This is a genomic window from Pseudomonas sp. RP-B7, from assembly GCF_059803535.1.
Genome location: NZ_JAPFHC010000006.1, coordinates 115,343 through 208,533, shown reverse-complemented (window position 1 = coordinate 208,533; position 93,191 = coordinate 115,343). Strand labels below are relative to the sequence as shown.

Below are 93,191 nucleotides of genomic sequence, written 5' to 3'. Positions count from 1 at the left end.
GTCCAAGCCTAAAATGTGTAAACGATGTCCCCGGTTTCAGATGTAAAGGATGTCTACGGTTCTACACCCGCGCTGGGGGGCGAAGCCGCCCTAAAACCAGGCACCTCGGTCTCCCTGAAACACCGCAGCGCTCTTATTGGGGCGGCTTCGCCCCCCAGCGCGGGGCAAGCCCGCTCACTACATCAGGGTTGGCGCATCAGGCGCGTGAGGATGCGGTCCAGGGCATTGGCGAACGCCTGCTTGTCCTTCTCGCCATGGGGCGGTGGCCCGCCGCCCATCTGGCCTTGTTCGCGCAGATCGGTGAACAGGTTGCGCACCGCCAGGCGTTCACTCATGTTCGCCGGGCTGAACTCCTTGCCCCGCGGGTCGAGGGCCGTAACGCCCTTCTTCACCAAACGATCCGCCAGGGGCACGTCGCTGCAGATCACCAAGTCGCCGGGCACCGCGTGCTCCACCAGATAATCATCCGCCGCGTCAGGGCCGCTAGGCACCACGATCAGCTTCACGCAGGCAAAGCTCGGCTTGATCTGGCTTTGTCCGGCCACCAGCACCACCTCGAACTGACGCTTGAGGGCGAACTTGACCACCTGGTCCTTGGCTGCCCGAGGGCAGGCGTCGGCATCGATCCATACGCGCATAAACACTCCTCATATCCACAACACAGTTCAACATGTGGGAGCGGGCTTGTGTGGGAGCGGGCTTGCTCGCGAAAGCGGTGGGTCAGCAATATATAGGCAAGCTGATACACCGCATTCGCGAGCAAGCCCGCTCCCACACTGACTGTGCCCGCTTAAGCAGTGGCGTGGCGCTTCTCAGCCAACCGACTGCGGCCATACAACACCACAATCGCCAGGATCGCCACCGCCTGCGCACTCAACGAGTACGCATCGGCATGAATCCCTAGCCAGTCAAAGTCAAAAAATGCTACCGGCCGCGTACCGAAGATGCCGGCTTCTTGCAGCGCCTTCACGCCATGCCCGGCAAACACCACCGACAACGCACACAGCAGCGCTGCGTTGATGCCGAAGAACAGTGCCAATGGCAGCTTCGCCGAACCGCGCAGGATCACCCACGCCAGGCCCACCAACAGCACCAGCGCCGTGGCGCCGCCGGCCAGCACCGCGTTGTGCCCGGCCGGACCGGCTTGCAGCCACAGGGTTTCGTAGAACAGGATCACTTCGAACAGCTCGCGGTACACCGAGAAGAACGCCAGCATCGCAAAACCAAAGCGCCCGCCGCCGCCAACCAGGCTGCTCTTGATGTAGTCCTGCCAGGCGGCGGCGTGACGACGGTCGTGCATCCACACGCCGAGCCACAGCACCATCACACTGGCGAACAGCGCCGTGCAGCCTTCAAGCAGTTCGCGCTGGGCGCCGCTGACGTCAATCACATACGCCGCCAGCGCCCAGGTCGCCAGCCCGGCCAACAGCGCCAGGCCCCAGCCGACGTTGACGCTACGCACCGCCGACTGCTGGCCGGTGTTGCGCAGGAACGCGAGGATTGCCGCCAGCACCAGGATCGCTTCCAGGCCTTCGCGCAGCAGGATCAGCAAGCCGGAGATGTAGCTCAACGACCAACTCAGGCCATCGCTGCCGAGCAAGCCGGCGGATTGCGTGAGCTTGCCCTTGGCCACGTCCAGGCGCTGTTGCACCTGCTCGATCGGCAACCCGTCCTGCAACGACTGCCGATAGGCCATCAGGGCTTTCTCAGTGTCCTTGCGCACGTTGGCGTCGACGTTGTCCAGCGAGCTTTCCACCAGCTCGAAGCCTTCCAGGTAGGCGGCGACGGACAGGTCGTAAGCCTGCTCGTGGTCGCCATTGCGGAACGCAGCGAGACTTTTGTCCAGAGTGCTGGCGGTGTAATCCAGCAACTGCGCCGGGCCACGCTTGACCTGCGGCGGTTGAGCACGCTGGGCGCGGAAGGTCGCGGCAGCGCTTGGGCCGCTGGCAGCGAGCACTTCATTTGGGGTCTGGCGGGCCAGGTCGGCGAGGTTGAAAGGTTGTTCGCTCTTCGCGGCAGCCGGGTCGGCGGTGAAACCGGCGATGTAGGTGGCCAGGTCCCAGCGCTGACGGTCGTCCAATTGATCGGCGAAAGACGGCATGTCCGTGCCTTCGACGCCCAGGCCGAGGGTGTTGTAGATCGCGTAGAGGCTCAGGCGATCCAGGCGCGTGGTGTCCGTCAGATTGGCGGGCGGCGGCGTCATGCCCATGCCCGCCGGGCCATCACCGGCCCCGGCAGCACCGTGGCACACCGAGCAATGCTGGGCGTAGAGCGGCGCGCCACGCGTCGGGTCAGGGGTGATCGCCGGAGCCTGGCTGACTTCATACGCCACCGCCAGTTGGGCACCCAATTGCCGGGCCTGGCGAGCCACGGTCGCGCCCTCGGCGTGAGCGGTCACGGCCGCCAGCAACTCATCGACGCCCTTTACCAAGTCGGCCCGCTCGGGCTTCGCCGGCAACTGCGCCACCAACCCCTGCAATACTCCGAGGAACTCCACCTGCTCACGGTATTCGGATTCATCGATGACCTTGCCCGCTTCCACGGTGGGAGGGTAGTCGGCGCCAATGTAGTCCAGCAAATGCAGGGCCTGTGGGGCGCCTTCGGCAGTCGCGGCCAGCAGGTTGAAGCTGCACGACATCAGCGCCGGTAGCATCAGCCAGGCGAGAAAACGGAAGGGGGCAGTCATGAATGAATCTCAAAGGGAAATACGAAGTAACACATTGTTGAGGTTTAACGGCTTTGACTCAAGGCGTTAGTGAATGGGCGTTTGCAAAACCCTTGAACCGATGATGGCACTTACCGCCGTAAACCGAGCAAAAAGCCATTGTTTTGCCACTGATGGCGCCTATAATGCCGCGCCCTGTTATCGCGAAAGGGTCTTTATTGCCTCATGTTTATGAGGAATCTGCACATCAGCTGGTTACTTTCAGGGAAGAAGTTTGCATGGCATTTCGCGCCGTTACCCCGCTTGCGCTCGTGGCAGTCACGTTGCTGTCCGGTTGCTCGATGTTTCGCAGCTACGACACCGAGCTGCAGGCCACCAACCAGCAATTGGCCACCGGCAATGTCGACGCGGCCCTGACCCTGTTGGAAAAGAACAACAGCAGCGAAGACAAAGACCTGCTGTATTTCTTCGAAAAGGGTGAGCTGCTACGGGCCAAGGGCGACCTGAGCGGCAGCCAGACCGCCTGGCGCAGCGCCGACCTGCAAGTCTACAAGTGGGAAGAATCGGTCAAGTTCGACAGCGACAAGTACCTCGCCCAGTTCGGCAGCTTCCTGGCCAACGACAAGGTGCGCCGCTACGAAGGCTACGACTACGAAAAAGTCATGCTGACCACCCAGATGGCCTTGAATCTGCTGGCCCTGAATGACTTCGACGGCGCCCGCACCGAAATCAAGAAGACCCACGAGCGCGAAGCCGTGATCGCCGACCTGCGTGACAAGGAGTACCTCAAGCGCGAAGACGACGCCGAGCGCCAGGGCGTGACCACCCAGCTCAAAGACCTGCACGGCTACCCGGTGCAAGCCCTCGACGCACCGGAAGTGGTCGGCCTGAAGAACAGCTACCAAAGTGCGTTCAGCCATTACCTGGCCGGTTTCGTCTACGAAGCCCTCGGCGAAAAAGACCTGGCTGCCCCCGGCTACCGCAAGGCCGCCGAACTGCGCCCGAACACTCCGCTGCTGGAGAAGGCCCTGCTCGACCTGGACAAATCCAAGGTCGGCGCCGATGAAACCGACGTGCTGATCGTGATCCAGAGCGGCCTGGCCCCGGCCCGCGATTCGATTCGCCTGCCGCTGCCGATCCCGATCAACGGCAACCTGGTGATCACCCCGCTGTCGTTCCCGATTATCAAGCCCGACACGTCCACCCAAGCCTTCGCCCAGATCGGCGTCGACGGCCAGCAACAGAACCTCACTGCGCTCAACAGCACCACCGCCATGTCCCGTCGCGCCCTGCGTGACGACATGCCGGGGATCATCCTGCGCACCACCGTGCGCGCCGTCAGCCGTGGCGTGGCGCAAAACAACCTGAACAAGACCAACCCCATGGCCGGCCTGGTACTAGGTATCGCCTCGGCCGTCGCCGAAGGCGCCGACACGCGCACCTGGCGCACCCTGCCGGACCTGACCCAGGTCACCCGCCTGCGCCTCAAGCGCGGCGAGCACCAGGTCAGCCTACCCAACGCTTTGGGCGGCACGCTGGTCACGGTCAAGGCCGACCAGCGTTACCAGGTGATCACCCTGCGCGTGGTCGGCAATCAGGTGTTCGCCGGCGGTCTCGCCGCCCACGTGGTGCCGAACGCGGCAACCCAAGCCATCGCCCTCAAACAACCTTAAGGAGCACGCTATGCGTCATTTCATCCTCGGCGCCCTGGCGCTGGTCCTGCTCGCCGGCTGCGCCACCCCGCCACCACCGGCCCCTGGCAGCGCCGCGAGCAAAATCGTGGTGATGGGCAAGTTCAAGGGCATCGCCGTCGGCGCCATTCGTGTGGCCCGCGAGAACGGTTTCCTCACCGCCAAGGTGCAGCTGAGCAACATCACCAGCAGCAACCAGATGATGTATTACCGCTTTGCCTGGCTGGGCGCCGACGGTTTCCCGGTGGGTGATGAAGAAGCCTGGAAGGTGCTGAGCCTGTACGCCAACCAGGCGACCTTCCTGCCGGCCATTGCCAACCTGCCGCAGGCGGCGGACTTCCGTCTTGAAGTGAAAACCCCTTGAGCCGTTCATCCTTTTTGCTGCTGAGAGATTTCCCCATGTTTGCACGCTTCTCGATTCTCGCCGTGGTTGCCGTCCTGGCCAGCGGTTGCTCCAACACGTCGCCGGTGCTGGGCGGTAAAAACATCAGCTACGGCGACACCAAGGCCGTGGAACTGGTCACCAACGAGTTCGGTTCCACCGACCTGCAGATGATCGCCGAAAGCATGACCCGCTCCCTCGCCCAGTCCGGCATCCTGCAAGGCCGCCCGGTGGTGCAGGTGTACGACGTGAAAAACAAGACCAGCGAGTACATCGACACCCGTGAGATCACCACGTCGATCAAGACCCAGCTGATGAAGACTGGCACCGCGCGCTTCGCCAGCGACAACACCGACATGCAGAGCCAGGTCGACCAGCTCAAGCTGCAAAACCAGAGCGGTCTGTACAAGAAGTCCACGGTGAGCAAGACCGGCAACATGGTCGCTGCCAAGTACCGCCTGGAAGGCTCCATCAGCTCCATCGTCAAGCGCAGCTCGGACTACAAGGACGTGTTCTACAAATTCAGCCTGCAGTTGATCGACGTCGAGAGCGGTCTGGCTGAATGGATGGACGAAAAAGAAATCCGCAAGACCACGGAGCGCTAAGCAATGCGTGCATGGATCGGCATGATCGGCCTGTTGTGTGCCTTTGGCGCCACGGCCGCCCCGAAGATCGCGGTGACCGACCTGGCCTATCAGGCGCGGGTCGAGGAATACATCCACCAGGTCTCGGCCAGCAACAACTTCCAGGCAAGCGCGTACAACGCCAGTGGCGCGTCGAGCTACAGCGAGTACGAAAGCCGCTCCAGCTACATCGAGCAGAACGAGCTGCGTAAATTCAGCGGTGACATCAAGGGCGAGATCCTCAAGTCGCGCCAGTTCCAACTGGTGCAGGGCACGCCTTACACCGCCGATGCCACAGCTGACGTGTATGACGTGATCAAGCGCATCAAGGCCGGCAATTTCAAAGGCGCGGACTACGTGCTGTTCGGCACCCTGTCCGACATCGACTTCACCCAGGACCTCAACGCCATCGACCGCACCAACAGCTACTCGGCGGTGCTGGGCCTGACCCTGGTGGCGGATTTCAGCCTGATCAATACGCGCACCTTCGAGATCACCTCGGCGTTTACCGCCATGGGCGAAGGCCAGGACACCAAATTGGTCAGCAGCCGCGATGTGCGTGTGAGCCTGAACCGGCCGCGGGTGGTGAAGGAAGTGTCCAAGACGTTGGGGGAGGATGTGGCACGGCAGTTGGCAGAACAGTTGGGCGGCGGCTATCAAGCGCCAGACCAGCCGGTGCTGCGCAACAACTTGCCGAGGGATGAAGCACCGAAGATCTTGCGCTGATCAGCTATCTCACAGGCAACATAAAACCAATGTGGGAGCGGGCTTGCTCGCGAATACGGTGTATCAGTCAGCACATCAGTGACTGACAGACCGTATTCGCGAGCAAGCCCGCTCCCACTTTTTTAATCCGGTTTCGACAGTTATGCCGTGGCGCGGTGCAGGCTGGCAAGGAAGCCAGCGGCCCCCACGAACAACCCCGCAAACGTGCGATTCATACGCTTCTGCTGCTTAGGCGTACGCAACAACCGCAACACCTTCGACGCCAGCCCCGTATACCCCGCCATCACGATCATATCCACGCAGATCATCGTGGCGCCCAGGATCAGGTACTGGATCAGCAGCGGCGCCTGCGGGTTCACGAACTGTGGCAGCACCGCGAGCATGAACACCAAGGCCTTGGGGTTGCTCGCGTTGACCAGGAAGCCACGGAACATCATCGCCAGCGGCTTGCCGATCGGGCGCACGGCCGCGTCGTCGGTCATGTCCACGGGCAAGGCGCGCCATTGCTTGATGGCCAGGTACACCAGGTACGCCACGCCAAACCATTTGATCGCATAGAACGCTGTGGAAGACGTCGCCAGAATGGCACCCAGGCCGCCGGCGACCACGGCAATCTGCATCGCCAGGCCGATTTGCAGGCCGATGGCGTTCCAGTAGCCGCGCGCGAAACCGTATTGCAGGCCGCTGGACATCGAGGCGATGGCGCCGGCACCAGGGGAAAGAGAGATGACCCAACTGGCCACGAAAAAGGCCAGCCATGTATCGAGTGCCATTACACACCTCATTTCAAATTCGTCGTGAGCGTTAAGCTAACTCCGAGCAACGAGGCCTGGCTATAGATTTTTTTAAGCGGGTGTGATCCAGCGACGCACCGAGCGTTGGAAGAACAGGCTGTTCGGCACCTGCACCATCGCACTGTCAGTCCCGGCCTCCGCGACTTCGATCAGCGTGGTGTACAGCAGGTTGATCGCCACCACCCGACCTTTCACCCCGGGTTTGTCGACCGTGTCGACCAACTCGACGATGTCACCGATGCGAAATGGCCCGACGGTGAAGATCAGGATTGCGCACAGCAGGTTGGAGAGCACCGACCACATAGCGAAGAACGCCACGGCGGCCACGGCGACAAACCCCGACAGCGCCGTCCACAACACCGTGGCCGACACGCCCACGCGCTCCAGCACAAAGATCAATGCACTGCCCATGATCAGCCAGCGCAGACCGCCGCGAAGCGGCATCAGCAGCTGAGGCGGGAACGGATAACGCTGGCCCAGGCGCGTCAGGCCCTTGGCGACAAAACGCTGGGCCAGGTAGCCGGCCAGCAGGATCAGCAGGATTTGCACACCAATCCATACAGGCGCGATCCATTGCGCCGGCAGCGGCAGTTGCAGCGCTTCCATCAGGACAGCGCCTCCAGCTCCGCTTGCAGGGTTTCAAGCAACTCGAGGGCCTCCATCCAGGTTTCCTCCAATTGCCCTTCACGCACCTTGAGCTTGGCCTGTTCGGCCAGCAGGTCGCGCAATTCGTCCTTGCGCGCGGCTTCGTACACGGCGCTGTCGCCCAGGCTGGCTTCGATCTTGGCCAGGCGCTCGTGCACCTTGCCCAGCTCGGCTTCCAGTTTGTCGGCCTCGCGCTTGTGCGGCGCCAACTGTTGACGCAATGCGGCAGCGGCCTGGCGCTGGGCTTTCTTGTCGGTCTTGTCCGGGTTGACCGGGGTGTTGCTGACCGGCGCGTTGCGCAGGCGGTAGTCGGTCAGCCAGCGTGCGTAGTCGTCGAGGTCGCCGTCGAACTCTTCGACTTTGCCGTCGGCCACCAGCAGGAAGTTGTCGGTGGTGCTCTTGAGCAAGTGGCGATCGTGAGACACCACCAGTACCGCACCGCTGAACTCCTGCAAGGCCATGGTCAGCGCCAGGCGCATTTCCAGGTCCAGGTGGTTGGTCGGTTCGTCGAGCAGCAGCAGGTTCGGCCGGTCCCAGGCGATCAGCGCCAGGGCCAGGCGGGCCTTTTCGCCGCCGGAGAAATTCAGCACCGGCTCGTCGATGCGAGCGCCACGGAAGTCGAAACCACCGAGGAAGTCACGCAAGGTCTGCTCGCGCTCGGTCGGCGCCAGGCGTTGCAGGTGCAGCAGCGGGCTGGCCTTGGAGTCGAGGGAGTCCAACTGATGCTGGGCGAAGTAGCCCACCACCGTGTTCTCGCCACGGGTCAGGCGCCCGGCCAGCGGCTCAAGCTCGCCCGACAGGTTCTTGATCAGCGTCGACTTGCCCGCGCCGTTGGGACCGAGCAAACCGATGCGCGCGCCCGGCGTGAGCTGCAGCTTGACCTTCTCCAGGATGGTTTTGTCGCCATAACCCAGGCGTGCATCCGAGAGGTCCAGCAGCGGGCTGGAAATTTTTACCGACTCGCGGAAGACAAAGTCGAACGGCGAATCGACGTGGGCCGCCGACAGCTCTTCCATGCGCTCCAGCGCCTTGATCCGGCTCTGGGCCTGACGGGCTTTGGTGGCCTGGGCCTTGAACCGGGCGATGTAGCTTTCCATGTGCGCACGCTGCGCCTGCTGCTTCTCGAAGGCCTGTTGCTGCTGGGCCAGGCGCTCGGCGCGGGCGCGTTCGAACGCAGTGTAGCCACCACGATAGAGGGTGATTTTCTTCTGTTCGACGTGGGCGATGTTGTCGACCACGGCGTCGAGGAAATCCCGGTCGTGGGAAATCAGCAGCAAGGTGCCCTGGTAGCTCTTGAGGAAATCTTCCAGCCACAGGATCGCATCGAGGTCCAAGTGGTTGGTCGGTTCGTCGAGCAGTAACAGGTCGGACGGGCACATCAGCGCCTGGGCCAGGTTCAGGCGCATGCGCCAGCCACCGGAGAAGTCGGCGACCGGGCGATCCATCTGTTCGTTGGTGAACCCCAGGCCCGCCAGCATCTTGCGCGCACGGGCGTCGGCGGTGTAGCCGTCGGCACTGTCGAGCTCCGAATGCAGACGCGCCTGGGCGGCACCGTCCTGGGCTTTCTCGGCCTCGGCCAGGTCGTGCTGCACCTGGCGAAGGCGCAAGTCGCCATCGAGCACGTAGTCGATCGCGATGCGGTCCAGGGTGTCGATCTCCTGGCGCATATGGGCGATGCGCCAGTCGGCCGGCAGCAAGCAGTCCCCGGAATCCGGGGTCAGCTCACCCAGCAACAGGGCGAACAACGTGGATTTGCCGGCGCCGTTGGCACCGATCAGGCCGGCTTTGTGACCGGCGTGCAGGGTCAGCTCGGCGTCTTCGAGAAGACGTTGCGGGCCACGCTGTAATGTTAGGCTTTGAAGTCGGATCATAATGGCGGCGGAGTCTACCAGCTTCGTTGGCCGCTGGCTTGGGTGTGAATATGTGCGCTGACCTGTGGAGCTTTGCCCTCTCGACTTACGCCCGTCCGGGCGTCGAAAGCACGTGCCTGCGCTTGCAGGAACACGGGGCGGATGTGTGCCTGCTGCTCTGCGCTGCATGGTTGGAGCAACGCGGTGTTGCACTTGAGCCTGGGCGCGTTCATGCACTGCAACAGCTCGCCCGCCCGTGGCGCGCACAGGTGATTGAACCCTTGCGACAGCTGCGCACGCAATGGCGCGCCTTGGCGCAGCAGGACGAATCACTGGCGCAGTTGCGAGAGCGGGTCAAAAGTCTGGAGCTGGATGCCGAACGGCAATTGCTGGCACGCCTGGAAACGCTGGCGCTGGAATGGCCAACCGGTGTGAAAGGTCACCAGCCGTGGCTGGAAGGATTGGCAGCCGAGGATGCCGCCAACCTTGACCATGACGCGCTGCAACAGCTGCGCGTCATGGTCACCGGCACTTAGGAAGCGCTGGTTGGAGTGGTGCTTGGTGCTACCGGCGCAGCAGCTGGAGCAGCAGCTGGCGTGGTGGACGCTGCCGGGGTAGCCGCTGGTGTTGCAGGCTTGGCCGGTGCGGCTTTAGCAGCGACCGGCTTTGCAGCAGCAGGTTTTGCGGCTGGCTTGGCGGCTGGTTTCGCGGCAGCAGGTTTGGCCGCTGGCTTGGCGGCTGGTTTCGCAGCAGCAGTTTTAACAGCTGGCTTGGCGGCTGGTTTTGCAGCAGCGGCTTTGGCAACTGGCTTGGCGGCTGGTTTCGCAGCAGCAGTTTTGGCAGCTGGCTTGGCGGCTGGTTTTGCAGCAGCGGCTTTGGCAACTGGCTTGGCGGCTGGTTTTGCAGCAGCAGTTTTGGCAGCTGGCTTGGCGGCTGGTTTCGCAGCAGCAGTTTTGGCAGCTGGCTTGGCGGCTGGTTTTGCAGCAGCGGTTTTGGCAGCTGGCTTGGCGGCTGGTTTTGCAGCAGCGGCTTTAGCAACTGGCTTGGCGGCTGGTTTTGCAGCAGCGGTTTTGGCAGCTGGCTTGGCGGCTGGTTTTGCAGCAGCAGTTTTAACAACTGGCTTGGCGACAGCAGCTTTGGCTGGGGCTTTTGGCGCAGCGGCTTTTGCCGGGGTGCGAGCGCCCAGCACTTTGGCTACGGCGTCCTTCACACGACCAACGCCCTGGGCCAGTTTCAGGCTTTCTTGAGCGTCTTTTTTGAGTTGGGAGATGTAGCCGCGGGTTTCGGCTTGGCGATCCTTGAGGGCATCCAGCAGGTCCTCAAGTTCTTTGACTGCGTCTTTGGCTTTGGCTTGTGCCTTGGCCTTGCCGGCAGTGGCGGCGTCTTGCAGTTTGGTGCGGGATTTGTGCAGCTTCTCTTGCGCTTTACCGCGTTGTTTTTCCAGCTTGGCGAGCAGCTTTTCTGCATCGGCCAAGGCTTGGGAACAAGCGCTTTCCAGATGTTCGAGCAGGCTGCCCGAAAGTTGTTGGAGTAAATGCAACGGGGTATTTACAGGCTTCTGTTTGGCCGACATGGTTTACCTCCTGGCTGACGTGGGTGCGGCTCATACTAGCCCTCTGCTCTTACCGCCGCTAGGGCATGTTGACAGTATCGTTTGCCTGGCGTTGCACCGTGCGAAAATTCTTATCGTCATAACGAAAATACACGACACTTTTTACCGCCTCGCACTGGCATAATCCGTCGCACTTTCGGCGGGAGGATGCCCATGTCGCGTTACCTTTTTCTTGTATTGGGCCTGGCGATTTCAGTGGCCAATGGGAGCGAGCAATCGTCGTCCAAAACCACTGACCAGAACCGGCACGACCTCGCTTACAGCCTGGGCGCCAGCCTCGGCGAACGCTTGCGCCAGGAAGTCCCCGACTTGCAGATCCAGGCCTTGCTCGACGGCCTCAAGCAAGCCTATCAAGGCAAGCCGCTGGCACTCGATAATGCGCGCATCGAACAGCTGCTGGCCCAGCACGAAGCACAGAGCGCAGCCGACGCACAGGCACCTCAAAGCGAAAAAGCACTCGCCGCAGAACAGCAGTTCTTGAGCAAGGAAAAAGCCGTTGCCGGCGTGCGCGAACTGGCCGACGCAATCCTGCTGACGGAGCTGGCACCAGGCAGTGGTCCGAAGCCATTGGCGACGGATGAAGTGCAGGTCAAATACGTGGGACGACTGCCCGATGGGACGGTATTCGATCAGAGCACGCAGCCCCAATGGTTCCGCCTGGACAGTGTGATCAGCGGCTGGACCAGCGCGCTGCAACAGATGCCGACGGGCGCAAAATGGCGCCTGGTCATCCCCTCTGCCCAGGCCTACGGCGCCGACGGTGCAGGCGAGTTGATCCCGCCCTACACGCCCTTGGTCTTTGAGATCGAATTACTCGGCATCCGCCACTGACCCAATAAAAAACGGCGCGTAAAACGCGCCGTTTCCTTATCTGCAGTTCAGGGGTCAAGCCTGGGTGGCGGGCTCTTCCTTGTGAGCGTTGTGCAGCACTTCGATCAGGCAGTCTTCCAGCTCGAATCGTTCGTGAAGCAGGCCGCCCAACTCTTTGAATTTCTCGGCCACGCATTGACCGGCATCACACAGGTCATTGAAGGCGACAAGCTTCTCAGTGATTGCATCAAGGCGCGGGTAAATAGTATCCGCCAGCTTGAGGCCGCGATCATCACCAAAGGCTTTTGCTTCCTTGGTCAATTGATCGTAGACACCGAAGTGTCCCTCAGACACGTAGTCCATCAGTACACCGCAAAAACCCAACAACGGTTTGCGATTCTCAGCCAGTTCCTCGGGCTTGGCGCCAAGCGCATCAAAGGCCCGAACCAGTTCGTGACGTGCCTTCAACCAGCTGTCGATCAGCTTGTGCACCCCACCCCAGCGTTCCTGAGCATTCTGACAACTTTCCAGCATGATGATCTCTCTTCCCTATAGGGGCGCTGCCGCCTGGTGCCCGCGCAACACTTAAAGGATAACGCCGCGGCCGGACAAGGCCGCATCGGACAAACGGTTCCGATACTGCATGCGGGCCAGATTATGCCCGCATGACTATGGCTTCAAGGTACGCAGGACAGAAAGTTCATACAAGTGTTTAATCCCGTCCTACAACCCTAATGTTGATTTGCGTGCTAACCCAGACTCAATCGCTGGCCGGACAACAGCCCCGCAAACTGCATGACCCCCAGGATCAGCATCGCGACAAAGAACAACAGGCTCCACTCGGGGAGGCTCAAATCGAATAGCGTCCAGTTGATTTCCACGCAATCGACGGTACCGTTGAAAATCGCGTGCACCGCCTGCCAGAACGACAGCTTTTCCAGCATGTCCTGCAGGCTTGGCCAACATTCAGGGGCTACACCCGACGTGCTGCTCTGCAGCAATACCTGGCGTGCTGCGGCAATTGCGCCAAGCAACGCACACCCCATGCCCGCCAACCCGTACAGACCCGCGGCGAAACGTCTGGGGTTATGAGCGACCGCGATCAAGTTGATCAGCGTGAACGTGGCGAGAAATACCCGCTGCACCTGGCACAGGAAGCAGGGCCGCAGAAGCGCGCCATATTCCAGGTAGAAAGACGCGCCCAACGTCAGCACACCTGCCATGAACGCCAGGAGAAACAGGGAACGTGAGGGGGCCAGAGACATTGTTTATCCGTACCGCAAAAGATAGGTCGTTACGGTAGAGGAAAGGCCTGACCCCTTTCAATACGCGCTAGAGCAGACAATTCCGCGAAAACGTAAGGACATCCCACCAGAGTTTGGAGGACATAACACAACGCTACGTAGGAGTTTATGACGAATGCGATTCGGCCGAGTAAATGCGTAGACTTGAGGGGTTGGCCGTCAGACGTATCCGAGCCACCCCTTGCATCCTTCCTACTTCAGACTCGCGCAGGCACCGGCAAAGGTGAAGCAAGCAGGCGGTTATCCAGCAGGCCGAGGCCTTCCTGGAACAGCTGATTACTGCGTTCAGTATCGCCCAGTTGCGCCAGCAGGCGCGCCAGTTCGGCACAGGCTTCGGGGTTGCGCTGCACCTGCAGGCTGCTTTCCAGATAGTCGCGTGCCTTGCCCCACAGGCTGTTTTGCAGACACAGGCGGCCCAGGGTCAGCAGCAGGCTGGCATCGCCCGGATGGTCCTTGAGCCAGCCCTCGGCAAACTTCAGTTGCCGCGCCGGATCACTGCCACGCAGCAAGCCATACAGTCGGATCAGATGACTGTCATAACCGCGCTTGAGCGCCCCGCGCAGCACCTCTTCGGCCTTCGCGTCGGCGCCCAGTTGGCGCAGCTGTTCGGCATACGCCAGCACCAACTGCGGCTCCTGACGCTGGGCAGAGGTCAGTTGCTGCCAGGCCCGCTCAAGGGACTGCAAGCCCGCTTCGCCCTGCTCCTCGCGCTGGGCCGCCAGGCTGAGGTTTTCACCCCAGGCGCGACGCTCCAGTTCGGCCAGTTCGGTGGCGGGCAACACTTTGTCCTTGCGCAACTCGGGCAGCAGGCGAATCACCGACGACCAATCGCCACGCTGCTGATGCAGGCGCTGCAATTGGCGCAGGACCTGGGCGTTATGGGGATGACGGGCGTGCATGGCCTGCAAGGTGACGAGGGCACCCTCAGTGTCGCCGCGATCCATCTGCAATTGCGCATGGCTCAAGGCTACCGCCAACTCGGCTTGGGGCTGACGCTCCAAGGCGCGCTCCAGCAAACCATCCGCCTCTTCATAACGACCCTGCTCGTTCGCCGCACGCGCGGCACCGAGGTAGTAGAGCAATGGCTGGCGCTCCGCTTCGGCGGCGCGATGCAGGTGACGCTCGGCGCTGGCCCAGCGGCCTTCGGCGAGGTCCATCTGGCCCTGCTCAATCGCGATCTGCACACGGCGGCTGCGGTTGCGCCGCGACCACGGGTTGACCACGCCGCCGGAGGTGGTCACCAGGCTCAACAACAGGCGGACCAGGTAGATCGCCAGGCCGATGGCAAACACCGCCACCAGCGTAGCCCACAGGCTCGACTCGTAATTCAGCACATGGGGATAGGTAATCAGCACGTAGCCGGTATGTTTCGAGATGCCCACAGCCAGTGCCAGGGCGATTGCAATCGCCAGCACGAGGACCACATAGAAACGCTTCATCGGCTTCACTCCTGGGTGGCCGGCTTACCCGCCGACGCCTTGGCTTCGTCGGCAGACAAATGGCGGCGCTCAAGGTATGCCTGCACAGCTGCCAGGCTCGCCGCCAGATCCGGCGTCACCACCGACACGGCCTTGGGCTCAAGCTCGGCGATACGCGCCAGCATCGCCTTGCTCTGCGGGTTGTCCTGATTGAAGTTGTCTTGCAGCACGCTACGCGCCTCGCCCAACGAGCGGCTGTAGACCGCCGTCTCGCCGTTGAGCGCAGCCCATTGCGCCTGCTCCAGCGCCAGGCTCAGGGCCAGGCGCACCTGGTTCAAACCCTGGCCGGCCAGGAGTGGGCGGATGTTGTCGTCAGGGTTGAAGTCAATGCGGAAGTAGCGCGAGATCTGCTCCCACCATTGGCTCCAGCGGCTTTCGGTATCGGTGGTCGGGCGCCCTTGGGACGCAGGTTCGGTGAGCTGATATTCCGGTGCGATCGCGGCCAGTTGCACCACCTGATCGCGCAGCGCCGCCAGTTGCAGGTACAGCCCGGTGCGGTCCGGCTGCTCGGTACTGCGCAGCGCGGCCAGGCTCTTGGCCAATTGTTCACGGGCGGCGTAGGCGCCCGGATCGCTTTGCTCACGCAGGATTTCGTCGGCGCCCTGCACCAGCGACTGGGCGCTGTTGATGTCCTGCAAGGCCGACAAACGCAGGCTGGCCAGACGGATCAGGTGCTCGGCTTCCGCCAGGCGCCAATCCTGGCGGCTGGCACCCAGAACAGTTTCCAGGCGCTGGCTGAGGCGCTGTTGATCGCCCTGCAATTGGGCTACCAGGCGGCGACGCTCTTCGAGCTCGTCCGCAGCCGGCAACTGGGCCAGGCGTGCCGCCAACTGTTGCTGACCCTGCTTGAGGCCTTGAGTCTGTTCGGCAAGCGTCTGCACCTGGCCCAGCTGTTGCTGGCTGCCGGCTTGCAAGGCACGGACCTGCCAGAGCCCCCAGCCGCCAGCGGCAACACCGGCCGCACCGAGTAACAGGGCAACGATCGCCAGGCCATTGCCACGGCGTGGCGCGGTGACAGCTGACTCAACCGACGCAGCAGCTGCGGGTTGGGTTTCATCTTTGGGCAAGGCTGTTTCGCTCACGTATCCGTCCTTTGCGTATCAGAGAGTGGCCGCACGATGGGCGCGCAACGCCACTAACAACGCCGCGGCACTCGCGCCGCGACAATCCACAACTTTTTCTGCGCCGGCAGCCCGCGCCATCTCACAGACTCGCGGGCTCGGCACGAACAACGGCAACTGTGCCACCTGGGGCCAATCGACACCGGCCAGGGCTTGCAGGTGTAAAAAACCCTGCCCACTGCTGACCACCACGCCGTTCAAGCGTTCCAACTGGATGCGTTGCACCAGTGCCCCAGCGGCGTAGGTCGGTAGGAAACGACGGTACAACTCCAGATAGTCGACACTAGCACCTCTCTCGCGCAAACGCTCAGCCAGCAGCTCCCGGCCGCCTTCGCCGCGCAGGATCAACACCCGGGCGCCAGGCCGTGCGATAGCCTCGCGCAAGGCGGGTAGTGCTAGCAAGGCCTCGCTGTCGTCGCCGGTTGGGGGATAGTGAACGTTGAGGCCATGATCGGCCAATACCTGGGCCGTGGCGGCGCCGACGCTGAACCACGGCAACTGCGGCCAGGCGCGATCCAACTGCTGCAACGCCAGGCGGGCGGCCGGCTTGCTGACCACAATCACCGCGCAATAGCGGCCCAGGTCACGAAACACGGCCTGTTGTTCGGGGGTGACGGGAAGCGGCTCGATGTCCAGCAACGGCAGGCTGCTGCTGAAGATCCCGGCTGCCGACAACGACGCCGCCAAGGCCAGACACTCCTCGGCAGGCCGCGTCAGCAGCACACGCCAATCGGTCACTGCGGGCCGGCCTCGCCGTAGACTTTTTGCAGGATGGCACCAGCGCCCTGGTCCAGCAGCGCGTTGGCCACCTGAATACCCAAAGCTGCCGCGTCGCCCTGCGGGCCACGGACCTCGGCGGTTAACAAGGTGCCGCCGTCCGGGTCGCCGACCAGGCCGCGCAGCCACAGGTTTTCACCTTCGAGCACCGCGTAACAGGCGATGGGCACCTGGCAGCCCCCATTAAGGTGTTTGTTCAGGGCACGTTCGGCGGTAACGCGCACCTCAGTGTCGTGGTGATCAAGAGGCTTGAGCAGTGCGTGGATTTCAGTGTCAGCGGTGCGGCATTCGATACCCACGGCGCCCTGGCCACCGGCCGGCAAGCTGTCTTCGACGCTGATGGCCGACGTGATGCGGTCTTCGAAGCCCAAGCGGATCAGACCGGCTGCCGCCAGGATAATCGCGTCATATTCACCGGCATCCAGCTTGGCCAGGCGCGTGTTGACGTTGCCGCGCAGGAAGCGGATCTGCAGGTCCGGGCGACGGGTCAACAGCTGCGCCTGACGCCGCAGGCTGGAGGTGCCGACGATGCTGCCCTGGGGCAACTCATCCAGGGACGCGTAGGTATTGGAGACGAAGGCATCGCGCGGATCTTCGCGCTCGCAGATACAAAAAAGGCCCAGGCCTTCAGGGAAGTCCATGGGCACATCTTTCATCGAATGCACGGCGATGTCGGCTTCGTTGTCCAGCAACGCGGTTTCCAGTTCCTTGACGAACAGGCCCTTGCCGCCGATCTTCGACAGCGGCGAGTCGAGCAGCTTGTCGCCGCGACTGACCATGGGCACCAGGGACACCGTGAGGCCGGGATGGGCCTGCTCGAGGCGTGCTTTGACGTATTCGGCCTGCCACAGGGCAAGGGCACTTTTACGGGTGGCGATGCGGATTTCGCGAGAGAACATGGATCAATCCGTACTGAATAGATACGGCAGATAATAACAGCTCAGGCAAATACGCTTTGATTTGAATCAGCAAGTGCGGGGCCTCCCTGGCCGCATCGCACCGGGATAAGGACTGCAGGTCGCGCCAAAACCCTTGGGCTAAAGCTGCTGCATCATCTTGCGCACACCGGCGACATGGCGTCGGCTGACGATCAACGCATCGCCATTAAGCCCTTTCAGGAACAACTGAAAGTGCCCCAGTGGCGTGCGTTGCAGGCGTTCAATGCGATCGCGGGCCACCAGGGCATTGCGGTGGATTCGCACGAAGCGGTCGCCGAACTCATCCTCAAGGGCCTTGAGCGGCTCATCGAGCAGCACTTCACCGCCCTCGTGGCGCAGGGTCACGTATTTGTGATCGGCAATAAAGTAGACCACCTGGCTCAGGGGAATCAGCTCGATGCCCTTGCGGGTACGCGCGCTGATATGGCTGCGCGGCCCGTTGCCACTTTGGGCGGCAGGCTGGGTCAAGGCGGTGAGCTGGCTGCGGTTGGGGCGCTCGGCCTTTTTCAGGGCCTTGAGCAACGCACCTGCCTCGACCGGCTTGGACAGGAAGCTGACGCCACTGACCTCAAGGGTCTGCGCCGAAAATTCCGCTTCGGCCGCGCACAACACCAACGCCGGTGGCGATTCACGCTCGCTCAGGCGGGCGGCGACTTGCAGGCCATCAAGGCCCGGCAGGCGAATATCGAGCAACACCACATCCGGCTTGAGGCTGTCGATCAGCGTCAACGCTTCTTCGCCCGTGGTGGCGCTCGGTTCAAGGACTGTATAACCCTCGAGTTCACTGACCAAACGGCTCAGTCGCTCGCGGGCTTGGGGTTCGTCTTCAACGATCAGGACATTCATATTGCGCTGGATTCCTGCGTGAGTCTCGCACAAGGATAGCGTAGACAGGTGCGGTGACTTGCGTCACAGCGATCCACGCTAAGACTAGCGCGAGCGGCAAAAAGTGCCCTGACAGCGGCACCCATATTTACCCGGACCTGTTCAATTGCGCCCAGGACCTTCTGACTTCGGGCATCGTCGTAGGGTTTGCTGATACACAATCCGAATCCCCCCGTGTTTGATGGATAGTCAGGGCTCTGACCGCAGCACCCGACATTGGTGCATTCACGCTCTGTTCAGTGCAACTGTAGACGCTCACTGCGACGGTATTGCTCTATCGTCAAATATCGTTTCAATAAACACCCGAGTCCAGTCTCTTCCCGGACGCGTCCGGCGGCAAGGCACTTTGCCATCCTTCGTGCAAATAAAAATGCCGATCACCCGTAGCACCGCCTCCACGGGCAACCCTGTTATTATCGCCGGCACACCTCCAAGCCTCTTTAAAGCAGATCACGAGCGAATCCATGAGCACCGACAAGACCAACCAGTCCTGGGGCGGCCGCTTCAGTGAACCCGTCGACGCCTTCGTCGCCCGCTTCACCGCCTCCGTCACCTTCGACCAGCGCCTGTACCGCCACGACATCATGGGCTCGATCGCCCACGCCACGATGCTGGCCAAGGTCGGCGTGCTGACCGACGCCGAGCGCGACAGCATCATCGATGGCCTGAACACCATCCAGGGTGAGATCGAAGCCGGCACGTTCGACTGGCGCGTCGACCTGGAAGACGTGCACATGAATATCGAGGCCCGCCTCACCGACCGCATCGGTGTGACCGGCAAGAAACTGCACACCGGCCGTAGCCGCAACGACCAGGTCGCCACCGACATCCGCCTGTGGATTCGTGACGAGATCGACCTGATCCTGGGCGAGATCACCCGCCTGCAAAAAGGCCTGCTGGAGCAGGCCGAGCGTGAATCCGCCACCATCATGCCCGGCTTCACCCACCTGCAAACCGCACAGCCCGTGACTTTCGGCCACCACCTGCTGGCCTGGTTCGAAATGCTCAGCCGCGACTACGAGCGTCTGGTGGATTGCCGCAAGCGCGCCAACCGCATGCCGCTGGGCAGCGCCGCGCTGGCCGGCACCACCTACCCGATCGACCGCGCGTACACCGCGCAACTGCTGGGCTTCGACGCCGTGGGCGGCAACTCTCTGGACGGCGTGTCCGACCGTGACTTCGCCATCGAATTCTGCGCCGCGGCCAGCATCGCGATGATGCACCTGTCGCGTTTCTCCGAAGAGTTGGTGCTGTGGACCAGCGCGCAATTCCAGTTCATCGACCTGCCGGACCGCTTCTGCACCGGCAGTTCGATCATGCCGCAAAAGAAAAACCCCGACGTGCCAGAGCTGGTGCGTGGCAAGAGCGGCCGCGTATTCGGCGCACTGATGGGCCTGCTGACCCTGATGAAAGGCCAGCCATTGGCCTACAACAAGGACAACCAGGAAGACAAGGAACCGCTGTTCGACGCCGCCGACACCCTGCGCGACTCGCTGCGCGCGTTTGCCGACATGATCCCGGCGATCAAGCCCAAGCACGCGATCATGCGTGAAGCGGCGCTGCGCGGGTTCTCCACCGCGACCGACCTGGCGGACTACCTGGTACGCCGCGGCCTGCCGTTCCGTGACTGCCACGAAATCGTTGGTCACGCCGTGAAATACGGCGTGGACACCGGCAAGGACCTGGCGGAAATGAGCCTGGAAGAACTGCGCCAGTTCAGTGACCAGATCGAGCAGGATGTGTTTGCCGTGCTGACCCTGGAAGGTTCGGTGAATGCGCGTGACCATATTGGCGGGACCGCACCGGCGCAGGTGAAGGCCGCCGTTGCACGTGGCCAGGCATTGCTCGCCAGCCGCTAGCTAAAAGCAGCGCAGGCAAGCCAGCTCCCACAAGAGACCGAGTACTACCAGACACCTCGGGCAAATGTGGGAGCGGGCTTGCCCGCGAATAAGGTCTATCAGTTAGCTATGGGCTGACTGACACACCGCTTTCGCGAGCAAGCCCGCTCCCACACTTGATCCACTCGGGCTTGCTTATTTCTTGGCAGCAATCATCGCCCTGAACGCCGGCATCGCCGCTTCCCTGTCCGCCGCGACCTTCTGGGCATTGGGCAGTGCATGCAGTTTTTCCAGCAACGCCTTGGCCGCCGGCATCTCAGCCAGCAAATCCAGCCCAAACAGCTTCTCGCCCACCGCGCAGGCGAGGTTCACGCTGTACATGAAATACAGATCGGCAATCGTGAAGCTCTCCCCCGCCACATACGGCGCAAACTTGCCGTGCCTGCCCAGCGCACCGAACCCCAGCAGCAACTCGGACCTGGACTTCTCCTTGATCGCCTCCGGCACCGGCATGCCCATAAACGCTTCGGGGTAACACGCACGGGCCGGCAGCTCGATGTACAACTCGATCTCCCTGCACAGCGCCAGCACCTGGGCTCGCTGGAACGGCTCGGCGGGCAGCAGCGAAGGCCCTTCCTGGCTCTGTTCGATGTATTCGAGGATCACGCTGGTTTCGTTGATAAACCCCTGCTTGACGCCGAGGACTGGCACCTTGCCACGTGGGCTGACCGCAAAGACATCGGAGGTCTGCCCGGAAAAAAAGGGCACCTCTTCGAACGGCAGTCCCTTCTCCAGCAGCGCGAGCTTGACCATGTTGTAGTAGTTGCTGACCGAGAATCCGTAGAGCTTGAGCATTGCAGGCGCCTCCAGGCCGGGAATGGGGTTGGCTGCAAGGGTTATAGCTCCCAGAGCCCGACGTTGCCAGCAGCATCACCCGCCTGAATGGGGGTAGACTGGCGCCCTTTCCTGTGAGGAGCCTGCCATGAGCGAGCCGACCGATATCGACAACGACGAAGAAGAATTCGCCGAAAACACCCTGATCGAAGCGATCGAGAACCAGATCGAAAGCGAAAACCCACCAGCGGCCAAGGCCACGTTCAACAAGTTGACCCTGGTGGGTTACGAGCGTGAAGAAATCCTGCAACTGATGGCCCACGTGCTGGCTGTCGAGATTGATGCGCTGCTGGAAGAGGACCGTGCGTTCAATACCGAATGGTATGAAACTGCACTGCGCGCCCTGCCGGATCTGCCGCCGGAAAAGCAATAATCCAAGGGCGCAGCAACACGCTGGACAGTTCGGCAAAGTGCGTTCACCTTATGGCCTGCTAGCCTCTAATAAATTCTTAGAAAGTCTGGAGTCCTTATGTCGTATACCCCTGAGTTGGTTGCCGAACTGGAAATCCTTGTACTCTTCCCATTGGACAGCACCAAGGAAGGTCTGAAAGTCCACCAGACCGCCGCTCCCACTGCTATCGCCGCAGCCAAGCGCCTCCACGCCAAAGGACTTATCGACCAGCCGGACGGAGGCTACCTGACCAGCCTTGGCCGTGACGCTGCAGAGCAGGCCCAAACCCTGCTGACCATCCTGACCACCGCCAGTACCAAAGAAGCCGCCTGACGCTCGATACCCGCCCATGGAGTCCGCCCAATGCGGATTCCGGGGGCGCTGCTGTGAAAGGGTTAAAGTTCTGACGTCAAAGACCGATTACCCTCTAAACCTCCTATGCTCCTGGCGGTAAACTCCAATACGGCCGCCCACGTCGGGCCCTGCGCGCCACCGAGCTCGACATGACCCGCACCCATGAAATCCGCCCTGACCTGGACGAAGGCATCGACCGCAAGGTGCTGGCCCAACTGCGTGCGCGCTTCATGGCGCTCAACGACGGCCGCATGGCCCGGGCTGTCGAGGGGCTGACACCACGCCAACAAAGCGTGTTGACCCTGTTGCCGCTGTTCTTCCACGTCAATCATCCGCTGTTGCCCGGCTACGTCTCCGGAAGCACGCCGGCCGGGCTGTCGAATTTCGAACCCGACACCCAAGCCCTGGCCGAAGCCCAGCGCCTGACCCGTTCGTTTTCCTATAAGCCACGCCACGGCAACCCGCCGCAGCCGATCCACGGCCTGTTTCTGATGGGCAGCCTCGGCACCCTGGCCCAGGCCGACCAGAGCGATATGGACGTGTGGGTCTGCCACGCCCCGGACCTCGGCGAAAACGAACTGGCCGAGTTGCGCAAGAAGTGTCAGTTGCTGGAAACCTGGGCCCTGGGCATGGGCGCCGAAGCGCATTTCTTCCTGATCGAGCCGACACGCTTTGTACTGGGCGAGCGCGACACCCAGCTCAGTTCCGACGACTGCGGTACCACCCAGCACTACTTGCTGCTGGACGAGTTCTACCGTACCGCCATCTGGCTAGCCGGACGCACGCCGATCTGGTGGCTGGTGCCGGTGTATGAAGAAACCCGCTACGCCGAATTCACCCACACGCTGATCTCCAAGCGCTTTATCCGCGCCGACGAAACCCTCGACCTCGGCCATCTGGCGCGCATCCCTCCGGGGGAGTTCATCGGCGCCGGGCTGTGGCAGCTGTTCAAGGGCATCGAATCACCCTACAAATCGGTGCTCAAGCTGCTGCTGACCGAGGTCTACGCCAGCGAACACCCCCACGTGCATTGCTTGAGCCTGCGGTTCAAGCGGGCGGTGTTCGCCAATCAGATCGACCTCGACGAGTTGGACCCCTACATCGTGGTCTACCGCCGCATCGAGGAATACCTCAAGGCACGCAACGAGCCCGAGCGTCTGGAACTGGTGCGACGCGCCCTGTACCTGAAGGTCAACCGCAAGCTCAGCGCTGGCCAGCGCACCACCAGCTGGCAACGCTTGCTGCTGGAGCGGCTGGCCCACGAATGGGGCTGGGACCAACGCCAGCTGGCCCTGCTCGACAGCCGCAGCCAATGGAAAGTGCGCCAGGTTGCCTCCGAGCGCCGCGCTCTGGTCAACGAGCTGAACTACAGCTACCGCTTCCTTACCCAGTTCGCCCGCACCGAGCAGACCGTCAGCCTGATCAACAAGCGCGACCTGAATGTACTCGGCCGCCGCCTGTACGCCGCGTTCGAGCGCAAGGCCAGCAAAGTCGAGTTCATCAACCCCGGCATCGCCCCGGACCTGGCCGAAGACACCCTGACCCTGGTGCAATCGCCCAATCGTAAGGAGCCCGGTCAACATTACTGGGGCCTGTACAACGGCAACCTCACAGCCCAGGAATCGGAACACTTCGCGCCGATCAAACGCAGCCGCGACCTGCTGGAGATGCTCACCTGGTGCCATCGCAACGGCGTCATCGACAGCAGCACGCGCCTGGCGCTGCACCCTGGCATCAGCGACATGACCGAATTCGAGCTGTTCAACCTGCTCGGCAGCCTGCAACAGACGGTCGCCCTGCCCCTGGCCAGTGTCGATGAAGAACGCCTGCTGCGCTCGGCCGTGCCAGAGGAAGTGCTGCTGTTGATCAACGTCGGCGTCGACCCGCTCAAGCACCACCGCGACCTGAACATCCTGATGACCACCGAGCGTACCGACTCCCTGAGCTACGCCGGGGTGCGTGACAACCTGGTCCTGACCCTGGATCAGGTCACGCTCAATAGTTGGAACGAGGTGCTGGTCAGCCGCTACGACGGCCCGCACGCCCTGCTCGATTGCCTGCGCGACTACCTGAACCAACTGCCGTCGGATCACCTGCCACGCCTGCGGGTGCGCTGTTTCTGTCACAACCGTGCGCAGTTCATTGCCCAGCGCGTCGAGGACATCTTCGACACCGCGCAGAACCTGCTGCTGGCTCAAGGCAATCACCGCTACCTGTTGCAGGTGCAGCAGCACTATCACGTGATGGAGCTGGTGCCGGGCCAGGCCACCCACGTACCGCTGCCAACCCAGGACGCATTGATCAGCTACCTCAGCGAAGAGCTGGCAGGCTACAGCCCGCTGCACCTGGACGCCATGGCACTGGAAGGCGACGACCTGGCGCTGTTGCTGCCCATGGGCCTGGCCGATTGCGTGCAGGTGTTCTACCGGGTCAACGACGGTGTTGCCGAGCTGTACGTGCTGGATGAGTTCAACGCGCTCTGGCGCCAGCAATTGCCGTTTCATGATGAGCAGAGCCTGTTGGCGCCGCTGCAGCGCTTCCTGCAATCGATCATCTATCGACGCGAAGCACTGGCACCGCTGGACAACAGGCAACCCTTGGGTGAAGTGCAAATCCTGTATTACCAACTGTTGCCATCGGGCAGCAATCGCGCGCGCAGCGTCGAGCCGCGTCCGGCGCCGCAGAACTCGGCCAACAAACCGTTTTATGACGTGCAGGCGATTATTGGCAAGGCCGCACCGGGCCAGGTGGGCGTTACCTTGTATTGCAATCAGCGGGAGTTCTGCGAACTGGAATTTGGCGACCAGCTCTTTAGCGTGGTCGCCCAGGAGATCGTCGGGCAGCGCCGGGAAACCGAGCGCTACCGCTGCTACATCACCGATCTGGACCTGTCGGGCCTGCTCGGCGACGTGCAAAGCCCGAGCAACCTGTACCTGCGTTACAAGGCCGAGCTGGAGCTGTCGCTCAACGCGGCGCTGAAGCAGATTTAGAGCGGGAAGGCGCCGCCGTCCTTGGGCTGGCCGTCAACACTGAGCAGTTCCAGCTTGAGGGTCTTGCCGCCGGGCGCCGGCCAGTCGATATGCTGGCCCACTTGCAGGCCCAGCAACGCGCTGCCCACAGGTGCCAGGATCGAGATCTTGCCTTCATCGGCATTCGCGTGTTTCGGGTAGACCAGGGTCAGGTGGTAGTCCTTGCCACTGCCTTGTTCACGGCAATGCACGCTGGAGTTCATGGTCACGACACCCGCAGGCACTTCATCGTGGCCAACCACCTCTTCGGCGCGGTCGAGTTCGGCTTGCAATGCTTCGACGCCAGGAGACTCGTCGCCCAGGCGGTCGATCAGTTGCTCCAGACGCTGCACGTCAAGACGGGTGAGGATGATGGACGGTGCGGTGGTCATGATTCAGGCAGACTCCTTTTTTCTGCACAAAAAAGCAAAACCCCGCCAGAAAAAGGCGGGGTTCTCACTGGCCTCGATGAGTTGAGGCGTAGCCGGACACTACCACAGCGTCACAAATAAACAAGACGACCTCAGGCGCCAGCCCTGCGCTGCTCGGCCTCGGCGCAAATCACCCGGCGCCGCGCATCGTCGGCGGAGCGCCATTCACGGATGTCTTCGACGTGACGGAAGCAGCCGCGGCAGACTTTTTCCTCGTCCAGGCGACACAAACTGATACAAGGTGACGGCACCGCCGGGCTGACATTGCTGAACAGCGGCTTGGGCGGACGTACGGGAGCGGGCTGCGTCACCATCAGATCTCGTCGAAGTCCAGCTCGGCGCCGGTGTATTCGTGGACCAGGCGCGCAAGCATTTCGCCCAACAACTCTTCACTCTTGTCGCACTGCCATTTGCCGCTTTCTTCGTCGTAGTCGAAGTGCACGCCACCGGAACGCGCCGCCAGCCACAGCTGACGCAGCGGCTCCTGGCGGCTGAAGATCAGTTGTTGGCCACTCTCGAACTTGACGGTCAGCACGCCAGCCGAATTCTCCAGGTCTACATCCAGGCCGCTGTCGTCGAAAATATCTTCCAGCGCCTGCTGGGTCGCATCCACCAAGTCGTGAAAACGGGCTTCGGTCAAACTCATTGTGGCAACCTCAAAAGTGTCTGGTTTTGCTCAAGCGCCGCACGATACGGGCGAGCCCGGCCGATTGCAAAGGATACCGATTCCATCGCGATTGGCGGTATGAAATATCCCCAGTCAGCGTAGTCCGCTTCGCAGCCATCTCGGCAAACCCCCGCCGGACGGGTATTTCAGCGCATAGGCAAGCTGGCGGGTGGTCGGTATACTCGGGCGCAATTAATGCATATTCAAGGATTTCGCCATGAAGCGCCTGATCTCTTCCCTTGCTGCGCTCGTCGCGGTCGCTTGCCTCGTTAGTGCCTGTGGTCAAAAAGGCCCGCTGTACCTGCCCGACGACAGTAAAGACCCGAATGAACAGGCGCAATCGTCGCAAAAATCTGCAAAAGCGCATAAGCACGACACCTACTAAGGGACATTCATGGACGCTTTTAACTACCGGAACGGCGAGCTGTTCGCGGAAGGCGTGGCGCTGTCCGCGATTGCCGAACGTTTTGGCACCCCGACCTACGTGTACTCCCGTGCGCACATCGAAGCCCAATACCGCAGCTTTGCCGACGCGCTGGAAGGCACGCCGAGCCTGGTGTGCTACGCGGTCAAGGCCAACTCCAACCTGGGTGTACTGAATGTCCTGGCGCGCTTGGGCGCTGGTTTCGACATCGTCTCCCGTGGCGAGCTCGAACGTGTACTGGCCGCCGGCGGCCAGGCTGACAAGATCGTATTCTCCGGCGTCGGCAAGAGCCGCGACGACATGCGCCGCGCCCTCGAAGTCGGCGTGCACTGCTTCAACGTCGAATCCACCGACGAGCTGGAACGCCTGCAAGTGGTGGCCGCCGAGATGGGCGTTCGCGCGCCGATCTCCCTGCGCGTCAACCCGGACGTCGACGCCGGCACCCACCCGTACATTTCCACCGGTCTCAAAGAGAACAAGTTCGGCATCGCCATTGCCGACGCCGAGGACGTGTACATCCGCGCCGCCCAACTGCCAAACCTGGAAGTACTGGGTGTCGACTGCCATATCGGCTCGCAACTGACCACCCTGCCACCGTTCCTCGACGCCCTCGACCGCCTGCTGGCACTGGTCGACCGCCTCGGTGAGTGCGGCATCTACCTGCACCACATCGACCTCGGTGGTGGCGTAGGTGTGCGTTACCGCGATGAAGAGCCGCCGCAGATCGCCGACTACATCAAGGCTGTGCGCGAGCGCATCGAAGGCCGTGGCCTGGCGCTGCTGTTCGAGCCGGGCCGCTATATCGTCGCCAACGCCGGCGTGCTGCTGACCCAGGTCGAGTACCTCAAGCACACCGAACACAAGGATTTCGCCATCGTCGACGCGGCGATGAACGACCTGATCCGCCCAGCGCTGTACCAGGCCTGGATGAACGTCACCGCCGTAACCCCTCGCGACAGCGAAGCGCGCGCCTACGACATCGTCGGCCCGATCTGCGAGACCGGCGACTTCCTGGCCAAGGATCGTCAGCTGGCCCTGGAAGAAGGCGACCTGCTGGCCGTGCATTCGGCCGGTGCCTACGGGTTTGTCATGAGTTCCAACTACAACACCCGCGGGCGTACCGCCGAGGTGCTGGTGGACGGTGATCAAGCGTTTGAAGTGCGTCGCCGCGAGACGGTAGCCGAGTTGTATGCTGGCGAAAGCCTGCTGCCGGAGTAAGCCATGCTGCTGCGTTTTACCAAGATGCACGGGCTGGGCAATGATTTCATGGTCCTTGACCTGGTCAGCCAGCACGCGCATATCCTGCCCAAACACGCTAAACAGTGGGGCGACCGTCACACCGGCATCGGTTTCGACCAATTGCTGATCGTCGAGGCGCCGAGCAACCCGGAGGTGGATTTCCGTTACCGGATCTTCAACGCCGACGGCTCCGAAGTGGAACAGTGCGGCAACGGCGCGCGCTGCTTTGCGCGCTTTGTGCTGGACAAGCGCCTGACCGCCAAGCGCCAGATCCGCGTCGAGACCAAGAGCGGCGTGATCGAACTGGACGTCCGCAACGACGGCCAGATCAGCGTCAACATGGGCGCGCCACGCCTGGTACCGGCGGACATTCCGTTCCAGGCCACCGAGCAGGCCGCCAGCTACACGGTCGACGTCGACGGGCAGAGTGTCGAGCTGGCCGCCGTGTCCATGGGCAACCCCCATGCGGTACTGCGGGTCCACGACATCAATAACGCGCCCGTACACGAATTGGGACCCAAGCTCGAACACCACCCGCGCTTTCCGGCCCGGGTCAACGTAGGTTTCCTGCAGGTGATCGACCGTTCCCGCGCGCAATTGCGCGTCTGGGAACGCGGTGCCGGCGAAACCCAGGCTTGCGGCACCGGTGCTTGCGCCGCTGCCGTGGCCGCGATCAGCCAGGGGTGGATGGATTCGCCACTGTTGATCGACCTGCCCGGCGGACGTCTGTCCATCGAATGGGCAGGCCCTGGCCACCCGGTACTGATGACCGGGCCGGCCTCGCGTGTATACGAAGGACAGGTCCGTCTATGAGTGAGCCCAGCCAATGACCGATAAGCCTCAAGTACCCGCACAAGCATCCCCGAGCGACAGTCTGGAGGCCGCTGCCGTCGCGGCGTACCTTGAGGCTAATCCGGACTTCTTCGTCGAACACGAGGAGCTGCTGCCGGCCCTGCGCATCCCCCACCAGCGCGGCGACACCGTGTCGCTGGTGGAGCGGCAGATGAAGATCCTGCGCGAGCGCAACATCGAAATGCGCCACAAGCTCTCGCACCTGATGGACGTGGCCCGCGACAACGACCGCCTGTTCGAGAAAACCCGCCGCCTGATCCTCACACTGATGGACGCCACCAGCCTGGAAGAAACGGTGATCGCCGTGGAAGACAGCCTGCGCCAGGATTTCCAGGTGCCCTTTGTCAGCCTGATCCTGTTCAGCGACAACCCGATGCCGGTGGGGCGATGGGTCAGCGGTGCCGAAGCACAGACCGCCATCGGCGGCCTGCTGTCCGAAGGCAAGACCATCAGCGGCACCCTGCGCGAGCATGAGCTGGACTTCCTGTTTGGCGCCGAACAGCGCAAGCAGATCGGCTCCACTGCCGTCGTCGCCCTCAGCCATCAAGGCCTGCATGGCGTTCTCGCCATCGCCAGCCGCGACCCGGCGCACTACAAAAGCTCGGTGGGTACGTTGTTCTTGACCTACATCGCCGAAGTGCTGGGCCGCGTCCTGCCGCGTTTCACCACCGCCCTGCGCGCGGTGCGCTAGGCATGGAACGGCAACTGGACGCTTACTGCGCTCACCTGCGCAGCGAGCGCCAGGTGTCGCCCCACACCCTGGAAGCCTATCGGCGCGACTTGAACAAGGTCCTGGAGTACTGCGAAAAACAGCAGATCGCCAGCTGGAAGGCCCTGGACATCCAAAGCCTGCGCAGCCTGATTGCTCGCCTGCACCAGGCCGGCCAATCCTCGCGCAGCCTGTCGCGCCTGCTGTCGGCGGTGCGCGGCCTGTATCACTATCTCAATCGCGAAGGCCTGTGCGAGCACGACCCGGCCAATGGCCTGTCACCGCCCAAAGGCGAGCGACGCCTGCCCAAGACCCTCGACACCGACCGCGCCCTGCAATTGCTCGACGGTGCGGTCGAGGACGACTTCCTGGCCCATCGCGACCAGGCGATCCTCGAACTGTTCTATTCCTCAGGTCTGCGCCTGTCGGAACTGACCGGCCTGAACCTGGATCAACTGGACCTGGCGGACGGCCTGGTGCAAGTGCTGGGCAAAGGCAGCAAGACCCGAGTGCTGCCGGTGGGCCGCAAAGCCCGCGAAGCCCTGCAACTGTGGCTGCCGCTGCGGTTGTTGACCAACCCGGCGGACGACGCGGTGTTTGTCAGCCAACAAGGCCGACGCCTGGGGCCACGTGCCATCCAATTGCGCGTCAAGGCGGCGGGCGAGCGTGAATTGGGCCAGAACCTGCACCCGCACATGCTGCGCCACTCCTTCGCCAGCCATTTGCTCGAATCATCCCAGGACCTGCGCGCGGTGCAGGAACTGCTCGGCCACGCCGACATCAAGACCACGCAAATCTACACCCACCTGGATTTCCAACACCTGGCAACGGTGTACGACAGCGCCCATCCACGGGCCAAACGCATCAAGGGCGGCGACTCATGAGTATCAAGCTGATCACCTTCGACCTGGACGACACGCTCTGGGACAACGTACCCGTCATCATCAGCGCCGAAGCGTCGATGCGTGAATGGCTGGCGAACCACGCGTCGAAGGTCGGCGACTTGCCCCTGGAGCATTTCGCCAGCCTGCGCCAGCAGGTGCTGGAGCGCCATCCGGAGCTGAAGCACCGCATCAGCGTGCTGCGCCACCGGGTGTTGATGCATGCCTTTGAAGAAGCCGGTTATCCACAGCCCGAGGCCACACAAATGGCCGATGTGTGTTTTGAGGCGTTCATTCATGCGCGTCATCAGCTCACCCCGTTCCCTGAAACCGAACCGATGCTGCAAGCGCTGCGTCAGCACTTCCTGCTAGGGGTAATCACCAACGGCAATGCCGATGTGCAGCGCGTTGGCCTGGCCGACTACTTCCACTTTGCCCTGCGCGCCGAAGACATCGGGATTGCCAAACCAGATGCGCGATTGTTTCAGGAGGCTATGAAGCGCGGCGGCGTGGAGGCCAGTGCGGCGGTGCATATCGGCGATCATCCAGGGGATGACATTGCCGGGGCGCAGCAGGCGGGGTTGCGGGCGGTGTGGTTCAACCCGACGGGCAAGGTGTGGGATGCAGATAAGCGCCCGGATGCCGAGATTCGTAACCTGGCGCAATTGCCAGAGTTGCTTCGCGGCTGGCAGTAAAAACGCAGATCAAACCTGTGGGAGCGGGCTTGCTCGCGAATGCGGTGTGTCAGTCAGCACATCAGTAACTGACAGACTGCATTCGCGAGCAAGCCCGCTCCCACATTGGGTATGCGGCGGGCCTTAGGAAATTATTCCAGACATGAAAAAGCCCGCAGCGACGGCGGGCTTTTCTTACAAGCAGGTGGCTGACCTCAGATAGGTCGGCTGCCGTACTTGTTATCCGGCTTCTTCGGTGGATCTGCCACCACGTTGGCCTCGACTTCCTGCACTTTGCCGCCTTTGGCGAGGAATTCTTCCATCGCGCGGGCCAGCGCATCGCGCTCTTTGTTCTTGGCTTCAACGCTCGGCAGTTCATCTACCGAAACGGCGGCCTTGGCTTTGCCTTTGGCCTTGGGAGCAGCGTCGTCGCCACTGTCATCGACCTCGTCGGCACTGCCATCATCCGCTGCAACTTCAAGACCTTCATCGGTCTCGTCGTCATCACCTACTTCGAGGTCGTCGTTTTCCAGATCATCGTCGCTCATGTTCTACCTCATGACTTGCGAAAAGCAGATTAGTTATAGCCCAGCTTCATCCCCTGTCGAGGCCGCTGGAAAAAAATCAACATCCACCGGATAACCAGTGGCTTATGCCCCATCACCGTGCAAGATGGCGAGGACTTTACGAGCACCGCCGTGTTCACGCTGCTCGCCGGATAAATACAGTTCTGCGCCCATCGGCGCGCATTCTAGCGCGCTCAGGAAAAAAACAAAGTGCCGAATACGCCTACATGCCTGTAAGACATTCGCATGCTTGAAAGTGGCTTGTGTGCCCCATCACAAACACAACGCAAAAACCGTTACAGCTTTGAGACACTGACAAACGCCAGGCAAAAAAATGCCCGGCAAGCCGGGCATCTTTTTTCCGCGTACTTACAAGTTGTAGCCGCGTTCGTTGTGTTGTGCCAGGTCGAGGCCGACAGCCTCTTCCTCTTCGGTAACCCGCAGGCCCATGACCATGTCCAGCACCTTGAGGATGATGTAGGTCACGATCGCCGTGTAGATCACGGTGAAGCCGACACCTTTGCACTGGATCCAGACCTGCGCAGCAACGTCAGTCACGGTGCCGAAGCCGCCCAGGGCTGGCGCTGCGAACACACCGGTCAGGATTGCACCGACGATACCGCCGATACCGTGCACGCCGAAGGCGTCCAGGGAGTCGTCGTAGCCCAGCTTGCGCTTGAGGCTGGTAGCGCAGAAGAAGCAGACCACACCGGCCACCAGGCCGATCACCAGGGCGCCCATCGGGCCCACGGTGCCTGCGGCTGGCGTTACAGCAACCAGGCCGGCCACGACTCCCGAGGCAATGCCCAGTGCGCTTGGCTTACCATGGGTGATCCACTCGGCGAACATCCAGCCCAGCGCTGCAGCAGCGGTCGCGATCTGGGTGACCAGCATCGCCATACCGGCGGTGCCGTTGGCCGCAGCGGCGGAACCGGCGTTGAAGCCGAACCAGCCCACCCACAGCATGGCCGCGCCGATCAGGGTGTAACCCAGGTTGTGCGGGGCCATCGGGGTGGTCGGGTAGCCTTTACGCTTGCCGAGCACGATGCACGCCACCAGGCCAGCCACACCGGCATTGATGTGCACCACGGTGCCGCCGGCGAAGTCCAGCACGCCCCAGTCCCACAGCAGGCCACCGTTACCGCTCCAGACCATGTGCGCGATCGGCGCATAGACCAGGGTGAACCAGATCGCCATGAAGATCAGCATCGCGGAGAACTTCATGCGCTCGGCGAAGGCACCGACGATCAGCGCCGGAGTGATGATCGCGAAGGTCATCTGGAAGGTGATGAACACCGCCTCGGGGAACAGTGCCGCAGGCCCGGTGATGCTGGCCGGGGTCACGCCCGCCAGGAACGCCTTGCCCATGCCGCCGAAGAAGGAGCTGAAGTTGACGACGCCCTGCTCCATCCCGGTCGTATCAAAGGCGATGCTGTAGCCGTAGACGACCCACAGGATGCTGATCAGGCCGGTGATGGCGAAGCACTGCATCATCACGGAAAGAATGTTTTTGGAGCGCACCATGCCGCCGTAGAACAGCGCCAGGCCTGGAATGGTCATGAACAGCACCAGCGCGGTGGATGTGAGCATCCACGCCGTGTCGCCGGAATTGAGGACTGGAGCAGCCACTTCGTCTGCCGCCATGGCCAGGCTTGGCATTACGATGGACAACAGGGCTCCTAGCCCTGCGAATTTACGCAGAGTCATATTGTTTTCTCCTGGGGCGTTGGGGTTTGGCGGCTTAGATTGCGTCGGTATCGGTTTCGCCGGTACGGATGCGAATAGCCTGTTCCAGATTGACCACGAAGATCTTGCCGTCACCGATCTTGCCGGTGTTGGCCGCCTTGGTTATCGCCTCGATAACCCGGTCAAGATCCTTGTCGTCAATGGCGACATCAATCTTCACCTTCGGCAGGAAATCGACTACGTATTCCGCGCCGCGATACAGCTCGGTGTGACCCTTCTGCCGACCGAAGCCTTTGACCTCAGTAACGGTAATGCCCTGCACGCCGATCTCGGACAACGACTCGCGTACATCGTCCAACTTGAACGGCTTGATGATGGCAGTGACTAGCTTCATGAAAACTCTCTCCCGAATTGGTGGACTTGCCCCAGGAAAACAAACCCGTCTCAAGTCTAAGCGCAGTGCCTGGCTTTGTAACGCATCGTCTCAACGGCAGTTGCCATTGCGACACCAGCGAACCACTGGTGACGAAACCTGTACCCCTGATCCGTCGGCGCACTGCATTCGTCACAGCGACTGCATCAGTGCATGGGTCATGATCGTCTAAGCAGAAACCTTGCCAGCTCCGTAAAAATCACTGAAATCAGTCCTTTGCCCACTTCTGCCCACCTTCGGGGCTTTTTGGCGGCCGTATTGCGCACAAAAACAGTGCGCCGCCGGACGGCACGTTGCGCGAAAAGCGTGCGCCCCACGCGGTGAAAAAGACTATAGACGCTGCGTGATACACTGCCGGCCAACAGTTATTCCGGAATATTTCCCATGCTCGCGCCCAAAGATCTCCTCGACGCCCTGAGCGGCCATGCCTCTCGCCTGTTCAGCGGCGACACCCCGCTGCCCCGCAACGAAATCGAAAGCCAGTTCAAGGCGCTGTTGCAAAGCGGCTTCAGCAAGCTCGACCTGGTGAGCCGGGAAGAGTTTGACAGCCAGATGGTCGTGCTGGCCCGCACACGTGCGCGGCTGGAGAGCCTGGAAGCGAAGGTCGCCGAACTGGAAGCACGATTGACGCCGCCATCTGCTGAATAAACGCGGCCCATTGTGGGAGCGGGCTTGCTCGCGAAGGCGGGGTGTCAGTCTCCGAGTTTATTGACTGACCCACCGCCTTCGCGAGCAAGCCCGCTCCCACATTTGGCCCCGTCGCTCTCTGGATACGTTCTGTAAAACCTCCCGCCATCGATAGTTTCACTCCTCGTCTACCCTTGAAAAACCCGCAGGATGCGGCCCCCATTTCAAGGAACGAGCATGTCCCTCGCCATCGTCCACAGTCGCGCCCAGGTCGGCGTCGAAGCCCCTTCCGTCACCGTTGAAGTGCACATGGCCAATGGTCTGCCGTCCCTCACCCTGGTGGGCTTGCCCGAAACCGCGGTCAAGGAAAGCAAGGACCGCGTACGCAGTGCCATCCTCAACAGCGCGCTGCAATACCCGGCCCGGCGCATCACCCTCAACCTCGCGCCCGCCGACCTGCCCAAGGACGGCGGGCGGTTTGACCTGGCGATTGCCCTGGGAATCCTCGCGGCCAGCGTGCAGGTGCCGGCGTTGATGCTCGATGAGGTCGAATGCCTGGGTGAACTGGCCTTGTCGGGCGCCGTGCGGGCGGTCAAGGGCGTATTGCCGGCGGCATTGGCCGCGCGCAAGGCTGGACGCACCGTGATAGTGCCGCGGGCCAATGCCGAGGAAGCCTGCCTGGCGTCGGGGCTGAAGGTGATTGCAGTGGATCATTTGCTGCAAGTGGTGGCCCATCTGAACGGGCACCAGCCCATTGAGCCCTACAAGTCCGATGGTTTGTTGTACTTGAACCGACCTTACCCGGACCTGAGCGAGGTACAGGGCCAACTCGCCGCCAAGCGCGCCTTGCTGATCGCTGCCGCCGGCGCGCACAACCTGTTGTTCAGCGGCCCGCCGGGCACCGGCAAGACCCTGCTTGCCAGCCGCTTGCCGGGCCTGTTGCCGCCGTTGAGTGAGCAGGAAGCCCTGGAGGTCGCCGCGATTCAATCGGTGGTCAGCCTGGAGCCGTTGAGCCATTGGCCCCACCGACCGTTCCGCCAGCCGCACCATTCGGCATCGGGGCCGGCGTTGGTCGGCGGCGGGTCGAAACCGCAGCCAGGGGAAATCACCCTGGCGCACCACGGCGTGTTGTTCCTGGATGAATTGCCGGAGTTCGACCGCAAGGTCCTGGAGGTACTGCGCGAGCCCCTGGAGTCAGGGCATATCGTCATCTCCCGCGCCCGCGACCGGGTGAGTTTCCCGGCGCGCTTTCAACTGGTGGCCGCGATGAACCCCTGCCCCTGCGGCTACCTGGGCGATGCCAGCGGACGCTGTCGCTGCACGCCGGAACAGATCCAGCGCTATCGCAACAAACTCTCCGGCCCGCTGCTGGACCGCATCGACCTGCACCTGACCGTTGCCCGGGAAGCCACCGCATTGAACCCCACGCCGCAAAGCGGCGACAACACGGCCACCGCCTCGGCGCAGGTTGCCCAGGCGCGGGAGCGCCAACACAATCGCCAGCGCTGCGCCAACGCCTTCCTGGATTTGCCCGGGCTGCGCCGGCACTGCGCGCTGTCCAGGCCGGATGAAGCGTGGCTGGAAAGCGCGTGCGAGCGTTTGACCCTATCCCTCAGGGCCGCCCATCGGCTGTTGAAAGTCGCCCGCACCCTGGCGGACCTGGAGTGTGTGGACACCATCACCCGCCCGCACCTGGCCGAAGCGCTGCAATACCGGCCAGTCGCCTGCGGCCAGGCCGATCAACGGTAGACCGGGTGACGCCGGCACAGCGCAATCACCTGTTCGCGCACATGATGGGCGACTCTATCGCTGTCATCGCGCTCCATTGCGTCAAGCACGTCGCACAGCCAGCCGGCCAACTGCTCGCATTCGAATACGCCGAAACCACGGGTGGTGACGGCCGGCGTGCCAATGCGCAGGCCCGAGGTCACAAACGGCGAACGTGGATCGTTGGGCACCGAGTTCTTGTTGGCGGTGATGTAGGCGTTGCTCAAGGCCGCGTCGGCTTCCTTGCCGGTGTAAGGCCGGTCGGACAAGTCGATCAGCATCATGTGGTTATCGGTGCCGCCCGAGACGATCTTGTACCCGCGCTGCTGCAACACCGCAGCCATGGCCCGGGCATTGGTCACCACCTGGGCCTGGTAGGTCTTGAACTCAGGCGTCAGCGCTTCCTTGAACGCGACCGCCTTGGCCGCGATCTGGTGCATCAACGGCCCCCCCTGAACCCCCGGGAACACCGCCGAGTCGAGCTTCTTGTAAAACGCTTCGTCTTGCCCCTTGGACAGAATCAGGCCGCCCCGAGGACCGCGCAGCGTCTTGTGCGTGGTGCTGGTGACCACATGGGCATGGGGCAATGGGTCCGGGTATTCACCGGCGGCGACCAGCCCGGCGACGTGCGCCATGTCGACCCAGAAAATCGCCCCGACCTTGTCGGCAATTTCGCGCATACGCGCCCAGTCCTTGTATCGCGAGTAGGCCGAGAAACCACCGATCAACATCTTCGGCCGTGTTTCCAAGGCAATGCGCTCCATCTCGTCGTAGTCGAGCAGGCCTGTCTTTGGATCGAGGCCATACGGCACGATCTTGTAATGACGGCCGGAAAAGTTCGACGGGTTACCGTGGGTCAGGTGACCCCCCTGGGCCAGGTTCATGCCCATCACCGTGTCGCCGGGGTTGATCAGCGCCAAGAATACGGCGGCGTTCGCCTGGGCACCGGCATGGGGCTGCACGTTGGCGTAGTCGCAATCGAACAGCGTCTTGACCCGCTCGATGGCCAGCCGCTCGGCCACGTCGACGTATTCGCAGCCGCTGTAATAACGCTTGCCCGGGTACCCCTCGGCGTACTTGTTGGTCAGCACCGTGCTCTGGATTTGCATCACCAGGGGGCTTGCATAGTTTTCGGAAGCGATCAGCTCGACATGGTCTTCCTGGCGATGTTCTTCGTTATGAATCGCCTCGCACAGCTGAGGGTCGAAAGCTTTAAGGGTCAACGTTGAATCGTACATGGTGAAGAGGTCCTTGAGTGAAAAGTCAGGCGCTGTGGGCCAGGAGTCGAGTAACACGCTCGGCGATGTCGTCGATCTGCGCGTCGTCGCAGATCAGCGGCGGCAGCAGGCGGATAGTGGTGCCCCGCGTCACGGTGATCAGCAGGTGTTGTTCGTCACGCGCGCGTCCCACCAGTTCGGCGCACGGGCGATTCAGTTCGATGCCGACCATCAAGCCCAGGCCGCGAATCGACACCACTTCCGGGTGATTGCCCAACGCCTCCTGCAACGTGGCCAACAGGCGCCGCCCCGAGACGGCCGCACGCAGCGGGATCTGGTCCCGCGCCATGATGTCGACCACCGTGCACCCGACCCGGCAGGCCAGCGGGTTGCCGCCAAACGTGGAGGCATGGTGGCCGGGCGAAAACAACTCGGCGGCCTTGCCCCGCGCCAGGCAGGCGCCAATGGGAAAGCCATTGCCCAGCGCCTTGGCCAGGGTGATCACATCCGGTACGACCTGCGCGTGCTGGAAGCCGAACCAGGCACCTGTGCGGCCCATGCCGGTCTGCACTTCATCGACCATCATCAGCCAGTCATGGGCATCGCATAGTTCTCGCAGGGCATGCAGGTACTCGCGGGACGCCGGGTGTACACCGCCCTCGCCCTGCACCGGCTCGACCAGCACCGCGACGATGTCGGGATACTGCTCGGCCACTGCGCGAATGGCGTCGATGTCGTTGTAGGGCACGCGGATAAAACCTGGCATCAACGGTTCGAAGCCGCGCTGCACCGCAGGGTTGCCGGTCGCGGCCAACGTGGCGAGGGTGCGCCCGTGAAAGCTGTTTTCCATCACCACGATCTGTGGCTGCGCGACCTGCCGGGCGTTGCCGTGCAAGCGCGCCAGCTTCAGCGCGGCTTCGTTGGCTTCCGCACCGGAGTTGCAGAAAAAGGCGCGCTGCATGCCGGACAAACCGCACAAACGTTCGCCCAACCGCGCCTGCCACTCGATCTGGAACATGTTGGTGGTATGCAGCAACTGGCCGGCCTGCTCGGCAATCGCCGCGGCGATCTCCGGGTTGGCGTGACCCAGGCTGGTCACCGCGACGCCCGCAATGGCGTCCAGGTATTGGACGCCCTGGGTATCCCAAAGATAGGGTCCCTCGCCCCGGGTAAACGCGACCGGTTGGCGGGCATAGGTGTGCATGAGGTACGCGGGTGCAGAAGACATCACAGGGTTTCCTTGCAAGTCACTCGATACGTAGGTTGTTCAAGGCCGGTCGATCAGGCGTCCGCCGTCGGCCAGTAGTAGGCGTCCGGCATGGCGCGGGCGCCGAAAATGGCCTGGCCGACGCGCACGACGGTGGCGCCTTCTTCAATCGCAATTTCAAAGTCGCCGGACATGCCCATCGACAACTCGCCCAGGCCGATACCCGCCGGGGCGCTGTCACGCAGGCGTTCGCGCAGTTCACGCAGACGTACAAAGCACGGGCGCACGCGGACCACATCGGCGGAAAACAGCGCCAGGGTCATCAAGCCGCGAACCCGCAGCGCGGAAAACGCCGGCAGGGCCTGTAGAAAATCCGCCACGGCATCCGGCGCCAGCCCGTACTTGCTGGCCTCGCCGGAGGTGTTGACCTGGACAAACACATCCAGCTGGCGCCCCTCGATCTGCAAGCGACGGTCCAGCGCCTCGGCCACCCGCAGGCTGTCCAGCGCCTGGAACTCACTGGCAAAGCGCGCGACCTGCTTGGCCTTGTTGGTTTGCAGATGGCCGATCACCGACCATTGCAGGTCGGTCAGGTCGGCCATTGCCTCCCATTTGCGCTGCGCTTCCTGCACCTTGTTTTCCCCCAGCAACCGGCAACCGGCGGCGTAGGCCAGGCGCAGATGCGCTTCATCAAAGGTCTTGCTCACCGGCAGCAGGCGCACGCTCGCCGGATCGCGCCCGACCCGTGCACAGGCGTCGTTGATCCGTTGCTGCACCGCCGCCAGGTTGCGACGGAAATCCTCCACGCTGGTGGCCTGCGGATAGCGGCCGTGACCTGAGTGCAGGGTACCGAGGTCTTGCGGTTGGGCGATTGTCACTGGGTCGCCTCCTTGACGGTCACGTCGGTCTCGGCCACTTGTGCCTTGCGCCGTGGCAGGCGGCCGTTGAGCACGGCGTACGCGGTCAGCCCGATCAATAGCCCCCAGAACGCGCCACCGATGCCCAGCAGGGTGATGTTGGCGGCGCACGCCAGGAAGGTAATCAACGAGGCCTCGCGGGATTTGACGTCCGCCATGGCGCTGGCCAGGCTCCCGCCGATGGTGCCGAGCAGCGCCAAGCCGGCCAGCGTCGTGATGAAGGTGGCCGGGAACGCCATGAACACAGCGGCCAGCGTCACCCCAAACACACCGATGAGGATGTAGAACACGCCCGCCGCTACCCCGGCGACCCAACGCTTGGACGGGTCTTCAGACGCTTCCTTGCCGGTGCAGATCGCTGCAGTGATCGCCGCCACGTTGAACGCATGGGAGCCAAACGGAGCCATGAGCAGCGATCCCAGCCCGGTCACGGTCAGGATCGGGTTGGCGCTGGTCTTGAAGCCATCGTTGCGCAGCACCAGCATGCCCGGCATGTACTGGCCCGTCAGCGTGATCAGAAACAGCGGCAGCGCCACGCTGAGCAGCGCATTCAGCGAAAACTCAGGCGCGGTGAACACCGGCGCGGCCAATTGCAGCGACAACCCGGACAGGTCCACGCGGTTCTGCGTCAACAGAAACACCAACCCCAGCACCAGGATGCCGACTACGGCGTAACGGGCGGTAAAGCGTTTGAGCACGATGTAGGCGACGATCAGCAACCCCACCAGCACCGGGTCCAGGCTCATGCCACCAAACGCACCGATACCGAATTGCAGCAGGATCCCGGCGAGCAACGCCGCGGCAACGCCTGGCGGAATCAGCCGGATGACTTTTTCAAAGCAGCCCGACAACCCCAGCAATACGAAGGCGACCGCGGAAATAATGTACGCGCCGACCGCCTCCGCGTAGGGCGTGGTAGACAACGCCACCACCAGGAACGCCGCGGCGGGCGTCGACCAGGCGGTGATGATTGGCTCGCGGCTGACCCAACTGAGAAACAGCCCGGTCACGCCGACGCCAATCGACACCGACCACACCCACGATGCCGTCAGCTCCGGACTGAGCCCGGCGACCCTGGCCGCCTGGAACACCAGGATAAAGGTCCCGCCATAGTTGACGATCACCGAGATTAGTCCGGCGATCACGGGATGAAACAGGTCGCGCAAGCGCAGCGATGACGGTGATCTCAGAGAAGACATGACGGATTTGCTCCTGACAGAACGAGGTTTCAGGCCCCGCGAGGTGGATAATTTTTAACCCTGAAATGGCTGGTTTTGCCCCGACACTTGCGCCAGGTTGACCAGACCACTTGGCAGACCGCCCGGGTTCAGCCGTGCACGCGGGCAAAACCCTGCATGAAGTCGCCCAGCGCCGCGACGGAATCGAGCGTGACCGCGTTGTAGAGGCTGGCGCGCAATCCGCCGACCGAGGCGTGCCCCTTGAGCCCGTAGAGGCCGGCCTGTTCGGCGCGCTGCACAAAGGTCTTTTCCAGCGCGGTATCGGCCAGCCGGAACGGCACGTTGTTGATCGAACGAAACGGCACTTGCACGCTGTTGCGATAGAACCCGTCGCTGTTATCGAGCACGCCATAGAGCAGCTCGGCCTTGGCCTGGTTGAGCCGGTGCAGGGCCTCGACGCCGCCGCTGCGCTTGATCCATTGGAGCGTCAGGTGGGTGAGATACCAGGGGAAGGTCGCCGGCGTGTTGAGCATCGACTGCGCGTCGGCGATGCGCGCATAGCTGAGAATGTCGGGGGTGAATGCCTGGGCGGCATCCAGCAGCGCCGGGTCGACAATCACCACCGTCAGCCCAGCAATGCCCATGTTTTTTTGCGCGGCGGCATAGATCAAGCCGTGCCGGGCCACGTCGATCGGCTTGGAAAGCAGGCTTGAGCAGGCGTCGCATACCAGCGGCACAGTGCTGTCGGGCACATCGGCAAATTGCACGCCGTGCACGGTTTCGTTCTCGGTGTAGTGCAGGTAGGCGGCGTCCGGGTTGAGGTTCCAGCCCGCCACGGCGGGGACGCGATCAAACCCGTCGGCCTTGGCGCTGGCGGCGATACGCACGTCGCAGTAACGCTGGGCAGCCTCGATGGCCTTGCCCGACCAGAGACCGGTATGCAGGTAGTCCGCGCTGCGTTTGTCGCCCAACAGGTTCATCGGCACCTGGGCAAATTGCAGCGAAGCACCGCCTTGCAGGAACAGCACCTTGTACGCGGCGGGCACCTGCAACAGCTCCCGCAGGTTCTGTTCGGCCTGGTGGGCGACTTCCATGAAGATCCCGCTGCGGTGGCTGATTTCCATCACCGACATGCCCGTGCCCGCAAAGTCGAAAAACTCCTCATGGGCTTGGCGCAGCACTTCCATGGGCAATGCCGCAGGGCCCGCGCTGAAATTGTGTGACCTGGCCATAATTGACGACTCCCTGTCGAAGCATGCACGCAGCATCTGGATTGGCCGCCGATGAAGGCGGTGGCAGGGTTTGAAGTCTACGGATAGACTGGCCTGCCGCTACAGGCCAATTCACGGAAGTTAGGCAGACCACATGGCAAAAACGTTCGAGTTGGAGACGCTGCAGATGCGGCTCAAGGATGCTGAATTCCAACTGCTGGACCTGCACCAGCGCATTCAACGCGCCTTGCGCGCCCTGATCCTGGAAGGCGCACTCGCCCCCGGCCTCAAGCTGCCGGCGACGCGGGTGTTGGCCAAGTCATTGGGGATCGCCCGCGACACCGTGGAAAACGCCTACGTGCAGTTGCACCGCGACGGTTTCATCGTGCGCCGCGAAGGTTCCGGCAGCTATGTGTGCGACGCCATCGGCACCGACTTGCGCGGCGCCTCGCGCCGACGCATCAAGGCCCAGGAAGTCAAAAGCAACCAGGCCACACCCGGCGCCGGCTTGAGCCAGCGCGGGCGGATGATCCTCGACAGCGGCGGCGTCACCGATCAACAGGTGATCAAGGCGTTCGCCACCGGCCTGCCGGAAACCCGCACCTTCCCCACCGACGTGTGGGAGCGCCTGCAACGCCAGGTGATGAAGGACTATCGCAGCCATGTGCTGTTGCACGGCGACCCCCAAGGCGCCGAGCCGCTGCGCAAGGCCATCGCCACCTACCTGAACCTCGAACGTGGCGCCAAATGCTCGCCGGACCAGGTGCTGGTGCTGAGCAGTACCCGCCAGGCGCTGTTCCTGTGCGCCCAGTTGCTGGCAGACGTGGGCAAACCGATCCTGCTGGAAAATCCGGGCTACTACGGCGCCAAGAAGGCCTTTGAAACCGCCGAGACCAAGGTGCTGCCCATCGATGTCGATGAGCATGGCATTCGCACCGACCTGCTGTACGCCGACCGCAGCGGCGCCCACTGCGTGTACGTCACGCCTTCGCACCAATACCCGACCGGCGCCACGCTGACCCTGGAACGCCGCCTCGAACTGATCAACTGGGCCGCGGAAAAAGGCAAATGGCTGATCGAAGATGACTACGACAGCGAGTTTCACTACGACGGCAAACCCACCGCCTGCGTGCAGGGCCTGGACAAGTACCAGCGCACGCTTTACATCGGCACCTTCAGCAAGACCCTCTACCCCGGCCTGCGCATGGGCTACATGGTGCTGCCGCGCGAGCTGGTCAAGGCCTTCACCTACGCCCGCAGCATGATGGACGGCCATACGCCGCAGATCCTGCAACTGACCCTGGCGCGCTTTATGGAAGACGGTCACTACAACGCCCACGTGCGCGCCATGCGCAAGCTCTACGCCGGGCGCCAGTCGATCATGCTGGACGCGATCGGCAAGCACTTGGCCGGGGTGGTAACGGCCTGGCGCCCGCAGGGTGGCTTGCAGATCCCGTGTCTGCTGCATGAAGGCTGGTCGGAAGAGAAAACCATCCGCCAGGCCGCCAGTGCCGGTGTGCAGTTGTCCGGCCTCAGCCGACTGTATGCGGGCGAGGAAAAGAAGCAGGGCTGGCTGCTCGGCTATTCGTCCCTGACCGCCTACGAGATCGAAGCCGCCATGCTGCGCCTGGCGAATGCGCTGAAAACCCGCTAGTGACCCAGGGCGTAGTTCATCAACAGGCGCTGCGCCTGGGCATACATCCGCGCGCGCCGCAGCTTGTTGGCGCACGCTGTCGCGGCGGTCTGCGCTGGCGTGCGCAGGGTTTTGTGACGGTAGCGATGAGCGATGTCCGGCATGGCAGGTCCTTCTTCTGGCAAATGGCGGGAGGCGTCAGTAGGGCAGCCTGAAGCGCTTGGTCAGGCTGGCGACGCCTTCGCGGATGGACGTCGCGGTGCGGCGGTCGAAGGTGCCGCTGCGGACCCCGCCGAGCAAGGCCAGGATCATGTCGCCGATTTCCTGGAACTCTTCGATGCCCATCCCCCGCGAGGTGCACGCCGCGCTGCCCAGGCGGATACCGGAGGTGACGTTGGGCTTGGCCTGGTCGCCCAGTACCGCATTGCGATTCAAGGTGATGCCGATCTGTTCCAGGGCGTGTTCGGCGACATTGCCCGCCAGGCCCCAGGGCCGCAGGTCAATCACCGCCAAGTGCGAGTCGGTGCCCTGGGACACCACCGACAACCCGCCCTCCGCCAGCCGTCCGCACAAGGCCCGGGCGTTGGCGATGACGGCATGGGCATAGGTGCTGAAGCCCGGTTGCAGGGCCTCGCCCAAGGCCACCGCCTTGGCCGCGATGATGTGCATCAGCGGCGCGCATTGCAGGCCTGGGAACACCGCCGCGTTGATTTTTTGCGCAATCACCGGGTCATTGCACAGGATGATTCCCCCACGTGGCCCGCGCAGGGTGGTGTGCGTGGTCGCCGTGGTGACATGGGCAAACTCGATCGGCGACGGAAACGCGCCGCCCGCGACCAGCCCGGCCACCTCGGCGATGTCGACCATCAGGTAAGCGCCCACCTCGTCGGCAATTGCGCGAAACCGCGCGTAGTCCAGCGTGCGCGAGTACGCCGAAGCGCCAGCGATCAGCAGTTGCGGACGCTCTTGCCGGGCGATGCGCTCGACGTCCTCCATGTCTACGCGATGCGTCTCGGGGTGCACGCCATAGCTCAAGGCCTGGAACCACCGACCTGACAGGTTGAACCGCGCGCCATGGGACAGGTGCCCGCCAGCCTTGAGGTCCAGCCCGAGGATCTTGTCCCCCGGCACCAGCAATGCCAGCAACACCGCCTGGTTCGCCTGGCTGCCCGAATAGGGTTGCAGGTTGGCGTAGGCGCAATTGAATAGCCGCTTGGCGCGTTCGATGCCGAGGTTTTCCACCACGTCGACATTGTGGCAACCGGCGTAATAACGCCGCCCGGGGTAACCCTCGGCGTGCTTGTTGGTGAGGATCGATCCCTGGGCTTCGAGCACGGCGCGGCTGACCACGTTTTCCGTGGCCGTCAGTTCAATGGAATGGATCTGGCGCAGGCGCTCGGCTTCGATCGCGCCCCAGACTTCGCGGTCCACCTGGGACAAGTGATCGGCACTGACGAATGGCAGCGCACATCCGTCCCTTCGAGCGAAATTCGGCATATTGACTCCTGTCGGCGCACATCGAATAGCAAGCCACACCCGCCAGCGGGCTTATCCATGGCCGACTACCCTAACGGCCTCCCGACGCGCCAGATAGACCATTGCGTGCCGGTTCTACAGACCACTTCGCAACCACGCACCTTGTATCCCTGGGCACATCGCAAGCGGCTGGCATAACCCTACAAGTGGTCTGGTTACTCCGCCCGCAATGGACTACTGCGCAAGACCATAGCCTGCTTAATATCTGCGCCGATTCGAGCCGCAATGGCTTTTCCAATGCTCCGGCTCAACAAACGACTCTTCGCCCATTGAACAGGTTCAGCCATGTCGATCGTTCGTATCGGACTGCTCTCACAGGTCGCCACAGCGCACTTTGTCAGCCATTTGCACATCATGGTGCTGGCGGCATTGTTTCCGGTGTTGCCGGCGTTTCTGGGCGTCAGTTATGTGGAACTGGGCGTGGCGCTGAGCCTGTTCAATATCGTCACGGCGCTGGTGCAGGCCCCCATGGGTTACGCCGTCGACCACTATGGCGCCCGACGCCTGCTCATCGCCGCCGTGGCCTTGGGCAGCCTGAGCTTCCTGCTGATTGCGCTGTTCCCCAACTACACCTGCCTGCTGATCGCCATGGTCCTGGCGGGGCTGGCGAATGCGGTCTATCACCCGGCGGACTACGCACTGCTCTCCCAGGCGATCAACCCCGCCCATATCGGCAAGGCGTTTTCGGTGCACACCTTTGCCGGTTTTCTCGGCGCAGCGGTGGCCCCGGTATTGCTCCTCACGATTGCCACCGCCAGTCATCCGGGCCTGGCCTTCGTGGCGGCCGCACTGGTGGGCGTGGTGGCGCTGGGGGTGTTGCTGCTGCCCGGCTCGGGGCTGGCAGAAGTGAGCCATGTACGCCGCGTCGCCACGCCGTCCGACAGCAACGGCGGCCGACGGGCCGTGCTGCTCTCGCCGATGATCCTGAGCCTGACCTTGCTGTTTGTGGTGTTGAACCTGAGCACCAGCGCGATTGAAAAATTCTCTGTCGCGGCATTGATGCAAGGCCAGGGCGTGGCACTGACCTGGGCCAATGCGGCACTCACCGCATTCCTGTTCGCCAGCGCCTTTGGCGTGCTGGCCGGCGGTGCGCTGGCGGATCGGACCCGACGCCACGGCCTCGTCGCCGCCCTCGCCTTTGCACTGGCCGGCGTACTGATCCTGATTGTGGCCAACGCCGAATTGGGCGACATGGCCTTGCTGATCACCCTGGGCAGCGCCGGCTTCTTGACCGGCCTGATCGCACCGTCCCGCGACATGCTCGTCCGCGCCGCCTCACCCAAGGGCGCCGAGGGCAAAACCTTTGGCATCGTCAGCACCGGCTTCAACATCGGCGGCACGCTGGGGCCGGTCGGTTTCGGCTGGCTGCTCGACAGGGGCCACCCCGACGCCATCTTCTGGGCCAGCGCCGCTTTCATGGGATTGACCGTGGCGTTGACCTTGATGCAGTCCTGGTACCTGGAGCGATCAAACCCATCAACCGCACCGCTTGTGGCCCTTAAATGACCCAGGACAACACCGTGCCAACCGAATTGCCGCAGACTTGAAAAGCGCATGCCTGTAGAAAAAAACCACATGCGCAAACCAGACACAGACAAAAAAATAGCCTGACCAATGGGAAAGAAAACATGGACCGTTTGAACTGTGGAACCGATGACGTGGTTCAGAACATGCTGACGAAATTATCCGGCCTGTGGAAAACCCGCGCCGCCGTCAACAACCCACAACCCGACTACTGGAACCTGGCCTTCAACCCGGCCAAGCAGGATTTCAGTGCCTGCCTGCTGCCGTTCCGCGATCACCAGGCGTGGCGCGAAGCCCCGCAGGCCCTGCAATCGCAGTGCCTGTCCTACGCCTGGGGGATCTACAACCTCAAGACCATCTACATCGAATGCGATGTGGTGGTGCCTGCCTGCGAAGACATCATCAAGACCCCACCGCCCAGCCAGAACCGCGCCTTGCTGCAAGACGTGATGTCCCAGGCGCTGCTGGACGAGGCGCTGCATACGCGCATGTCGATCATGGCCTGCAACTACATCTACGACATGCGCAAACTCAAGCCGCTGGACTTCAGCGCGTTCAACCTGGTGACCTGGCGCGAAGGGCTGTTGGCCAACTGCACCGCCGAATGGGAACGGCGCCTGACCCGCTTTGGGGTCGCGTGCGCCAGTGAGACGCTGATCACCGACTACCTCAAGACCATGGCGGAAGACACCAGCATCCAGGCGATCTGTCATGAGGTCACCCGCACCCACGCCATGGACGAATGGAGCCATTCCAGCGTGTTCAGTTTCGTCGCGTCCGACATCGTGCACGGCCTGAGCCGCAAGGAGCGCGAGTACCTGCGCGCGGTGATTCTCAAGACCGTGCAGATGTTCGCCAACAACGAAATGGGCGCCTGGTCGACCGTGTTCGCGATGCTCGACTTCCCCCATGCCCAGGACATCCTGCATGACGTCGGCGACAACAATGAGATCAGCGTCTACACCGACTCGGTCGAAGCCCTGATCGACCGCATCGGCCTGACCGGCAACGGCCTGGGCAACGTCGACAGCGCAATGGACGCCCTTCGCGAAAAGGCCCGAGCATGAACGGCATGACACTTCTGGCGCGCTGCGAAAGCGTTACCCATGAAACCGCCGACATCAAGGTCTTCGCCCTGCGCGCCCACGGCGCCAGCGCCGAGTTCCTCGACGGCCTGCGCCCTGGCCGGCACGTGGCGGTGAGTTACCCGGACACCACCGGCACGCCCCAGCAGCGCCTGTATTCGATCACCCGCACACCGGCGGCGGACCTGTTTGAAATTGCGGTCAAACGCGAAGGCCACGGCGGCGTCTCCGACCAATTGCACGCGACCTTGTGCGCAGGCGAAACGGCACCGATGCACTTTGTCGCCGGCGACATTTGCCTGGCCTCGATTGTGGATTGCCAGCAGGTCGGCATGCTCGCCGGCGGCATTGGCATCACGCTGCCGATCGCCTTGCTGCGCGGCCTGCGCGAACGCGCACAGCGCGGCTTGGCGGTGCCCGATGTGGCGCTGGTGTTGTGCGTACCGAGCATTGCCCAGATCCCGTTCTTGCAGGAGCTGCTGGAGCTGGAACTGACCACGGCGTGGTTCGCCTTGCAGGTGTTTGTCACCCGCGAGACGGTCAAGAGCAACGGCCACTTCAAGGCCGGGCGCCCCAGCGCCGCCGACCTGAGCCTGCTGGGCGCGCCCGAGGCCGTGGTGATTTGCGGCAGCCAGGCATTTGCCCAAGGCATGCGCGAACACACCACGGCGCTGTTTCCTGACAGCACGCTGTTGATCGAATCGTTCACGCCGGTAGCGGCCCCCGCAGCGGCGGCCGAATCGCCGTCTAGCGTGCGCTTGCAGCTCAAGGACACCGACCAGGTGGTTGAAGGCCCCGCCGGCCAAAGCCTGCTGGCCATGCTCGAAGCCGGTGATATTGCCGTGCGCAGTCTGTGCCGGGCAGGGATCTGTGGTGTCTGCCGGGTCAAGGTGTCCGACGGCGACTACACCCTGCAACCGGACTTCTGCCTCAGCGATCAGGACAAGCAGCAAGGCTATGCCCTGGCCTGCTGCACCTTCCCGCGTTCCGGGACGCTCAACGTAGACCTGAACCCGCCGGCATGAACCGGCACTTAATCGCTTTCACACACGAGTTTTTTCCATGAAGACTGCAATTGCGCTGCGCCACATACATTTCGAGGACGCCGGCACCCTGGAAGCCGTCCTGGCCGCACAGGGTTACGCACTGCACTACCTTGACCCCATGCTCGACACACTCGACAGCGCGCACGTGCAAAAGGCCGACCTGCTGATCGTGCTGGGTGGCCCGATCGGGGCCTACGACGAGCAGCTTTACCCGTTCCTGCATGACGAGCTGGCGCTGATCAACCAGCGTTTGCAGTCGGGCAAACCGATGCTGGGGATCTGCCTGGGGGCACAACTGATTGCCCGCGCCCTGGGCGCCAAGGTGTACCCGCTGGGCGTCAAGGAAATCGGTTTTTCAGCCCTGACCCTGACCACGGCCGGCCAGGATTCGGTGCTCGCGGCACTGCAAGGCACCCCCGTACTGCACTGGCACGGCGACCAATTCGACATTCCCAAGGATGCCGTGCACCTGGCCAGCACGGCGGTCGGTGCCCACCAGGCATTCGCCCTGGGTCGCAACGTGCTGGCCCTGCAATTTCACCTCGAAGCCGATGTAAACAAGCTCGAACACTGGCTGGTCGGCCATGCCTGCGAACTGTCGCAAACCGGCATCAACCCCCACGCCTTGCGCGCCGCCGCCATCGAGCTGGGCGACCGCCTGACCGTGGCCGCCCGCACCGTGATCAACGACTGGCTGGACGCACTGGAAACGCCAGCACAGCACTGAACAGCAGGCCGTCGACCGTGACAGCCGCCTGAGCGACACCCACTAAAAACACAAGGATGAGGAATTAACATGATCGTAGTTTTGTTTGAGCTGCAAGCGCTGCCGGGCCAGGGCGAGACCTATGTCGATCTGGTCAACAAGCTGACGCCGATGCTTGAGCCCATGGAAGGCTTCATCTCCGTGGAGTGCTTTCAAAGCACCCTGAACCCCAAGAAAGTCATGTCGGTGACCACCTGGCGCGATGAAGAAGCCGTGGTCCAATGGCGCAACGTAACCGCGCACCTGTCGGCGCAAAAAGCCGGCCGCGACAAGATCTTCGACGACTACCGCGTGCGCGTGACCTCGGTGATCCGTGACTACGGCCTGCGTGATCGGGTCCAGGCGCCGTACAACGAGGTGATCGACGCCCAGCCAGCGGGCGCGACCGTGTAACCCTCGGCTTACGCGCTTGAGCAACGCCGGTGTATGGGAATCGCTATCCCGTACACCGGCGTTGCCGTGTCTGGGTCAACGAAAGCGGTCAACCTCATGGCGCAGGCCCGCCGCCAATGTCTCCAGCTCCTTGGCGGTAATCGCCAGGTTCGACACCACTTCACGCTGCTCGCTGTTGGCCAGGGCAATGCTTTGCAGGTTGCTGCTGAGCAAGGTCGCGGTGCTGCTCTGCTCCTGGGTCGCGGTGGTGATCGCGGCAAACTGCTGCCCCGCCGAACGGCTTTGCTCATCGATGCGCGCCAGAGCCGACGCGACATCGGCGTTGCGCGACAGGCCTTCCTGCATCAATACGTTGCCATGCTCCATGGTGCTGATGGCGTTGCCGGTCTCCTGCTGGATGCTCTGGATCATCCCGGAAATCTCGTCGGTGGCCTGGCGGGTACGCGAGGCCAGGTTGCGCACTTCATCGGCCACCACGGCAAACCCACGGCCCTGCTCACCGGCGCGCGCGGCTTCGATGGCGGCGTTGAGCGCGAGCAGGTTGGTCTGGTCGGCGATGGAGGTAATCACGCCGACGATCCCACCGATTTCCTGGGAACGCTGGCCGAGGGTGTTGATCACCGTGGCCGTGCTGTTCAAGGCGGTGGCGATGTGCTCCAGGGACGACGACGCCTCTTGCATCGAATTGCGGCCGATGCGCGTCTGCTGGGCGTTTTCCTGGGCCAGGCGTTCGGTGCTGCCCATATTGTCGGCAATGTTCAACGAGGTGGCGCTGAACTCTTCCACCGCGCCGGCCATGCTGGTGATCTCGCCGGATTGCTGCTCCATGCCTTCATAGGCACCGCCAGACAAACCGGACAACGCCTGGGCGCGGCTGTTGACCTCTTCGGCGGCCTTGCGGATATGCGAAACCATGGTCGACAGCGCTTCACCCATCTGGTTGAAGCTGCGTGCCAGTTGGCCGATTTCGTCATGGCTGGAGACGTTCAGACGGGCACTCAAATCGCCCGCGCCGAGGGCTTCGGCCTGGCGTACCAGGTCGCTCAACGGCGCCAGCTTGCTGCGTAGCAACCACACCGTTGCGCCCACCGCCAGCAACATCGCCAGTACGCTGCCGATGATCAGGCGAATCCCGACCGACCACGTCACGGAGCGAATCTCTGCCTTGGGCATGCTCGCCACCACCGACCACGGCCCGCCGTCGAACGGCACCGCGACGCTGTAGAAGTCTTCGTTCTTGTCGCTCCAGAAGCGCCCTTCACCCGGCTTTTTCGCCAGGTCGACGATCACTGGGGCCGCCTGGTCCAGCGCCTGCACGCCCGCGGGCGGCACCAGCCAGTGTTTCTGCTCATCGAGCAGCGCCAGGGAGCCGGTCTGGCCGATGCGGAAACGCTTGAGGTTATCGAACTGGGCGTTTTGCGCGTCGGTGTAGTCGAAACCGACAAACAGCACCGCGATGACTTTGCCCGCGCTATCGCGCACCGGCGTGTACTGGGTCATGTAGGAACGTTCGAACAACACTGCACGGCCGACGTAGCTTTGCCCGGCCAGCAGGCGTTGATAGGCCGGATGCTGGTGATCCAGCGCGGTGCCGATGGCACGGCTGCCGTCCTGTTTGGTCAGGGACGTGCTGACGCGCACGAAGTCCTCGCCCGTGCGCACAAACACGGTGGCCACGCCGCCCGAGGTGTCCTTGAACTCATCGACTTCGGCGAAATCGTTGTTCAGCACCGCGTTGCCCAGGTACAGGCCCGGGGTCTGCACGCCGGCCACGCTCACCGGCTGGTCGGCACGCACACTCAAACCGGCGCCGAAGCGCTTTTCGAACAGCCCGCTCAAACGCTGGGTACTTTCGCGCAAGGTGCTGTGGAAGGTGTTGAGTTGATCGGCGAGCAGGCGCGCTTCGCTGGCCAGGTGTTCCTCGCGGGTGTCGAGGTTGGCGGAGTCGAGGGAACGCAAGGCAAACACCGTACTGCCGCTGATGACGACAGCCAAAATCACGGCGAGCGCGAGGCCTAGCTGGGAAGCAATCCGAGCACGAGGTTGAGACATGACAGCTCCTGGCCGAGGCCAGGATCATCCTGATCTCATAGCGCTGCTCGGCAAATTATCTGGTGGGTAGCGTTGGAGTACGATGGTTCCAACACACCTACTTCGGCGGCGCCGAGCAATACTTGAGTACTGCACAGGGGTATCACGCAAACGATTGCTATACCGAGCCATCCCCCTTCAATCGAGGCGCTCTACCGCCGGCAGTGCCATGGCCTGCACCTCGCTCTGGAGAAAGTCCGCCAAGCGGCGCAGGCGCTCACCGCCGGGACGGGTTTTCGGCCACACCAGATAGTAATTTTCCCCACTGGCCACGGCAGTTGGCCACGGCAGGCTCAATCGCCCCTGGGCGACGTCTTCGGCCACCATCAGCAAGTCCCCCATGGACACGCCGTAACCCCGCGCAGCGGCGATCATGCCCAGCTCAAGGGTATCGAACACCTGCCCGCCCTTGAGCGAGACCTGCGACGACAAGCCCATGCGTTGCAGCCAGTTGCGCCAGTCACGGCGGTCGGGCGTGGGATGCAGCAACTCGGCAGTGGCCAGGCGCGTAGCGTCCCACGGGCCGTCGTCCAGCAGGTTCGGCGCGCCCACCGGGATCAACAACTCGGGGAACAGGTAGCAGGCTTCCCAGTCCGCCGGAAAATGCCCGTCGCTCAACAGCACCGCGCAGTCGAACGGCTCCTGGTTGAAGTCCACCTCGTCCACGCTCATCCACGCGCTGGTCAATTGCACCTCGTTGCCCGGCTGCAACGCGCGGAACCGGCTGAGGCGCGCCAGCAGCCAGCGCATGGTCAGGGTGGACGGCGCCTTCATGCGCAGGATGTCATCTTCGGCGTTCAAGGTATGGCAGGCCCGCTCAAGGGCGGCGAAGCCTTCACGTACGCCCGGTAGCAGCAGGCGGGCCGCTTCGGTGAGCTGCAACGTGCGGCCACTGCGCTGGAACAGGCGGCAGGCGAAATGTTCCTCCAGGGTGCGGATGTGCCGGCTCACCGCGCTTTGGGTGATGGACAACTCCTCTGCCGCGCGGGTGAAGGAGTGGTGTCGGGACGCGGCTTCAAATGCGCGCAACGCGTAAAGCGGAGGAAGACGACGAGACATAGGGAAGGCTCCGACAGCAGGATGCCGAAACCCTACCAGAATCATTCAGGCATGAGTTTTAATCATGCAAGTGATCGCTTTTATCCCTTTGTGCAATAGGCCCAGAGCGCCGAGAATCAACCCTTCCACAACCCTATGACTTTTTGAGCGTGATGATCATGCAGCATCCGGCACGTACCGAACTCTGGGCCATTCTACGGCTGTCAGGGCCGTTGATTGCCTCACAGTTGGCGCACATGTTGATGGTGCTGACCGACACGCTGATGATGGCCCGCCTGAGCCCCGAAGCCTTGGCCGGTGGTGGCCTGGGCGCGGCCAGCTATTCGTTCGTGTCGATTTTCTGCATCGGCGTGATTGCGGCGGTGGGCACCCTGGTAGCGATCCGGCATGGCGCGGGCGACATCGACGGTGCAACACGCCTGACCCAGGCCGGGCTGTGGCTGGCCTGGCTGATGGCGCTGGCCGCTGCGCTGCTGCTGTGGAACCTCAAGCCGGTGCTGCTGATGTTCGGCCAGACCGAAACCAACGTGCACGCCGCCGGGCAATTCCTCACGATCCTGCCCTTCGCCCTGCCCGGCTACCTGAGCTTCATGGCCTTGCGCGGTTTCACCAGCGCCATCGGCAAGGCCACCCCGGTGATGGTGATCAGCCTGTGTGGCACGGTGCTCAACTACCTGCTCAACCACGCCTTGATCGAAGGCATGTTCGGCTTGCAGAAACTGGGTTTGATGGGCATCGGCCTGGTGACCGCGATTGTGGCCAACGGCATGGCATTGGCGTTGATGTGGTACATCCGCAGCAACCGCGCCTATGCTGCCTACCCGCTGGGCACCGGCCTCCTACGCCTGAACACGCACTATCTGCGCGAACTGTGGCGCCTGGGCCTGCCGATTGGCGGCACCTATGCGGTCGAGGTCGGACTGTTTGCCTTCGCCGCGCTGTGCATGGGCACCATGGGCAGCACGCAGCTGGCGGCGCATCAGATCGCCCTGCAAATCGTCTCGGTGGCCTTCATGGTGCCGGCGGGAATGTCCTACGCGGTGACCATGCGTATCGGCCAGCATTACGGTGCCGGGCAACTGCTGCAGGCACGTTTGGCCGGCCGGGTCGGCATCGGCTTTGGCGCCGCGGTGATGTTGGGATTTGCGGCGGTGCTGTGGCTGTTTTCCGACCCATTGATAGGACTGTTCCTCGACCACAACGACCCGGCATTCCACGACGTGATCGTCCTGGCCGTCAGCTTGCTGGCCGTGGCGGCGTGGTTCGAGTTGTTCGACGGGGTGCAGACCATTGCCATGGGCTGCATTCGCGGGCTGAAGGACGCCAAGACCACTTTCCTGGTGGGCCTGGGTTGCTATTGGCTGATCGGTGCACCGTCGGCGTGGCTGATGGCGTTCACCCTCGGTTGGGGGCCGACAGGCGTGTGGTGGGGTTTGGCGCTGGGGCTGGCGTGCGCGGCGGTGAGCCTGACATGGGCGTTTGAGGCGAAGATGAAGCGGATGATCCGCCACGAGCCGCAGGTTCAAGCCACATTTCAGGCGGCACAAGCGGAGTAACGACCTAACCAGGTCAACAACTGTGGGAGCGGGCTTGCTCGCGAATGCGCTGGGTCAGCCAAATAGTCAGTGACTGATACACCGCATTCGCGAGCAAGCCCGCTCCCACACAAGCCCGCTCGCACAGTCGACCGGCGTTGCAATTCAACCCAGTAAAGCCTCACGGCCTTTGCCGAAGGTCAGGTACTCGATCAACTCCGGCAACGGCAACGGCTTGCTGATCAGATATCCCTGGGCCTGGTCGCATCCAAACAACCGCAACAACGCCAGTTGCTCAGGGGTTTCCACACCCTCGGCCACCACTTCCAGGTTGAGGTTGTGGGCCAGGTTGATCATCGCGTGCACCAGTTTGCGGTTCTCTTCGCGCTCTTCCATGCCGCCGACAAAGCTCTTGTCGATCTTGAGCAAGGCAATCGGCAGGCTGTTGAGGTGCACGAACGATGAGAAACCGGTGCCGAAGTCATCCAGGGAAAAACGCACGCCGAGGCGACCGAGGGCGTCCATGGTCTGCTTGACCAGATCGCTGCGGCGCATCACGGCGGTTTCGGTGAGTTCGAATTCCAGCCATTGCGCTTCCACGCCGCGCTCGGCGATCAGCCGGCTGAGGGTGGAGAGCAATTGGCTGTCCTGGAACTGGCGGAACGACAGGTTGACCGCCATGTGCAACGGCGGCAGGCCACGTTCGCGCAGGTCTTGCATGTCGCGCAGGGCCCGGGAAATCACCCAGTAACCCAACGGCACGATCAGCCCGCTTTGCTCGGCCAGGGGCACGAATTCGCTGGGCGGCAACAGGCCGCGCTCGCCGTGACGCCAGCGCACCAGGGCTTCGAGGCCGACGATGTGCCCGTCGTCCAGGTCCAGGCGCGGCTGGTAGTGCAACTCCAGCTCATCCCGACGCAGGGCGCGGCGCAGTTCGCTTTCCAGGTCGGCCAGGCTGCGCGCGTTACGATTGATGCGTTCGTTGAAAATATGAAAGGTGCAGCCCTGGGTGCTCTTGGCTTGCTGCATGGCGATGTGGGCGTGCCACATCAGCGGGTCGGCGCCAGCACGCGCACGCGCATGGGCCATGCCCAGGCTGCAACCGATCAACAGGCTTTCACCGTCCACCCAGTAGGGTTCGGCCATGACCTCGGTAATGCGTTCGGCCATCCACTCGGCGCGCTGGGGCGCACGGCGGGTGTCGATCAGCAGGGCGAATTCGTCGCTGCCCAGGCGCGCCAGTTGGTCGCCGGCTTCCAGCTGGCTCTTGAGCCGCGAGACCACTTGCAGGATCAACCGGTCGCCGGCCTGGTGCCCGAGGGCGTCGTTGGCGTGACGGAAATTGTCGAGGTCCAGGTGACCGAGGGCCAGGCCGCGACCTTCATTCTCGGCCAGCCGCGCCGCCAGCAAGGTCTGGAAACCCTGGCGGTTGGCGATACCGGTCAGCGGGTCTTGCTCGGCGAGGCGTTGCAGGGTGTTTTCCAGCACACCGCGTTCGCGCACATGGCGCAGGCAGCGGCGCAATGTATCGGCGTCCAACACCGTGCGAACCAGCCAATCGCTGGCACCCAACGGCGGCACCAGCGGCTCCTGCTCCAACAGCAACACACACGGCAAGCTGCAACGACCGGGAGCGGGTTGCAGGCCTGGCGTGGTCAATAGCACGGCACCGTGGTCGTCATCGAACAGACGACTTACGGAATCCCAATTTGGTGCACTGATCAGCACAGCCCCATCGCCCATCGGCGCCAGGCACTCGCGCAACAACGCTGCCCATGCCGGCTCATCGGCCAGCAGCAGCAAACGCAAGGGTTCGACAGGCGTAGACAAGCTAGCTCCCTAGACTCTGCAAGATTTCGTTGGCGACAGGCAGTATGACGTGCGGCCTGACAATCACCAATGATAGGGGTTATCAAATACACAGACTGCACGCAGTTAGTCGCAAATGCCCTGACATCCTGCGGCAAAGTAGCAAAACCGGCAAATTTAGATCGAGTGGTACGTCACACCGTCGTTCTGAGAGAGCAGAATCCTGCCAGCCTGTTAAAATGCCCGCCCTTTTGAACAACGACTCCTGAAATTCTGTATGTCCCGACTCAATCCCCGGCAGCAAGAAGCCGTGAACTACGTCGGCGGCCCTCTATTGGTGCTCGCCGGCGCAGGCTCCGGCAAGACCAGCGTGATCACCCGCAAGATCGCGCACCTGATCCAGAACTGCGGTATCCGCGCCCAGTACATTGTCGCCATGACCTTTACCAACAAGGCGGCGCGGGAAATGAAAGAGCGCGTCGGCACCCTGCTCAAGGGTGGCGAAGGCCGTGGCCTCACCGTGTGTACCTTCCACAACCTGGGCCTGAACATCATCCGCAAGGAGCATGCACGCCTGGGCTACAAGCCGGGCTTCTCGATCTTCGACGAGACCGATGTGAAGTCGCTGATGACCGACATCATGCAGAAGGAATACGCAGGCGACGACGGCGTGGACGAGATCAAGAACATGATCGGCGCCTGGAAGAACGACCTGATCCTGCCGCCCCAGGCCCTGGAAAACGCACGCAACCCCAAGGAACAGACCGCCGCCATCGTTTACACCCACTACCAGCGCACGCTCAAGGCGTTCAACGCGGTGGACTTCGACGACCTGATCCTGCTGCCCGTGAAGTTGTTCGAGGAACACGCCGACATCCTCGAAAAATGGCAGAACAAGGTGCGCTACCTGCTGGTGGACGAATACCAGGACACCAACGCCAGCCAGTACCTGCTGGTGAAAATGCTCATCGGCAAACGCAACCAGTTCACCGTGGTAGGCGACGATGACCAGTCGATCTACGCCTGGCGCGGCGCCCGCCCGGAAAACCTGATGCTGCTCAAGGACGACTACCCGTCCCTGAAAGTGGTGATGCTGGAGCAGAACTACCGCTCTACCAGCCGCATCCTGCGTTGCGCCAACGTGTTGATCTCGAACAACCCCCACGAGTTTGAAAAACAACTGTGGAGTGAGATGGGCCACGGCGACGAGATCCGCGTGATCCGCTGCCGCAACGAAGACGCCGAAGCCGAGCGCGTGGCCGTGGAAATCCTCAGCCTGCACTTGCGCACCGACCGGCCCTACAGCGATTTCGCGATCCTGTATCGCGGCAACTACCAGGCCAAGCTGATCGAGCTGAAATTGCAGCACCACCAGGTGCCGTATCGCCTGTCGGGCGGCAACAGCTTTTTCGGACGTCAGGAAGTAAAAGACCTGATGGCCTACTTCCGGCTGATCGTGAACCCGGATGACGACAACGCCTTCCTGCGCGTGATCAACGTGCCGCGCCGCGAGATCGGTTCCACCACCCTGGAAAAGCTCGGCAACTACGCGACCGAACGCAAGATCTCGATGTACGCCGCCACCGACGAGATCGGCCTGGGCGAACACCTGGACACCCGTTTCACCGACCGCCTGTCGCGCTTCAAGCGCTTCATGGACAAGGTCCGCGAGCAGTGCGCCGGCGAAGACCCGATCAGCGCCCTGCGCAGCATGGTCATGGACATCGACTATGAAAACTGGCTGCGCACCAACAGCTCCAGCGACAAGGCCGCGGATTACCGCATGGGCAACGTCTGGTTCCTGATCGAAGCGCTGAAGAACACCCTGGAAAAAGACGAAGACGGCGAGATGACCGTCGAAGACGCCATCGGCAAGCTGGTGCTGCGCGACATGCTCGAACGCCAGCAGGAAGAGGAAGACGGCGCCGAAGGTGTGCAGATGATGACCTTGCATGCATCCAAGGGCCTGGAATTCCCCTACGTGTTCATCATGGGCATGGAAGAGGAAATCCTCCCACACCGCTCCAGCATCGAAGCCGACACCATCGAGGAAGAACGCCGACTGGCCTACGTGGGCATTACCCGCGCCCGTCAGACCCTGGCCTTCACCTTTGCCGCCAAGCGCAAGCAATACGGCGAAATCATCGATTGTGCCCCCAGCCGGTTCCTGGATGAACTGCCGCCGGACGACCTGGCCTGGGAAGGCAATGACGACACCCCGACCGAGGTGAAAGCCGTTCGCGGCAACACCGCCCTGGCGGACATACGCGCGATGCTAAAGCGCTAGAATCGACTACTTTTCAATCTACTTTCGACGCGTATTGCGTCAACAGAGGAAGCTTTCGTGGAAGCACTGCACAAGAAAATTCGCGAAGAAGGCATCGTGCTTTCCGATCAGGTACTCAAGGTCGACGCCTTTCTGAACCACCAGATCGATCCGGCGCTGATGAAACTGATCGGCGACGAATTCGCTGCGCTGTTCAAGGATTCGGGCATCACCAAGATCGTCACCATCGAAGCCTCGGGCATCGCGCCGGCGATCATGACGGGCCTGAACCTGGGGGTCCCGGTGATTTTTGCACGCAAGCAGCAATCGTTGACCCTCACCGAAAACCTGCTGTCGGCGACGGTGTACTCCTTCACCAAGAAGGTCGAAAGCACCGTGGCGATCTCGCCGCGCCACCTGACCAGCAGCGACCGTGTACTGGTGATTGATGACTTCCTGGCCAACGGCAAGGCGTCCCAGGCGCTGATTTCGATCATCAAGCAAGCCGGTGCCACCGTTGCCGGCCTGGGGATCGTGATCGAGAAATCGTTCCAGGGTGGCCGTGCAGAGCTGGATGCGCAGGGTTATCGGGTTGAGTCGCTGGCGCGGGTTAAATCGCTGGCCGGTGGCGTCGTGACCTTTATCGAGTAAACACTACTCCTGAACGCGCACGGTTAAAAATGTGGGAGCTGGCTTGCCTGCGATCGCGGTGGTACAGCGACATTGATGTCGCCTGACACTCCGCTATCGCAGGCAAGCCAGCTCCCACAGTTGGTTTTGTGTGGGTTGTTAGTGCGCGGTGGCCTGTAGGCCGGCGAGCAGCAGGCGCTGGTACAAGTCCTCTTTCAGCCCTTCCGGCTGATCCAACCCCATCCGTTTCAAGTGCTCTGGAAACACCTCCGGCTCCGGCGCATCCAACGCCGCCTTGCCCAACTCCAGTATCTCCGTCAGCTTGAATTTGCTCTTGAGCCAGTTCAACGCGCGCAACAGATCCCGCTCCTCATCGGTAAAGTCGCTGCCCAGCGGGTACTCCGTAAACAACCGTCGATGCCGGGCCTGGATACCTGTGAGCCGCTGCGGCGTGTTGTCGGCAAAGCGCGGATCGAGCTGAAAATCCTTGGGCAACTTGCCGGCCTTCTGTGCCTGTTCGATCAAGTCGTGCTGGAAGCGTGAGTCGGTGATATTGAGCAACGCCTCAATCACCTTGGCATCCGTCTGACCGCGCAAGTCGGCAATTCCGTACTCGGTGATGACAATGTCCCGCAAGTGTCGGGGAATGGTGCAGTGGCCGTAGTCCCAGACGATATTGGAGCTGACCTCCCCCGCCGCCTCGCGCCAGCTGCGCAGGATCAGGATCGAGCGCGCACCCTCCAGCGCATGGCCCTGGGCCACGAAGTTGTACTGCCCCCCCACACCGCTGAGTACCCGGCCGTCTTCCAACTGGTCGGCCACCCCCGCACCGAGCAAGGTGACCATGATGGCGCTGTTGATAAACCGCGCATCCAGGCGTTGCAGGCGCTTGAGTTCTTCCTGGCCGTACAGCTCGTTGATGTAGCTGATGCGGGTCATGTTGAATTCAAGGCGTTTGCCGTGGGTCATCTCCTGTAGGCGCTGGTAAAAACTCCGCGGCCCGACAAAAAAACCGCCGTGGATCGAAACCCCATCCGATTGCGCGGCATCGTCCAGGGTGCCGGCGTTGGCCTGTTCCTGGGTCGGCACATCCGGGTAGACCTTGCGCCGCACAATCCCGGCATCGGCCAGTACCAGCAGACCGTTGACGAACATTTCGCTGCAACCGTAAAGGCCGCGGGCGAAGGGTTCGACGCCGCCTTCATGGCTGATCAGCGGCGCCCACTGGTACACGTCGAGGTCGGTCAGCAACGAGCGGTAGGCTTCGTTGTCGGCCTGGCGCGCCAGCAGCGCGGCGGTCAGCGCATCGCCCATGGAGCCGATGCCGATCTGCAAGGTGCCGCCATCGCGCACCAGGGTGCTGGCGTGCAGGCCGATAAAGTGGTCCTGAAACCCCACCGGCATGTTTGGCGTGGAGAACAGCGTGGTGCTGTCCTTTTCGTCGATCAGGTAATCAAAGGCGTCCATGCCCAGTTCGGAATCACCGGGCATGTAGGGCAACTCGGTGTGGACCTGGCCGACGATCAGGACGGTTTCCCCGGCGGCGCGGCGCTTGGCGATCATCGGTAGCAGGTCGAGGGTGATGTCAGGGTTGCAGCTCAGGCTCAGGCGATCAGGATGCTCGGCGCTGCTGGCCACCAGTTGCGCCACCAGGTTCAGGCCGGCGGCGTTGATGTCCCGGGCGGCGTGGCTGTAGTTACTGCTGACGTAATCCTGCTGGGCCGAAGTGCTGTGCAGCAGGCTGCCGGGCTGCATGAAGAACTGCTGCACGCGGATGTTGTGTGGAAGGCTGTCTTTGCGCAGGTCGGCGAGAAAATCCAACTCGGGATAATCGCCAAACACCCTTTCAATAAAAGGTTCGAGAAAGCGTTTCTGCAAGCCGTCGCCCAGGGTTGGACGGCCCAGGCTCAGCGCGGTGTAGATCGTCAGCGCCCGCTCCGGCAGCTTGGCAATGCGCCGGTACAACGCGTTGACGAACAGGTTGGGCTTGCCCAGACCCAACGGCATACCCAAATGAATATGCGCCGGCAAACGCGCGAGTACGTCGTCAACTGCTTGCTCGATTGAACACAACTGCACCATCCGACCCTCCTGAACATTCCGTGATTAGGGGTTGGACAGAGAGTGGCGGGTGTTTGCTGCAATGAACAGCCCTCAGCACACATAACGGGCACAAAAAAGCCGCTCGTAAGCGGCTTTTTTGGCGAAGATCGGCGGATTAGAGCCCGGACATCTTCTTGATGGCGCCCTTGAGGTCGTCATCCGAGCAATCAGCGCAGGTGCCTTTTGGCGGCATGGCGTTGATACCGGTGATCGCCTTGGCCAGGATGCCGTCGAGGCCGCCCTGGTGGTCGGCGCGCTCTTTCCAGGCGGCGGTGTCGCCGATTTTCGGCGCGCCCAACAGGCCGGTACCGTGGCAGGCGTTGCAGTGCTTGGCAATGATGTCGTCCGGGGTTTTCGCCCCGCCTCCACCAGCGGCGACAGCGACTTCCATCCCCTTGCATTCCTGGCCCTGGACGCAGACTTGGCCGACCGGCTCCAGGCGTTTGGCAATGTCATCATTGGTCGCAGCTTGAGCGCTGACAGCCCATAGGGCCAGTACGGTTGCTGGTGCAGCCAGCATTTTCATAATTAGGTTCACGCGTTCACCCTCAATGGTGGCTATTCACGCCTGCGGCCACGGTTTCGCAGGCGGCGAAAGTATAACGGTTAGCCCGCCGGGCCGAAACAACCCTATTAAATAAAGGGGGATTCAGCCCTGCGGATACGGCTGCGGGAACCTCTGCAACGCTGGCAGGGCGCCTCTTTTGTTAAAAGTTCGCGGGTGTGGCTGCGCTGATTAGTCGCGCCGGCACATCGAACGGATTGCGAAAACGATGGGGCTTGGTGCTTTCAAAGTAGTAGCTATCGCCGGCTTCGAGCACAAAAGTTTCAAGACCGACCACCAATTCCAGACGACCTTCCACCAGAATCCCGGTTTCTTCGCCTTCATGGGTGAGCATTTCTTCGCCAGTGTCGGCGCCCGGCGGGTAGATCTCGTTGAGAAACGCAATCGCCCGGCTGGGGTGCGCCCGGCCTACCAGTTTCATGGTGACGGCGCCGTCAGAGATGTCGATCAGCTCATTGGCTTTATAGACGATCTGCGTCGGTATTTCCTGGAGGATCTCCTCGGAAAAGAACTCGACCATGGACATGGGGATACCGCCCAGCACCTTGCGCAAGGAGCTGATCGAGGGGCTGACGCTGTTTTTTTCGATCATCGAAATGGTGCTGTTGGTGACACCCGCACGCTTGGCGAGCTCGCGCTGGGAAAGACCCTTCAGTTTACGGATGGATTGCAGTCGTTCGCCGACGTCCAATGCAGGAGCCTCCTAGGATTCAGGCTTTGTTGTAATTGAGCGTTATCATGGCGACAGCGTTCAGTATTTACAACACTTGGGCCTAAATCCCGGGCAGCGGCGTTCGTAGCGGGCGGTCAATCGCCGGAATAGAGCCTTGGCACTCGGCGCAGGTTGCAGAAAATCTGGTAGGGAATGGTTTCGGCGGCAGTGGCGATGTCGCTGGCGAGGATGTTTTTGCCCCACAGCTCCACGGTCGAACCGAGACCCGCCTCAGGCACGTCCGTCAGGTCGACGCACAGCATGTCCATGGACACACGGCCGAGCAATTGGCTGCGCTGCCCGGCGACCAGTACCGGTGTACCTGTCGGTGCGTGGCGCGGGTAACCGTCGGCATAGCCCATCGCAACCACGCCGATGCGCATCGGTTTTGGCGTGATGAACTTGGCGCCGTAGCCCACCGGCTCGCCGGCCGGCAGTTCACGGACGCAAATGACTTTGGATTCCAGGGTCATCACCGGCTGCAAGCGCGCGGCCACGGCCTGGTCTTCGCCAAACGGCGTCGCGCCGTACAGCATGATGCCGGGGCGCACCCAGTCACTGGACACGTTGGGCCAGCCCATCACCGCCGGCGAGTTGCGCAGGCTGACCTCGGCCGCCAGGCCTTGGCGCGCCGCGTCGAAGACCGCCACTTGCTCATCGCTGCGCGCACAATCAAGCTCATCGGCGCGGGCGAAGTGGCTCATCAATACGATCTTGGCCACTTTGCCGCTGGCCAGCAGGCGCTGGTACGCCTCGTGATAATCCTTGGGATGCAGGCCGACGCGGTGCATGCCGGAGTCGAGCTTGAGCCAGATGGTCAGCGGCTTGCTCAGCCTGGCCTGCTCGATCGCCTCCAGCTGCCACAACGAATGCACCACGCACCACAAATCATGCTCGATGATCAGTGGCAGCTCGTCAGCTTCGAAAAAACCCTCCAACAGTAACACCGGCGCGCGGATACCGGCGGCGCGCAGCTCCAGCGCCTCTTCGATACACGCCACGGCAAACCCATCGGCGTCGGCCTCCAACGCCTGGGCCACCCGCACGGCACCATGGCCATAGGCATCCGCCTTGATCACGGCAAGGGCCTTGGCCCCCGTGACTTCACGGGCCAATTGGTAGTTGTGGCGCAGGGCTTGGAGATCGATCAGGGCACGGGCAGGACGCATGGCGGCAGGCTTCTAGGCGACAGAGTGAAAAAAAACCGATGCCGCCCAATAACGTCGGCACCGGGGGAGGATCTGGTTTACGGCAGCGCAGCCACGACCGACAGCTCTACCAGGATTTGCGGTTCGCACAACTTGGCTTCAACCGTGGCGCGGGCCGGGGCGACGCCCTTGGGCAGCCACTTGTCCCACACCGCATTCATGCCGGCGAAATCGGCGTCGATGTCTTTCAGGTAGATCGTCACCGACAGCAACTTGGTCTTGTCGGTACCGGCCAGGTCCAGCAAACGCTCGATGTTGGCCAGGGTTTCACGGGTCTGCTGTTCAATCCCGGCGTTCATGTCGTCGCCGACTTGCCCGGCCAGATAGACGGTGCCGCTGTGGACTACGATCTGGCTCATGCGCTCATTGGTGAGCTGGCGCTGGATTGACATGTTTTGCGGACTCCTGGTGGTTGCCGTAACGGGAAATATCGAGGCCTGCGGCGCTGATCTGCGGGGTTTTCCTGGCCATCAGGTCGGCCAGCAAGCGGCCCGAGCCACACGCCATGGTCCAGCCGAGGGTGCCGTGGCCGGTGTTCAGGAACAGGTTCTTGAACGGCGTGGCACCGACGATCGGCGTGCCATCGGGTGTGGTCGGGCGCAGGCCGGTCCAGAAAGTCGCTTCGGCCAGATCGCCGCCCTGAGGATAAAGGTCGTTGACGATCATCTCCAGGGTTTCGCGCCGACGCGGGTTGAGCGACAGGTCAAAACCGGCGATTTCCGCCATGCCGCCGACGCGGATGCGGTTGTCGAAGCGGGTGATCGCGACCTTGTAGGTTTCGTCGAGAATGGTCGAAGTCGGGGCCATCGCCGGGTTGGTGATCGGCACGGTCAGCGAATACCCCTTGAGCGGGTACACCGGCGCCTTGATCCCCAGCGGCTTGAGCAATTTGGGCGAGTAACTGCCGAGGGCCAGTACGTAGCGGTCGGCGGTTTCCAGCTTGCCGTCGATCCACACGCCGTTGATGCGTTCGCCGGCGTAGTCGAGGCGCTGGATGTCCTGCTCGAAGCGAAATTCCACGCCCAACTGCTTGCACATCTCGGCCAGGCGCGTCGTGAACATCTGGCAGTCGCCGGTCTGGTCATTCGGCAGGCGCAGGGCGCCGGCGAGGATGTCGGTGACGCTGGCCAGGGCCGGCTCCACACGGGCGATACCGGCACGGTCAAGCAGTTCGAACGGCACGCCGGACTCTTTCAGTACGGCGATGTCCTTGGCGGCGCCATCGAGTTGGGCCTGGGTGCGGAACAACTGGGTAGTCCCCAGGCTACGACCTTCGTAGGCAATGCCGGTCTCGGCGCGCAGTTCGTCGAGGCAGTCACGGCTGTATTCGGACAAGCGCACCATGCGTTCTTTGTTTACCGCATAGCGGCTGGCGGTGCAGTTGCGCAGCATCTGCGCCATCCACAGGTATTGATCGACATCGGCAGTGGCCTTGATCGCCAGCGGTGCGTGGCGTTGCAGCAGCCACTTGATGGCCTTGAGCGGCACACCCGGAGCCGCCCAGGGCGAGGCGTAGCCTGGGGACACCTGGCCGGCATTGGCGAAACTGGTTTCCATGGCAGCGGCGGGCTGACGGTCGACCACGACCACTTCAAAGCCGGCCCGCGCCAAATAGTAGGCACTGGTCACACCAATGACGCCGCTACCCAAGACCAGAACGCGCATTTTTATATCCTCATCGCGGGCGTGGCCGCTGACGTGTGTTGTTCGAGCAATGATGAGCGCAGTTTAAAAAACAATGACCAGTGCATTTCACTATATAAATGCCTATATTTGGCGACAATTCTCGGCAAAAACCCTTTTCACAGAGGCAGATCCCCTATGCGTACCAATACCCAGACCAAGCGGGAGCTGGACAAGATCGACCGCAACATCCTGCGAATCCTGCAAACCGACGGGCGGATTTCGTTCACGGAGCTGGGAGAAAAAGTCGGGCTGTCGACCACGCCGTGCACCGAGCGCGTGCGCCGGTTGGAGCGCGAAGGGATCATCATGGGCTACAACGCGCGGCTCAACCCTCAGCATTTGAAGGGGAGTTTGCTGGTATTTGTCGAGATCAGCCTCGATTACAAGTCAGGCGACACCTTTGAGGAATTCCGCCGCGCCGTACTGAAACTGCCCCATGTGCTGGAGTGCCACCTGGTGTCGGGTGACTTCGACTACCTGGTGAAGGCGCGGATTTCCGAGATGGCCTCGTACCGCAAATTGCTTGGCGACATCCTGCTCAAGCTGCCCCATGTGCGGGAGTCCAAGAGCTATATCGTGATGGAAGAAGTGAAAGAGAGCCTGAACCTGCCGATTCCCGATTAACTGGCACCTTGCTCCCACACTTTGACCGAGTACACCTGTCAGACCAATACTTGCCGGGTGCTCGCCATATAGTCGTGGATCTGCTTTTCCACCCGCGGGTGGATCAGCTCCACCGGCCGTCTCCCATTCGGGCACGGCAAGGTCTTAGTGGTGCCGAACAGCCGACAGATCAGTGGCCGCTCGTCGTACACCGTGCAACCGTTGGGGCCCAGGTGCACACAGTTCAGCTCGTCCATGGCAGCGTCCTGCTCGGCCGCAGTCTTGCGCGGCAGACGGGACATTTCTTCAGGCGAAGTGGTCACCGGCCCACAGCAGTCGTGGCAGCCGGGGACGCACTCGAACGAAGGAATCTGTCGGCGCAGTGCGCTGATCTTTTGGCTGTTGCAACTCATCGAAACACGTACCGAACGGCGAATAGGCGTGGATTCTGCCGCAAAAGCCCGCGGTGAGACAGCTTCGTCCGACCGCTGTATCCTGCGTCAAATTTTCCAAACAGGGATGCTCCCATGATCGCCAGCGCCCGGCACACCGCTTCCTACTATGCCGCCACCAGCGTGCCGCAACCCGATTACCCGGTACTGACCGGCGAAATGACGGCCGACGTGTGCGTGGTCGGCGGTGGCTTTTCCGGGCTGAACACCGCCCTGGAGCTGGCCGAACGCGGCTTCAGCGTGGTGCTGCTGGAAGCCCGCAAAATCGCCTGGGGCGCCAGCGGGCGCAATGGCGGCCAATTGATTCGCGGCGTCGGCCATGGCCTCGAGCAGTTCACCCCAGTGATCGGCAGCGACGGCGTGCGCCAGATGAAGCTGATGGGCCTGGAAGCTGTGGAGATCGTGCGCGAGCGCGTCGAACGCTTCCAGATCCCCTGCGACCTGACCTGGGGCTACTGCGACCTCGCCAACAAACCCCGCGACCTGCAAGGCCTGGCCGAAGACGCCGAAGAGTTGCGCAGCCTGGGCTATCGCCACGAAGTACGCCTACTGCAAGCCAGCCAGATGAGCAGCGTGATCGGCTCGGACCGTTACGTAGGCGGCATGATCGACATGGGCTCCGGCCACCTGCACCCACTCAACCTCGCGTTGGGCGAAGCCGCCGCCGCGCAGCGACTGGGCGTGCAGTTGTTTGAGCAATCCGCCGTCACGCGCATCGACTACGGCCCCGAGATCAACGTGCACACCACCCAGGGCAACGTGCGCGCCAAGACCCTGGTGCTGGCCTGCAACGCCTACCTGAACGGCTTGAACCCGCAGTTGAGCGGCCAAGTGCTGCCTGCCGGCAGCTACATCATCGCCACCGAACCGTTGAGCGAAGCCCAGGCAGCCAGCCTGCTGCCACAGAACATGGCCGTATGCGACCAGCGGGTGACGGTGGACTACTTCCGCTTGTCCGCCGACCGACGCCTGCTGTTCGGTGGCGCCTGCCACTACTCCGGCCGCGATCCGCAGGACATCGGCGCCTATATGCGGCCGAAGATGCTCAAGGTGTTCCCGCAATTGGCCGACGTGAAGATCGATTACCAGTGGGGCGGCATGATTGGCATCGGCGCCAACCGCCTGCCGCAGATCGGCCGGCTGCCCGACCAACCCAATGTGTATTACGCCCAGGCCTACGCCGGCCATGGCCTCAACGCCACGCACCTGGCGGGCAAGCTACTGGCCGAGGCCATCAGCGGCCAGCAGCAGGGCCGTTTCGATCTGTTCGCCCAGGTGCCGCACATCACCTTCCCCGGCGGCAAGCATTTGCGCTCGCCACTGTTGGCGCTGGGGATGCTCTGGCACCGCTTAAAAGAGCTGGTGTGATCACTTGCGCCAGAACGGTTTCACCCCTTCCTGGCGCGCCTGTTCTGCGCTGAGGCCGATGTCCCTGAGCTGTTCGGCGGTCATGTCCAGCAAGGCCTTGCGCGTATGGCTGCGGTGCCAGAACAGACTCCAGCAGCTGTTGGCCGGCGCCGACAGCGTGCGTCCCTGCTCCGCTTCCAGTTCCTGACTGTGTAACGCCAACCGCACATCGCTCATGCCGCTCATTGTGTCGCCCCTCATTTACCTGTTGCCATGAGTGACTAGGATGGGCGCGCGAGCAAAACCATTACAGATCCAATCAATTTTTATTAAATCCATACAGACACTGCCTATGGACGGCTGAATCCTGTATTTTCGCTGGATCTGTACTGGTCCCCTGGGAGCGACCGCCATGACCCTTTACGTCAACCTCGCCGATTTGCTGGGCACCCGCATCGAACAAGGCTTCTACCGTCCCGGCGATCGCTTGCCTTCCGTACGCGCCTTGAGCGTGGAACACGGGGTCAGCTTGAGCACCGTGCAACAGGCCTATCGCTTGCTGGAAGATAATGGCCTGGCGATGCCCAAGCCCAAATCCGGCTACTTTGTGCCGGTCGGCCGCGAGTTGCCGGCCCTGCCTGAAGTCGGCCGCCCGGCCCAGCGCCCGGTGGACATTTCCCAGTGGGACCAGGTGCTGGAGCTGATTCGCGCCGTCCCGCGCAAAGACGTCATACAGATGGGCCGCGGCATGCCGGATGTGCTGTCACCGACCCTCAAGCCCCTGCTGCGCAGCCTCGCCCGCGTGAGCCGCCGCCAGGATCTGCCGGGGCTGTATTACGACAACATCATGGGCTGTATGGAATTGCGCGAACAGATCGCCCGGCTGTCATTGGATTCCGGCTGCCAACTGAACGCCGAAGACATTGTGGTCACCACCGGCTGCCATGAGGCGCTGTCTGCGAGCATCCGCGCCATTTGTGAACCTGGGGATATTGTCGCGGTGGATTCACCCAGCTTTCACGGTGCCATGCAGACCCTCAAGGGCCTGGGCATGAAGGCCCTGGAAATCCCCACCGACCCCATCACCGGCATCAGCCTGGAAGCCCTGGAACTGGCCCTGGAACAATGGCCGATCAAGGTCATCCAACTGACCCCCAACTGCAACAACCCGCTGGGCTACATCATGCCGGAAGCGCGCAAACGCGCCCTGCTGACCCTGGCCCAGCGCTTTGACGTGGCGATCATCGAAGACGATGTGTATGGCGAATTGGCCTACAGCTACCCGCGCCCGCGCACGATCAAATCCTTCGACGAAGACGGCCGCGTACTGCTCTGCAGTTCGTTCTCCAAAACCCTGGCGCCCGGCCTGCGCATCGGTTGGGTAGCGCCGGGGCGTTACCTGGAACGGGTGCTGCACATGAAATACATCAGCACCGGCTCCACAGCGACGCAACCGCAGATTGCGATCGCAGAATTTCTGAAAAACGGCCACTTCGAACCGCATTTGCGGCGGATGCGCACTCAATACCAGCGCAATCGCGACCTGATGCTCGATTGGGTCAGCCGCTACTTTCCGGCGGGCACACGGGCCAGCCGACCTCAGGGCAGCTTTATGCTGTGGGTCGAGTTGCCGGATGGCTTTGATACGTTGAAGCTCAACCGGATCTTGCTGGAACAAGGCGTACAGGTGGCGGTAGGCAGCATCTTCTCGGCCTCGGGCAAATACCGGAACTGCCTGCGCATGAACTACGGCGCCAAGCCGAGCCCGCAGATCGAAGAGGCCGTGCGCAAGGTCGGTGCTGCCGCGATCAAACTGCTGAACGAGGAAATGCACTGACCTTTCCCGAGAAATAGCCGTCAGATGTCGACAACCGCCCTGATCTGGAAGCGACTCCCTTGATGATGCAACGGCTATTCCCGTTTTTCCTGTTGGGAGCCCTGGCCCTCGGCGGCTGTGCCACCGTGAACGCACCGCGCGTCCCCAGCGATGCGCTGCCCGCCGCCCAGTCGTCGTTCGGCCGCTCGATCCAGGCCCAGGCCGCGCCTTACCAGGGCCGCTCCGGGTTTCGCCTGCTGCCCAACAGCAGCGAGGCGTTCATGGCCCGCGCCGAACTGATCCGCAACGCCCAGACCAGCCTCGACTTGCAGTACTACATCGTCCACGACGGTATCAGCACGCGCATGCTCGTGGACGAACTGCTCAAGGCCGCCGACCGCGGTGTGCGTGTGCGCATCCTGCTGGACGACACCACCAGCGACGGCCTCGACCAGATCATCGCCACCCTCGCCGCCCACCCCAAGATCGAAATCCGCCTGTTCAACCCGTTGCATCTGGGCCGCAGCACCGGCGTGACGCGGGCCATGGGTCGTCTGTTCAATCTGTCTTTGCAGCACCGGCGCATGCACAACAAGTTGTGGCTGGCCGACAACAGCGCAGCCATCGTCGGCGGGCGCAATCTGGGCGATGAGTATTTCGACGCCGAGCCCAACCTGAATTTCACCGACATCGACATGCTCAGCCTGGGCCCGGTGGCCGAGCAGCTCGGCCACAGCTTCGACCAGTACTGGAACAGTGCCCTGAGCAAGCCGATTGACGACTTTGTCTCCAACACGCCATCCAAAGGCGACTTGGCGACCGCACGCGCGCGCCTGCAAGACTCGCTGGCCGAATCACGCCAGCAGCATTACGCCCTGTACAACCGGCTGCGCACCTATCAGACCCAACCGCGCATGGACACCTGGCGCCGCGAGTTGATCTGGGCCTGGAACCAGGCGCTGTGGGATGCGCCGAGCAAGGTGCTGGCCACGGCCGAACCGGACCCGCACTTGCTGCTCACCACCCAACTCGCGCCGGAGCTGGCAGGGGTCAATCACGAGCTGATCATGATCTCGGCGTACTTCGTGCCCGGCCAGCCGGGGCTGGTGTACCTGACCGGGCGCGCCGACGCAGGCGTGTCCGTGAGCCTGCTGACCAACGCCCTGGAGGCCACCGACGTACCGGCCGTGCACGGCGGCTACGCGCCGTATCGCAAGGCCCTGCTGGAACACGGGGTAAAACTCTACGAACTGCGCCGCCAACCGGGCGATGGCAGCGGCAGCGGCCCCCACCTGTTTCGGCGTGGCACCTTTCGCGGTTCGGACTCCAGCCTGCACAGCAAGGCGATGATCTTTGATCGGGAAAAGTCCTTCATCGGCTCGTTCAATTTCGACCCGCGTTCGGTGCTTTGGAACACCGAAGTCGGCGTATTGGTCGACAGTCCCGAACTGGCTGAACATGTGCGCAACCTGGCGCTGCAAGGCATGGCGCCAGCGTTGAGTTATGAACCGAAATTGCAGGATGGGCAGTTGGTGTGGGTGACCGAGGACAACGGCCAATTGCACACCCTGACCCGCGAGCCGGGCAGTTGGTGGCGGCGCTTCAATGCATGGTTTGCCACGTCTGTGGGCCTGGAACGCATGCTTTAAGAACAACACCGATCAACTGTGGGAGCTGACTGCACGGTAAGGTCAGGCCGGTTGCGCTGCGCCGAACGCCCCCTGGCGCAGCAGCAACACCACCAGGCCCAACGCGCTGGCCGCCATCAGGAACGGCAACGCATGCCCGCTGATCCACTGGCTCCCTGCCCCCGCCACCAACGGCCCGATCAGGCAGCCAATCCCCCACAACTGCGCCACGTGGGCATTGGCGCGCACCAGCGCATCGTCGCGATAACGCTCGCCGATCAGAATCAACGACAGGGTGAACAACCCTCCAGCACTGGCGCCGAACACCACCCACACCGGCCAGATCAACAACGTGTGCAAGGTCAGCGGAATCGCCAGGCTCGACGCCAGCAGCAACACCGCACAACTGAGGAACAGCGTGCGTCGCGGCAGGTAGTCAGCCAGCGCACCGATGGGCAATTGCAGCAGCGCATCACCCACCACCACGGTGCTGACCATCGCCAAGGCGATCTCGGCAGTGAAGCCCTGTTGCAGGCAATACACCGGCAGCAGCGTCAGAATCATCGCCTCGAACGCGGCGAATAAGGCCACCGCCCAGGCAATCGCCGGCAGGCTCAGGCAGAAGCGCCACAGGTCGGCGAAGGTCACGCTGAACGACTCGGCAGTGGGTGCACCGGAGCGTCCCAGCAACAACACGGGCGCCACCACCAATAAGCCGACACCCACCCAGAAGCCGTAGTCATGGTCGGTGCCGATCAGGCCCAGCAGCAAGGGCCCGGACAGTTGGCTCAAGGCATAGCTACAGCCATACAGCGCGACCAACCGGCCACGCCATTGCTCCACTACCAACTGGTTGATCCAGCTTTCGCCGAGGATAAACACGATGGTCAGGATCACCCCGATCATCAGCCGCAGCACCAGCCACACCGGATAGCTCGGCAAAATCGCCAGCAAACCGATGGACAGCGCCCCGCCCCACAGGCACAGGCGCATCAAATTGGCAGTGCCCAGCCACGAGGCCAAACGACTGGAAAGCTTCGCCCCCAGCAACACACCAAAAGCTGGCATCGCCGCCATCACCCCGATGGCAAAACTGCCGTAGCCCCAGCCTTCGAGTCGCAGGGACACCAGCGGCATGCTGACCCCCAGGGCCAGGCCAACGCTGAGGACCGAGGCCAGAACGGCGAAATAAGTCGCCCAACGCATGTCCACGCTCCTGTGGATAATTCCTGAGATCACACAAAACACTGTGGGAGCGGGCTTGCTCGCGAATGCGGTAGGCCAGCCAGCTCATCTGGTACTGATACACCGTATTCGCGAGCAAGCCCGCTCCCACACGTTTACCTGCGGTGAGCCCTGAAAGTTACAGCTTGATCCAGGTCGACTTCAGCTCGGTGTATTTGTCGAACGCGTGCAGCGACTTGTCGCGACCATTACCCGATTGCTTGAAGCCACCAAACGGCGCGGTCATGTCGCCACCATCGTATTGGTTGACCCACACGCTACCGGCACGCAGCGCCTTGGCGGTCAGGTGCGCCTTGGAGATGTCCGACGTCCATACTGCTGCGGCCAGGCCGTAGATGGTGTCGTTGGCGATCTCGACCGCTTCTTCGGCACTGTCGAAGGTGATCACCGACAGGACTGGGCCAAAGATCTCTTCCTTGGCGATTTTCATGGCGTTGGTCACACCGTCGAAAATCGTCGGTTCAACATAGGTGCCACCGGTTTCTTCCAGGGTGCGCTTGCCGCCCGCCACCAGCTTGGCGCCATCGGCGTGACCGGCTTCGATATACGACAGCACCGTGTTCATCTGCTGGGTGTCCACCAGTGCACCGACGTTGGTCGCCGGGTCCAGCGGGTTGCCGGGCTTCCAGCCCTTGAGGGCCTCGATCACCATGGGCAGGAATTTGTCCTTGATGGAGCGCTCCACGAGCAGACGCGAACCGGCGGTGCAGACTTCGCCCTGGTTGAAGGCGATGGCGCCGGCGGCGGATTCGGCAGCGGCTTGCAGGTCCGGGGCGTCGGCGAACACGATGTTCGGGCTCTTGCCGCCGGCTTCCAGCCATACACGCTTCATGTTCGACTCGCCGGAGCGGATCAACAGCTGCTTGGCGATCTTGGTCGAACCCGTGAACACCAGGGTGTCGACATCCATGTGCAGCGCCAGCGCGTTGCCTACGGTGTGGCCGTAACCTGGCAACACGTTGAACACGCCTTTTGGAATACCGGCCTCAACGGCCAGGGCAGCGATGCGGATGGCAGTCAACGGAGACTTTTCGGACGGTTTGAGAATCACCGAGTTACCTGTGGACAACGCCGGGCCGAGTTTCCAGCAGGCCATCATCAGCGGGAAGTTCCACGGCACGATGGCAGCGACGACGCCCACCGGCTCGCGCGTCACCAGGCCCAATTGGTCGTGAGGGGTGGCCGCGACTTCGTCGTAGATCTTGTCGATCGCCTCGCCGCTCCAGCTCAGCGCGTTGGCTGCACCGGGCACGTCGATATTCAGGGAGTCACTGATCGGCTTGCCCATATCCAGGGTTTCGAGCAGCGCCAACTCTTCGGCATTGGCCTTGAGCAACGCGGCGAAACGGATCATGGTGGCTTTGCGCTTGGCCGGCGCCAGGCGCGACCAGACACCGGAATTGAAGGTGGCGCGGGCGTTTTCCACGGCGTGCTGGGCGTCGGTGGCGTCACAGCTGGCCACGCTGGCCAGCAGGCGGCCATCGACCGGGCTGATGCATTCGAACGTGTCGCTGGAAGCTGCGGCGGTGTATTCGCCGTTGATGTAGGCGCGGCCTTCGATCTTCAGGTCCTTGGCGCGTTGTTCCCAATCGGCACGGGTCAGGGTGGTCATGCGAGTGTCCTCCTCTTATTGAATACAAGGGCCAGGTGATGTCCCCCGGCAGCCTCAAAGAATTCTTGCCCGGCCAGCCTGCTGTTCGGCTCAAGGCAGCTGCCACCCTAAACCAGCGGCTGGGGATGTTTCAATATATTTGACACAAGCGCGGCAAACGCCCTTGCGATGTTCATTTTAATAAACATAGACTTTGGACTCCCCCACCGCAGGCCAGACGGGACACGCACATGAGCATCCAGGACATCGTCGACTTCAGCCAAGCCAAGACCCCCGCCGACCGTTACCGCCCCGCCGCCGAGAAAGTCCTCAAGGGCGACCCCGAGCAAACGATCTACAACCACTACAACAGCCCATGCGGCCAGATGAGTGCCGGCGTCTGGGAAGGTGAAGTCGGACAGTGGAAGGTCAATTACACCGAACATGAGTACTGCGAGATTGTGCAGGGTGTTTCGGTGCTGCGTGATGCCGACGGCAACGCCAAGACCTTGCGTGCTGGCGATCGCTTCGTGATCCCCGCGGGTTTCAGCGGCACCTGGGAAGTACTGGAGCCGTGCCGCAAGATCTACGTGGTGTTCGAACAAAAAGCCTGATCAACAAATCCGGCGCAAAAAAAAGCCCGTATCGTGAGATACGGGCTTTTTTTCACAAGGAGGAAAATCAATTACTTGATTTTGCCTTCTTTGTAGATCACGTGCTTGCGAACGCGCGGGTCGAACATTTTCTTTTCGAGCTTGTCCGGGGTAGTACGCTTGTTCTTGTCGGTAGTGTAGAAGTGACCAGTACCGGCGCTAGAGATCATTCGAATCAATTCACGCATGATAGAGCTCCTTAGATCTTGCCAGCGGCGCGGATTTCGGCCAGCACGACAGTGATGCCGCGCTTGTCGATGATACGCATGCCTTTGGCAGATACACGCAGGCGAACAAAACGTTTCTCTTCTTCAACCCAGAAGCGGTGATGCTGCAGGTTCGGCAGGAAACGACGACGGGTTTTGTTATTTGCGTGGGAAATGTTATTCCCAGTCACCGGACCCTTACCGGTAACTTGACAGACTCTCGACATGCCTCAGCCCTCTAAAACCACATGCCCAACCCGGCATGGGTTGGCCGCTTAATCTCTCAGTCATTTGGCGCCAGGCGCCGCGTTTCTTTAGGGTCTTACCGGCTACACCTACAAGCGAAGGAACCGGGCCCCTAGAAAAGAGCGCTGCTTTATACCAGAAAGACCCTGGTGCAACAACAGCCCGTGTGTTTTTACCGGTGTAAATCTAGGCAAAACACACCTGAACCGTTGCCAGTAGGGGCCGCTGTCACAGCCGACCGCTCGTCGCACAGATTGATTTACAGCGCCCGCAGGCACGATGAAGTGCTCGGCGAAACGCGCTGAGGCGCCATGAAAACAGCATTTGAAGCAAAAGCACAGGCAAAAATGGACTAGTCATTTTTCAATCAGACCTCTACGGTAGGCCTTTTCCAGACTGCACTCGCAGATGGGCCTTCGATCTGCAAAGGAAACCGAACATGCGCCTCGCTGCCCTACCGCTATTGCTAGCCCCTCTATTTATCGCCCCGCTGGCCACTGCCGCCAACAACTTGAGCGTCTGCACCGAGGCCAGCCCCGAAGGGTTCGATGTGGTGCAGTACAACTCATTGACCACCACCAATGCCTCGGCCGACGTGCTGATGAACCGCCTGGTGGACTATGACGCAGCCGCCGGCAAGCTGGTGCCAAGCCTGGCGGACAGCTGGGACGTCTCGCCGGATGGCCTGACGTACACCTTCAAGCTGCACCCGGACGTAAAATTCCACCGCACCGAATACTTCACCCCGAGCCGCACCCTGACTGCCGAAGATGTGCGCTTCAGCTTCGAACGCATGCTCGACCCGGCCAACCCCTGGCACAAGATTGCCCAGAGCGGCTTCCCCCACGCGCAATCGCTGCAACTGCCAGCGCTGGTGAAGAAGATCGACGCCCTCGACCCACTCACCGTGCGCTTCACCCTCGACCACGCCGACTCCACCTTCCTCGCCGCCCTGAGCATGGGTTTTGCCTCGATCTACCCGGCCGAATACGCCGACAAACTGCTCAAGGCCGGTACGCCGGAGAAGCTCAACAGCCAGCCCATCGGCACCGGTCCGTTCATCTTCAGCCGTTTCCAGAAAGACGCCGTGGTGCGCTACAAGGCCAACTCGGATTATTTCGCCGGCAAACCCGCTGTGGATAACTTGATCTTCGCCATCACGCCGGATGCCAACGTACGCCTGCAGAAACTGCACCGTGATGAATGCCAGATCGCCCTGTCGCCCAAGCCCCTGGACGTGGGTGAGGCCGAAAAGGACCCTGCGCTGAAGGTCGAGAAAACCCCGGCCTACATGACCGCCTTCGTTGCCATCAACAGCCAGCACCCGCCGCTGGACAAGCCCGAAGTACGCCAGGCCATCAACCTCGCCTTCGACAAGGCCAGCTACCTCAAGGCCGTGTTTGAAGGCACCGCCGAAGCCGCCAACGGCCCTTACCCGCCCAATACCTGGGGCTACGCCAAGGATCTGCCGGGTTATCCACAGGACCTCGCCAAAGCCAAGACCCTGCTGGACCGCGCCGGGCTCAAGGACGGCTTCAAGACCACCATCTGGACACGGCCCACCGGCAGCCTGCTGAACCCCAACCCGAACCTTGGTGCACAATTGCTGCAAGCCGACCTGGCTAAGGTCGGTATCCAGGCCGATATCCGCGTGATCGAATGGGGCGAACTGATTCGCCGCGCCAAAGCCGGCGAGCACGACCTGCTGTTCATGGGCTGGGCCGGCGACAACGGCGACCCGGATAACTTCCTGACCCCGCAGTTCTCATGCGCCGCAGTGAAATCCGGCACCAACTTCGCCCGTTACTGCGACCCTGCCCTCGACAAGCTGATCAGCGCTGGCAAGACCACCAACGAGCAAGGGGTGCGCAGCAAGCTGTACCAGCAGGCCCAGGCGCAGATCCAGCAACAGGCGCTGTGGCTGCCACTGGCGCACCCGACCGCGTTTGCCCTGGCACGCAAGAATGTCGAGGGCTATCAAGTGAGCCCGTTCGGCCGCCAGGACTTTTCGAAAGTCCGCGTCAAGCCCTGAACACTCGCCCCGCCCCCCATGGGGCGGGTCTACATCCAGCCGTATTCCGCCATCGACAAGGGGTCCCCGTCCCCCACGATGATGTGATCGAGTACCCGCACGTCCACCACTTCCAGGGCCTTTTGCAGCAACTTGGTCAATTTTCGATCAGCTGCACTGGGCTCAAGGCTGCCGGAAGGGTGGTTGTGACACAGGATCAAGGCCGCGGCGTTGTATGCCAGGGCACGCTTGACCACTTGCCGCGGATAAACCACGGCGGTGTCGATAGTGCCTTGGGACAACGCCTCGAACCCCAGTACCCGATGCTTCGAGTCGAGGAACAGGCAGCCGAAAACCTCATGGGGCTCATGCCGCAATAGCGCCTTGAGGTAATCACGTACCGCTACCGGGCTTTCCAGCACCGAGTCACTGCGCAAACGCTCTGCCAGGTGCCGCCGGGACATTTCGAGCACCGCCTGCAACTGCGCAAACTTGGCCGGCCCCAAACCCAGATGCTGGCTGAACAAGCTCTGACTGGCCTCCAACAGTGGACGCAAACCGCCAAATTGCGTCAGCAAATGGCGCGCCAGGTCCACCGCACTTCTGCCGGAAACCCCCGTACGCAGGAAGATCGCCAGCAACTCGGCATCCGAAAGGCTCTTCGCCCCCCATTCCAACAGTTTCTCCCGTGGCCGCTCCGCCACAGGCCAATCGCGAATACTCATCCCACCTCCCTCTTCGTAAGCGCCATGGCATGCACGCCGCTGTTGCCTGGCGGACGCTGTGTTATCGTAAGCCCTCTTTTTTGCATGTGATTTCCCCTGGGGAGGGGGTATCGCAGGCGTCACTGAACTGGCATCACTGAACTGGAAAGGCAAACCAATGCAGCGTCTGTATCGGAAACGCATCGTTCTCGGCGTCGGCGGCGGCATTGCCGCCTACAAGAGCGCAGAACTGGTTCGCAGGCTCCTGGACCAGGGCGCCGAAGTGCGCGTGGTCATGACCCGCGGTGGCAGTGAGTTCATTACCCCTCTGACCATGCAGGCGCTGTCCGGCCACCCGGTTCACCTGGACCTGCTGGACCCGGCCGCCGAAGCCGCCATGGGCCACATCGAGCTGGCCAAATGGGCCGACCTGGTACTGATCGCCCCGGCCACCGCCGACCTGATCGCCCGCCTGGCCCAAGGCATCGCCGATGACCTGCTGACCACCCTGGTACTGGCCACCGACGCCACCGTCGCCATCGCCCCAGCCATGAACCAGGCCATGTGGCGCGACCCGGCCACCCAGGCCAACACCCAACTCCTGCAAAGCCGTGGCCTCAAGGTGTTCGGCCCGGCCTCCGGCAGCCAGGCCTGCGGTGACGTCGGCATGGGTCGCATGCTTGAAGCCACCGACCTGGCGTTGTGCGCCGCGGAGTGCTTCCAACACCTGGCCCTGACCGGCAAGCACGTGCTGATCACCGCCGGGCCGACCCAGGAAAACATCGACCCGGTGCGCTACATCACCAACCATAGCTCAGGAAAAATGGGCTTTGCCTTGGCGGAAGCGGCGGTCGAGGCAGGCGCACGCGTCACCCTGATCACCGGCCCGGTGCATTTGCCGACCCCCGATCGCGTCACGCGAATCGACGTCGTCAGCGCACGGGACATGCTTGCGGCCTGTGAAGCGGCGATTCCGTGCGACCTGTTTATCGCCTCGGCAGCGGTTGCGGATTACCGCCCGGAAGTCGTCGCCCCGCAAAAGCTCAAGAAAGACCCTACGAGCGGTGACGGCCTGCTCCTGCAAATGGTGCGCAACCCAGACATCCTGGCCACCATTGCCACCCGTCCGGACCGTCCGTTCAGCGTTGGTTTCGCCGCCGAGACGGAGCACCTGCTGGACTATGCTTCGCGCAAATTGAAAGACAAAAACCTCGACCTGATCGTTGCCAACGATGTCGCCAACCCGAGCATCGGCTTCAACAGTGAGGAAAACGCCTGCAGCGTGATCGACCGCGAGCTGCACGCCACCCTTTTCGCCCAGACCAGCAAAGGCAAGATTGCCCGCCAACTGATCTCATTTATCGCCCAACGGCTGAACCAGGTTTAATTTCCATGCACGCTTTGCAAGCCAAGATCCTCGACCCCCGCATCGGCACCGACTTCCCACTGCCGGCCTACGCCACCGAAGGCTCCGCCGGCCTGGACCTGCGCGCCATGCTCAAGGAAGACACCGTCCTTGAACCGGGCCAGACCGTCCTGATTCCCACCGGCCTGTCGATCTACATCGGCGATCCGGGCCTGGCCGCGCTGGTTCTGCCGCGCTCGGGCCTGGGCCATAAACACGGGATCGTGCTGGGCAACCTGGTCGGCCTGATCGACTCGGACTACCAGGGCGAGTTGATGGTGTCGTGCTGGAACCGTGGCCAGACCGCGTTCAACATCGCCGTCGGCGAGCGCATCGCGCAGCTGGTGCTGGTGCCGGTGGTGCAGGCGCACTTCGAACTGGTTACGGAATTTGCTGAAACACAACGTGGCGCAGGCGGCTTTGGCCATTCTGGCAGCCACTGACTACGCTGAATCAAACCGGGCAGCCCAGCCCGGTGCGATGCCACCGCATGGCTTTTCGGGATGAAGAATGCGCGGACCTAATCAGCGAGATTTCACGAGCTAAATCAACAGATTACGCACGATGAAGCACGGAGCGACTGCTCCGATGGCATTTTTGCACCACGAACTCTCTGCCGAAAAAGCCGTCATACCCTTCAGTTTGAGCCTGCCGGTCAGCCGCTTTACGGCCAGCCTTGCCCCTTTCAGATGGAGTTTCCCCCCGCGATGAGTACCGCAGCCCGAGTAGCCCCGACATTCCCCGACAGCATCTTTCGCGCCTACGACATTCGTGGCGTAGTGCCCAAGACCCTGACCGCCGAAACCGCCTACTGGATCGGCCGCGCCATTGGCGCCCAAAGCCTGGCGCAGGATGAGCCCAATGTCTCGGTTGGCCGTGACGGCCGCCTGTCTGGCCCGGAGTTGGTGGAGCAACTGATCCAGGGGCTGGCCGATAGTGGTTGCCACGTCAGCGACGTCGGCCTGGTGCCAACACCGGCGCTGTACTACGCCGCCAACGTCCTGGCCGGCAAGTCCGGGGTGATGCTCACCGGCAGCCATAACCCGTCGGACTACAACGGCTTCAAGATTGTCATCGCTGGCGACACCCTGGCCAACGAACAGATCCAGGCCCTGCACACACGCCTGAAGACCAACGACCTGAGCAGCGGCAAAGGCAGCATCACCAAGGTCGACATCCTGCCGCGCTACGCCGATGAAATTACCCGCGACGTCAAGCTCGCCCGCCGCCTCAAAGTGGTCGTGGACTGCGGCAACGGCGCGGCCGGCGTGATCGCACCGCAACTGCTCGAAGCGCTGAACTGTGAAGTGATCCCGCTGTTCTGCGAAGTCGACGGCCACTTCCCCAACCACCACCCGGACCCGGGCAAGCCCGAAAACCTGGTGGACCTGATCGCCAAGGTCAAGGAAACCGGGGCTGATGTCGGCCTGGCCTTCGACGGCGACGGTGACCGCGTCGGCGTAGTGACCGAAACCGGCGAGATCGTGTTCCCAGACCGCCTGCTGATGCTGTTCGCCCGTGACGTGGTGGCGCGCAACCCCAACGCCGAGATCATCTTCGACGTCAAGTGCACCCGCCGCCTCACCCCGCTGATCAAGGAATATGGCGGCCGCCCGCTAATGTGGAAGACCGGCCACTCGTTGATCAAAAAGAAAATGAAAGAAACCGGCGCCCTGTTGGCCGGCGAAATGAGCGGTCACGTGTTCTTCAAGGAACGCTGGTTCGGTTTTGACGACGGCATTTACAGCGCCGCTCGTCTGCTGGAGATCCTCAGCAAGGAAAAATCCACGGCCCAAGAGCTGTTTGAGACCTTCCCGAATGATATTTCTACGCCAGAGATCAATATCCATGTGACCGAGGAGAGCAAATTCAGCATCATTGACGCACTGCACGATGCGCAATGGGGCGAAGGCGCCAACCTGACCACCATTGATGGTGTGCGAGTCGATTACGCCAAAGGCTGGGGCCTGGTTCGCGCGTCCAACACCACACCGGTGCTGGTCCTGCGTTTCGAGGCGGATACCGAGGCTGAGTTGCAGCGCATCAAGGACGTGTTCCACGCCCAGTTGAAACGTGTTGCCCCTGATCTCCAATTACCGTTCTGATTTTTTGCACCGGAGCCCTGAATGACCCTCGAACGCGAAGCCGCTGCCAACACCGCCAAGGTCCTTTCCGAAGCGTTGCCTTACATTCGACGCTACGTCGGCAAGACGCTGGTGATCAAATACGGCGGCAATGCCATGGAAAGCGAAGAGCTGAAAACCGGCTTTGCCCGTGACATCGTGCTGATGAAAGCCGTGGGGATCAACCCGGTGGTGGTCCACGGTGGCGGCCCGCAGATCGGCGACCTGCTCAAGCGCTTGTCGATCGAGAGTCATTTCATCGATGGCATGCGCGTGACTGACGCACAGACCATGGATGTGGTGGAAATGGTCCTCGGTGGCCAGGTGAACAAGGACATCGTCAACCTGATCAACCGCCACGGCGGCAGCGCCATTGGCCTGACCGGCAAGGACGCGGAACTGATCCGCGCGAAAAAACTGACAGTCACCCGTCAGACGCCGGAAATGACCCAGCCGGAAATCATCGACATCGGCCAGGTGGGCGAAGTGATCGGTATCAACACCGACCTGCTGAACCTGCTGGTCAAGGGTGACTTTATCCCGGTGATCGCGCCTATCGGCGTGGGCGCCAACGGCGAGTCCTACAACATCAACGCCGACCTGGTAGCAGGCAAGGTGGCGGAAGCGCTGAAGGCTGAAAAGCTGATGCTGCTGACCAACATCGCCGGCCTGATGGACAAGGAAGGCAAGGTGTTGACCGGCTTGACCACGCAACAAGTGGACGAGTTGATCGCCGATGGCACCATCTACGGCGGCATGCTGCCGAAGATCCGTTGCGCACTGGAAGCGGTGCAAGGTGGCGTGGGCAGCTCGCTGATCCTCGACGGCCGGGTTCCGAATGCAATCCTCCTGGAAATCTTCACCGATACCGGTGTGGGCACACTGATCAGTAACCGCAAGCGTCCTTAAACGCTACAAACAAAAGGCCCCGCTCAATTTGATTGAGCGGGGCCTTTTTTATGTGCGCTGAACCTGTAGACCAATGGAGATCCCCTTTTGGGAGCGGGCTTGCTCGCGAAAGCGGAGTGTCAGTCAGCAGATATGTTTCTGAAACACCGTATTCGCGAGCAAGCTCGCTCCCACACAAGCCCACCCCACAGGACTTACTGCGTCAGACGCCAAACTGCTCGCGGTACGCACGCACCGCCGGCAAATGCTGCTTGAGCTGCGGATCATCTTCCAGGAACTGCAGCACCTGGTTCAGCGACACGATGCTCACCACCGGAATGCCGAAATCGCGCTCCACTTCCTGGATCGCCGACAATTCACCGTTGCCACGCTCCTGGCGGTTCAGCGCGATCAGCACGCCAGCGGCCTTGGCGCCGTCTTGGGAAGCGATGATCTGCATCACTTCGCGGATGGCGGTGCCAGCGGTGATCACGTCGTCGATGATCAGCACGTCACCCTTGAGCGGCGCCCCGACCAGACTGCCGCCTTCGCCGTGGGCCTTGGCCTCTTTACGGTTGAAGCACCAAGGCAGATCCTGCCCATGATGCTCCGCCAACGCCACGGCCGTAGCGGCCGCCAAAGGAATGCCCTTGTAGGCTGGGCCAAACAGCACATCAAAGGAAATACCGCTTTCAACGATGGCCGCTGCGTAGAAACGACCCAGTTGCGCCAGGGCCGAGCCCGAGTTGAACAAGCCTGCATTGAAGAAGTACGGGCTGGTGCGCCCGGACTTCAAAGTGAACTCACCGAAGCGCAAAACGCCGCGATCGATGGCAAAACGAATGAAATCGCGTTGATACGCCTGCATGAAAAAAGCCTCAGATACCACGGATTTAGCTAATTAGGTAGACGGCGTGTATCATACACGCACGCGATTTTTGGGGCCATTTATGCGGATCATCAGTGTGAACGTTAATGGTATTCAGGCTGCAGTCGAGCGTGGTTTGCTCAGTTGGCTGCAAGCCCAGAATGCCGACGTCATCTGCCTGCAGGACACCCGCGCCTCCGCCTTTGAACTGGACGACCCAGCCTTCCAACTGGATGGCTACTTCCTTTATGCCTGCGATGCCGAAGTGCCCACCCAAGGTGGCGTGGCTTTGTACTCGCGGTTGCAACCCAAGGCGGTCATCAGCGGCCTCGGCTTCGAGACAGCCGACCGCTACGGGCGCTACCTGCAAGCCGATTTCGACAAGGTCAGCATCGCGACCTTGCTGCTTCCTTCGGGGCAGAACGGCGATGAAGACTTGAACCAGAAGTTCAAGCTAATGGACGATTTCGCCCGTTACCTTGATAAACAGCGACGCAAGCGTCGCGAGTACATTTATTGTGGCTCGCTGTACGTGGCGCAACAGAAGCTGGATATCAAGAACTGGCGTGACAGCCAGCAATCCCCGGGCTTCCTGGCGCCGGAACGGGCCTGGATGGACGAGATTGTCGGCAACATGGGTTATGTCGATGCCCTGCGCGAAGTCAGCCGCGAAGGCGACCAGTACAGCTGGTGGCCAGACAACGAACAGGCCGAGATGCTCAACCTGGGCTGGCGTTTCGACTACCAGTTGCTGACCCCTGGCCTGCGCCGGTTTGTTCGCAGCGCACGCTTGCCGCGCCAGCCGCGCTTCTCGCAGCACGCGCCGCTGATCGTGGACTACGACTGGACACTGACCATCTAAGGTCTTTTTCCAGGCACAAAAAAACCGACATCGCTGTCGGTTTTTTTGTGGGCGTTCATTATTTGATCAGGCGCCAGGTCAAGGGATAGCGGTAGGCGATGCCCTTGTTGGCCTTGATCGCGCCGATGATCGTCAGCGCCACACCGGCGATGGCCAGCGCCGTCATCAGGAAAAACCCGATGACCGCAAAAGCCAACACGATGCAAACAATCCAGGCGATGGCCACGGTGATCTGGAAATTCAGCGCCTCCTTGCCCTGATCATCAATGAACGGGTCCAATTCCTTCTTCATCTGCCACAGGATCAGCGGCCCCACGACGCTGCCGAAGGGGAATATAAACCCCAGAAACGCCGCGAGATGGCACAACATCGCGCCCTGGCGCACTTCGTAGGAAGGCGTAGGTACCGGCACTTGGTTGTCATTCATGGCGCTTCTCCTTGAGACGGGTTCAGTCAGCCAGTGCGGCGTTCTGCAGTTCGAAGATCTCGGTCATGCCCTTCTGGGCCAGGGCGAGCATGGCGTTCAGCTCGGCCGGCTGGAATGGCGCGCCTTCGGCGGTGCCCTGCACTTCGATGAAACCACCGGTGCTGGTCATCACCACGTTCAGGTCGGTCTCGGCAGCCGAGTCTTCCAGGTAGTCCAGGTCCAGTACAGGCTCGCCCTGGTACATGCCCACCGATACGGCGGCGATCATTTGCTTGAGCGGGTCGCCACCTTTCAGGCCGCCACGCTTCTTGATCACTTTGAGTGCATCAACCAGGGCCACCATGGCGCCGGTGATGGATGCCGTGCGGGTGCCGCCGTCAGCCTGGATCACGTCGCAGTCGACGTACAGGGTCACATCGCCCAGCTTGGACATGTCCAGCGCCGCGCGCAGGGAACGGCCGATCAGGCGCTGGATCTCCAGGGTGCGCCCGCCTTGCTTGCCACGGCTGGCTTCACGCTGGTTACGCTCGCCGGTGGCGCGCGGCAGCATGCCGTACTCGGCAGTCAACCAACCCTGGCCCTGGCCTTTGAGGAAACGTGGCACGCCGTTTTCGACGCTGACGGTGCAGATCACCTTGGTATCGCCAAACTCGACCAGTACAGAACCCTCGGCGTGTTTGGTGTAGTTGCGGGTGATGCGGATCGAGCGGAGCTGATCGGCAACGCGACCACTTGGACGTTTCATAGGGGATACCTGTACAGAGGACGAAAAACTGCCGGACATTATAGAGCCGCGAACCGATTCGGGGCACGCCTAAAAAATTCGCTTACGAATGCTCGGGCCGTCGCCCATTGTTTGGGCGCGCTCGCCCCACTGCGCTACAATCCTGCGCCTTCTTAACCATCAGCCCGAGTACACGGGCTGCAACGCGAGGTACCTCCATGGTGCACAGCATGACCGCCTTCGCCCGCGTCGAAAAAGCCGGCGTCCAAGGCACCCTGAGCTGGGAACTGCGCTCGGTCAACAGCCGCTACCTGGAGCCGCACCTGCGCCTGCCGGAATCGTTCCGCGACCTCGAAGGCGCCGTCCGTGAAGCACTGCGCCAGGGCATCTCCCGCGGCAAGCTGGAGTGCACCCTGCGTTTTACCGAGGAAACCACCGGCAAGCCGCTGCAGGTAGACCGCGACCGCGCCGCGCAACTGGTCGCCGCCGCCGAGACCATCGCCGGCCTGATCAAGCAACCCGCCGCGCTGAACCCCCTGGAAGTCCTGGCCTGGCCCGGCGTGCTGGTGGCCGACGCCAGCGACCCGCAAGCCCTCAACGCCGAAGCCCTCGCCCTGTTCAACCAGGGCTTGAAGGAACTGAAAGCCGGCCGCGAGCGTGAAGGCGCCGAACTGGCCCGTTTGATCAACGAACGCCTGACGTCGATCGAAGAAGACGTGGTCACCCTGCGCGAGCTGGTACCGCAGATGCTGGCGACCCAACGCCAGAAGGTCCTCGATCGCTTCACCGACATGAAAGCCGACCTCGACCCGACGCGCCTGGAGCAGGAAATGGTGCTGCTGGCGCAAAAGAGCGACGTCGCCGAAGAGCTCGACCGCCTGAGCACCCACATCCTTGAAGTGCGCCGCGTGCTCAAGTCCGCCGGCGCCGCCGGTCGGCGCCTGGACTTCCTGATGCAGGAACTCAACCGGGAAGCCAATACACTGGGTTCCAAGGCGTTCGATCCGCGCAGCACACAAGCGGCGGTCAACCTTAAAGTGTTGATCGAGCAGATGCGCGAACAAGTACAGAATATTGAGTAAGGCAACTTCCATGACCCACAGCACCGGCACCCTTTACATCATTTCCGCTCCTTCGGGCGCGGGCAAGAGCAGCCTGGTCAAGGCCTTGACCGACGCTGACGCGCAGATCCGCATCTCGGTCTCCCACACCACCCGCGCCATGCGCCCGGGCGAGGTGAACGGCGTGCACTATCACTTCGTCGAGCGCACCGAATTCGTCAAGATGATCGAACACGGCGACTTCCTCGAACGCGCCGAAGTCTTCGGCAACCTCTACGGCACCTCGCAAAGCCACCTGCAGCAGACCCTGGACGAAGGCCACGACCTGATCCTGGAAATCGACTGGCAGGGCGCCGAGCAAGTACGCAAGCTGATGCCCCAGGCGCGCTCGATCTTCATCCTGCCGCCATCCCTCGACGCCTTGCACCAGCGCCTGACCAACCGCGGCCAGGACAGCGACGAGATCATCGAAGGCCGCATGCGTGAAGCCGTCAGCGAAATGAGCCACTACGTCGACTACGACTACCTGATCATCAACGACGACTTTTCCCACGCGCTGGATGATTTGAAGGCGATTTTCCGCACCAATCAGCTCCAGCAAAAGCGTCAACAGCAGCGTTTCGGCAAATTATTGGCTGAACTGCTCGGCTGATTGGCTCTTCCCAAAACCGCTGCAAGGGCTTTACATTGGCACTTGCGGCGGTTTACGAAGGCTCGCGAAAAATCAGCGCTTCCCTAAACGCTGGTGATTTTTTAAACTGTTCAGTCCGCTCGCCCAACCGGGCAGCGCGCATCTTGCATTCGCTCCGAGGAATACCATGGCCCGCGTAACCGTTGAAGACTGCCTAGAACACGTGGATAACCGCTTTGAGCTGGTCATGCTCTCTACCAAGCGTGCCCGTCAACTGGCCACTGGCGGCAAAGAGCCACTGGTCCAGTGGGAAAACGACAAGCCTACCGTTGTAGCCCTGCGTGAAATCGCTGAAGGCCTGATGAGCTACGAGTTCATCGCCAACGCTGAAATCGTTGAAGACGAACCGCTGTTTGCAGCGTTCGAGGACGAGTCCAACGAGGCCGTCTAAGCCTATGCCTGGTCGACGTAGCACGGCGCGGGGTCACAGCCATCGGCAGGAGTTAACACTTTGCCGAGCATAGACGCCCTCGCCGATCGCTTATCGGCCTACCTCGGCCCAGACCAGGTCAACCTGGTCCGCCGAGCGTATTTCTACGCCGAACAAGCCCATGACGGCCAACGCCGCCGCAGTGGCGAGGCGTATGTCACCCATCCTCTTGCGGTGGCAAACATTCTTGCCGACATGCACATGGACCATCAGAGCCTGATGGCCGCGATGCTGCATGACGTGATCGAAGACACCGGCATCGCCAAGGAAGCGCTCAGCGCACAATTTGGCGAAACCGTGGCCGAACTGGTCGACGGGGTCAGCAAACTGACCCAGATGAACTTCGAGACCAAGGCCGAAGCCCAGGCGGAAAACTTCCAGAAGATGGCCATGGCCATGGCCCGCGACATCCGGGTGATCCTGGTCAAGCTGGCCGACCGGCTGCACAACATGCGCACGCTGGAAGTGCTGTCCGGCGAAAAACGCCGGCGCATCGCCAAGGAAACCCTGGAAATCTACGCGCCCATCGCCAACCGGCTGGGCATGCACGCCATTCGTATCGAATTCGAAGACCTCGGCTTCAAGGCCATGCACCCGATGCGTTCGGCGCGCATCTACCAGGCGGTCAAGCGCGCCCGGGGCAACCGCAAGGAAATCGTCAACAAGATCGAAGAGTCCCTGAGCCATTGCCTGGCGATCGACGAGATCGAGGGCGAAGTCAGCGGCCGGCAGAAACACATCTACGGCATCTACAAGAAGATGCGCGGCAAGCGCCGGGCCTTCAACGAGATCATGGACGTGTATGCGTTCCGGATCATCGTCGACAAGGTCGACACCTGCTACCGCGTGCTGGGCGCTGTACATAATTTGTACAAGCCCCTGCCGGGCCGCTTCAAGGACTACATCGCGATTCCCAAGGCCAACGGCTATCAGTCGCTGCATACCACGCTGTTCGGTATGCATGGCGTGCCGATCGAGATCCAGATCCGCACCCGCGAAATGGAAGAGATGGCCAACAACGGCATTGCCGCCCACTGGCTGTACAAGTCCAGCGGCGACGAGCAGCCGAAGGGCACCCATGCCCGCGCGCGCCAGTGGGTCAAAGGCGTGCTGGAAATGCAGCAACGTGCCGGCAACTCCCTCGAGTTCATCGAAAGCGTGAAGATCGACCTGTTCCCGGACGAGGTCTACGTGTTCACGCCCAAAGGCCGGATCATGGAGCTGCCCAAGGGCTCCACGGCGGTCGACTTTGCCTACGCCGTGCACACCGACGTGGGCAACAGCTGCATTGCCTGTCGGATCAATCGTCGTCTCGCACCGCTGTCCGAGCCACTGCAAAGCGGCTCCACGGTCGAGATCGTCAGCGCACCGGGCGCCCGCCCGAACCCGGCCTGGCTCAACTTCGTGGTCACCGGCAAGGCGCGCACCCACATCCGACACGCCCTCAAGCTGCAACGTCGCTCCGAGTCCATCAGCCTCGGCGAGCGCCTGCTGAACAAGGTGCTCAACGGTTTCGACAGCGCCCTCGACAAGATCCCGGCCGAACGCGTGCAGGCGATGCTCCACGAGTACCGCCAGGAAACCATCGAAGACTTGCTGGAAGACATCGGCCTGGGCAACCGCATGGCCTACGTGGTCGCCCGTCGCCTGCTTGGCGAAGGCGAACAACTGCCAAGCCCCGAAGGCCCGCTGGCGATTCGCGGCACCGAAGGCCTGGTGCTCAGCTACGCCAAGTGCTGCACGCCGATCCCGGGCGACCCGATTGTCGGGCACCTGTCGGCGGGCAAAGGCATGGTGGTGCACCTGGACAACTGCCGCAACATCACCGAGATCCGCCACAACCCGGAAAAATGCATCCAGCTGTCGTGGGCCAAGGATGTTACCGGCGAATTCAACGTCGAGCTGCGCGTCGAACTGGAACACCAGCGCGGCCTGATCGCCTTGCTGGCCAGCAGCGTCAATGCGGCCGATGGCAATATCGAGAAAATCAGCATGGACGAACGCGATGGTCGCATCAGCGTGGTCCAGCTGGTAGTCAGCGTGCACGACCGTGTGCACCTGGCCCGCGTGATCAAGAAACTGCGCGCCCTGACCGGAGTGATCCGCATCACCCGCATGCGTGCATAACCTGTCTCTTACAAGGAGTCACTCATGACCAAGACTGTTATCACCAGCGACAAGGCCCCAGCCGCCATCGGCACTTACTCCCAGGCCATCAAGGCGGGCAACACCGTCTACATGTCCGGCCAGATCCCGCTGGACCCAAAGACCATGGAACTGGTGGAAGGCTTCGAAGCACAGACCGTGCAGGTCTTCGAAAACCTCAAGTCCGTGGCTGAAGCGGCCGGCGGTTCGTTCAAGGACATCGTCAAGCTGAACATCTTCCTCACCGACCTGAGCCACTTCGCCAAGGTCAACGAGATCATGGGCAAATACTTCGAACAACCCTACCCAGCCCGCGCCGCCATCGGCGTAGCCGCCCTGCCAAAGGGTGCGCAGGTTGAGATGGACGCGATTCTGGTCATCGAGTAAAACACCCGGCGCAGCCTCACGGGCTGCGCCGACTTTGTTTCAGAAGGATTTCGTAATGCGCAAAGCGCTTGTAGCCTCTTCATTGCTCACCCTGCTGCTCGGCGGCTGCGCCAGCAACCCCGCCGACCTCGATGTGAGCGGCACCTGGATCAACCAGGTCGCCATCGATGCAGCGGCCAAGGGCGGCCCTTTGCGTGAAGCCCTGCAAAGCTTTGGCCCGAACCTCGAATGGGAGGTCAACACCAAGGCTGGCCAGGCACGCTACTACAACGGTTTTGAAGTAGCCGAAGGCAAGTTGCTGAGTGAACAATCCGGCATATGGCGCGTGGATTTCTACGGCAGCTCCGCCACCGAACTCAAGCGCAAAGGCAAGCAACTGCTGCAAGCGGCCAACGACAATGAGCCCGAGCAACTGTTCGCCCGCGCCAAAGACCCCGCCCCGGACGGTGCCCCACTGGGCGCCAACTTCGAACGGGCGCTATATGCCGCTTACCTGGGCGGCGACTGGAAGATCACCGACGGCTTCGGCAATGGCGCCATCGTGCAGTTCCAGGCCAACGGCAAGGTGGTCGGCCTGCCGAATGCGGACCAGTACTCGCTGTGCCTGGCGGGTGATTGTGCGTCGATGAGCGGCGGTTACGACAGCATTTGGCTGCAATTGAATGGCCAGGGCAATCCCTGGATCTTTGTGCGCAAAGGCGGGCAGCTGGAAATTTTCCAGGCCGTCAACACTGCACAGGCGGATGAAGTGCCTCAGTTCACCCCAGGCCCGCGCCAATGGTTGCTTGAAAAACAATAGCCAGCCTCACGCTGATATAAATGTGGGAGCGGGCTTGCTCGCGAATGCGGAGTGTCAGTCACTGAATGTGCTTCTGAAACACCGCATTCGCGAGCAAGCCCGCTCCCACATTTTTTGACCGTGTTTCAGCCCTTGAGGATCGCCGCATAACCTTCGCGATAGCTCGGATAAGTTGGCTTCCAACCCAGAGCCCTCACCCGCGCATTGCTGCACTGCTTGCTCCCGGCACGACGCACACTCGCATCATCCGCCCATTCCGTCACGCCCAGATACCCGCGCAACCAATCCACCACCTCGGCCAACGGCGCCGGCGCGTCATCGACGCCGATGTACACCTTGTCCAACTGCCCGCCCTGTTCCACATGCCGCAGCAAAAACGCTAGCAAGCCTGCGGCGTCGTCCGCATGAATACGGTTGCCATATAAAGGCGGGTCGATTGCCACGCGATAGCCTTGGCGCACCTGGGTCAGCAACCATTCACGCCCAGGACCATAGATACCGGTCAGCCGCACGACGCTCGCCGGGATGCCGCTATTGAGCGCGACTTGCTCGGCTTCCAGCATCACCTGACCGGAATAGCCCTTGGCCTGGGTATCGGATGTTTCGTCGACCCACTCACCGTTCTGCTGCCCATACACACTGCTGCTGGATACAAACAGCAGGTGCTTCGGCGCCTGGCCGTAGTCGTCCAGCCACTCCAGCACATGCTTCAAGCCCTGCACGTAAGCCGCGCGATACCCGGCCTCGTCGTGGTCGGTCGCGGCTGCGCAATACACCAGGTAATCCACCCCGCCAATCGGCCAGGTGTCCGGACAGTCCTTGCTGAACAGGTCGCCGGCGATGCCAATGACGCCCTCGGGCAGGCGCGAAATATCGCGACGCAGGCCATGAACCTCCCATCCCGAGGCCAGCAATTGGCTAGCCAGCCGACTACCCACATCGCCGCAACCGGCAATCACAACAGAAGGCGCAGACATCACAAAACTCCGTACTGAAAGGTCTAGATTAGCCCTCGCAGCAGACCGGCGGCCAGAAAAAGCACAAATAAAGTTACTGTATTACTTCTGTTAACAAGAATTACTTGCAATAATAACCGCCCATTTGTCCTCGGCCCCCCCGGGTCTGGAAGGACGATCACCCACTTTTTCTTCTCAGGTCCGGCCAGCATGACACGTAATACAAACCCCGCTTCGCCAACCACGTCCCGCGCCTGGCGCGCGATTGCCGCGCTGATGCTCAGCGTCCTGCTGGCACCGACCGTAGCATTCGCCGATGCCACCGCGCCGGCCGCTCCAGCTGCTGCCGAGCACAGCACTGCGACGCCTGCCGCCGCGCCGGCCGCCACCGATCCGGCCCTGGCTGCAGCACCTGCACCTGCACCCGCCGACGAAACCGGCGTGGTCCTGGAAGAAGACAACACCCTGGGCATGGCCCACGACCTGTCCCCATGGGGCATGTACCAGAACGCTGACGTAGTGGTGAAAGCCGTGATGATCGGCCTGGCCATCGCCTCGATCATCACCTGGACCATCTGGATCGCCAAAGGCTTCGAGCTGCTGGGCGCCAAGCGTCGTCTGCGCGCTGAAATCGTCCACCTGAAAAAAGCCACCACCCTCAAGGAAGCCAGCGAAAGCGCGACCAAGAAGGGCACCCTGGCCAACACTCTGGTGCACGACGCGCTGGAAGAAATGCGCCTGTCGGCCAACACCCGCGAAAAAGAAGGCATCAAGGAACGTGTGGCTTTCCGCCTCGAGCGCCTGGTTGCGGCCTGCGGCCGTAACATGAGCAGCGGCACCGGCGTGCTGGCAACCATCGGTTCCACCGCACCGTTCGTCGGCCTGTTCGGCACCGTGTGGGGCATCATGAACAGCTTCATCGGCATCGCCAAAACCCAGACCACCAACCTCGCCGTCGTCGCCCCGGGCATCGCCGAAGCCCTGCTGGCCACCGCCCTAGGCCTGGTTGCAGCGATTCCTGCGGTAGTGATCTACAACGTCTTCGCCCGTTCGATTGCCGGCTACAAGGCCCAGGTATCCGACGCGTCGGCAGAAGTCCTGCTGCTGGTCAGCCGCGACCTCGATCACCTGCCTACCGAGCGCAGCTCGCAACCGCACATGGTGAAAGTGGGGTAATCGGCCATGGGCCTGCATTTGAATCAAGGCGACGACGAACTCGTCGAGAACCACGAAATCAACGTCACGCCGTTTATCGACGTGATGCTGGTGCTGCTGATCATCTTCATGGTGGCGGCACCGTTGGCAACTGTGGACATCAAGGTCGACCTGCCCGCCTCCAGCGCCAAACCGGCGCCACGGCCAGAGAAACCGGTGTTCCTCAGCGTCAAGGCGGACCAGCGTCTGTTCCTGGGCGAAGAAGAAGTCAAATCCGAAACCCTCGGCCAGGTGCTCGACGCCAAGACCCAGGGCAAGAAAGACACGACGATCTTCTTCCAGGCCGACAAGGGCGTGGACTACGGCGACCTGATGAGCGTGATGGATGCCCTGCGGGCAGCCGGCTACCTCAAGGTAGGCCTGGTCGGACTTGAGACGGCAGCCAAGAAATGATCACGACGCGCCACAAACTGACGCGGTATGGCACAAGCCTCGCTGTCGTGCTGGGCGTGCATGCCGTCGCGATCATCATCGCGCTTCAATGGTCCGCGCCGCATACGGTCCAGTTGCCGCCGGCTGCCATGGTCATCGACCTGGCGCCGATGCCCGCGCCGCCACCGCCGGCTCCGCCGAAGGTGATCACGCCGCC

The 93,191-nt window shown here is 62.1% G+C and carries 93 protein-coding genes and 1 pseudogene (1 of these 94 cut by a window edge); 47 read left to right on the top strand and 47 right to left on the bottom strand.

Annotation, left to right across the window (positions count from 1 at the left end):
* Window positions 1–182: 182 nt before the first annotated feature.
* Both OPU96_RS08735 and OPU96_RS08730 read right to left on the bottom strand, forming a co-directional pair.
* Window positions 183–638: a YaiI/YqxD family protein gene (locus tag OPU96_RS08735; protein ID WP_305391723.1), complete on the bottom strand. Its 456-nt coding sequence runs from the start codon at window positions 636–638 to the stop codon at window positions 183–185.
* Between the two features lie 152 nt (window positions 639–790).
* Complete coding sequence (locus tag OPU96_RS08730) at window positions 791–2,686, bottom strand: FTR1 family protein (RefSeq protein ID WP_498558967.1); 1,896 nt, start codon at window positions 2,684–2,686, stop codon at window positions 791–793.
* A gap of 257 nt (window positions 2,687–2,943) precedes the next feature.
* Here OPU96_RS08730 and OPU96_RS08725 point away from each other — a divergent pair, with 257 nt between their 5' ends.
* From OPU96_RS08725 to OPU96_RS08710, 4 genes are read left to right on the top strand one after another with little or no spacing between them, the layout of a single operon-like run.
* Complete coding sequence (locus OPU96_RS08725; protein ID WP_226454639.1) at window positions 2,944–4,338, top strand: COG3014 family protein; 1,395 nt, start codon at window positions 2,944–2,946, stop codon at window positions 4,336–4,338.
* 10 nt (window positions 4,339–4,348) lie between these two features.
* Window positions 4,349–4,720, top strand: coding sequence for a YcfL family putative periplasmic lipoprotein (locus OPU96_RS08720; RefSeq protein WP_192297953.1), 372 nt, complete (start codon window positions 4,349–4,351; stop codon window positions 4,718–4,720).
* A 35-nt stretch (window positions 4,721–4,755) separates the two neighbouring features.
* Window positions 4,756–5,343, top strand: a complete 588-nt coding sequence (lpoB, locus tag OPU96_RS08715) for a penicillin-binding protein activator LpoB (RefSeq protein WP_049710984.1) — start codon at window positions 4,756–4,758, stop codon at window positions 5,341–5,343.
* Window positions 5,344–5,346: 3 nt separating this feature from the next.
* Window positions 5,347–6,087 carry a penicillin-binding protein activator LpoB gene (locus tag OPU96_RS08710; RefSeq protein ID WP_305391725.1) on the top strand — a complete coding sequence of 247 codons (741 nt, stop codon included), beginning with the start codon at window positions 5,347–5,349 and terminating at the stop codon, window positions 6,085–6,087.
* Between the two features lie 140 nt (window positions 6,088–6,227).
* Here OPU96_RS08710 and OPU96_RS08705 read toward each other — a convergent pair whose 3' ends face one another.
* The 3 genes from OPU96_RS08705 to OPU96_RS08695 form a co-directional block, all read right to left on the bottom strand.
* Window positions 6,228–6,860: a LysE family transporter gene (locus OPU96_RS08705; RefSeq protein WP_226454642.1), complete on the bottom strand. Its 633-nt coding sequence runs from the start codon at window positions 6,858–6,860 to the stop codon at window positions 6,228–6,230.
* A 72-nt stretch (window positions 6,861–6,932) separates the two neighbouring features.
* Window positions 6,933–7,487, bottom strand: a complete 555-nt coding sequence (locus tag OPU96_RS08700; protein ID WP_192297956.1) for a mechanosensitive ion channel family protein — start codon at window positions 7,485–7,487, stop codon at window positions 6,933–6,935.
* On the bottom strand, window positions 7,487–9,397 hold the full coding sequence (locus OPU96_RS08695; protein ID WP_192297957.1) for an ATP-binding cassette domain-containing protein: 1,911 nt from the start codon (window positions 9,395–9,397) through the stop codon (window positions 7,487–7,489). The genes OPU96_RS08700 and OPU96_RS08695 overlap by 1 nt, the downstream gene beginning before the upstream one ends.
* 50 nt (window positions 9,398–9,447) lie before the next feature.
* On the opposite strand from OPU96_RS08695, the gene OPU96_RS08690 reads away from it, so the two are divergent.
* Window positions 9,448–9,912 (top strand): TIGR02444 family protein, encoded by a 465-nt coding sequence (locus OPU96_RS08690; protein ID WP_226454644.1) that lies wholly within the window; start codon window positions 9,448–9,450, stop codon window positions 9,910–9,912.
* On the opposite strand, the gene OPU96_RS08685 is transcribed toward OPU96_RS08690, so the two are convergent.
* On the bottom strand, window positions 9,909–10,949 hold the full coding sequence (locus tag OPU96_RS08685; RefSeq protein ID WP_498558966.1) for an AlgP family protein: 1,041 nt from the start codon (window positions 10,947–10,949) through the stop codon (window positions 9,909–9,911). The two genes, OPU96_RS08690 and OPU96_RS08685, sit on opposite strands and share 4 nt — an antisense overlap.
* 192 nt (window positions 10,950–11,141) lie before the next feature.
* Here OPU96_RS08685 and OPU96_RS08680 point away from each other — a divergent pair, with 192 nt between their 5' ends.
* A complete protein-coding gene (locus OPU96_RS08680) occupies window positions 11,142–11,819 on the top strand; it encodes an FKBP-type peptidyl-prolyl cis-trans isomerase (protein ID WP_226454646.1) in 678 nt (225 codons plus the stop codon).
* 54 nt (window positions 11,820–11,873) lie between these two features.
* Here the strand turns inward: OPU96_RS08680 and rsd are convergent, their stop codons facing one another.
* The 7 genes from rsd to OPU96_RS08645 all read right to left on the bottom strand — a co-directional run bounded on the left by rsd (window position 11,874) and on the right by OPU96_RS08645 (window position 18,262).
* Window positions 11,874–12,332: a sigma D regulator gene (gene rsd, locus OPU96_RS08675; RefSeq protein ID WP_226454647.1), complete on the bottom strand. Its 459-nt coding sequence runs from the start codon at window positions 12,330–12,332 to the stop codon at window positions 11,874–11,876.
* Window positions 12,333–12,547: 215 nt separating this feature from the next.
* The gene (locus OPU96_RS08670) at window positions 12,548–13,063 is read right to left on the bottom strand and encodes a disulfide bond formation protein B (RefSeq protein ID WP_226454648.1); all 516 of its coding nucleotides are present in this window, start codon (window positions 13,061–13,063) and stop codon (window positions 12,548–12,550) included.
* Window positions 13,064–13,299: 236 nt separating this feature from the next.
* Window positions 13,300–14,541 carry a heme biosynthesis protein HemY gene (locus OPU96_RS08665; RefSeq protein ID WP_226454649.1) on the bottom strand — a complete coding sequence of 414 codons (1,242 nt, stop codon included), beginning with the start codon at window positions 14,539–14,541 and terminating at the stop codon, window positions 13,300–13,302.
* Window positions 14,542–14,546: 5 nt separating this feature from the next.
* On the bottom strand, window positions 14,547–15,662 hold the full coding sequence (locus OPU96_RS08660; RefSeq protein ID WP_226454650.1) for a uroporphyrinogen-III C-methyltransferase: 1,116 nt from the start codon (window positions 15,660–15,662) through the stop codon (window positions 14,547–14,549).
* Between the two features lie 18 nt (window positions 15,663–15,680).
* Entirely contained in the window at window positions 15,681–16,439 is a 759-nt protein-coding gene (locus OPU96_RS08655) for a uroporphyrinogen-III synthase (protein ID WP_305391729.1), read from the bottom strand.
* Window positions 16,436–17,377 (bottom strand): hydroxymethylbilane synthase, encoded by a 942-nt coding sequence (hemC, locus tag OPU96_RS08650; protein ID WP_498558965.1) that lies wholly within the window; start codon window positions 17,375–17,377, stop codon window positions 16,436–16,438. Before hemC ends, OPU96_RS08655 begins: the two co-directional genes overlap by 4 nt.
* Window positions 17,378–17,515: 138 nt before the next feature.
* Window positions 17,516–18,262, bottom strand: coding sequence for a LytR/AlgR family response regulator transcription factor (locus tag OPU96_RS08645; RefSeq protein WP_192297965.1), 747 nt, complete (start codon window positions 18,260–18,262; stop codon window positions 17,516–17,518).
* Window positions 18,263–18,765: 503 nt separating this feature from the next.
* Here OPU96_RS08645 and argH point away from each other — a divergent pair.
* Complete coding sequence (gene argH, locus OPU96_RS08640; RefSeq protein ID WP_192297966.1) at window positions 18,766–20,160, top strand: argininosuccinate lyase; 1,395 nt, start codon at window positions 18,766–18,768, stop codon at window positions 20,158–20,160.
* A gap of 174 nt (window positions 20,161–20,334) precedes the next feature.
* Here the strand turns inward: argH and OPU96_RS08635 are convergent, their stop codons facing one another.
* Complete coding sequence (locus OPU96_RS08635; RefSeq protein ID WP_226454652.1) at window positions 20,335–20,994, bottom strand: glutathione S-transferase family protein; 660 nt, start codon at window positions 20,992–20,994, stop codon at window positions 20,335–20,337.
* A gap of 127 nt (window positions 20,995–21,121) precedes the next feature.
* On the opposite strand from OPU96_RS08635, the gene OPU96_RS08630 reads away from it, so the two are divergent.
* From OPU96_RS08630 to OPU96_RS08620, 3 genes are all read left to right on the top strand, one after another.
* Window positions 21,122–21,406, top strand: a complete 285-nt coding sequence (locus OPU96_RS08630) for a hypothetical protein (RefSeq protein WP_192297968.1) — start codon at window positions 21,122–21,124, stop codon at window positions 21,404–21,406.
* Window positions 21,407–21,502: 96 nt separating this feature from the next.
* Window positions 21,503–21,757, top strand: coding sequence for a TIGR02647 family protein (locus OPU96_RS08625; RefSeq protein ID WP_003195403.1), 255 nt, complete (start codon window positions 21,503–21,505; stop codon window positions 21,755–21,757).
* Between the two features lie 170 nt (window positions 21,758–21,927).
* A complete protein-coding gene (locus OPU96_RS08620) occupies window positions 21,928–24,768 on the top strand; it encodes a class I adenylate cyclase (RefSeq protein WP_226454653.1) in 2,841 nt (946 codons plus the stop codon).
* Here OPU96_RS08620 and rnk read toward each other — a convergent pair.
* The 3 genes from rnk to cyaY all read right to left on the bottom strand — a co-directional run bounded on the left by rnk (window position 24,765) and on the right by cyaY (window position 25,863).
* Window positions 24,765–25,178 carry a nucleoside diphosphate kinase regulator gene (gene rnk / locus OPU96_RS08615; protein WP_192297970.1) on the bottom strand — a complete coding sequence of 138 codons (414 nt, stop codon included), beginning with the start codon at window positions 25,176–25,178 and terminating at the stop codon, window positions 24,765–24,767. The genes OPU96_RS08620 and rnk overlap by 4 nt on opposite strands.
* Before the next feature lie 131 nt (window positions 25,179–25,309).
* Window positions 25,310–25,528 (bottom strand): DUF1289 domain-containing protein, encoded by a 219-nt coding sequence (locus OPU96_RS08610; RefSeq protein ID WP_192298242.1) that lies wholly within the window; start codon window positions 25,526–25,528, stop codon window positions 25,310–25,312.
* Between the two features lie 2 nt (window positions 25,529–25,530).
* A complete protein-coding gene (gene cyaY / locus OPU96_RS08605; protein WP_027608321.1) occupies window positions 25,531–25,863 on the bottom strand; it encodes an iron donor protein CyaY in 333 nt (110 codons plus the stop codon).
* Between the two features lie 238 nt (window positions 25,864–26,101).
* On the opposite strand from cyaY, the gene lptM reads away from it, so the two are divergent.
* Genes lptM through OPU96_RS08575 form a run of 6 tightly spaced genes read left to right on the top strand, consistent with a single transcriptional unit; the run spans window position 26,102 to window position 30,684 of the window.
* A complete protein-coding gene (gene lptM / locus OPU96_RS08600) occupies window positions 26,102–26,269 on the top strand; it encodes an LPS translocon maturation chaperone LptM (RefSeq protein WP_192297971.1) in 168 nt (55 codons plus the stop codon).
* 9 nt (window positions 26,270–26,278) lie between these two features.
* A complete protein-coding gene (lysA, locus tag OPU96_RS08595; RefSeq protein ID WP_192297972.1) occupies window positions 26,279–27,526 on the top strand; it encodes a diaminopimelate decarboxylase in 1,248 nt (415 codons plus the stop codon).
* Between the two features lie 3 nt (window positions 27,527–27,529).
* Window positions 27,530–28,360 carry a diaminopimelate epimerase gene (dapF, locus tag OPU96_RS08590; RefSeq protein WP_192297973.1) on the top strand — a complete coding sequence of 277 codons (831 nt, stop codon included), beginning with the start codon at window positions 27,530–27,532 and terminating at the stop codon, window positions 28,358–28,360.
* Between the two features lie 13 nt (window positions 28,361–28,373).
* Entirely contained in the window at window positions 28,374–29,090 is a 717-nt protein-coding gene (locus OPU96_RS08585) for a DUF484 family protein (protein ID WP_192297974.1), read from the top strand.
* A 2-nt stretch (window positions 29,091–29,092) separates the two neighbouring features.
* Window positions 29,093–29,992 (top strand): tyrosine recombinase XerC, encoded by a 900-nt coding sequence (gene xerC, locus OPU96_RS08580; protein WP_498558964.1) that lies wholly within the window; start codon window positions 29,093–29,095, stop codon window positions 29,990–29,992.
* Window positions 29,989–30,684 (top strand): HAD family hydrolase, encoded by a 696-nt coding sequence (locus OPU96_RS08575; protein ID WP_305391731.1) that lies wholly within the window; start codon window positions 29,989–29,991, stop codon window positions 30,682–30,684. The genes xerC and OPU96_RS08575 overlap by 4 nt, the downstream gene beginning before the upstream one ends.
* A gap of 194 nt (window positions 30,685–30,878) precedes the next feature.
* On the opposite strand, the gene sutA is transcribed toward OPU96_RS08575, so the two are convergent.
* The 3 genes from sutA to glnK form a co-directional block, all read right to left on the bottom strand.
* Window positions 30,879–31,211 (bottom strand): dormancy-specific transcriptional regulator SutA, encoded by a 333-nt coding sequence (sutA, locus tag OPU96_RS08570; protein WP_226454655.1) that lies wholly within the window; start codon window positions 31,209–31,211, stop codon window positions 30,879–30,881.
* Window positions 31,212–31,598: 387 nt separating this feature from the next.
* Entirely contained in the window at window positions 31,599–32,936 is a 1,338-nt protein-coding gene (locus OPU96_RS08565; RefSeq protein ID WP_498558963.1) for an ammonium transporter, read from the bottom strand.
* A gap of 34 nt (window positions 32,937–32,970) precedes the next feature.
* The gene (gene glnK, locus OPU96_RS08560) at window positions 32,971–33,309 is read right to left on the bottom strand and encodes a P-II family nitrogen regulator (protein WP_002555808.1); all 339 of its coding nucleotides are present in this window, start codon (window positions 33,307–33,309) and stop codon (window positions 32,971–32,973) included.
* 423 nt (window positions 33,310–33,732) lie between these two features.
* Between glnK and OPU96_RS08555 the strand changes: the two genes are divergently transcribed.
* Entirely contained in the window at window positions 33,733–33,996 is a 264-nt protein-coding gene (locus OPU96_RS08555; RefSeq protein ID WP_071488052.1) for an accessory factor UbiK family protein, read from the top strand.
* A 216-nt stretch (window positions 33,997–34,212) separates the two neighbouring features.
* A complete protein-coding gene (locus OPU96_RS08550) occupies window positions 34,213–35,724 on the top strand; it encodes a YifB family Mg chelatase-like AAA ATPase (protein ID WP_192297979.1) in 1,512 nt (503 codons plus the stop codon).
* Here the strand turns inward: OPU96_RS08550 and glyA are convergent.
* The 5 genes from glyA to serC all read right to left on the bottom strand — a co-directional run bounded on the left by glyA (window position 35,715) and on the right by serC (window position 41,493).
* Window positions 35,715–36,980 carry a serine hydroxymethyltransferase gene (gene glyA, locus OPU96_RS08545; protein WP_498558962.1) on the bottom strand — a complete coding sequence of 422 codons (1,266 nt, stop codon included), beginning with the start codon at window positions 36,978–36,980 and terminating at the stop codon, window positions 35,715–35,717. The two genes, OPU96_RS08550 and glyA, sit on opposite strands and share 10 nt — an antisense overlap.
* 25 nt (window positions 36,981–37,005) lie before the next feature.
* The gene (locus OPU96_RS08540; RefSeq protein WP_192297981.1) at window positions 37,006–38,187 is read right to left on the bottom strand and encodes an aspartate aminotransferase family protein; all 1,182 of its coding nucleotides are present in this window, start codon (window positions 38,185–38,187) and stop codon (window positions 37,006–37,008) included.
* A gap of 53 nt (window positions 38,188–38,240) precedes the next feature.
* The gene (locus tag OPU96_RS08535; RefSeq protein WP_370694874.1) at window positions 38,241–39,044 is read right to left on the bottom strand and encodes a YggS family pyridoxal phosphate-dependent enzyme; all 804 of its coding nucleotides are present in this window, start codon (window positions 39,042–39,044) and stop codon (window positions 38,241–38,243) included.
* Window positions 39,041–40,282: a benzoate/H(+) symporter BenE family transporter gene (locus OPU96_RS08530; protein WP_226454659.1), complete on the bottom strand. Its 1,242-nt coding sequence runs from the start codon at window positions 40,280–40,282 to the stop codon at window positions 39,041–39,043. The genes OPU96_RS08535 and OPU96_RS08530 overlap by 4 nt, the downstream gene beginning before the upstream one ends.
* Before the next feature lie 128 nt (window positions 40,283–40,410).
* The gene (gene serC, locus OPU96_RS08525; protein WP_498558961.1) at window positions 40,411–41,493 is read right to left on the bottom strand and encodes a 3-phosphoserine/phosphohydroxythreonine transaminase; all 1,083 of its coding nucleotides are present in this window, start codon (window positions 41,491–41,493) and stop codon (window positions 40,411–40,413) included.
* 133 nt (window positions 41,494–41,626) lie between these two features.
* Between serC and pdxR the strand changes: the two genes are divergently transcribed.
* Entirely contained in the window at window positions 41,627–43,126 is a 1,500-nt protein-coding gene (gene pdxR / locus OPU96_RS08520) for a MocR-like pyridoxine biosynthesis transcription factor PdxR (RefSeq protein ID WP_226454661.1), read from the top strand.
* On the opposite strand, the gene OPU96_RS08515 is transcribed toward pdxR, so the two are convergent.
* The gene (locus OPU96_RS08515; RefSeq protein ID WP_226454662.1) at window positions 43,123–43,269 is read right to left on the bottom strand and encodes a hypothetical protein; all 147 of its coding nucleotides are present in this window, start codon (window positions 43,267–43,269) and stop codon (window positions 43,123–43,125) included. The two genes, pdxR and OPU96_RS08515, sit on opposite strands and share 4 nt — an antisense overlap.
* Window positions 43,270–43,303: 34 nt before the next feature.
* A complete protein-coding gene (locus OPU96_RS08510) occupies window positions 43,304–44,602 on the bottom strand; it encodes a serine hydroxymethyltransferase (RefSeq protein WP_226454663.1) in 1,299 nt (432 codons plus the stop codon).
* 324 nt (window positions 44,603–44,926) lie between these two features.
* Here OPU96_RS08510 and OPU96_RS08505 point away from each other — a divergent pair, with 324 nt between their 5' ends.
* The 5 genes from OPU96_RS08505 (at window position 44,927) to OPU96_RS08485 (ending at window position 49,455) form a co-directional block, all read left to right on the top strand.
* Window positions 44,927–46,147 (top strand): MFS transporter, encoded by a 1,221-nt coding sequence (locus OPU96_RS08505; RefSeq protein ID WP_192297987.1) that lies wholly within the window; start codon window positions 44,927–44,929, stop codon window positions 46,145–46,147.
* A gap of 122 nt (window positions 46,148–46,269) precedes the next feature.
* Entirely contained in the window at window positions 46,270–47,232 is a 963-nt protein-coding gene (locus OPU96_RS08500; RefSeq protein WP_226454665.1) for an AurF N-oxygenase family protein, read from the top strand.
* Window positions 47,229–48,275 (top strand): 2Fe-2S iron-sulfur cluster-binding protein, encoded by a 1,047-nt coding sequence (locus OPU96_RS08495; RefSeq protein ID WP_498558960.1) that lies wholly within the window; start codon window positions 47,229–47,231, stop codon window positions 48,273–48,275. Before OPU96_RS08500 ends, OPU96_RS08495 begins: the two co-directional genes overlap by 4 nt.
* Window positions 48,276–48,312: 37 nt before the next feature.
* Window positions 48,313–49,023, top strand: a complete 711-nt coding sequence (locus tag OPU96_RS08490; RefSeq protein WP_226454667.1) for a glutamine amidotransferase — start codon at window positions 48,313–48,315, stop codon at window positions 49,021–49,023.
* Window positions 49,024–49,092: 69 nt separating this feature from the next.
* Complete coding sequence (locus OPU96_RS08485; protein ID WP_192297991.1) at window positions 49,093–49,455, top strand: antibiotic biosynthesis monooxygenase family protein; 363 nt, start codon at window positions 49,093–49,095, stop codon at window positions 49,453–49,455.
* 75 nt (window positions 49,456–49,530) lie between these two features.
* Here OPU96_RS08485 and OPU96_RS08480 read toward each other — a convergent pair whose 3' ends face one another.
* Window positions 49,531–51,507: a methyl-accepting chemotaxis protein gene (locus OPU96_RS08480; protein WP_305391737.1), complete on the bottom strand. Its 1,977-nt coding sequence runs from the start codon at window positions 51,505–51,507 to the stop codon at window positions 49,531–49,533.
* Window positions 51,508–51,684: 177 nt separating this feature from the next.
* Complete coding sequence (locus OPU96_RS08475) at window positions 51,685–52,605, bottom strand: LysR substrate-binding domain-containing protein (RefSeq protein ID WP_226454669.1); 921 nt, start codon at window positions 52,603–52,605, stop codon at window positions 51,685–51,687.
* A gap of 152 nt (window positions 52,606–52,757) precedes the next feature.
* Between OPU96_RS08475 and OPU96_RS08470 the strand changes: the two genes are divergently transcribed.
* Window positions 52,758–54,161, top strand: coding sequence for a NorM family multidrug efflux MATE transporter (locus OPU96_RS08470; protein WP_498558968.1), 1,404 nt, complete (start codon window positions 52,758–52,760; stop codon window positions 54,159–54,161).
* Between the two features lie 144 nt (window positions 54,162–54,305).
* Here OPU96_RS08470 and OPU96_RS08465 read toward each other — a convergent pair whose 3' ends face one another.
* Complete coding sequence (locus OPU96_RS08465) at window positions 54,306–55,970, bottom strand: putative bifunctional diguanylate cyclase/phosphodiesterase (RefSeq protein ID WP_192297994.1); 1,665 nt, start codon at window positions 55,968–55,970, stop codon at window positions 54,306–54,308.
* A gap of 256 nt (window positions 55,971–56,226) precedes the next feature.
* Between OPU96_RS08465 and rep the strand changes: the two genes are divergently transcribed.
* Both rep and OPU96_RS08455 read left to right on the top strand, forming a co-directional pair.
* The gene (gene rep, locus OPU96_RS08460; protein ID WP_192297995.1) at window positions 56,227–58,236 is read left to right on the top strand and encodes a DNA helicase Rep; all 2,010 of its coding nucleotides are present in this window, start codon (window positions 56,227–56,229) and stop codon (window positions 58,234–58,236) included.
* Between the two features lie 57 nt (window positions 58,237–58,293).
* A complete protein-coding gene (locus tag OPU96_RS08455) occupies window positions 58,294–58,866 on the top strand; it encodes a xanthine phosphoribosyltransferase (protein ID WP_010207474.1) in 573 nt (190 codons plus the stop codon).
* Between the two features lie 138 nt (window positions 58,867–59,004).
* Here OPU96_RS08455 and OPU96_RS08450 read toward each other — a convergent pair whose 3' ends face one another.
* The 6 genes from OPU96_RS08450 to dadA form a co-directional block, all read right to left on the bottom strand.
* Entirely contained in the window at window positions 59,005–60,927 is a 1,923-nt protein-coding gene (locus tag OPU96_RS08450) for an acetyl-CoA hydrolase/transferase C-terminal domain-containing protein (protein ID WP_498558959.1), read from the bottom strand.
* Window positions 60,928–61,063: 136 nt separating this feature from the next.
* Entirely contained in the window at window positions 61,064–61,474 is a 411-nt protein-coding gene (locus OPU96_RS08445) for a c-type cytochrome (protein ID WP_042945469.1), read from the bottom strand.
* 181 nt (window positions 61,475–61,655) lie between these two features.
* Entirely contained in the window at window positions 61,656–62,204 is a 549-nt protein-coding gene (locus OPU96_RS08440) for a cupin domain-containing protein (protein ID WP_003176893.1), read from the bottom strand.
* A 116-nt stretch (window positions 62,205–62,320) separates the two neighbouring features.
* Entirely contained in the window at window positions 62,321–63,394 is a 1,074-nt protein-coding gene (gene alr, locus OPU96_RS08435; RefSeq protein ID WP_226454671.1) for an alanine racemase, read from the bottom strand.
* 77 nt (window positions 63,395–63,471) lie between these two features.
* The gene (locus OPU96_RS08430) at window positions 63,472–63,825 is read right to left on the bottom strand and encodes a RidA family protein (protein WP_034110260.1); all 354 of its coding nucleotides are present in this window, start codon (window positions 63,823–63,825) and stop codon (window positions 63,472–63,474) included.
* Window positions 63,797–65,098 carry a D-amino acid dehydrogenase gene (gene dadA, locus OPU96_RS08425; RefSeq protein ID WP_226454673.1) on the bottom strand — a complete coding sequence of 434 codons (1,302 nt, stop codon included), beginning with the start codon at window positions 65,096–65,098 and terminating at the stop codon, window positions 63,797–63,799. Before dadA ends, OPU96_RS08430 begins: the two co-directional genes overlap by 29 nt.
* 156 nt (window positions 65,099–65,254) lie before the next feature.
* Here dadA and OPU96_RS08420 point away from each other — a divergent pair, with 156 nt between their 5' ends.
* Window positions 65,255–65,743, top strand: coding sequence for an Lrp/AsnC ligand binding domain-containing protein (locus OPU96_RS08420; RefSeq protein WP_003176896.1), 489 nt, complete (start codon window positions 65,255–65,257; stop codon window positions 65,741–65,743).
* A 38-nt stretch (window positions 65,744–65,781) separates the two neighbouring features.
* Here OPU96_RS08420 and OPU96_RS08415 read toward each other — a convergent pair whose 3' ends face one another.
* Window positions 65,782–66,135, bottom strand: a complete 354-nt coding sequence (locus OPU96_RS08415; RefSeq protein ID WP_177005603.1) for a YkgJ family cysteine cluster protein — start codon at window positions 66,133–66,135, stop codon at window positions 65,782–65,784.
* Window positions 66,136–66,249: 114 nt separating this feature from the next.
* Here OPU96_RS08415 and OPU96_RS08410 point away from each other — a divergent pair, with 114 nt between their 5' ends.
* Window positions 66,250–67,542, top strand: a complete 1,293-nt coding sequence (locus OPU96_RS08410; protein WP_498558958.1) for an NAD(P)/FAD-dependent oxidoreductase — start codon at window positions 66,250–66,252, stop codon at window positions 67,540–67,542.
* Here OPU96_RS08410 and OPU96_RS08405 read toward each other — a convergent pair whose 3' ends face one another.
* On the bottom strand, window positions 67,543–67,767 hold the full coding sequence (locus tag OPU96_RS08405) for a DUF1127 domain-containing protein (protein WP_226454676.1): 225 nt from the start codon (window positions 67,765–67,767) through the stop codon (window positions 67,543–67,545).
* 166 nt (window positions 67,768–67,933) lie between these two features.
* Here OPU96_RS08405 and OPU96_RS08400 point away from each other — a divergent pair, with 166 nt between their 5' ends.
* Complete coding sequence (locus OPU96_RS08400; protein WP_226454677.1) at window positions 67,934–69,358, top strand: aminotransferase-like domain-containing protein; 1,425 nt, start codon at window positions 67,934–67,936, stop codon at window positions 69,356–69,358.
* 62 nt (window positions 69,359–69,420) lie between these two features.
* Complete coding sequence (locus OPU96_RS08395) at window positions 69,421–70,986, top strand: phospholipase D family protein (protein ID WP_226454678.1); 1,566 nt, start codon at window positions 69,421–69,423, stop codon at window positions 70,984–70,986.
* A gap of 42 nt (window positions 70,987–71,028) precedes the next feature.
* On the opposite strand, the gene OPU96_RS08390 is transcribed toward OPU96_RS08395, so the two are convergent.
* Both OPU96_RS08390 and OPU96_RS08385 read right to left on the bottom strand, forming a co-directional pair.
* Entirely contained in the window at window positions 71,029–72,171 is a 1,143-nt protein-coding gene (locus OPU96_RS08390) for an MFS transporter (RefSeq protein ID WP_498558957.1), read from the bottom strand.
* Between the two features lie 157 nt (window positions 72,172–72,328).
* Window positions 72,329–73,822: an aldehyde dehydrogenase gene (locus OPU96_RS08385; RefSeq protein ID WP_498558956.1), complete on the bottom strand. Its 1,494-nt coding sequence runs from the start codon at window positions 73,820–73,822 to the stop codon at window positions 72,329–72,331.
* Window positions 73,823–74,052: 230 nt separating this feature from the next.
* Here OPU96_RS08385 and OPU96_RS08380 point away from each other — a divergent pair, with 230 nt between their 5' ends.
* Complete coding sequence (locus OPU96_RS08380) at window positions 74,053–74,415, top strand: cupin domain-containing protein (protein WP_192298005.1); 363 nt, start codon at window positions 74,053–74,055, stop codon at window positions 74,413–74,415.
* A 71-nt stretch (window positions 74,416–74,486) separates the two neighbouring features.
* Here OPU96_RS08380 and rpmG read toward each other — a convergent pair whose 3' ends face one another.
* On the bottom strand, window positions 74,487–74,642 hold the full coding sequence (gene rpmG, locus OPU96_RS08375; RefSeq protein ID WP_003176906.1) for a 50S ribosomal protein L33: 156 nt from the start codon (window positions 74,640–74,642) through the stop codon (window positions 74,487–74,489).
* A gap of 11 nt (window positions 74,643–74,653) precedes the next feature.
* Window positions 74,654–74,887: a 50S ribosomal protein L28 gene (gene rpmB / locus OPU96_RS08370; protein WP_003176907.1), complete on the bottom strand. Its 234-nt coding sequence runs from the start codon at window positions 74,885–74,887 to the stop codon at window positions 74,654–74,656.
* Between the two features lie 458 nt (window positions 74,888–75,345).
* Between rpmB and OPU96_RS08365 the strand changes: the two genes are divergently transcribed.
* Window positions 75,346–76,938, top strand: a complete 1,593-nt coding sequence (locus tag OPU96_RS08365; protein ID WP_498558955.1) for an ABC transporter substrate-binding protein — start codon at window positions 75,346–75,348, stop codon at window positions 76,936–76,938.
* 29 nt (window positions 76,939–76,967) lie between these two features.
* Here OPU96_RS08365 and radC read toward each other — a convergent pair whose 3' ends face one another.
* Window positions 76,968–77,642, bottom strand: a complete 675-nt coding sequence (gene radC / locus OPU96_RS08360) for a RadC family protein (RefSeq protein ID WP_192298007.1) — start codon at window positions 77,640–77,642, stop codon at window positions 76,968–76,970.
* Window positions 77,643–77,799: 157 nt separating this feature from the next.
* On the opposite strand from radC, the gene coaBC reads away from it, so the two are divergent.
* The 4 genes and pseudogenes from coaBC to argB all read left to right on the top strand — a co-directional run bounded on the left by coaBC (window position 77,800) and on the right by argB (window position 82,058).
* The gene (gene coaBC, locus OPU96_RS08355; protein WP_192298008.1) at window positions 77,800–79,008 is read left to right on the top strand and encodes a bifunctional phosphopantothenoylcysteine decarboxylase/phosphopantothenate--cysteine ligase CoaBC; all 1,209 of its coding nucleotides are present in this window, start codon (window positions 77,800–77,802) and stop codon (window positions 79,006–79,008) included.
* Between the two features lie 5 nt (window positions 79,009–79,013).
* Window positions 79,014–79,469 (top strand): dUTP diphosphatase, encoded by a 456-nt coding sequence (dut, locus tag OPU96_RS08350; protein WP_192298009.1) that lies wholly within the window; start codon window positions 79,014–79,016, stop codon window positions 79,467–79,469.
* A 246-nt stretch (window positions 79,470–79,715) separates the two neighbouring features.
* Window positions 79,716–81,131: pseudogene (locus tag OPU96_RS08345) on the top strand (phosphomannomutase/phosphoglucomutase); the annotation flags it as partial.
* 21 nt (window positions 81,132–81,152) lie between these two features.
* Entirely contained in the window at window positions 81,153–82,058 is a 906-nt protein-coding gene (gene argB, locus OPU96_RS08340; protein ID WP_017735763.1) for an acetylglutamate kinase, read from the top strand.
* A gap of 202 nt (window positions 82,059–82,260) precedes the next feature.
* Here argB and pyrE read toward each other — a convergent pair whose 3' ends face one another.
* A complete protein-coding gene (gene pyrE, locus OPU96_RS08335; RefSeq protein ID WP_028618476.1) occupies window positions 82,261–82,905 on the bottom strand; it encodes an orotate phosphoribosyltransferase in 645 nt (214 codons plus the stop codon).
* A gap of 82 nt (window positions 82,906–82,987) precedes the next feature.
* On the opposite strand from pyrE, the gene crc reads away from it, so the two are divergent.
* A complete protein-coding gene (gene crc, locus OPU96_RS08330; protein WP_003195493.1) occupies window positions 82,988–83,767 on the top strand; it encodes a catabolite repression control protein Crc in 780 nt (259 codons plus the stop codon).
* A 58-nt stretch (window positions 83,768–83,825) separates the two neighbouring features.
* Here the strand turns inward: crc and OPU96_RS08325 are convergent, their stop codons facing one another.
* Together OPU96_RS08325 and rph are read right to left on the bottom strand one after the other, a co-directional pair.
* Window positions 83,826–84,194, bottom strand: a complete 369-nt coding sequence (locus OPU96_RS08325) for a DUF4870 domain-containing protein (RefSeq protein WP_192298011.1) — start codon at window positions 84,192–84,194, stop codon at window positions 83,826–83,828.
* Between the two features lie 22 nt (window positions 84,195–84,216).
* The gene (gene rph / locus OPU96_RS08320) at window positions 84,217–84,939 is read right to left on the bottom strand and encodes a ribonuclease PH (RefSeq protein WP_017735760.1); all 723 of its coding nucleotides are present in this window, start codon (window positions 84,937–84,939) and stop codon (window positions 84,217–84,219) included.
* A 197-nt stretch (window positions 84,940–85,136) separates the two neighbouring features.
* Here rph and OPU96_RS08315 point away from each other — a divergent pair, with 197 nt between their 5' ends.
* The 6 genes from OPU96_RS08315 to OPU96_RS08290 all read left to right on the top strand — a co-directional run bounded on the left by OPU96_RS08315 (window position 85,137) and on the right by OPU96_RS08290 (window position 90,431).
* A complete protein-coding gene (locus tag OPU96_RS08315; RefSeq protein ID WP_192298012.1) occupies window positions 85,137–86,000 on the top strand; it encodes a YicC/YloC family endoribonuclease in 864 nt (287 codons plus the stop codon).
* Window positions 86,001–86,010: 10 nt separating this feature from the next.
* Window positions 86,011–86,631 carry a guanylate kinase gene (gmk, locus tag OPU96_RS08310; RefSeq protein ID WP_192298013.1) on the top strand — a complete coding sequence of 207 codons (621 nt, stop codon included), beginning with the start codon at window positions 86,011–86,013 and terminating at the stop codon, window positions 86,629–86,631.
* 166 nt (window positions 86,632–86,797) lie between these two features.
* Window positions 86,798–87,061, top strand: coding sequence for a DNA-directed RNA polymerase subunit omega (gene rpoZ, locus OPU96_RS08305; RefSeq protein WP_003176920.1), 264 nt, complete (start codon window positions 86,798–86,800; stop codon window positions 87,059–87,061).
* Window positions 87,062–87,121: 60 nt separating this feature from the next.
* Window positions 87,122–89,227: a bifunctional GTP diphosphokinase/guanosine-3',5'-bis pyrophosphate 3'-pyrophosphohydrolase gene (gene spoT / locus OPU96_RS08300; protein WP_056860838.1), complete on the top strand. Its 2,106-nt coding sequence runs from the start codon at window positions 87,122–87,124 to the stop codon at window positions 89,225–89,227.
* 24 nt (window positions 89,228–89,251) lie between these two features.
* Entirely contained in the window at window positions 89,252–89,632 is a 381-nt protein-coding gene (locus tag OPU96_RS08295) for a RidA family protein (RefSeq protein ID WP_003176922.1), read from the top strand.
* 55 nt (window positions 89,633–89,687) lie between these two features.
* Window positions 89,688–90,431, top strand: coding sequence for a hypothetical protein (locus OPU96_RS08290; protein ID WP_498558954.1), 744 nt, complete (start codon window positions 89,688–89,690; stop codon window positions 90,429–90,431).
* A gap of 125 nt (window positions 90,432–90,556) precedes the next feature.
* Here OPU96_RS08290 and OPU96_RS08285 read toward each other — a convergent pair whose 3' ends face one another.
* Window positions 90,557–91,408, bottom strand: coding sequence for an SDR family oxidoreductase (locus OPU96_RS08285; RefSeq protein ID WP_192298015.1), 852 nt, complete (start codon window positions 91,406–91,408; stop codon window positions 90,557–90,559).
* A 189-nt stretch (window positions 91,409–91,597) separates the two neighbouring features.
* On the opposite strand from OPU96_RS08285, the gene exbB reads away from it, so the two are divergent.
* The 3 genes in view from exbB to OPU96_RS08270 are tightly spaced (at most 6 nt apart) and all read left to right on the top strand, a layout consistent with a single transcriptional unit that may run on beyond the window.
* The gene (exbB, locus tag OPU96_RS08280; RefSeq protein WP_226454683.1) at window positions 91,598–92,563 is read left to right on the top strand and encodes a tonB-system energizer ExbB; all 966 of its coding nucleotides are present in this window, start codon (window positions 91,598–91,600) and stop codon (window positions 92,561–92,563) included.
* Window positions 92,564–92,569: 6 nt separating this feature from the next.
* Entirely contained in the window at window positions 92,570–92,995 is a 426-nt protein-coding gene (gene exbD / locus OPU96_RS08275; protein WP_017735752.1) for a TonB system transport protein ExbD, read from the top strand.
* Window positions 92,992–93,191: the start of a TonB family protein gene (locus OPU96_RS08270; RefSeq protein ID WP_192298017.1), read on the top strand. Its footprint extends 547 nt past the window's final position; the window shows 200 of its 747 coding nt (coding positions 1–200); it begins with the start codon at window positions 92,992–92,994; its stop codon lies beyond the right edge, outside the window. Before exbD ends, OPU96_RS08270 begins: the two co-directional genes overlap by 4 nt.

Coding starts and splice junctions, on each gene's coding strand:
- OPU96_RS08390 (WP_498558957.1), bottom strand. CDS start 72,171: ATGCGTTGGGCGACTTATTTCGCCGTTCTGGCCTCGGTCCTCAGCGTT.
- serC (WP_498558961.1), bottom strand. CDS start 41,493: ATGGCCAGGTCACACAATTTCAGCGCGGGCCCTGCGGCATTGCCCATG.
- OPU96_RS08680 (WP_226454646.1), top strand. CDS start 11,142: ATGTCGCGTTACCTTTTTCTTGTATTGGGCCTGGCGATTTCAGTGGCC.
- exbD (WP_017735752.1), top strand. CDS start 92,570: ATGGGCCTGCATTTGAATCAAGGCGACGACGAACTCGTCGAGAACCAC.
- radC (WP_192298007.1), bottom strand. CDS start 77,642: ATGAGTATTCGCGATTGGCCTGTGGCGGAGCGGCCACGGGAGAAACTG.
- OPU96_RS08380 (WP_192298005.1), top strand. CDS start 74,053: ATGAGCATCCAGGACATCGTCGACTTCAGCCAAGCCAAGACCCCCGCC.
- rpmG (WP_003176906.1), bottom strand. CDS start 74,642: ATGCGTGAATTGATTCGAATGATCTCTAGCGCCGGTACTGGTCACTTC.
- OPU96_RS08475 (WP_226454669.1), bottom strand. CDS start 52,605: ATGTCTCGTCGTCTTCCTCCGCTTTACGCGTTGCGCGCATTTGAAGCC.
- OPU96_RS08480 (WP_305391737.1), bottom strand. CDS start 51,507: ATGTCTCAACCTCGTGCTCGGATTGCTTCCCAGCTAGGCCTCGCGCTC.
- dadA (WP_226454673.1), bottom strand. CDS start 65,098: ATGCGCGTTCTGGTCTTGGGTAGCGGCGTCATTGGTGTGACCAGTGCC.
- OPU96_RS08665 (WP_226454649.1), bottom strand. CDS start 14,541: ATGAAGCGTTTCTATGTGGTCCTCGTGCTGGCGATTGCAATCGCCCTG.
- rpmB (WP_003176907.1), bottom strand. CDS start 74,887: ATGTCGAGAGTCTGTCAAGTTACCGGTAAGGGTCCGGTGACTGGGAAT.
- OPU96_RS08725 (WP_226454639.1), top strand. CDS start 2,944: ATGGCATTTCGCGCCGTTACCCCGCTTGCGCTCGTGGCAGTCACGTTG.
- OPU96_RS08575 (WP_305391731.1), top strand. CDS start 29,989: ATGAGTATCAAGCTGATCACCTTCGACCTGGACGACACGCTCTGGGAC.
- xerC (WP_498558964.1), top strand. CDS start 29,093: ATGGAACGGCAACTGGACGCTTACTGCGCTCACCTGCGCAGCGAGCGC.
- hemC (WP_498558965.1), bottom strand. CDS start 17,377: ATGTTCTCTCGCGAAATCCGCATCGCCACCCGTAAAAGTGCCCTTGCC.
- OPU96_RS08325 (WP_192298011.1), bottom strand. CDS start 84,194: ATGAATGACAACCAAGTGCCGGTACCTACGCCTTCCTACGAAGTGCGC.
- exbB (WP_226454683.1), top strand. CDS start 91,598: ATGACACGTAATACAAACCCCGCTTCGCCAACCACGTCCCGCGCCTGG.
- OPU96_RS08565 (WP_498558963.1), bottom strand. CDS start 32,936: ATGACTCTGCGTAAATTCGCAGGGCTAGGAGCCCTGTTGTCCATCGTA.
- alr (WP_226454671.1), bottom strand. CDS start 63,394: ATGCGTCCTGCCCGTGCCCTGATCGATCTCCAAGCCCTGCGCCACAAC.
- OPU96_RS08555 (WP_071488052.1), top strand. CDS start 33,733: ATGCTCGCGCCCAAAGATCTCCTCGACGCCCTGAGCGGCCATGCCTCT.
- OPU96_RS08395 (WP_226454678.1), top strand. CDS start 69,421: ATGATGCAACGGCTATTCCCGTTTTTCCTGTTGGGAGCCCTGGCCCTC.
- glyA (WP_498558962.1), bottom strand. CDS start 36,980: ATGTACGATTCAACGTTGACCCTTAAAGCTTTCGACCCTCAGCTGTGC.
- OPU96_RS08400 (WP_226454677.1), top strand. CDS start 67,934: ATGACCCTTTACGTCAACCTCGCCGATTTGCTGGGCACCCGCATCGAA.
- OPU96_RS08690 (WP_226454644.1), top strand. CDS start 9,448: ATGTGCGCTGACCTGTGGAGCTTTGCCCTCTCGACTTACGCCCGTCCG.
- OPU96_RS08510 (WP_226454663.1), bottom strand. CDS start 44,602: ATGCCGAATTTCGCTCGAAGGGACGGATGTGCGCTGCCATTCGTCAGT.
- OPU96_RS08630 (WP_192297968.1), top strand. CDS start 21,122: ATGAGCGAGCCGACCGATATCGACAACGACGAAGAAGAATTCGCCGAA.
- OPU96_RS08445 (WP_042945469.1), bottom strand. CDS start 61,474: ATGAAAATGCTGGCTGCACCAGCAACCGTACTGGCCCTATGGGCTGTC.
- lpoB (WP_049710984.1), top strand. CDS start 4,756: ATGTTTGCACGCTTCTCGATTCTCGCCGTGGTTGCCGTCCTGGCCAGC.
- OPU96_RS08550 (WP_192297979.1), top strand. CDS start 34,213: ATGTCCCTCGCCATCGTCCACAGTCGCGCCCAGGTCGGCGTCGAAGCC.
- OPU96_RS08430 (WP_034110260.1), bottom strand. CDS start 63,825: ATGTCAATCCAGCGCCAGCTCACCAATGAGCGCATGAGCCAGATCGTA.
- OPU96_RS08485 (WP_192297991.1), top strand. CDS start 49,093: ATGATCGTAGTTTTGTTTGAGCTGCAAGCGCTGCCGGGCCAGGGCGAG.
- cyaY (WP_027608321.1), bottom strand. CDS start 25,863: ATGAGTTTGACCGAAGCCCGTTTTCACGACTTGGTGGATGCGACCCAG.
- OPU96_RS08315 (WP_192298012.1), top strand. CDS start 85,137: ATGGTGCACAGCATGACCGCCTTCGCCCGCGTCGAAAAAGCCGGCGTC.
- OPU96_RS08515 (WP_226454662.1), bottom strand. CDS start 43,269: ATGCCGGACATCGCTCATCGCTACCGTCACAAAACCCTGCGCACGCCA.
- OPU96_RS08695 (WP_192297957.1), bottom strand. CDS start 9,397: ATGATCCGACTTCAAAGCCTAACATTACAGCGTGGCCCGCAACGTCTT.
- OPU96_RS08415 (WP_177005603.1), bottom strand. CDS start 66,135: ATGAGTTGCAACAGCCAAAAGATCAGCGCACTGCGCCGACAGATTCCT.
- OPU96_RS08585 (WP_192297974.1), top strand. CDS start 28,374: ATGACCGATAAGCCTCAAGTACCCGCACAAGCATCCCCGAGCGACAGT.
- OPU96_RS08365 (WP_498558955.1), top strand. CDS start 75,346: ATGCGCCTCGCTGCCCTACCGCTATTGCTAGCCCCTCTATTTATCGCC.
- pyrE (WP_028618476.1), bottom strand. CDS start 82,905: ATGCAGGCGTATCAACGCGATTTCATTCGTTTTGCCATCGATCGCGGC.
- OPU96_RS08405 (WP_226454676.1), bottom strand. CDS start 67,767: ATGAGCGGCATGAGCGATGTGCGGTTGGCGTTACACAGTCAGGAACTG.
- OPU96_RS08505 (WP_192297987.1), top strand. CDS start 44,927: ATGTCGATCGTTCGTATCGGACTGCTCTCACAGGTCGCCACAGCGCAC.
- OPU96_RS08700 (WP_192297956.1), bottom strand. CDS start 7,487: ATGGAAGCGCTGCAACTGCCGCTGCCGGCGCAATGGATCGCGCCTGTA.
- rep (WP_192297995.1), top strand. CDS start 56,227: ATGTCCCGACTCAATCCCCGGCAGCAAGAAGCCGTGAACTACGTCGGC.
- glnK (WP_002555808.1), bottom strand. CDS start 33,309: ATGAAGCTAGTCACTGCCATCATCAAGCCGTTCAAGTTGGACGATGTA.
- dut (WP_192298009.1), top strand. CDS start 79,014: ATGCACGCTTTGCAAGCCAAGATCCTCGACCCCCGCATCGGCACCGAC.
- OPU96_RS08685 (WP_498558966.1), bottom strand. CDS start 10,949: ATGTCGGCCAAACAGAAGCCTGTAAATACCCCGTTGCATTTACTCCAA.
- OPU96_RS08385 (WP_498558956.1), bottom strand. CDS start 73,822: ATGACCACCCTGACCCGTGCCGATTGGGAACAACGCGCCAAGGACCTG.
- OPU96_RS08410 (WP_498558958.1), top strand. CDS start 66,250: ATGATCGCCAGCGCCCGGCACACCGCTTCCTACTATGCCGCCACCAGC.
- OPU96_RS08730 (WP_498558967.1), bottom strand. CDS start 2,686: ATGACTGCCCCCTTCCGTTTTCTCGCCTGGCTGATGCTACCGGCGCTG.
- rph (WP_017735760.1), bottom strand. CDS start 84,939: ATGAAACGTCCAAGTGGTCGCGTTGCCGATCAGCTCCGCTCGATCCGC.
- pdxR (WP_226454661.1), top strand. CDS start 41,627: ATGGCAAAAACGTTCGAGTTGGAGACGCTGCAGATGCGGCTCAAGGAT.
- OPU96_RS08705 (WP_226454642.1), bottom strand. CDS start 6,860: ATGGCACTCGATACATGGCTGGCCTTTTTCGTGGCCAGTTGGGTCATC.
- OPU96_RS08540 (WP_192297981.1), bottom strand. CDS start 38,187: ATGTCTTCTGCACCCGCGTACCTCATGCACACCTATGCCCGCCAACCG.
- crc (WP_003195493.1), top strand. CDS start 82,988: ATGCGGATCATCAGTGTGAACGTTAATGGTATTCAGGCTGCAGTCGAG.
- OPU96_RS08295 (WP_003176922.1), top strand. CDS start 89,252: ATGACCAAGACTGTTATCACCAGCGACAAGGCCCCAGCCGCCATCGGC.
- OPU96_RS08530 (WP_226454659.1), bottom strand. CDS start 40,282: ATGTCTTCTCTGAGATCACCGTCATCGCTGCGCTTGCGCGACCTGTTT.
- OPU96_RS08735 (WP_305391723.1), bottom strand. CDS start 638: ATGCGCGTATGGATCGATGCCGACGCCTGCCCTCGGGCAGCCAAGGAC.
- rpoZ (WP_003176920.1), top strand. CDS start 86,798: ATGGCCCGCGTAACCGTTGAAGACTGCCTAGAACACGTGGATAACCGC.
- OPU96_RS08450 (WP_498558959.1), bottom strand. CDS start 60,927: ATGGTGCAGTTGTGTTCAATCGAGCAAGCAGTTGACGACGTACTCGCG.
- OPU96_RS08720 (WP_192297953.1), top strand. CDS start 4,349: ATGCGTCATTTCATCCTCGGCGCCCTGGCGCTGGTCCTGCTCGCCGGC.
- argB (WP_017735763.1), top strand. CDS start 81,153: ATGACCCTCGAACGCGAAGCCGCTGCCAACACCGCCAAGGTCCTTTCC.
- OPU96_RS08710 (WP_305391725.1), top strand. CDS start 5,347: ATGCGTGCATGGATCGGCATGATCGGCCTGTTGTGTGCCTTTGGCGCC.
- OPU96_RS08285 (WP_192298015.1), bottom strand. CDS start 91,408: ATGTCTGCGCCTTCTGTTGTGATTGCCGGTTGCGGCGATGTGGGTAGT.
- OPU96_RS08420 (WP_003176896.1), top strand. CDS start 65,255: ATGCGTACCAATACCCAGACCAAGCGGGAGCTGGACAAGATCGACCGC.
- dapF (WP_192297973.1), top strand. CDS start 27,530: ATGCTGCTGCGTTTTACCAAGATGCACGGGCTGGGCAATGATTTCATG.
- OPU96_RS08495 (WP_498558960.1), top strand. CDS start 47,229: ATGAACGGCATGACACTTCTGGCGCGCTGCGAAAGCGTTACCCATGAA.
- sutA (WP_226454655.1), bottom strand. CDS start 31,211: ATGAGCGACGATGATCTGGAAAACGACGACCTCGAAGTAGGTGATGAC.
- OPU96_RS08470 (WP_498558968.1), top strand. CDS start 52,758: ATGATCATGCAGCATCCGGCACGTACCGAACTCTGGGCCATTCTACGG.
- lptM (WP_192297971.1), top strand. CDS start 26,102: ATGAAGCGCCTGATCTCTTCCCTTGCTGCGCTCGTCGCGGTCGCTTGC.
- rnk (WP_192297970.1), bottom strand. CDS start 25,178: ATGACCACCGCACCGTCCATCATCCTCACCCGTCTTGACGTGCAGCGT.
- OPU96_RS08490 (WP_226454667.1), top strand. CDS start 48,313: ATGAAGACTGCAATTGCGCTGCGCCACATACATTTCGAGGACGCCGGC.
- OPU96_RS08670 (WP_226454648.1), bottom strand. CDS start 13,063: ATGTCTCTGGCCCCCTCACGTTCCCTGTTTCTCCTGGCGTTCATGGCA.
- lysA (WP_192297972.1), top strand. CDS start 26,279: ATGGACGCTTTTAACTACCGGAACGGCGAGCTGTTCGCGGAAGGCGTG.
- OPU96_RS08645 (WP_192297965.1), bottom strand. CDS start 18,262: ATGAATGTCCTGATCGTTGAAGACGAACCCCAAGCCCGCGAGCGACTG.
- gmk (WP_192298013.1), top strand. CDS start 86,011: ATGACCCACAGCACCGGCACCCTTTACATCATTTCCGCTCCTTCGGGC.
- OPU96_RS08635 (WP_226454652.1), bottom strand. CDS start 20,994: ATGCTCAAGCTCTACGGATTCTCGGTCAGCAACTACTACAACATGGTC.
- OPU96_RS08500 (WP_226454665.1), top strand. CDS start 46,270: ATGGACCGTTTGAACTGTGGAACCGATGACGTGGTTCAGAACATGCTG.
- coaBC (WP_192298008.1), top strand. CDS start 77,800: ATGCAGCGTCTGTATCGGAAACGCATCGTTCTCGGCGTCGGCGGCGGC.
- OPU96_RS08290 (WP_498558954.1), top strand. CDS start 89,688: ATGCGCAAAGCGCTTGTAGCCTCTTCATTGCTCACCCTGCTGCTCGGC.
- rsd (WP_226454647.1), bottom strand. CDS start 12,332: ATGCTGGAAAGTTGTCAGAATGCTCAGGAACGCTGGGGTGGGGTGCAC.
- OPU96_RS08620 (WP_226454653.1), top strand. CDS start 21,928: ATGACCCGCACCCATGAAATCCGCCCTGACCTGGACGAAGGCATCGAC.
- OPU96_RS08625 (WP_003195403.1), top strand. CDS start 21,503: ATGTCGTATACCCCTGAGTTGGTTGCCGAACTGGAAATCCTTGTACTC.
- argH (WP_192297966.1), top strand. CDS start 18,766: ATGAGCACCGACAAGACCAACCAGTCCTGGGGCGGCCGCTTCAGTGAA.